Below are 113,419 nucleotides of genomic sequence, written 5' to 3'. Positions count from 1 at the left end.
AGGATTTACAGAAGAAGAACTTCAACATTTAACAGACGCTGCGAAAGAGAAACAGGTAGGTACAATTATTGCCCCCAACTTTGCAATTGGTGCAGTACTTATGATGAAGTTTTCTCAAATGGCAGCGAAATATTTCCAAGACGTTGAGGTAATTGAATTACATCACGATCAAAAACTAGATGCTCCATCAGGAACTGCTGTGAAAACAGTAGATTTAATTCGTCAAAACCGTGAGCCAAAACAACAAGGGCATCCAAATGAAACTGAGCAATTAAAAGGAGCACGTGGTGCAAATGTGGACGGCATTCATATACATAGTGTGCGCTTACCGGGGCTCATTGCACATCAAGAAGTGTTGTTTGGCGGAGATGGACAGATGTTAACGGTTCGTCATGATTCATTCAACCGGGCATCATTTATGTCTGGAGTAAAATTATCTATTGAAACAGTAATGAATCTTGATCATCTTGTATATGGATTAGAGAATATCATCGACTAAAGGGGGAGAAAACGGATGAAGATTGCCTTAATCGCACATGACAAAAAGAAGGATGATATGGTTTCGTTTGCATACGCATATAAACCAATCTTTGAACAACATGAACTTTTTGCAACTGGGACGACAGGGCTTCGTATTATGGAGGCGACAGGTTTAGTTGTTACAAGGTATCAATCAGGGCCTCTTGGTGGTGATCAAGAGATTGGTGCAATGATTGCAAAAAATGATTTAGATATGGTGATTTTCTTCCGAGATCCGTTAACAGCACAACCGCATGAACCAGATGTAAATGCGTTGCTTCGTTTATGTGATGTATATGCGATTCCGCTTGCAACAAATATGGCAAGTGCTGAAATGTTAATGCATGCTTTAAACCGGGGAGATTTAGACTACCGAAAGTTAAGAAAATGAGGGGAACAATTATGAGTGGATTACATATATTAGCGTTTGGTGCCCATGCTGATGATGTTGAAATCGGCATGGCAGGCACGATTGCAAAATATACGAAACAAGGATATGAAGTTGGTATCTGTGATTTAACAGAGGCTAATTTATCTTCCAACGGAACGATTGAGATAAGAAAAAAAGAGGCACAGGCAGCTGCACGTATTATGGGAGTAGAAACGCGAATGAATTTAGCGATGCCGGACCGTGGTTTGTATATGAAAGAAGAATATATTCGTGAAATCGTAAAGGTTATTCGTACATATAAGCCTGCGCTAATTTTTGCACCATATTATGAAGATCGTCATCCAGATCATGCGAATTGTGCAAAGCTTGTGGAAGAAGCGGTATTTTCAGCGGCTGTTCGTAAATATATGCCGGAATTTCCACCGCACCGCGTGCAATCTTTTTATTATTATATGATTAATGGTTTTCATAAACCAAATTTCTGTATAGATATTAGTGAACAACTTTCTGAAAAGGTAGCAGCATTAGAAGCGTATGAAAGTCAATTTGCAACTGGAAGTGATGGTGTGAAGACACCTTTAACAGAAGGGTATGTGGAAACAGTAATCGCTCGTGAGAAAATGTTTGGAAAAGAAGTTGGAGTTATGTATGCTGAAGGATTTATGAGTAAGAAGCCAGTTTTATTACATGCTGATTTAATAGGGGGATGTAAATGAAATTGAAAATAGGTATTACATGTTATCCTTCTGTAGGTGGTTCGGGAGTTGTTGGAACGGAACTTGGAAAGCAACTAGCTGAACGCGGTCATGAAATTCATTTCATTACATCTGGGGTTCCGTTTCGCTTAAATAAAGTATATCCGAATATTTATTTTCATGAAGTAACGGTAAATCAGTATTCGGTCTTTCAGTATCCACCGTATGATTTAGCATTGGCAAGTAAAATGGCAGAGGTTGCTCAGCGAGAAAAGCTTGATATTTTACATGTGCATTATGCAATACCACATGCGATTTGTGCATATCTAGCGAAGCAAATGATTGGAGATCATATTAAAATTGTTACAACGTTACATGGAACAGATATTACTGTACTTGGATCAGATCCTTCTTTAAATAATTTAATACGTTTTGGTATCGAACAGTCTGATGTCGTTACTGCTGTATCTCACTCCTTAATTCAAGAAACAGATGAACTTGTGAAACCGAACAAAGAGATTCAGACTGTATACAATTTTATTGATGAGCGTATTTATTTTAAAAGAGATATGTCCCAACTAAAGAAAGAGTATGGCATACGTGAAGATGAAAAAGTATTAATTCATATTTCGAACTTTCGCAAGGTAAAGCGTGTACAAGATGTTATTCAGTCATTTGCTAAAATTGTAAAGGAAGTGGATGCGAAATTACTACTTGTTGGTGATGGACCAGAATTTTGTACTATTTTACAGTTAGTGAAAAGCTTACATATTGAAGAAAATGTTTTGTTTTTAGGAAAACAAGATAATGTTGCAGAGCTTCTTGCACTGAGCGATTTAATGTTGCTTTTATCAGAGAAAGAAAGCTTTGGCCTTGTTTTGCTAGAAGCAATGGCATGTGGTGTACCATGTATTGGTACGCGTGTTGGAGGTATTCCAGAAGTGATTCAACATGGCGAAACAGGATATATATGTGAAGTTGGGGATATCGAAGGTATAGCTGAGCAAGCGATACAATTGTTGAAAAATGACGATATCCACCGGAATATGGCAGAGCAAGCAATGGCAGCTGTATATGAGCAATTCCGTTCGGAAAAAATCGTTTCACAATATGAGGCGATTTATTATGACATACTAAGGGATGACAAATATGAAACGATTTAAACAAGCTGGTGCAATTATTGAGATATTAAAACAACATGGACATGAAGCATATTTTGTTGGAGGGAGTGTTCGAGATTTCATTATTGATAGACCAATTGGTGATATCGATATTGCAACATCTGCTCTACCAGAAGAAGTAATGAATCTATTTCCGCGACATGTTCCTGTTGGTATTGAACATGGCACTGTTATTGTTTTACAAGAAGGAATCCCTTATGAAGTGACGACTTTCCGGACAGAAAGTGAATATGAAGATTTTCGCCGGCCGAGCAGCGTTCAATTTGTTCGTTCGTTAGAAGAAGACTTGCAGCGACGTGATTTTACAATGAATGCAATTGCGATGACTGAACATGGGGAAATCATTGATTTGTTTGGTGGACAAGAGGCGATTGAAAAGAAAGAAATTGCAACAGTAGGAGATGCCGCTTCCCGTTTTCAAGAAGATGCATTACGCATGATGCGTGGTATCCGATTTGTTAGTACGCTCGGATTTTCTTTAAAAGAGGAAACAAAGCAGGCAATCGAAATGTATGGACATTTACTAGAACATATAGCAATTGAAAGAATTACAGTTGAGTTTGAAAAGTTGTTGACAGGTACATATTGTGTACAAGGGCTTGAGCAATTAGTAGAGACGAAGCTATTTACGCATTTGCCATATTTACAAATGTCAGAAGAGAAAATTTTAAGTGCTGCGCAATATAACTGGGATTCTTTTGAAACGGATATCGAGGCATGGGCATTTTTCCTATATTGTGTTGGAGAAGAACATCCATCTGTGTTCTTACGTCAATGGAAGTTTTCCAATAAAAAAATAAAAGATATAGTAGCTGTTATATTAGCAATCCGCTTTAGAAAAACAAAGTCTTGGGATGCAGTTGCCTTATATAAAACCGGCTTACAGGTTGCTTTAATGGCTGAAAGAGTCTATCAAGCAAGTATAGAAAAATATGATTCGCTTTCTGTCAATAAGGTGCAGTTATTATTTGATTCATTACCGATTCATAATCGTCAAGAAATGAAGGTAAGTGGTAATGATCTATTAGAATGGACAGAAAAAACGCCGGGACCATGGGTAGCATCCGCGTTGCAAAGCATTGAAGAAGCAATTTTACAAAAGCAATTAGACAATGAGAAAGAAAAAATAAAGGAGTGGCTACACGGATGCAATCTACTATAAGAAAACAATTATTACAAGTTTTTTCTGAAGCAGATGGTGAATTTGTATCTGGTCAAACAATTAGTGACAAGCTGGGCTGCTCCAGAACCGCTGTGTGGAAACATATGGAGGATCTTCGTAGTGAAGGATATGAACTTGAAGCGGTGCGCCGCCTGGGGTATCGAATTGCAAGTAAACCAGATAAGGTAACAGCAAATGAAATTCAATTAGGTTTACAGACAGAATTTATAGGGAGAACGATTTATTTTGAAGAATCTGTAGAATCTACGCAGCATATTGCTGCAAAACTGGCTTATGAAGGAGCTGCAGAAGGAACGATTGTTGTAGCAGAAGAACAAACGGCAGGACGTGGTCGTTTGAGTAGAAAATGGCATTCGCCAAAAGGGACTGGAATTTGGATGAGTATTATTCTACGTCCGGCAATTCCAGTTCATCATGCACCTCAACTTACATTATTAGCAGCTGTTAGTGTAGCGCAAGCAATTGAAAAAAGTACAGGTGTAAATGTTGGAATTAAATGGCCTAATGATATTTTAATTCAAGGGAAAAAGGCTGTCGGTATTTTAACAGAGATGCAAGCTGATCCTGATAAAATTAACGCTGTTATTATGGGAATAGGCATTAATGCTAACCAAGGAAAAGAACACTTTGCTGATGAAATTAAGCAAATCGCAACATCTTTAGCAATTGAATTCGGTAAACCAATTGTGCGAGCAGAGCTTATGCAACAAATCTTTTTACAAATGGAGAAGCTATATCAAGAATATATAAAGAATGGTTTTTCGGTTATAAAACTTCTTTGGGAAAGTTATGCAATAAGCATAGGAAAAGAAATCACAGCTCGAACGATGAAAGATACAATTACAGGTGTAGCAAAAGGAATTACATCAGATGGCGTACTCATGTTAGAAGATGATAAAGGTCAACTGCATCATATTCATTCTGCTGATATAGAAATTAAGTGAAGAGAAGTTCCTATTTAGGAGCTTCTTTTATTTACATGTTTGACGGGAGTAAGAATAAACTGGCTAATGATACGTTACTGTAGCTTTGAAATGCAGAATTTTTTTGTCGGTAATCGTGCGCAATTGTTGAACAACACAGATAGAAAATGGTTACACTTTTTATACAAAACAAACTAAAACTAGCTGAAGAAGAAATCATTTTGAACAATCTTTTTTATAAAGACAAAGTCGATATATGACGAAGAATCAGAGCTTCTCGCATATTTTTGATTAAACTGTATTCAAAAGTTACAGTTACTGTTATTTTTAAAATTTCACATACTGGAATAGAGTAGAAAATTATTTTTTCAAAAAAATGTAGCAATTATATTTCTTAGTTTGCTATAATTAGTTCGAATATGGGCAGTATCTAATTGAACTGCACCCTTATTTGAAGCGATGAAGAAAAATAATTTGGATTCTGCCTTGATCCAACAACGGACTGGGACAGAGGGATGAATTTTGCCGACTAACACAACCCTTCTGCCCTTTTGTGGCTAGAGGGGTTTTTTATATGATTTCGGCCATCTCCTCTCTCCTGAATAAAGGAGGAGTAGTTTTTGAAAACGACAACAGATTTTTTAAAAATGAAAGAGAAAGGTGAGCCGATTACGATGCTTACTGCGTATGACTATCCATCTGCAAAGCTCTCAGAAGAAGCTGGGGTCGATATGATATTAGTAGGGGATTCTCTTGGAATGGTTGTGCTTGGATATGATTCAACTATTCCGGTCACGGTAGATGATATGATTCATCATACGAAAGCCGTGCGCCGCGGAGCGAAGGAAACTTTTATTGTAACGGATATGCCGTTTATGTCTTACCACGTATCATTGCAAGAAACGATGCATAATGCACGTCGTATCGTGCAAGAGAGCGGGGCACATGCAGTAAAGGTAGAAGGCGCAGGCGAAGTTGTATCAATTATTCACTATTTAACGAATGCAGGAATTCCTGTTGTGGCACACCTTGGTTTAACGCCTCAATCTGTAGGTGTGTTAGGTGGTTATAAAGTACAAGGGAAAGATGCTGAAAGCGCAAAGAAATTGTTAGAAGACGCGAAGAAATGTGAAGAAGCTGGTGCGATGGCAATCGTTTTAGAATGCGTACCAATGCAACTAGCAGAACTTGTATCACAGCAGCTGACAATTCCTACAATAGGTATTGGTGCAGGTAGTAAAGTAGATGGTCAAGTACTTGTTTATCATGATCTCATTTCGTATGGGGTGACGCGTGTCCCAAAGTTTGTGAAACAATATACGTCAGTTCAAGAAGAAATTGTACGGGGAATCGCGCAATATGTTGCTGAAGTAAAAGCAGGACAATTTCCGGAAGAACAACATTCATTCACAATGAAAGAGGAAGAGTGTACCGCATTGTACGGAGGGAAACAGTGATGAAAATTGTAACAACAGTGCAAGAGATGCAGCAAATTGCGAGTAGAATTCGGGCAAGTGGGAAAGAAATTGGTTTTGTTCCAACGATGGGATTTTTACATGAGGGGCACGCTACATTATTACGCCAAGCAAGAAGAGAAAATGAAGTCGTTATTTTAAGTGTATTTGTAAACCCACTACAATTTGGACCAAATGAGGATTTAGATCGCTATCCCAGGGACATTGAAAGGGATGAAAAAGTAGCAAGAGAAAATGGTGTTGATTATTTATTCTATCCAGGCGTAGAAGAAATGTATCCTGCAGAACAGACAACAAAAGTTGAAGTTATAAAGCGTACAAACGTATTATGCGGCAAACAACGACCAGTGCATTTTGCAGGTGTTGTGACTGTATTGATGAAGCTATTTAATATTACAATGCCAAATCGTGCTTACTTCGGTATGAAAGATGCACAACAAGTCGCTGTTATAGAAGGGTTTGTAAGTGACTTCAATATACCGATTACAATTGTACCTGTCGATATTGTTAGGGAAGAGGATGGATTAGCAAGAAGTTCGCGTAATGTATATTTATCACAAAGAGAACGTGAGGAAGCACCGCATTTATATCTCAGCCTATGTAGGGCGAAAGAACAAATTGCAGAGGGGGAACGTGATCCTAATGTAGTTACAAGGATTGTGAAGGAATATATTGAACAACATACACAAGGGATTGTTGATTATGTGGATGTATATGCGTATCCAACTTTAACAGAATTAGAAACAATTCAAGGAAGAGTCATTCTTGCAATTGCAGTGAAATTTGATAATGCACGTTTAATTGATAATATTACATTAACGGTTGAATAAGGGGGAGTCATCTATGTTTCGCACAATGATGAGGGCGAAGTTACATCGAGCGACTGTAACAGAAGCAAATTTAAATTATGTAGGAAGCATTACAATTGATGAAAATTTAATGGACGCAGTAGAGATTGCAGAAAATGAAAAAGTACAAATTGTAAATAATAATAATGGAGCTCGATTAGAGACGTATGTGATTAAAGGGGAGCGCGGGAGCGGTGTTGTTTGTTTAAACGGTGCAGCTGCAAGGCTCGTACAACCTGGAGATAAAGTTATTATTATCTGCTATGGCCTTGTAGCAGCAGAAGAAGTAAATAAACAAGTGCCAAAAATTGCAGTGTTAGGCGATGACAATCAAATTGTTGAAATGTTAGGTGCTGAAAAAGCAGGTACAATTTTATAAACTAAAAGGCTATTCCTTAGGGGGATAGCCTTTTAGTTTGAAAATGAAATCATTTCATTTTGTACATCTTTTCATTAAGATGATATAAAACGTGGTATAGTAACAATATATGAATTTTTGTTGTTTGAAAGGGTAAGAAACTGAGGTGTTACATATGAGTAAGCGTTATGTCGTTGTCGATTTAGAGACAACAGGGAACTCCTGGAAAGATGGGAAGGACAGAGTCACACAAATTGCAGCTGTTGTAGTAGAAGATGGAGAAATATTGGAGATTTTCTCCTCTTTTATTAACCCAAAGAGAGAGATTCCCCCATTTATTACAGAATTAACAGGGATTGATGAAAATCTCGTGAAACAAGCCCCGCTATTTTGCGATATAGCGCCGATGGTAGCTGAACTATTACAAGGTGCTTATTTTGTTGCGCATAACGTTCACTTTGATTGGAATTTTTTGAAAGAAGAATTAAAACAGGCTGGATATGGAGAAGTGAATTGTCCGAGAATTGATACGGTTGAATTGGCGCAAATTTTATTGCCAACAGCTGATAGCTATAAATTGCGTGATTTAGCAAAACAACACGACTTGGAACATGATCAACCGCATCGTGCAGATAGCGATGCACTTGTGACAGCAGAATTATTTTTACAATTTTTGGACCAATTAGAAAAACTACCGCTTGTCACATTACAATCTCTATATGAATTAAGTGATGTATTCCAAAGTGATATAGGGAATATTATTTCAGAAAATATTTTAAATAAGGTGATGCTTAGTACAGAAGTGGCAATGGAATATGAAATATACAGAAACATTGCGCTTCGAAGACGAAATTATGCATTAGAAATTGGGGCGGATTGTTCATCTAAATTTGATGCATTTTTGCACAAGTCAATGGAACAACTTGAGCTTAAGATGCCAAATTTTGAGAAAAGAGAAAGTCAACAGCGAATGATGAAGGAAATATATAATGCGTTAAGAGATTCGCGTTTTTCATTAATTGAAGCAGGAACAGGTACAGGAAAGACACTAGCTTATTTGCTTCCAAGTATTTATTTTGCAAAGAAAAAAGAAACGCCAGTTGTTATAAGTACGCAAACGGTACAATTACAACAACAAATGATTGAAAATGAAATTCCTTTATTGCAAAGTATAGTACCATTTCCATTCGAGGTGGCACTCTTAAAAGGAAGAAAACACTATCTTTGCTTACATAAATTTGAACATGTATTGCAAGAAGAGGAGAAGAACTATGATGCCGGGCTTACGAAAGCCAAAATTTTAGTATGGTTATTGCAAACGGAGACTGGTGATCGTGACGAGCTTAATATTCCAGCAGGCGGGAAGTTATTATGGGATCGTATTTGTAGTGATATGCACAGTCCGGGCGGAATGCAAAGTAATTGGTTTAGTCGCTGCTTTTATCAGCGGGCAAAAAATAAAGCTTTATTTGCAGATATTGTTATTACAAACCATGCGTTACTATTTCAAGACTTTGTTAGTGAAGATTCACTTTTGGCATCTTGTGAGTATATTATTTTTGATGAAGCTCACCATATCGAAGAAACAGCGACTAGGGCACTTGGAGAGCAGTTTTCATGTATGTATTTTCAATTAATCTTATCGCGTTTTGGTACGTTAGAAACGAACGATGTTCTATCCAAAGTGTATGAATTGTTGAAGAAAGAAAAAAATTCGTTGCGCTCAAGCTTGCGAACGGTAAGTCATAGACTGAAAGAAATTAAATTTGATGCGGATGAATTGTTTCAAATGTTACGCACATTTATATTTCAGCAAACAAAGCAAGAGCAAGGGACAAATAATATACCGCTTATTTACCGATATCATGCGGACAAAGAGGATGGAAAACTATGGAGGAGCATAGTTGAGTTAACAAACCGGTTTGTATATGAATTAAGAAAGATACTTACTGTACTAGAGCAACAAGCGGACATATTACAAAGTAAAATGGAATGGGAGATGCATGTTGTTACCGGTGAATTTATACATCTAATTGAATTGTTGCGCACAATGGCAGAAGCATTACAGCTACTTATATTAGAAACAACGGAGTATGTGACATGGATGGAAACGGAAACGAAAGGTACAATTCATTCCACTGTGTTATATGCACAACCTGTCCATATAGGAGAAAAGTTTGCGGATGAATTCTTAACAAAAAAGCAAAGCGTTATTTTTACTTCGGCAACTTTAACTGTGAATCATACATTTGATTATATGCAGGAACAACTTGGTCTATATGACTTTGTACCAGACACATTAACGGTTCCATCACCGTTTCATTATGAGGAACAAGTGAAATTAATGGTTTCTACTGATGTTCCTCTTATTAAGCAAGTGAGTGAGGAGACGTATATAAGGGAGGTATCCCGTCATATTACGAAGATTGCTAAAGCGACAAAGGGAAGAATGCTCGTTTTATTTACATCCTATGAAATGCTCAAGGAAACATATATACATTTAAAACAGGCGGATGAATTAGAAGATTTTGTACTACTAACCCAAAGCGTTCATAATCGTAGCCGGAGTCGTTTAGTTCGAAAGTTTCAAGAGTTTGACAAAGCAATCTTGCTCGGAACGAGTAGTTTTTGGGAAGGTATTGATATTCCTGGAGATGCATTAAGCTGTCTTGTTATTGTAAGGTTACCATTTACACCGCCCCATCAGCCAATGATGGAAGCCAAAAGTGAATGGTTGAAGAATAGAGGAGAAGATGTATTTATGAAGTTGGCACTTCCACAAGCAATTCTTCGTTTTAAGCAAGGATTTGGTCGATTAATTCGTACAATGACGGATACTGGAACGGTGTTTGTGTTAGATCGTCGTTTAACCAATTCTTTCTACGGAGAAAAGTTTATGCAATCTATTCCGAATGTTCCCCTTTATGAAGGACCGTTAGAAGAACTATTAGAGCATTTAGAAGAATAAAGAAGATAAGAAGGTTATAGAAGAATGTTGCTTTTACTGCTTATGAACTTTTACAAATTGGTTTTAGACGGGCACTCCCCTTTTATCTGAGTTGTATCTCTTGTTAGATAACTAAAGGTGAAGTAAGTAGCGCAGTCAGTAAAAGCGTGTGTGAAAAATATGCCTGAAGTACGATGTACTTCAGGCATAAAATGTGGGTAGGAGGAAATTTATTTTTTTACTTCTTGCATACAAATGTTCCGGTTTTCGATTTGAAACCTTTTTTTGCAGAACATGTCCTGCTATAATAGATGGGTGATGAAGCAGGGGTTGTAAAGACTGTACTCTTATTGTAACCGCATTGCGTTCTTCTATAATTAGAAATTTTTGTGTAACGGAGGAGTTTTCATGGAAAAGAAAATTGAAGTGCTATCAACGACGCGTATTAAATATTCGTCTGACCTATATAAAATTGTTGATAGTTTAAACCGCACTTTAAAAGAGCAAGACCTCATGTTTGGATTGGCACTAGACGAGAACGAAAAAGAAACAGCCGTATTTACGATATACAGAACGTAGTGATACAATGAAAAAGTGGATCTTTGCCATCATTATCGTTATCGTTGCCATTGGGCTATATGGGGTGCATGTTTATAATGCGACAATGGAAAAGAAAATTCCGAAAGAGTCAAAAGTTGTAAGTCTTGCGAAAGAAAAAGCGAAACTTTCCGAGGTAAAAACTGTTGATTATTATAATGGAAAATCTTCATATGCAGTCGTACAAGGTTTAGATGAAAAAGGAGAACAGATCATTGTTTGGGTACCTGAGAAAAAAGGGAATGTTCTAGTGCGAAAAAAGAATGAAGGCATTTCTGAAAAGAAAGCTTTGCAGATTGTGGCTAATGAACGCAAGCCAAAAGAATTTGTCAAAGCAAAATTAGGTGCTGAGAACGATGTTCCGTTGTGGGAAATTACATATATTGATCAAGAAGGTCGTTATACGTATTATTATCTAGAATTTCAAGATGGGAAATATGCTGGATATTACAGCATTGAAAAATAGATGCAGGGGGAAACCACAAATGAAATTAGCAAAGCGAGTAGCTGCTTTAACACCGTCTTCAACTTTAGAAATTACAGCAAAGGCACAAGCATTAAAAGCACAGGGACATGATGTAATTGGATTAGGTGCAGGAGAACCTGACTTTAATACGCCAGAACATATTATGAATGCGGCACATCAAGCAATGTTAGAAGGGCATACAAAATATACACCGACTGGCGGATTAGGGATATTAAAACAAGAAATTGTGCAAAAATTTATCCGTGATCAAGGATTATCTTATGAGCCAGCTGAGATTATCGTATGTAATGGAGCAAAACATGCACTTTATACATTATTCCAAGTGTTACTTGATGAAGGAGACGAAGTTATCATTCCGACTCCTTATTGGGTAAGCTATCCAGAGCAAGTAAAGCTTGCTGGTGGTCAGCCTATTTATGTAGAAGGCTTCGAGGACAATCAGTACAAAATTACGCCAGAGCAGCTGCGCGGGGCAATTACAGAGAAAACGAAAGCTGTTATTATTAATTCACCGAGCAACCCAACAGGGATGATTTATAGCAAAGAAGAATTACAGCAGCTTGGAGAAGTATGTTTAGAACACGATATCTTAATCGTTTCTGATGAAATTTATGAGAAATTGGTTTATGGTGGAGTCGAGTATACATCTATTGCTCAGCTTTCTAATGCATTAAAGGAACAAACACTTATTATTAATGGTGTATCAAAATCACATTCTATGACAGGATGGCGTATTGGCTATGCAGCAGGAAATAAGCAGCTTATTAAAGCGATGACGAACTTAGCGAGTCATAGTACGTCAAACCCTACTTCAATTGCTCAATACGGTGCAATTGCTGCGTATGCTGGATCGCAAGAACCTGTAGAAATGATGCGTCAAGCATTCGAAGAACGCTTAAACATTATTTATAATAAATTAATTCAAATTCCTGGTTTCACTTGTATTAAACCGCAAGGTGCATTTTATTTATTCCCAAATGTAAAAGAGGCTGTAGCGTTAGCTGGATATGAAACAGTTGATGAATGGGCAAAAGCATTGTTAGAAGAAGAGAAAGTAGCTCTTGTTCCAGGAACAGGATTTGGCGCACCAAACAATGTGCGTTTGTCCTATGCAACATCTCTTGAGCAATTGGAAAAGGCGTTAGAGCGAATTAATACGTTTATGAGAAGTAAAGTACAGGCTTAAAAGGCTACGTATTTTCATTTTTACCACATAAGTTATTTTGAACAAATGAAGATGACCTCCCTATCTATAGGGAGGTTTTTTGACGGATTGTGGTAAAAGGAAATCGTAATAGGTGTGTTATACTAGAAAGTGAGGTGTATGGTTATGAAGAAAAAAATGATGTTACAATGGTTTGAACAAGGTAGCATTGCAATTCCTAAATTACTTATGATGCATTATAAAAAATTAGGCTTAAATGAGATGGAGTTTATGGTTGTACTTCATGTACATACCTTTTTAGAGTCGGGTAATTCTTTTCCAACTCCTTCAGAGATTGCAGAAAGAATGACAATAACAGAAATGAAATGTATGGAAATTATTCAAGTGTTAATTCAAAAAGGTTTTTTAGCCTTAGAAGGTAGCCAAAAATCTGAGGCGATGATGTGTGAAAGTTATTCATTACAACCGCTTTGGGAAAAAATCTTGCATTTTTTAATGAACGAGACGATAGAAGGAGAAAAGGAAGAACAAAAGAAACTCCAAGTGAATTTATATACAATTTTTGAACGAGAATTCGGTAGACCACTATCGCCTTTTGAATGTGAAACATTAGCGATGTGGGAAGATCAGGATCAACATCATCCGAATTTAATTCAAGCAGCACTTCGAGAATCTGTAATGAGTGGGAAACTTAATTTTCGATATATTGACCGTATTCTCTTTGAGTGGAGAAAGAACGGAATTAAGACGGTTGATCAAGCACAAGATCAAGGCCGAAAGTTTAGAGCGAATCAACAACGCTCGCAGCAAGTAACGAAACAAGAGACAAAATATACAGGGAAAGTGCCCTTTTATAATTGGCTTGAGCAGTGATATAGGAGGAACAGTATGTTAAACAAGACACAAATTCGTTATTGTTTAGATACAATGGCAGAAATGTATCCAGAAGCACATTGTGAATTAAATCATGATAATCCATTCGAACTTGTAATTGCGGTTGCATTATCTGCACAATGTACAGATGTCCTTGTAAATAAAGTAACGAGAAGCTTATTTCAAAAATATAAGACACCTGAAGATTATTTAGCGGTGTCTTTAGAAGAATTACAACAAGATATTCGTTCAATCGGATTGTATCGAAATAAAGCGAAAAATATTCAAAAGTTATGCCGAATGTTGCTTGAAGACTATAATGGTGAGGTACCACAAGATCGTGATGAACTAACAAAGCTACCAGGGGTCGGTAGAAAAACTGCAAATGTAGTTGTCTCTGTAGCATTTGGCATTCCAGCTATCGCTGTTGATACGCATGTGGAACGGGTAAGTAAACGTTTAGCTATTTGCCGCTGGAAAGATTCTGTTCTAGAAGTAGAGAAAACATTAATGAAGAAAGTTCCGATAGAAGAGTGGGGAGTTACGCATCACCGCCTGATTTTCTTTGGACGTTATCATTGCAAAGCGCAACGACCGCAATGTGAAGAATGTCGGCTATTAGAAATTTGCCGCGAAGGTAAGAAGAGAACGAAGGGGAAGTAAAGGATGGAACGGGTTATAGAAATTCCAGATGCGTTTTTGTGTGCTCCATTTTTTGAAGGGAGTAGAGGAAAGATTGTATATGGTTTAGAGCAAACTTTTGAAGAAGTGTTACAAAGTACTTACTTTTTAATTGATATTGAAAAACAATACGAACCTTGGAATGAATTTGATAAGAGTATCCCTATTGTATTAAATATATGGAAAAGTCAGCAAGAGGATATAGCTCGATTATTTCGAAATAGAAAGCGAAAAGAAGCGAAAGCGCCTATGGTTCAGTTTATCGCGCATATATTATCAGCTGTACACTGGTTAAATGAAAAGCCAGTACCAGGACTAAAGGACATGCTAAGAGAGAGTGAGGAGTTAAATATAAAACCTGTTAATTTTATGGAACGATATTCATATATGATAGAGCAACCAGATCACTATCATTCCTATATTCAATTAACACAGATGTATGTAGAAATAGAAAAACTATATGCAAAAAAAATGATAATAAAAAAGAAGTCCCTATCTCGGTAGAGATAGGGACTTCTTTTTTATTATGGTGTTGGATTAACGTTTTCTGTTGGAGGAACATTTCCACCTGTTGGTTGATCTGGTTTTTGCTTGTTGGCTTCTTCTTCAGCCTTTTTCTTGGCTTCTTCTTCAGCTTTTTTCTTAGCTTCTTCTTCGGCCTTTTTCTTAGCTTCTTCTTCAGCCTTTTTCTTAGCCTCGTCTTCAGCTTTTTTCTGTGCATCTTGTTGCTTTTTAGCTTCTTCCTCAGCTTTTTTATTGGCTTCTTCTAATTTTTTTTGTTCATCTTGTTGTTTTTTCTTTAGCTCGTCTTCAGCTTTTTTCTGTGCATCTTGTTGCTTTTTAGCTTCGTCTTCAGCTTTTTTCTGTGCATCTTGTTGTTTTTTAGCTTCGTCTTCAGCTTTCTTCTGTGCATCTACATTCTCACCAGGAACAGTAAAGGATACACCAGCTGCATTACTTGTGCCTGTTCCTTTTTTCGCGACAACTGAGAAGCTATATGTTACACCTGGTTTTACGCCGCCAAGTGAAGCGGTTGTGCCACTTACAGAGAGGCTGCCACTAGAACCATCGCTTGCTTTATAGCTTGCAGCGAAAGATTCAGCATCTGAAGGACCAGACCAGCTTAGCGAGATTGTATTAGAAGCTGCATCATAAGATGGCGTTACTCCAGTTGGTGGATCTACTTTGATTTCCTTGACAGCATCCTTTTTCGCACCTTTTACATACAGTTCGTCATTTAAACGCTGTACAGAAGCAGGTTGTTCAAATCGAGATGTATCGGTAGCAAATTTACTCATCATTTCTTGGAATATTTGCTGTGCAATTCGGACGGAAGGTGATTTATCTGCAATATAGTTTTCTTCAGAATCTTTTTCATACCCTGTCCATACTGACATCGTGTATTGCGGCGAATAACCTGCAAACCAACTATCTCTGCTCGCGCTTTCTGGAATATTATATTTTTTTAATGTATCTGGATCAAAGTTTTGTGTTCCTGTTTTACCAGCAACATCAATCCCTGATACGTAAGCTGTTGGACCTGTACCACCAGAACCTGGTTTTACAACATCACGAAGAACATCTGTAATCATATATGCTGTGTAGTCATTCATTGCGCGTTTTTCTTTCGATTTAAAGCTTTTTTCTTTTCCGTCAGGAAAGACAACTTTTGTTACGAAATGTGGCTTGTTATAATTTCCGTCATTACCATAGGCCGCATATGCCCCAGCAACTTGTAATGGGGAAGCGTCGTTACTACCAATCGCACTGGATTCGACTGCCCCTTTAGGGAAAGTCATTCCAAGTCCTTCGGAAAACCCTTTTGCTTTGTCTAATCCAACTGCTTGAGCTGTTTTTAAAGCAGGGATGTTTAATGATTTCTTCAATGCTTCACGTAAAGAGACATCGCCTTTATAGCTGTTTGTAGCATTTCGGATTTTCTTGCCGTTAGAATACGTATATTCTGAGTCATTTAATTGATGGTATGTAGACCATTGCATGTACTCGATAGCAGGGCCGTAGTCAAAGATGGGTTTCATTGTCGAACCTACTTGGCGCTGCATATCAACAACCCAATTATGTCCTTTAAATGTCGTTTTCTTTTCTTTACGACCAGCACCAATTGCACGAACCTCACCATTTTTTGTATCCATAAAGACGAAAGCACCTTGGAAACGATCATTTGGGTAGTTAATAATATCTCCATCTAGCAACTGATCAGCGTATTCTTGTGCTTTTGTATCAATTGTCGTATAAATTTGTAATCCGTCAGATCCAATATTTACATCAGGCATTTCTTTTTCGATTTCTTTTACAACCGCGTCTAAAAAGGCTTGATGAGGCATTTCAGTTACTTCCTTAGATGGCAGAATCCCTTCTGTTACTGGGATTTTCATCGCTTCATCCATTTCTTGTTTTGAAATAAAGCCGTGTCGATTCATTAATGATAAGACTGTATTACGACGTTTTGTTGCGCGGTCAATATTTTCTTTTTTTGTCGGATCATAAATATTTGGGCCTTGTGGTAAGCCAGCAAGCATTGCTGCTTCGTGTAATTTTAGGTCCTTTAACTCTTTTCCATAATAATTGCTTGCTGCTGTAGCAACCCCATAAGAGCGATTACCAAGGTTGATTTTGTTTAAGTACATTTCTAAAATTTCATGTTTGGAATATTGTTGCTCTAATTTATAAGCTAAATACCATTCTTGTACTTTACGTTTAGATGTTTTTTCCATTGTTAGAAAATAGTTTTTAATTACCTGTTGGGTAATTGTACTACCACCTTGAGAACCAAAACCACCTGTGACATTTTCAAAAATTGCTTTTCCCGTACGTTTAACGTCGATTCCATTATGCTCATAGAAGCGAGCGTCTTCTGTCGCTAGGAAAGCACTTTCTACTACTTTTGGAACTTGATCGTAAGTGATGTTTGTTCGTTTTTCGGCCCCATATTCATAAAAGAAGTTCTTGTCTTTATCATAAAATTTAGTTGATAGTGGGTTGACAAGTTTTGCTTTGTCTAGTTTTGGAGCATCCTTTACCATTACAAAAAAAGCAGAAACTCCAGCTATAAGACCAACAATGCCAAGAAGTAGGCAACCAATTAAAAATTTCTTGAAAAAGGAACCTTTTTTCTTTGGTTTTTCTGTGTTATTTGTTTCATTTTGATGTTGTGCATGTTTTCGTTCTGTACGAGAACGATACTTTTCTGACATTATACTTTCTCCTACCTTTCATTTTCTCCCCAAAAGTCGAAAAAAGAGCCTTATTGTTGACTTTATCACGAAAAATAAACCATGTCTAGTACACGAATATAATCAATTCGAGGATGATAACCGCATGATAACAAGTATCCTTGTTCTTCGATTTCCTGTTTTGTAATTGATTTACGTCCACCAGCATTTTGGCGATTCCAAAATGAAATGACATGTTTTGCATCCAGTAAATAAAATTCATCATAAAGTGTAAATTTAATAATAACGAATGCAATTCCGTTATGAGTCATTACTTGTTCCATATGCTTAATTTGATGAAGATGAAAATTTTGCAGCGGGAAACTTGTTTTGTTTTTTGTCTCTTTTGCTTCGAAATCGATATATTTTCCTTTATATACACCGTTATAGTCTGTTGTGGAAGGTTGTTTAAAATAAGCTTCTTTCACAACTGCAGCACTTCGAGCAGGATAATCCACTTTTACAATTTGAAGAGGGGTGGGTTTTTTATGTATACAGGCAATATTATGAGTTAAATAATATTGATTTGTTTCATTTAATTCCTCTTCAAGCGACATACCTCGATTGCTATAAGTATGTTTTTTTAATTGTGTTTTTTGTGGCTGTAATGCTTGGTTATACTTTTTTCCGTTTGGATAACGAATGGTCATAGTTTGTCCACTCCAACTTGCCTAGAATCACTTACAAAGGTGATTATATCAAAAAAAACAAAGAAGATGCGATTTTTTTCAAGAGAGAGGTGTTGATTCACGTATGCTTATAGAAAATGAGTACGAAAAAATAAAGAAAGAACGTAGTGGGATTTTTTGCTCAATAGAGGAAACACATTTAATAGCGCATATTAAACAACAGACAGCTTTAGCGAATATTGATAATATTTCACGTACATATACTTATCAAGAATATTATGTGAGAAATAAAGAAATCCGTTGGTCATTTTTGGCGAGTATGGTTTCGAGAAATTCTGGATGGAATATGACAGATTTAGCAGGAGAATACTATCAGAATATTTTATCTGAAAGAGTAAGAAAACGTCTGTTTCTTACATATGAAAGTGCAAATTGGCTTATTTTTTCAGATGCATATCCACAGTTGTTGCTGTACGAATATAGTAAAAAAATAAATAGACCACTTTTTCATTTATTAAAGTTTCTTAATGTATCTATTTTTATGGAGAAGGAATGGAAAAATTTTTGGGATAAACGTGATGGTACACGTCTCATGATAGCACTTATTATTAATGAACAAAATAAAATTCAAAAGCCCATTATTGAACATCCGTATTTTCAAAAACATGTATTTCAAACTTTATTTTTTAAATTTCAAGAGCTTTTTCATTTTAGTGCTGTTATTTTTCCAACGACAAAAGGAAAACTATATGGTTTTTCAGTTTATCAATTTGAACAGTTACAAAAACGTATAGAATTGGGGAAAAAAATGGCTTGGTTATTATTTCATCCTAAATACGAAGCTTTATTTTATAATTTTTCTTTGCAAACAGTTCCTACAGGATCGAGAATGGACTATGAGCAGTATTTTACAACTGTAACAGAGAAAGATACACCTCGGTTAAGAGACGCTTTTTCAATTGTTCCGCATCAAAATAGCTTAGAACAAGATTGGTTTCACAGTAAAAGCAATACTGAGGCGTTGTTCTTGTTTCAGAAGCCGAAAGAAAAAATTGATATTACAGAATGGTTTCTACAAAAACAACATCAAATGCGTATTCTTTCTACAGTGAATCGCTTTTTTAAAAGAAATAATGACTTCATGATATAATAGAAAAAGTCCCGCTCTCGTATAGGAAAGCGGGACGGATTGATTACATATAATGAATCGACTTTTTTATACGGACATAGGAAAAATTAAGATGGCTAGGTAAAAGGAGCCACCGGTCGATTCAAACTTACTTGATCCTACTATTTGTGGGCATTCATTCTTATCTTAAAATTGAGTGAACGAAAAAGTCAAGTGGAAGATAAAAACTAACAATCAATAGGGTAGGAACCCTTTAGATTGATTATTGTTTCACTTTATGTAGCAGGAAAGTTTGGGCCATCTAACTTTGGATTTCCAGTTTCAGGTTTATTTTGTTGTTTGTTTTGTTTTTTCTTTTTCTCAGGTTTATTTTTAGCCATGGTAAACACCTCCTTTTTGTATTGTTACCATTTCTATAAAACTCATACAAACCGATTTCTTTGCCGAATATCAACTAGTTTTGTCAGTTGTGAAGGAGTGATAAATGAATCGTCGAAATAACACCTCATAAGGAAAAGCAAAGAAGGAGGCGTTTTATAATGGCGATGGTTCAGAAGGAAAATGTAATGAAAAAAATGGATCAAATGTTAAATGCTCTTGATTTGCTGGAAATGAATGTTTCACTTAGAGTTAGTCATTCTTTAAAGGATAAACGTGAAGATATATGTAATAGAGGGGAAATAACAGAAATGTATATTCAACATATGGAAGATAAATTATTACATCACGAAGAAAAAGGAAGTTGGCTCCAAACGTTTCAAAACGTCATAGCAAGTGCATAAGAGGGTGGGAATAAATTGGATTATAGAACATTAATGCAGTCTTCAACAAAATTAATACAGTATAATGATGAAACAATTATAAAAAAGCGAGAAGAGAAAGAGTTTGATTTTTATCAAGATATGAAGCCTTTTGTAGATATGGTTGATCAGGAGTTAGAAGTGTGGAAAGAATTAGCTTATCAATGGATAAAACATGAAAATCCTAAGTATATACATGTACAACAAATTGATCAAGTTTATGAGAATTTACAAAATAATGCACTGCAATGTTTTGTAAATCAAGGAAAAGGTAAGCGGTTTTATGAAACACATCAAGCAATTTTATATACGTTGCAAAATATAGTGGAACAATGTAAGTGACAAGAGGGGAAGCCCTCTTGTTTTTTATGATTCGATAGTTGTATGTGTGGGCTTTGCCCCGTTTATTTCTAATTCGCGTATTAATGATCGATATTCTGAGATGCAGATTTTTCCTTCTAAATAGTGATGTCTAGCAAAATCAAGCAACTCATTCATATCCTCTGTAGAGTACCCCTTCTTTTGAGTGAAAGCTTGTTTTAAATCCCCTAATATCATGTTGATTCCTCCCCCATGAGAATCTTCTTCTTTGTTATCGTAACATGAAAGTGGTTACTTTCTTATTTTTTTAAAAATTTAAACTTCCGACAAAAATAGACATTTATAACGTTACACATTTTATTTTATAGGTACATATTCTATATGTAGAAACTTAGTTAGAGGGGGGAGAATGCATGTTTCAGCAAGCTAATGCATATCAGCAGATGAATAATTCATATACAGAACCAAATGCATATCAGCAGATGAATAATTCATATACAGAACCAAATGCATATCAGCAGATGAATAATTCATATACAGAACCAAATGCATATCAGCAGATGAATTCATATACAGAGCCAAATGCATATCAATATAATGAAAATCCATACTTACGATATAATATGTACCCGTTCACACCTTATTATGGAAATCAAATGAATTATTATCAGCCATTTGAAGTATCCTTTATGAATCAACAACCTTATGTAACACAACAGCAACCCTTTATGAATCAGCCATCTATGTTTTACCCACCGAAACAGCCTTTTCAACCATACCCGATGATGAATAAACAAAAGCAACAGCAGCCAAGCCAATTTTCTAGCTTCGTATCTCAATTTAAGACATCAGATGGTAACTATGATGTGAATAAAATGATGAATACAGCAGGTCAAATGATGAATGCAATGAATCAAGTCACTGGGATTGTAAAACAAGTTGGAGGCTTCTTTGCTAAAGGATGATAGGTGTGTGGTTTGTTATATGCAAATGCCGGTTATGTAGACAAATTTCCAATAAATAGGTATATATAACAAGCGACTTTTACCCCTTTCTCATATTGTAAAGTGTAGTCAGATCTTTTATGAGAGAGGAGAAAAAACTATGCATCATTGTCATCCTTGTTTTGGAGGGCCTAAACCCACAGGACCTATTTGTACAGCGCCTCCTGTCGTTCATCCAACGAAACAATGTGTAACACATACTTTTTCCACAACGGTGGTGCCACACATTCATCCAGTGCATACAACACATGTTCATCATCAACAACTGAAAAGCCAGCACTACTTCCCGCAAACACAGTCCAATGTAAACGTGGTAGATCCTATTGATCCAGGATTTGCTGATTCAGGATGTGGATCGTTTGGAGGATCGCCATTTGGAGGATCACCGTTTGGAGGGGCAGGCGTATCACCATTTGGAGGAGCAGGTGGAGCGCCGTTTGGAGGATCACCATTTGGAGGAGCAGGTGGAGCGCCGTTTGGAGGATCACCATTTGGAGGAGCAGGTGGAGCGCCATTTGGAGGCCCAAATGTATCACCGTTTGGTCCTAATGCAGGCCCAAATGTATCACCATTCGGTCCTAATGCAGGTCCAAATGTTGGTGGAACATTTAAAAAGTAAATGTTATGTTAGAACTAGCGAAATGCTAGTTCTTTTCTTTTTAATGGAGTGTGAATATGAAAGTTGTTGCTGTAACAGGATATAAACCATTTGAACTTGGAATTTTTAAAAATGATCATCCAGGCGTTTCTTGTATAAAAAAAGCAGTACGTCGTAAATTGTTAGCTTTTGTCGAAGAAGGGTTGGAATGGGTTATAATAAGTGGGCAATTAGGTGTAGAACTATGGGCTGCTGAAGTTGTTTTTGAAATGCAGTTAGAATATCCAGATTTAAAACTTGCTGTGTTTACTCCTTTTTTAGAACAGGAAGAGAGTTGGAAAGAAGAGAATCGAGAATATTATGAGTCTATTCTTGCGCAAGCAGACCATGTTGATAGTATTACGAAGAGAAAATATGAAAGCCCTGAACAATTTCGGTTAAAGAATCAATTTTTTATTGAAAAAAGTGATGCTTTGCTTGCTGTATATGATGAAGAAAAGCCGGGAAGTCCAAAATATATTGTAGAGGCAGCAAAGAAAAAAGGAGAAATAGAAAATTATCATAGTTATTTCATTCTTTTTTCTGATTTACAAGATATAATAGAAGAGGAACAGTGGAATAATGCAGAGTAATATGTAATATAGCTCATGTATATATGATTGACAAAAGACCCTGTTTCTGAAAAAATTTAGGTATGAAAGCTTTGGCGAAAATTTGAGGTGAAGAAAATGATTTCGGATAAAATTAAACTAACAGCGAAAGATATTTTGGAAAAAGAATTTAAAACAGGTATGAGAGGTTATCAACAAGAAGAAGTAGATAAGTTTCTTGATATGATTATTAAGGATTATGAAGCCTTTCATAAGGAACTTGAGCAATTACAACAACAAAATGTTCGTTTGAAACGTGAATTAGAAGAGCAAAAAGTAGCTGCAGCACAAGTGCCGCAACAACCAGCTCCAACACAGGTCGCACAGCCTGTATACAACAATACGAATACGGATATTTTAAAACGTCTATCTAATCTAGAAAAAGCTGTATTTGGAAGTAAGTTATACGAGTAATCTAAGGTTAGAAAAAGATTGAAGCATTTTACATATAAAAAAACATTGCAAAATCTTTTTGTTTCCACTATACTAATGTTTGTCATAACGTTTGGGTGATCGCTGCAACATTAGTGTTGTAGAGGAAAGTCCATGCTCGCACGACCTGAGATGGTTGTAGTGTTCGTGCCTAGCCAATTCATAAGCTAGGGTATTCTGGCCGCGAGGCTGGTTTAACGGCAGGGAAAAAACCTAAGTCCATTTGGATATGGTTTGACTACCTTTAAAGTGCCACAGTGACGAAGTCCTTGAAGAAATGATAGGAGTGGAACGAGGTAAACCCCACGAGCGAGAAACCCAAATAATGGTAGGGGAATCTTTTCCAAGGAAATGAACGGCGGAAAAGGACAGGTTTGATTAATCTGTAGATAGATGATTGCCACCGGAGTACGAGGCGTGAGCCGTTTGCAGTACAAAGGAACAGAACATGGCTTACAGAACGTTATGAACCAATTATGGAATGACTCAGCTCTCCTTTGTAAGAGGAGGGCTTTTTATTTGTATGAAGTGATAACTTGTGAGTTACAATGGTAAATAAGAAAATTCTTTGTGATATTGAATAATTAATAGAAGGAAAAGCTATTAATTATTGTTTGATTATACATAAGAGGTGAGTGCAAATGGAAAAAGTTACTTTAATCGCAACAGCAGCAATGGGTATTGAGGCTTTAGTTGCACGAGAAGTTCGCGATCTTGGGTATGAGTGCGAAGTAGAAAACGGAAAAGTAACGTTTGAAGCAGATATAAATGCAATTTGTCGTACCAACTTATGGCTTCGTACAGCTGATCGTGTGAAAATTAAAGTCGGTGAATTTAAAGCGACAACATTTGATGAGTTGTTCGAAAAGACAAAAGCGTTAAATTGGGGTGATTACATCCCAGAAAATGGCGAATTTCCTGTAATTGGGAAATCGTTAAAATCAACGTTATTTAGTGTTCCAGATTGTCAGCGTATTGTGAAAAAGGCTGTTGTTGAGAAGTTAAAGACAACGTATAGACGTACAACTTGGTTTGAAGAAGATGGTCCTTTATTCCGTATTGAGATTGCGATGTTAAAAGATATTGCGACATTGACAATCGATGCGAGTGGTGTTGGTCTACATAAAAGAGGATATCGCCTTGAACAAGGGGAAGCACCGTTGAAAGAAACGTTAGCGGCAGCTTTAATTAAACTTACAAATTGGAAACCAGATCGTCCATTTGTAGATCCATTTTGTGGATCCGGAACAATTCCAATTGAGGCAGCTTTAATTGGTCAAAATATTGCTCCTGGTTTTAACCGTGAGTTTGCATCGGACGCTTGGGGCTGGATTGGCAAGGGAAATTGGCGTCAGGCTCGTCAAGAAGTAGAAGATTTAGCGAATTATGATCAACCGTTACAAATTATTGGATCAGATATTGACCACCGCATGATAAGAATTGCGCAAGATAATGCAGATGAAGTTGGACTTGGTGATTTAATTTCATTTAAGCAAATGCAAGTAAAAGATTTTACAACAAAAGAGGAATACGGCTACGTTGTAACGAATCCTCCATACGGAGAACGTTTAAGTGAAAAAGCGCTTGTTGAAAAATTATATAAAGAAATGGGAGAAGTATTCCGCCCATTAGATACGTGGTCTATGTATTTATTAACGAGCTATGAAGCGTTTGAAAAATGTTACGGAAAAGATGCATCGAAAAAGCGTAAACTATTTAACGGTTTTATTCGTACAGATTACTACCAATACTTTGGTAAACGCCCACCTCGTAATTCATAGTATAAAACTTCTTTCCCCCGCATATACTGGCTAGTATGTAATGTGCAAAAGGGGGAAGAGATATGGATGGTTTTCAATTTTCAATGATTCAAAAGGCCATTCACCGTACGTATGATGAGCTCGGAAAAGAAATCGATTTTCAAGGTGTAGCGGCAGATGAGATTCAAAGGGCACAGGAAGAATATTTATCTGCGCTATCACATGAAATGTTAATCGATAAGCGTTACTTAAAGTCATTAATAGAGTAAAAAAGTTTTCCTTTATGTAAAGGAAAATTTTTTTCGCTCATTTCTATGTATTGCAACAGGGGAGAGCAACTGTCTATTTTTAAATAGCAGTTGCTATATCTTTTTATAGAAAAACTTTTTGGTTGGAGGCTAAGGATGTTTACTGAGAAGAGATTACCATTTGAAGTAGGGAAACAAGATAATTTTTATGACAAGTTGAACGAGTGGATTGGAGATGTATTTTACGATATCCTCCCGGAAAAAGGTTTTGAAGAACGCGATGAACAAATTTTTATGGCATTTCAATTAGAACGCGCGTTTCAAGAAAAGAAAGTAATGTTCGCAGAGGCGGGGGTAGGAACGGGGAAAACAATTGTATATCTTTTATATGCAATTTGTTATGCGCGTTATACAGGGAAACCGGCTATTATTGCTTGTGCAGATGAAACGCTAATCGAGCAGCTTGTGAAAGAAGAAGGGGACATTGCGAAATTATCAGAAGCATTAGGATTGTCTGTTGATGTACGTCTAGCAAAATCAATGGATAATTATTTATGTTTGCGTAAACTTGAAGATGTAATGAGTGGACGAGCTCCAGAAGTAATCGAAGATTTGTATTACGAATTACCTCAATTTGTATTTGATCATGGAACAATGCAAAACTTTACGCATTATGGTGATCGAAAAGAGTTTCCGTTATTAAATGATAAAGAATGGTCAAAGGTATCTTGGGATTATTTCCAAGACTGCTTCACATGTGATTCGCGTCACCGTTGTGGTCAAACACTTTCTCGTGAACATTATCGTAAAGCAGCGGATTTAATTGTTTGCTCTCAAGACTTCTATATGGACCATATTTGGACATATGATGCTCGTAAGCGTGAAGGACAGATGCCGCTTTTACCAGAGAGTAGTTGTGTTGTTTTTGATGAAGGTCATCTTGTTGAATATGCAGCGCAAAAAGCACTAACGTATCGATTGAAGCAAACGATGATGGAACAATTATTAACAAGATTACTACAAAATGATATTCGTGAAGAGTTTGCTCATTTAGTAGAAGAAACAATTTGGCAAACAGAGCGCTTCTTTGATATATTGCAAGAAAGTAAAAAAGAAATTGCTGGTTCAGATCGTTTAGAAATAACTGTGACAGAAAAAGTAACTGCTGAGGCGAAACGACTCTATGCGAAAATTGCAGAAGTTGGTGATGCGTTAGTATTTGAAAGTGAAATGCATACAGTAAACACGTACGACTTAAATATTGTTGACGAGCACTTAGATGTATTAGAACATTCACTTCGTCTCTTCATGCATGAGAAAAATGTAATTACATGGGGAGAAGAAGGTGATGGTGCCTTTACACTAGTTATTATGCCACGTGCAGTAGAAGAAGTATTACAGGAGAAAGTGTTCTCGAAAAAAATCCCGTATATTTTCTCTTCTGCTACATTATCTGAAAATGATTCATTTGCCTTTACAGCAAATAGCTTAGGGGTAAAAGATTATTTATCATTCTCAGTAGCTTCTCCGTTTGATTACGAAGAACAAATGAAAGTATATTTACCATCATATAACGAAGAAAATGAATGGGAAAGAAAATGCCAATATACACTTGAAAATATTCAAAAAACAAATGGACGCACGCTTGTGTTATTCCGAACAACACAAGAACTTGCAGCATTTAAAGAATATGTAAATAAAGAACAAATGTCTATTCCGTTCCTATATGAAGGAGACCAAGAGATTAGTCAGCTTGTTTCACGTTTCCAAAACGAAGAAGAGAATGTGCTCTGTGCTGTCCATTTATGGGAAGGTTTAGATATTCCAGGTTCTTCTCTATCACATGTTATTATTTGGTCACTTCCATTCCCTCCAAACGATCCTGTGTTTGAAGCGAAACGTAAGCACGTGAATGACCCGTTTTGGAATGTGGATGTACCGTATATGATTTTACGTCTGCGCCAAGGGATAGGACGCTTGATTCGTACAAGTGAAGATAAAGGTGCCATTTCGTTATTCTTGTCAGAAAATGAAAACGAAAAAGTTATAGAGGCTGTTAAAAAAGTTCTCCCAGTAGAAGGTAAAGTATTGTAAAAGCTTAGCGTATGCTGAGCTTTTTTTCTTTCTAACGGAAAAGGACTTTATATCTTTATGTCGAAATATAGGTGAGATAGAAAAGGAGGCAAAATAATATGACAATCGCTACACTTGAAGTAGAAAAAGAATTTTTAGCATATGTAAAGAAGATAGAAAATTACGGAGAAGCATTAAGTTTAATATTTTGGGATTTACGCACAGGGGCACCTAAAAATGGAGTGGATCAGCGTTCAGAAGTAATTGGAATGCTTTCTTCAGAAGTGTTTGCATTATCAACTTCTCAAGAAATGGAAAAGTATTTAAATGAATTAGAAGTTTTAATTTCTGAGAAAAAAATTTCTGAAACAACAAAGAAAATTGTAGAAGAGTGCCGAAAAGAATATGATCGAAATAAAAAAATTCCACAAGCTGAGTATGAAGAGTTTGTTAAATTACAAGCGAAATCGGAAAGTGTTTGGGGAGAAGCGCGTGAAAAATCTGATTTTGAAATGTTTAGGCCGTATTTAGAAAAAATTGTCGAATATAAGAAGAAATTTGTTACATATTGGGGTTATGAAACTTATAAATATAATACGCTTTTAGATATGTATGAGCCAGGTCTTACAGTAGAAGTATTAGACCATGTGTTTGGACAACTACGTGAGCGCATCGTTCCGCTTGTAAAAGAAATTGCGGAGTCAAATAAAGAGTTAAAAACAAATGCTTTATTTGAACATTTTTCAAAAGAACAACAAAAGAATTTTACGTTAGAGTTATTAAAACAATTAAATTATAATTTCGAGGCTGGCCGTCTAGATGAAACGATACATCCTTTTGAAATTACATTAAATAGAGGGGATGTTCGTATTACGACTCGCTATGATGAGAATGATTTCCGTATGGCAGTTTTCGGAACGATTCATGAATGTGGGCATGCTGTCTATGAACAAAATATTTCAGAGGAATTAGAAGGAACACCACTTTGCAAAGGTACATCAATGGGAATTCACGAATCGCAATCACTATTCTTTGAAAACTTTATTGGACGTAATAAATCATTTTGGAAGAAAAATTATGATGTATTGAAACAATTTAGTGATGGGCAGTTTGAAAATGTGTCTGTAGATGAATTTTATGATGCTATTAATGAATCAAAGCCTTCTTTTATACGGATTGAGGCAGACGAACTTACATATCCTCTTCATGTTATGGTCCGTTATGAACTGGAGAAAGAATTATTTGATGGCACATTGGAAGTAAAAGACTTACCGGCAGCATGGAATGACAAGATGGAGAATTATTTAGGTATCCTTCCAGAAACAGATGCTAAAGGCGTGTTGCAAGATATACATTGGGCAGATGGCTCGTTTGGATATTTCCCATCTTATGCACTTGGCTATATGTATGCAGCGCAATTTAAACATAAGATGCTAGAAGAAATTCCTAACTTCGATGCACTGTTAGAAGAAGGAAATGTGACGCCAATTCGTGAATGGTTAACGAAAAATATTCACCAATATGGGAAAACAAAAAAACCGCTAGAAATTTTAGAGGACGTAACAGGTGAAGGGTTAAATGCAAGTTACCTAGCAGATTATTTAGAAGAAAAATATAAAGAGATTTACGAGTTATAAAAAAGAAAAGGGGCTGCATATATGCGGTCCTTTTTTATGAGTGAATATTTTACTGTATAGGTGCTTTATTTAAGGGAGAATGGGAGTGAATTATACTTTTGAAGTGATGACACAAAAGCAAGCGGAAGAAATTGCGTATCATTGGCACTATGAGGGGAAGTATTCTTTTTATGATATGGAAGCTGATCAGGAAGATTTAGCTGCGTTTTTAGATTTTAAAATACGCGGAGAAACAACCTTTGCTGTTAGTGAGAATGGTCAGTTTGTTGGATTTTTTAGTTTTCATAAAATAGATATTCATACAGTGGATATTGGGCTTGGCATGAAACCGAATATGACTGGAAATGGTTTAGGCTTGGCATTTATAAAGGAAGGTTTAGCTTTTTGTGAAAGAAAATATCAACCAAAATATATAACACTATTAGTAGCAACATTTAATGAAAGGGCGATAAAGGTTTATAGGAAAGTAGGTTTTGAAGCGATTGGTACTTTTATTCAAAAGACAAATGGAGGTCATTTTGAATTTTTGAAAATGGTTTATGACAATGCTTGTAGGCAATAGAACACCTAACTTGAAATTTGGTAAAAGGAAAGAAGTTAGATGACACTGGCTAACTGTGAAAGTATGATTTGTAAAGGGGAATAAAAGATTTTTTTTATCCTACTTGTAATGAAGTAATATAAAGGGGAGCGAAATGAAAATGAGAGAATTAGGTGAAACAAATAGATTTGAAAATAGATTTACAGAAGAGATTATTGAGATAGCAGCTGTTACAGGGGCATCGGGCGTAGGTGCGGGAAGAGCAGGTGATGCTATTTTGTGGAGTGCGTCAATCCCTTTGATTGCATGGAAAGATTTGTGTAATGATAAATTGATTATAGAAGAAAAACTAAGACTTGAATGGTTAATCAATGATGCAGAATTGAGACGATCAAGAGAAGTCTTACAAGAAAATACTGTTGTAAGGTTGCTGATACGTAGGGCCGAAAATGCGATGATGCTTGTTCAAGTTTTGGATGTAACATATAGAGATAATGAATTAGAAAAGATATTACAAGATGCAATGAAACCAGTCTATTATCAAGATAAGGTATTAGGTGAATTTGTACTTGACAAAAGTGTGGAGTTATTTGAAAAGCAAATTTCTTGGGCTGGTGAAAAATGCAGTTTGTCTTTTGATTGGAATAAAGATGAGTGTATGATGACGGCGGCTTTAGAAACAGCATATGCACTTTTCGAAGAGAAAAATGAATGGAACAGAAAAATTAAACGGTTTGCAGCAACAGAATTAGTAGGATTAGCAAATGAATGGTTACAGGATGATGATGAGGCAGAGGTAGATGAGATTACAGAGAAAATGTTCATTGATTGTATGGAATTAGAGAGCGTAAGTGTTTATTCAGACGGTGATTTTACAATATATTTTGCGGATGGGGATATGTTCTGGGGTCATTGTATTATAGTAGATGGAAATAGTAATGGGACTCTTAATTCGGCTCATATTGCAGGATAAATTTATTTGATGAATGATGAGAGAAAGGGTTTTCAAAAATCGAACAAAAAAGAGATTTTTATAAAATTTGTACGTGTTTTTTCTAGAAATGCTTTTCAAAGTAAAAAAAGTGCGTTATAATCCTTCTATAAAATAAATAAGTTAGCTACACTCATATAATCGCGGGGATATGGCCTGCAAGTTTCTACCGAAGTACCGTAAATACTTTGACTATGAGTGAGGACGAATATATTGCTAGTTTAGCATTCTTTTTTTGCGAAGCTCCAAAAGCACGTCTCTCACTTGTAACGAGTGGTGGCGGCTTTTGGAGTTTTTTTATTGCATAAGAGGAGGAACAAACATGAAAGTATTACAAGAAAAGATTTTAAATGAAGGAACGGTTTTATCTGGTGATGTATTAAAGGTAGATGCTTTTTTAAATCATCAAATTGATCCAGTACTTATGCAAGAAATCGGAAAAGAATTTGCACAGCGTTTTAAAGAAGAGAATATTACAAAAATCGTGACGATTGAATCTTCAGGGATTGCACCAGCAGTTATGGCTGCTTTAGAGCTTGGTGTTAAAGTGATTTTTGCAAGAAAGCGTAAATCGTTAACGTTACAAGATAATATGTATGTTGCGAAAGTATACTCATTTACAAAACAAGAAACGAATGAGATTTCATTATCTAGAAATCATATTGATGAAAATGATCGTGTATTAATCATTGATGACTTTTTAGCAAACGGCCAAGCAGCTCTAGGGTTAATGAGTTTAGTAGAGCAAGCTGGAGCGAGTATTGCAGGAATTGGAATCGTAATTGAAAAATCATTTCAAGATGGAGGAAAGAAACTGCGTGAGAGCGGTGTTCGTGTAGAGTCACTTGCAGAAATTGCGTCACTTGATAACGGTACGGTTACATTTGTGCAGCATGAAACTGCGGAGGTGAAATAATTATGAAGCAACACCCATTTAAAATCGCATCCCTAGGTGTGCAACATATGCTTGCGATGTATGCTGGAGCAATCATTGTTCCGCTTATCGTTGGCGGGGGACTTGGCTTAAATCAACGAGAATTAACATACTTAGTATCCATCGATTTATTAATGTGTGGTGTCGCAACAATTTTACAAGCTTTATCAAATCGCTTTTTCGGAATTGGTCTCCCTGTTGTACTCGGTTGTACGTTTACGGCAGTTGGTCCGATGATCGCCATTGGGAAACAGTACGGTGTATCTTCCATATACGGGGCAATTATTGCAGCAGGATTGTTCGTTGTTATTTTTGCAAAGTTATTTGGAAAACTTGTGAAATTATTCCCGCCTGTTGTAACAGGTTCTGTTGTTACAGTTATTGGAGTTACATTAGTTCCGGCAGCGATTAATGATATGGCTGGGGGCGTAGGTAGTAAAGATTTTGGTAGTCTTGAAAACTTAGCATTAGCATTTGGCGTATTATTATTTATTATAATTATGTATCGTTTCTTTGATGGCTTTATTCGTTCTATTTCTATATTACTTGGTCTTTTATTTGGTACAATTGTTGCAACATTTATGGGGAAAGTGAGCTTGAAAGCTGTTGGAGAAGCAGATTGGTTTCACGGGATTCAGCCATTTTACTTCGGTACACCAACGTTTGAAGTAACGCCGGTTATTACGATGATTCTTGTTGCTTGTGTTGGTATTGTGGAAGCGACTGGTGTGTATTTTGCCTTATCGGATATTTGTAATAAGAAGATTGGTGAAAAAGAGTTGACGAAAGGATATCGTGCCGAAGGATTAGCCATGATTTTAGGCGGTATTTTTAATGCATTTCCGTATACAACTTATTCTCAAAACGTAGGTCTAGTACAATTAACAGGTGTGCGAAATCGCGTGATTATTTATACGTGCGGTGGAATGTTAATTGCTCTTGGTTTTATTCCTAAAATTGCAGCTATCACAACGATCATTCCAAAATCAGTACTTGGTGGTGCCATGCTAGCGATGTTTGGTATGGTTATGGCATATGGTATTAAAATGTTAAGTAGCGTTGATTTTGCAAAACAAGAAAATTTATTAATTGTAGCATGCTCTGTAGGTATTGGACTTGGCGTAACAGTCGTTCCTACATTATTCTCGCAGCTTCCAGAAAGTGTTCGTATTTTAACAGATAACGGAATTGTGCTTGGAAGTGCGTCAGCAGTGCTCCTGAATATCGTATTTAATATGGTGCCGCAGCGTAAAGAGAAAGTGAAAGTAAAAGAAGAACAAGAACAAGTTCCAGTACAAAGTGCTGTAAGAGAAGCATAAGTAGAAAGTATACAAAAATTAATATACAGGGTGTGAAACGTTAATATCCGACGTATTACCTCTAATAATAAGTCGTAATGTTGCCTATATATTCTCCTATTTTATTTCGAAATTGGGAGGAGAAACTTAACATGAAAAAACGACGTATAAGTACACGTAATGTAGAAACGTTAAAAGAAACTAAAACGTACGAATTTGACTTTCAACAAGCGTATGATTATTTTTTGTCAGCGAAAAAGTCGGAAGGGTTACGTGAAAAAACAATTACTAGCCACGAAGAACACTTTCGTTTTTTTCTAAAGTGGGTATCTGCGTATCATCCAGAATTAAAAAAAGTGTCGGAAGTAACTACGCATTTGATACGTGAGTACATGGTCTATATGTATGTGGCGACGACTCTATCTTTATTAAGCCAGAGAAGGTTGAAAGAATTTTTGATCTACCGACAAATGAAATGGTAGAAGAGATAAGAAAGTACAAATTCTCTGCATATCAAGTCCTAGCGAGTAAGGCGTTTCTCATGTGCAAGAACGGACAAATCAGTGATTTAGCGAAAATGAAAGCCTTAGTTAGCGAATTTGGATATTATTTGGAAGGTTTCCTGGCGTCCTAATACGAGAATTTTCAAACCAGGTTGAAATAAATGGAATCGATGTAGCTGGTGGCGTATATGGAGTTCTGGTTCTATTAACTACTTCAATGATTCAGGTGGTTTGGGATACTACGTTCATGATGGGGGATGGAGTTGTTGATGATTGATTAGAAGGGTTAGAACAAACATTAGAAGGATTGTTAGCTGACTATGAAGAAGCTGGAGAGTTGTTAACTATAAATTATAGTATGTAATTAAGCCTATCTCATGTGAGATGGGTTTTTAATTTTTTGCCATTAACGTGGATATTGAATCCGATTTCTTATACTTTTATTATAACTTATTTTTAAAACTTCTATCAAATTGAACCCTTCGTTTTTAGACAAAAATAAAAATCACCTCTTTTGAAGTGATTTTTATTGAAAATATTGCTTTATAATGTTTTTATCTCTAAATCAACATTCTCCTCCATAGCTTCATTAAGCGCATAGAACAATACTTCAAACATATCTTTACCATCACTTGTTACAAAATAATTTGAAAGGTCTGTGATATCAGAGGAAATATTATCTCCCCATGGTGGTTGCTTAGATAAATCCTCAATATCCCATACTACCTCTGATGATAAAAACATTTTTAATTTTTCATGTACTTCTTTTGCTTCCTCGATTGCTTTAGAAACATTTTCTGCTTTAAGTATTCCGTTATATAGCTCTTTCATTAGAAAAGGATATTTTGTTCCCCACCCATCCTTTTCTAAATGAAAGCTGATAGTCGAAAAAAATGAATGTACAAAATCTGATGTGCCTAGTTGATACCAGTAAAAATCAACTTTAAAACCTGTTGCCATATTAGCCACCTACTTTGTAGCATCTTTTTGAATAATTATCTCCATACGTCCGAATGTTCTTTGAGTTATTTCATCTGTTATTTCTTTCAGTATGTCCCTTGTCACCTTTTGTCCTCTTACATCTATCAAAACAGTTTGATTTGCGCCTTCGGGTAAATGGTTTAATCTATCTTCAAATTGTTTTATCACAACATTTATTAACGATCGTTTACCGCTTGGAGTCATAACATTATAGTTTTTTACTTCTATAATGTGATCTTCTCCAAGACTATAGCGATCAGGTCTTGTGCTTCCCTTTGTCCCATAAGGTACTTGCTTCCTATCTTTAAATGATACTTGGTCACTGTATTTTGGCTCAGGATACAAGTCTCCTGCATAATCTTCAGAAGCACGCCATGAAGGTCTAGCAAACATCAAATAGCCACTTAAATAATTACCCCAATGTCCTGATGGTGGAAGCGTACTAAGTATTCCTTCACCAATTAGGCCACCACCTGCAAAAGCAGGTTGTAAACGTGGTGGAAAAGCTTCGGTTACTTTATATATACTTGTTCCTCTAGCGAGCTTAGAAACCTTATCAAGACCTTTTCCTCCGATAAATCCTGTCGCAATTGAGGTTAGAAAGTAAGAACCCCAACGAAATCCACTCTCAACATCTCCATTCCAAACATCATTCATGAAAGAATCAGAGAAAGTGTTCCACATAGCAGGAAAAGTTTCATCATAATTTACTACAGCATCCCACATATTTGACCATGTTTCACCGTCACCTAAAGCCTTGAAACCACCCCACGCATCGGCAATATCATCCAATATATTACTAGAATCATCTGACTCAGATGTCTTCTTGGCTGTTAAGTCTTTATTAGTTGAGTTGCCCTCATAACTTTCATCTGCATTACGAAATTTTTCAGCAGCTTTCATTAGTTCATTAGAAACTTTATCTAATTCCATTAGAACGGTAAACATTTTTGGTTTTGCTTCGTTAATCCTCTGATAAAACCGTTCGCTACTCACTCCATTCCACTGAGAAGCGATACTTTCAATTTGATTGTATGAATCTTTATGTAAATACTCTAAGAAGTGTCTAGTATTCCTTACTGTCTTTGCAGCCTGTTCTAACATTTCAGGCGTTACTTTTATTAATACCATATCATCCCTTCTTTACATATTAATACAGGGAAGTATTAGGGAAATAAGAGTAAAGACAATAAGGTTCTTTTATTAATAATAATTTACCACAAATCTATCATTATCAAGAAAAGAATCTTAGATAAAATCTAAATTTTATTCAATAGCAATACTATCTTAGTGTTTTACGTAGACAAATCTGGCAGATAACAACTGATAGCTAGCTCAAAAGAAATGGTCGCGAGGTTATTGTACGAAGGGAACAGAAGTGTTATTGGAATATCGTAGGGGATGCAGAGTGGTTATTAGTGGAAGGCATGTATTCGCAAAGAGGGAATGACGAGGGAAGAGGAGTTAGCGTTTTTGTATTTGAAGGAAAACGTATTGGACGAGATGGCTGCGGAGTTGGAAGAGTAGAAACGTATGAAAAAAGACTGAAGAACATGTTACTAACACAACAAGTCCACCAGCCTTTACAGCTCAGTGCCACTCCAAATGTTACAACAAGAACACCCGAAGCAAACAACTCAATCTCAAATAATAACAACTAATTAAGTAACTCGGGTGCAAAGTGCTATAACAGAAGCATAAGTAAAAAGCAAGGTTCTCATTGAGAGACCTTGCTTTTCTTTTTGAGAGGCATCATTTTTCCGTATGTACCTAAGCGCCAAATGTATTCGAGCGGACCATATTGATAATGGGAGAGCCACCATTTGCTAATAAAGATTTGGAGTGTATAAAAACCAATGCAAAATAGTGGGCCTATCCATAATGGAACTGGTAAATAATTTTTGAAAAATAGACCAAATACGATCAGTGTAACAATTGTATGTGAAATGTAATTTGTTAGTGCCATACGTCCTACATATTGGAAAGAACGTAATAGCTTTTGCCATCTTTCTTTCTGTAATAAACGCATCAGTGTAAAGATATAAAAGATAAATAATGTTTTTCCGCTAAACATTGTAAGGCCACTCATGTAGATTGGCTCATACGGTTGTTTTGTAACGAAGTAGCGGATCATAAAGAACCACATAGGTAATGTTAAAACGAACATAATGATTTGCCATTTTTTAAGTTTTGCATCTAACTCTGTTGTGCGGCGGAAAATGTCTTTTTTACCAGCATACAAGCCAAGTAAGAATAATCCAACGGTTTCTGGAAGCATTAAAATATTGAACGAGATTGATTCGGAATAAAGAGCGTGAAAGCGATCCTGCACTTGTAATCCCCAATTTTCTAAAGGCATAATTGGTAGGGAAGATTGTAATTCTTCTATCGGTACAAAAGCAATGATGACACTCGTTAATAATATGAAGAGTTGAAAGAGAGTTAGTAGGATGAGTGAGCATACTAAAATAGTGTGGGGGTGTCTTTTGTAAAATAACAATAAGAAAAAACCTGCAATTGCATAACTATGTAAAATGTCTCCGTCCCATAAAAGGACGTAATGTAAGAAACCAAATAACAATAAAATAAGTAAGCGACGAACAAATAATGTTTTTGGATGTTTTGTTTTCGCCTCAGCACGTTGCATAAAAATATAAAAACCTAATCCAAATAAAAATGAAAAAATCGTATAAAACTTTGTTTGAATAAACATGTCGTAAAATAGGCGAATATAACTGTTAATCCCTGTATAACTTCCTGTGATTTCACTAGTGTCAACACCAGTAATAACAGGCCAGTTAACAAGAAAAATACCAAATACAGCAATCCCTCTAATCATATCAATAGAATGAATCCTCTCGCCTTGTGAAATGTTTTGGGTCATGATTTCCCTCCTTTGCTCTCTTTTAGTATACAGTAATGTGAAGAAAAGGAGATAGCGTTATTTCCGATTTTTGGAACTGTTAAGATGTTTGTTATGAGATATAATAAAGGTGCACAGCAAGTTTTTCACTCCTTTAAAACAGGTAGTAAAGAAGCTCTTTATTTATAAGAGCTTCTTTTTTTAAAATCATATTGATAATGATTCTCTTTAATGATAAAATATATGCAAAAGTGATAATCATTATCAAAAAGGTTGGTGTATGGAATATGGTATATGCATTAGTTGCTGGAACGGTTGCTGTGTATGCTATCGTTACAAAATATGTATTAAATGGAATCGGAGCAACAAAATGAACAAACTTACATAGAATCCCTTTTATCTGTAAAAAGAATGAAAGGGATTTTTTATTTTTAATGAGAATATCCTGAAAATTTAGTATGATAGTATGGTATATACATCTTGGAATAAAGGGGAACAAGGGGATGACAAACATAGTACAGACAAACAGTATGAAAAAACTTGTTTGTTTTTATGAAGAATGGCAGAAGTATGGTGATACGGAAAATAGTTTGAAGTTATTTGAAATGATTCAAAAATATAAGAAAGAACAGCTTATGATTGCTTTTTGCGGTCATTTTTCTGCTGGAAAATCGACGATGATGAATCATTTATATAAAGCACAACTATTACCAACGAGCCCGATTCCGACAAGTGCGAACGTTGTTAAAATTGAAAAGGGACCGGACCGTGTTGTTGTGACAGTGAAATCCGGAAAACAGTATGAATACGACGGTGCATACTCGGCGGAAGAATTGAAACAGCTTTGTAAAAATGGTGATGAAGTAATTGGTGTCCATATTTATCGAAATGATGCACCGATTCCTGATGGTGTTATGCTCGTTGATACGCCTGGAATTGATTCAACAGATGATGCACATCAATTGGCAACAGAATCAACGCTCCATCTGGCAGATGTTATTTTTTACATGATGGATTATAACCATGTTCAGTCAGAAGTGAATTTACAGTTTGTGAAAGAATTAAAGCAGCGTAATAAAACAGTTTACCTTGTTATTAATCAAATCGATAAACATAAGGAAAATGAGTTGTCATTTGAAGCATATAGACAAAGTGTGAGTCAATCGTTTTCTAACTGGGATATCGAAGTAGATGGTATTTTTTATACTTCTTTACGAATGATGAACCATCCGTATAATGAAATTTTAAAATTAGAAAATTTACTTGCTGATATTATGCGAGAACGTGACCAGCATGTGCAAAATGGCATGGAAAGAGAGACGGAGTATTTATTACAAGAGCATTTTGCATTCATTCTTTCAGAAAATGAGAAACAGCTTTTGCCATATGAAAAAGAATTAGCATCGCCGTTATCACTTTCAGAAGTAACGAAAAAGAAAGAAGAGCTTCTTGAAAATAAAAAGCGTGTAGCTAATAAAATATCTGACGTAAAAAATGAATTTATAAAAGGATTACAAGCAATATTAGACAATGCATACTTAATGCCATTTGAAATGAGAGAACTTGCAAATCAATATTTAGAAACGAAATTAACGAAATTTAAAGTTGGTTTACTGTTTGCAAAAGGAAAAACAGAGCAAGAAAAACAACGCCGTTTAGATGTATTTTATTCAGCGTTAGGAAAAACTGTTGAAACGCAAATTGATTTTCATGTGAAAGAGTTTATAGTTGCTTTCTTAAAAGATGAAGGGATGTTTACTGAAGAAGTTGGAAAAGAAGTATATGCACTGCAAATTTCTTTTGATCCTGAATTGTTAGCAAAAATCATTAAACAAGGTGCAGGTTTTACAGGAGATTACTTGCTTCTTTATACAGCGGATGTTGCGAATGAGCTAAAGAAACGTTATTTTATGAAAGCGCAGCAAATCTTTGAAAACAGTACAGATGTTTTACAGCAAAGAATGGAGAAAGAGGTTGCTCAAATTGAACAAGAAATTGAGCAATATACGGTTCTGCAAACAGCGAAAGAAACAAGTTTACACTATATCGAGATGTATGATAAATACGAACGCTACTTACAAGATATTTGGGGCGGGGACATACCTGTACCAGATGGATTGCAAATAGAAAAAGTGTTGCAAGGTAAGAAACAGATTGTAAATGAAAAATTCACAGTACAAGAACAAGACATACAAGGTGATAGCGTTTCTTATCATGAAGAAAATGTAACAAAAACAGCGGCTTTAAATATGCAACGTATATTAGAACAAGTTAAGGGCGCGGAAACGATATTGGAATCTCTTCCGACACTTAAACACTTACATCAAGAAGTTGTAGGGAAAAGAAAACGTGTTGAAAAAAAGCAATTTACAGTGGCGCTATTTGGGGCTTTTAGTGCAGGGAAATCATCATTTGCAAATGCATTGCTTGGTGAGAACGTATTACCTGTATCGCCGAATCCTACAACAGCAACCATTAACCAAATTTTGCCCGTCACAGAAGAGAAAACGCATGGCACAGTTGTGGTTCAATTTAAATCAAAAGAAGCACTGCTAGAAGATATGAAAGCTGTTTATAAATTGTTTCACTATGAAATAACAACATTAGATCAGGCGCTATCACAAATAGATACAATTTTGCAATATTCATCACCAAGTGGAAAACAGAAAACAACATTTAGTTTTTTACGAGCAGTGCAGAGGGGATATCACGAAGTTGCGAATCATTTGGGAGAGCAAGTGCAAGTTACGTTAGAAGCATTCTCTGATTATGTAGCAAATGAAGAGAAATCATGTTTTGTTGAATATATGGAACTTTACTACGACTGTGCTTTAACGAGACAAGGAGTTGCACTTGTTGATACACCGGGCGCAGATTCTATTAATGCTCGCCATACAGACGTTGCATTCCAATATATTAAAAATGCGGATGCCATTTTATTTGTGACATATTATAATCATGTGTTTTCAAGGGCAGATCGTGAATTTTTAATTCAACTTGGCCGCGTCAAAGATACATTTGCGCTTGATAAAATGTTCTTCTTAATTAACGCAGCGGACTTAGCTCAATCTCAAGATGAGCTTGATATGGTAAAAGGATATATTGCCGATCAACTTCTCCAGTATGGTATCCGTAATCCACGTCTCTTTGCAATTTCAAGTTTATGTGCACTTGAGGAGAAACAAGGGAAGAGTATTGCGAAAGAAAAATATGGTATCTTAAAAAATTCAGGGATTACAAAGTTTGAAGAAGCATTTACCTCCTTTATGATGCGGGACTTAATGCTTGTATCTGTCCACTCTTTATATAGTGCCTTACAAAGTGCAGATCAGCTTCTCGCAAATATGATACAAGGAGCAAAGCAAGGAAACGATGAGAAAGAACAGCAAACAAAAAAATATGAAGCAGAGCGTGAAAAACTACTTCATATTATTTCATCGTATAGTGTTCTGGCAGAAGAGCAAGCAATGCAAAATGAAGTGAAAGAGCTGCTGTATTATGTGCAACAACGTCTATTTTTACGTTATAACGATGTGTTTACTGAATTTATTAATCCAGCATCGCTTCGAACAGATGGGAATGTGAAGGTTAAGTTGCAAGAGTGTCTGATGGAACTTGTAGCGTTTATCCAGCATGATTTAATGCAGGAAATGCGTGCAACGTCACTACGTCTTGAAAAATGGATCGATGAAGCGATGCAACGTGTAAGAGAAGAAATTGCGGTAAAATGTAAATTAGAAAATGAATCGATTTCTATGAATGGCACAGCAGATTATGAATACAAAATAATTACACATAAAGAGCCATTTCCTTCTATAGAAACAACTTATTTTAAAAAGGCGTTATCTCATTTCAAAAATGAGAAAAGCTTCTTTGAAAAAAATGATAAAGCAGTAATGCAGGAAGATACAAAGGAATTACTTGAGCCAGTCGTATCCCGTTATGTAGCTGAAGAGGAAGAGCTATTTATCCAGCACTATAAACAAGAATGGGAATTGAAATGGGATGTATTCAGCACAGTGATGCAAGAAGACGTTACACAATACTATGCAAGTATATTATTCGCTTTAGCAGAAACAATCGATGTGTCGTTATATGAGCAAAGTAAGGAGCAATTACAGAAACAGTTAACAGCAATTGAAAAGGAACTTCATATTTAATAAGCTTTATGAAAAAAAGATTCGTTCAATTTTCTTTTGTAGTACAGCATCTAGTGATTTTACGAATCCTGCAAATTCATCTGTCGAAATCATGTGAGTAAGAACTAAGCGTCTGCCATCTGGTGTTTCACCGCATAAGACGAACGAGGAAAACTCGTATGTTTTTCCATCTACAACTAATTTTGGGTGGGAATATGTTCCGTTTTTCTTTTTCTTTCCATCAATCGAGATGACGTTGCACTTTTTCTCATTGTTGTCCATGGTGAATCCCTCCTTTGTATTACTTATGGTAGACAAGGAGGGTTTAGAACAAGAGAGGGAGGGGAATTTTTATGGGAATTGTAATGGAACGTATTTCACAAGATAAGGCGCCGATGTCATTGTTGTTACTTGCTGATCCCAGTGAGAGGCAAATTACTTCGTATTTGAAAAGAGGCCTTTTATATATTGCCAAACATGAAGAAAATGTTATAGGGGTATATGTATTGCTTGAAACAAGACCGCAAACAATGGAAATTATGAATATTGCTGTTTTAGAAGAGTTACAAGGACGGGGGATTGGCCGGCAATTGTTACAGCATGCGATTATAACAGCGAAAGAATATTATATGCATACACTTGAGATAGGAACAGGGAATTCCAGTGTTTCACAGCTCGCATTGTATCAAAAATGTGGTTTTCGTATTTTTTCTATTGATTTTGATTACTTTTCAAAGCATTATGAAGAAGAGATTATTGAAAATGGAATTGTTTGTCGCGATATGATTCGACTTACAATGGAATTGTAGCTATTTTCTTATGCAGTTACTTAGCAAGAAAGTATAAATTATTTAGGGGGAAGAGAAGATGGAAGTACATAAAGCAATTACAGCACATTCGCGTAAACAAAATGAAATTGTAAACGCATTTTTACAATTAGATGCTCAGCGTGAAGCAGCTATTGAGGGGGCCGTAGCACTTGCATCAAATGGAAAACATTTCTCAGTGGATGCAATTAATATGGTAACGAAGCAAATCAATGATCTTGCTAAAAGAGGTGTTGCACCTGTACGTAAAATGGTAACAGAAGATATGGTTATGGAGTATGTAGGTCGTCTGCAAGAGAAAGAAGGTCGTTAAGTATGATTGTTACAGTCGAATGGTTACGTGATCATATAGAAGATGAACATGTCCGCATAATCGATTGTCGTTTTGACTTAGCTAATCTAAATTGGGGAAGAAAGCAGTATGAAAAAGAACATATTCCTCATGCGCTCTATTTTGATTTGAATAATGATTTATCTAGTCCTATTATGGGGCACGGTGGTCGTCATCCACTTCCAGCTATTCGGGATTTTGCTGAAAAGCTATCTCAAGCTGGTATTGATGAATATACGACGGTGGTTGCGTATGACAGTCAAGGTGGTGCAATGGCTTCACGTCTATGGTGGTTATTAACATATGTAGGACATCAAAAAGCATATGTGTTAAATGGTGGATTTCCTGCTTGGAAAGAACAAAACTTATCTACCACAACAGAAGCTCCAATCACTGAACGGAAACAATTCATCCCGAATGTACAAGACAACATGCTTGTAACGATTGAAGATGTGAAAGAAAACATCCGTACAAATGCAGACGTTACGTTAATTGATTCGAGAGAGCCAAAACGGTATGCAGGTGTTGAAGAGCTGGTTGATCCTAAAGCTGGTCATATTCCAACAGCAGAAAACTATTTTTGGAAAGATGGGATCACGACGGAAGGGCGATTTAAAAATAAAGAAGAGCAAGAGGAGCGTTTCCATCATCTTACTAAAGAAAAAGAAACAATCGTCTACTGCGGATCTGGTGTGACAGCATGTCCTAATATATTGGCGTTACAAATAGCTGGTTTTCGTAACGTGAAGTTATATGCGGGGAGCTGGAGTGATTGGATTTCTTATCCAGAAAACCAAATTGCAAAAGAAGAACAGTAACCTCTTGCATGCAAAAATATTTTGTATTAAAATAAGATCACAAGCAAGAAATGACTTCAAAGCGTTACATTTTACACATTGCATACAATGTGATAAGATAACGACAAGTAAATAAAACATCCTGCGGTGTACGTAACTTATTTATGTCTAAAACCGATGTTAGTTATACGGAAGCTCAACATTTAGCGATCATTATCACGCCTTCTTTGTGAAGGAAGATATACGGTAGCTGTGAGGGCATCCACCTGCGAGTAGCGGGTTTTTGGACATTTACGAGGAACGGCACGTGCGGGGGTCTTATTTTAACTAACGTTATATAAAATTCCTACGGTGTACGTAGCTTATGTATGTCTTAAACCAATAAGTATAATATGGAAGTTCAATATCTAAATGTAAACAGCATGCCATCTTTTTAAGAAGGAAACTGAAAGCATTTATGAGAACATCCACCTGTGAGAGCAGGTTTATGGACATCTAGAGAGAACGGCATGTGTGGGGCTATATAAGAAACCTTACGTTTTATACGTAAGGTTTTTATTTTTGGATTAAAGATTTTTTATGTAGTAAATATAAAGAATATTTGTTTACTGTAAAGCATAGGATTTGAAATATTATCTGCACGCCCCTGTAAAGTTTCCATAATAAATATAGCATTTTCGATCTTCGTCAATTTCTCTTGAATCTAAAGAGAATTCCAAGAACACTCCGTCTTTTTTGATATATAAAATATCAGAATGAAGAGGCGTTAAAATTTCTTCGTGATGCCATACTTCTTTACTTTCTATTATAGTCGATTCCGTTCCCTGCAGTTCCCTAATTTCAAAACCGATATGAGAGTATGTGGGTTCTAGTGAATCATTGAGGAAATCGTCTTTTTGAATATATAATACTGCTGTTCCGTCAGGATCCATCGCAGTTGCTGTTATGACATATGTGTTTCCTTCTTTAACGAAATATTCACAAGTCATCCTTGCAACGATTTCGGAAACAGAAATGTTTGTATAATTCCACAAAGCAGGATATTGTTTCATTTCATCATAGAGTCGATATTCTAACCGCAATTGTAATCCCTCTTCCTTTTTCTTCTATTTTATCATGAATTCTATTATAATAAAAATATAATTTACAAAGGAGAGTTAGCCGTTGACAAAAACAAAATGGTTAGTAACAGGTGTTCTAACATCTTTAGTGGCTGGTACTTTATCTGGCTGTACAGAAGATCTTCCTCCAAAACCAAAAGATAAGAGTTGTTCTGATTGGGATTGGGATGATGAACTTGGTGTATGGCGATGTGATGACAGCCATTCAAGTTATCATGGTAGTTATTATTATGGTGGTAGATACTATCAAAATAAATCAACCTTCAAAAGTTCTTCTGAATTTAAGTCCTATCAAGCTTCGTCTAATTTTAAAGGGGGAATTGGAAGCGGTTCAAAGGGGGGATTTGGAGGTTAGATTATGTCGCTTTACATAAAGAAACGAAATCAATTTTACTCAAGGTTCCCCCATTTTTGGTCTAACTTATACGGGAGTGAATATAGCCTTTTTCATATTTTTGAAATAAAGGAACAAACGCTCCAAGATTTGCAGCTAGCAACAGAACGGATGGGGAAAGTATTTTTTAAGACTGCTAGGCTTCTTCGGACCTTGTCGGATACACAGCTTCTTGAACTTGGTTTTCCTTCTGCAAGTCTGCCTTTTATTAGAATGGAATCTTTATTTCCTGAATCTATTATTTCAAGATTTGATTTTGCGGTGACGGAGGATGGTATGAAAATGTTGGAGTTTAATAGTGATACCCCTACCTTTATCGTGGAATGTTTCCAAATGAATGGTGAAGTTTGTACAGAATTGGATTATTGTGATCCAAATAAAAATCAGGAACGGCTTCTTTCCTCTGGAATCACAAAATCTGTGATGGAGGCTGCGAAAGGGGTAGAAACACCAAACGTTGTGTTTACAGCTCACCACGGGCATATAGAAGATTGGAATACGACCCGGTATTTAAGTCAGTTATGTCAAGTTACCAATAAAATGCTGCCGATGTCAGAGCTTAGAATTACAAAAGATGCTTTACTTGACGCAGATGGTGTGCCAATTGATGTTTTATATCGTCAGACATATCCTATTGAAGATTTAGTTGAGGACCGGGATCCTAACACGGGAGATCTTGTAGGTATCGAATTATTACAACTTGTAGAAGAAGGAAAGCTTTGGATTATAAATCCAATTTCATCTTTTCTAATGCAGCCGAAATCGGTTCAATGTCTCATTTGGGGATTAGCAGAGGAAGGTGCCTTTTATACAAATGAGGAGCGAAGGTGGATTAAAGAATACATGCTTCCTACATACTTAGAAGCAGATTCGTTTTTAGGAAAAAGCTCTTTTGTTCAAAAACCTTCCTTTGGTAGAGAAGGTGACACGGTTACAATTCGTGACAAAGATACTAATATTATGAATCAAAATGTATATCAAACGTATAAAAAAGAGCTTCCTGTATTTCAAAAATATGTAAAGCTGCCAGTTGTTTCCCTTAGGACTGAAAGGGGGAACGAGGAATTGTCATATGTGTTTGGATCATTTTTAATTGCTGGGAAGCCAAGTAGTATTGGAATACGTGCTGGTGAAAAAATTACGGGGAATGAATCTTATTATTTACCTGTCGGAATGAAAAAGGAGGATTAGAAATGATAAATTTCTTGCTTTATTTAGCGGTTTCAATTGGTCTTTTATGTGTCGGTCTCTTTCTTATGGAAGTGACAACAAAAGTGAAAGAATTTTCATTAATGGCGAAAGGGAATAAAGCAGCAAGCTACGCGCTTGGGGGAAGACTGCTTGGCCTTGCTATTGTCTTATACTCGACTGCTGCCCATTCTGTTTCAGTAATGGATATGGTTTTATGGGGAGCAATTGGAGTAGTCGCGCAAATTATTGTCTTTTATTTAGCCGAATGGTGTACACCGCGTTTTAATATTAATCAAAGCATTGAAGAAGATAACCAGGCTGTTGGACTTTTTCTTATGTTTTTATCTATTTCCATTGGTGTGGTAATTGCGGGATGCTTAACATATTGAAAAACCTTGAATTCAAAGAGTTGACATCTATTTTAAATAGGAGTAACATTTTCTACATAATAAAAAAATAAGTCTCTGTTAGGTGAGGCTCCTGTATAGAGAAATGCTACTGCCCAAAAATGTCGAGAGACGCCAATGGGTCAACAGGAATGATCGAATTAAGGTTTTTCTTAACGTAGCTGGTAACATACCTATGCTATACAGTGCTAAAACTCGGCGAGGGAGAGGTTCGCAGATTTCTATACTTAATAGGAATCGCTTATTTATGTATGCGATGACCTTTACTCGTTTATGAGTAGAGGTCTTTTTATTAACAAGCTATGAAATTTATCATAGTATAAATATTGACTAAAAAAGCGAAAGAGGAGGTGAGGAGCATGTCAAATTCTGACTCGGTTCCGTTACCCATATACTTCGAAATAAAAATATATGATGTAGGCAGGAAACGACTTGTTCCTCCCTCTATATTTATCATAAGGTAACGTACAGCTTTATTGTTGTAAGCTAAACGTGAAACACTTTAACAGAGTGTATCAATACAAGAATTGTTAAAGTGAGATAAATTGAGAAACAAAGCGTTTCTTCCTATGTTGTAAAGGAGGAGACGATAATATGTTATATGTAAATAAAATTGTGGGTAACATGTCTCAGAAACAAAGTAAAAGAATGGTGAAAGAACAATCTATACTAAAACAAAATAAAGATTTGTTGATTGAAATTGCCACAAGAGATGTGAAGTCCGTATTTGCTTATTTTAAAACAACAAGAGATGGCCTTTCGATGAAAGAGGCACAGAAACGCATTCATGTGTACGGGAAAAATGAATTATCTTCAAAACGGGCAATTTTTTCTGATGTAATGATGAAATTAGGAGAAATGATCCCTGGATTTGCAAAGCAACGTGTCGATAACGAAAATCGATGTGAGATTGTAACAGTAACTGTTTCTAGAGTAGAAGGATGTACGACTGTAGGGATGAATAGTGAATCCAAAATAATAAAACTACCAGTTGAAGAGCTAGTTCCAGGGGATGTAGTTTTTCTTTCGGCAGGTGATACAGTTCCAGCTGATGTACGTATTATTTATGCAGATGATTTATTAGTGAATGAATCGATGCTAACAGGTAAAGAAATAAACATAGAAAAATTTGAAAGCTGTTATCATCTTGAACGCAAGCGTTTTATTCCATTAAAGCGTATGAAAGACTATAATCCACTTCAACTTGAAAATGTATGTTTTAAAGGCACACATATTGTAAATGGAACTGCGAAGGCTGTGGTCGTTTCAACAGGTAAAAATACGTATTCTGGATTGCTTCACATGTACTGTAACAAAACACTTTGAACTGTTAATGATGCTAAATATATGAAAACATTGTATAATAGATAAAGTTGAACAGTAACGTAGAATGTAATCTATTTATATAACCTTACGTGATAACGTGAGGTTATTATTTTTTGTTAGTAGGAGAGGAATTATGAAAAAAGTATTGTTAGTTGATGGGATGGCATTATTATTTCGTGCTTTTTACGCAACAAGTGTTTATGGGCAATTCATGAAGAGACAAGATGGTACCCCAACAAATGGGATTCATGGTTATATGAAACATTTATTAACAGCAGCGCAAGAAGTTGAACCGACGCATATTGTAACGTGTTGGGATATGGGGAGTACAACTTTCAGAACGGAATCGTTCTCAAACTATAAAGCAAACCGTGCAGCACCACCAGAAGAGTTAATTCCGCAATTTGATCTTGTACAAGAAATGACTTCGCAGTTATCTGTTCCTGTAATTGGTATGAAAGGCTATGAAGCAGATGATTGCATTGGGACGTTAGCAAAGGAATACTGTAATGAGGCAGAAGTATATATTTTAACAGGTGACACAGATTTACTACAACTTGTGGATACTAAGGTTACTGTGATGCTTCTTCGCAAGGGTATTGGGAACTATGAATATTATACGCCAGAGAAGATTATGGAAGAAAAAGGCGTAGAGCCGTGGCAAATCGTTCATGCGAAAGCATTTATGGGAGATACGAGTGATAATTACCCAGGTGTAAAAGGGATTGGTGAAAAGACGGCATATAAACTAATTCAAGAACACGGGACGGTAGCGACAGTGCTAGAAAATATATCGACATTAACAAAAGCGCAGCGTACAAAAATTGAAAGTGATTTAGAGAACTTAAATATATCATTACAACTAGCACAAATTCATTGTGAAGTTCCAATCTCTTGTTCGCTAGAAGAAGGTCTGCATACAATTGATGAAGAGAAAGTAAGATCTGTCTGCGGTGAAATGAACTGGGGAAGACCTGAAATATTTATAAATATGCTGTAAAAGCAATGCTAGAGAGATTGCTTATGACTATAGATAACGTCTGATCAAATGTATTTTGATTAAGCGTTATTTTTTTATTGGTAAAGTTATCAGAAAAAATACATAGTTTTCATCTGGAATTCAAATAGATTTCACACGAATCTTTTATCATAATACTACACAGATAATTGCTTATCTTTTATATAAATGATCCTTTGATAAGTTATTTGTAATCGTGAAGGAGGAAAAGACATGCGAAAAAAAATAAGAAAATCCTTTAAACAATTATTGATAGAGAATAAACAATTATTATTGAACGATAAAGAGAATATAAGGGAAATAGAAGAAAAGATTGAGAAAAGACATGCTTCGTATCGTGTAGCCAGCAATTAAATAAGATAACATTTCTGAAATAAATAATAGGAATAAGCAGGAGATGACGTGGTTGATACGCATCTCCTTTTGTTTATTCGGTATGAACTTCCTCTTCTAAAAAAAGGTTTTTTAAGAGTAGTTGCTGTATATAGTTATTATTTACTTTTAAAAAATTGTAAGATGAGGAGGAATAATAATGAAAGCGATTACTGCGAGTGTGCTTCTATGGAAGCCATCACAACAGCAAATAGAAAATGCTGGTATTAGCCTTTTTATGAAGTGGCTTAGTCAAGAGAAAGGTTTATCTTTTGTAAATCAAAGAGAATTATGGAAATGGTCTGTTGAAGAACTTGAATCATTTTGGGAAAGCATTTGGAATTATTGCCGAGTTAAATCTAACACACCGTATAATCAAGTTTTGGAATCAAGAAAGATGCCTGGAGCAAAATGGTTCACAGGTGCTACTTTAAATTATGCGGAACATGTTTTTCGAAATGAAAGAGGAAATAAGCCAGCAATAATTTTTCAATCAGAAACCACTTCGAGAACGGAAATAAGCTGGAAAGAACTTCAGCAAAAGACAGCTATGGTGGCAAATTCACTAAAAGAATTAGGGGTTAAAGCAGGGGATCGTGTTGTTGCTTATATGCCAAATATTCCTGAGACTGTAATTGCTTTTTTAGCGTGTGCTAGCATAGGGGCGATTTGGTCCAGTTGTTCTCCTGATTTCGGGACAAATACTGTTATTGATCGATTTAAACAAATTGAACCGACCATTTTATTTGCAGTTGATGGCTATTCCTATAACGGTAAAATTCAGAATAGATTAGCAAATGTTTCGGAAATTCAATCGAATCTACCTACCTTAAAGCAGACCGTTTTAGTCCCTTATGTTGGAAGTAATGATTTTGAACTACATAATCGTCCAATGTATTGGAATGATTTATTGCGAGGAGATTGTGATCTTGTTTTCGAAAAATTGCCATTTGATCACCCTCTTTGGATTTTATTTTCTTCCGGAACAACAGGGTTGCCAAAACCGATTGTGCAAAGTCAAGGAGGGATACTATTAGAGCAACTTAAGACATTATTAGTTGAACAAGGTGTGAACCAAGATGATGTGTTCTTTTGGTTTACAACGACAGGCTGGATGATGTGGAACCTTTTAGTAGGAGGACTTTTAACTGGAGGCACAATTGTTTTATATGACGGTAGCCCGTCTTATCCTGGTATACATATACTATGGGATTTTGCGGAAGAAGTTGGGATTACTTTCTTTGGTACAAGTGCTGCGTTCCTAAGTGCATGTATGAAATTTGGAGTTAAGCCAAAAGAAAGACATCGTTTTTCTAAGTTAAAAGCGATTTGTTCAACTGGTTCACCCTTATCAATAGAAGGCTTTTTATGGGTATATGAGAATGTGAAAAAAGATGTGTGGCTTGTTTCAACTAGTGGAGGGACTGATGTATGTACGGCATTTGTTGGTGGCTCTCCTATATTGCCTGTTTATGCAGGAGAAATACAAGCACGCTCGTTAGGAGCACACGTACAATCTTTTGATGATGAAGGGAATTCGGTTATTAATGAAGTTGGAGAATTGGTTATAACGGCACCAATGCCATCTATGCCCATCTATTTCTGGGGGGATCACAATAATAAACGTTATTTTGAAAGTTATTTTGAGATGTATTCAGGGATTTGGCGACATGGTGATTGGATCAAGTTTGATGATAAAGGAAGTTGTGTTATTTTCGGACGATCCGACTCTACGATTAATCGGTTAGGAGTACGTCTAGGAACGAGTGAAATCTATCGTATAGTTGAGTCGCTGGATGCTATTGTTGAGAGTTTAGTAGTGGATTTAGAGCTCCTTGAGCGTAAAGCATGTATGCCGCTATTTGTCGTGTTAAAGCCTGAAATAGATATGAGTGATGGCTTAAAAGAAACAATAAAGGCTGAAATAAAGCAAAAGGTTTCACCGCGTTTTGTCCCTGATGAAATTTACGTAGTAGAGCAAATTCCGAAAACATTGAGTGGAAAGAAACTAGAGGTCCCAATTCGTAAAATCTTATTAGGATTTCCACCAGAAAAGGTAGTCAACCAAGGAGCCATGGCAAATCCAGAATCATTAAGTTTTTTCGTTGATTTAGCACAAATGATGAATAAGCAAGGACAATAGAGCTCTTCCTGATCCGTTGGGTGAGTGGTAAGAATTGAATATTTCATGCAGCTGAACAAGTAGGAATGAAGAAATAAAGTTCTTGAAATATTGTAGGAGAAGTAACATGTACGTAATTATTAAAAAAGGGACAAACATTCTATTGGTGTGTTTGTTCCTTTTAGAAAAAGGTAAACGTGAAACGACTATTAAAGATTATATAAGACATATGACTAATTTTGAAAAATGGCTAAGATCTGAAGGAAGTAGTTTAAAAAAACTAACTCGTTATGATGTACAACAATATATTAAATATGTACAAGATAAAGGAAATAAAGCAACAACAATACATCCTAAGTTTAGTTCTATTGTCGCCTACTCTCAATATTGTCAGAAATTATATCTAGTCGAAAATATTCAGCATCCTGGTATTCGTCAAATTGCAATGATTCGTCAATATCGAGAAGTAAAACCATTTGATGAACAAGCCCACCAATTGCTGTTACAATCCATGCAAAATTCTGTATTAGAAAAAGATGAAAAAAGCGATATTATCAATGTTGCAATTGCTGAATTAGTAAAAAATAGTTATGAGTTGCCAGCTTTTCATACTTTGATAAAAACAGTAAATCATGTTCATGCTATGGCTTATCGGGCTTTATATTAATATGTATCAAACACTTTGAATCCAAAGGAAAAGGGAGAATTAGATGCTTTGTTTCAAAGTAAAGACGGTTCTACTTATTCTGATTGGAATATGAGTAAACAGGATCCTGGCCGTCCAACATTAAGTCAATTAAAAGAATGGATTTCTCGTAAGAAATGGATTCATGACCGACATGTGAGAACAGACTTTTTTTAGAATCTTCGTATTCCACCAGCGAAAATTACAAGATTAGCAAATGAAGCAATGACATTAGATTCAGCTGGAATGAAAAAAGTAGAACCACATAAACGGTATACACTTGCAATTGCATTATTACACAATCAATTTGCTAAAACCATTGATGATATTGGTGAAATGTATACTAAAAGAATAGCCATATCTGATCACAAAGCCGAAAAATCACTTATTGATTTAAAAGAAAGAAGAGAAAAACAAACGGATCATTTGGTTACTATTTTACGTGATACTGTCACAGCTTATCAATCCGAAGGACCTTTAGAACACCGTTTAAAAACATTGGAAACACTAATTGGTGGAAGCCACGGTCAATGTAGATTACACTAAGTTAAAGAGGTAATAAAAAATATTACATAAAAACGGGTTAATTTTACCTTTTATTTACATTAAATTCAAAAAAATGATTATGAATCCAAAAATCGACCTCTCAGATTTCTTTGTAATCTTTTTGATTGGTTAAGGTAATACCATAGATATTGATTGAAAATAAATCCCATACGAGAGATAAGAGGGTGGTTAAACGTTTATTTGTTTTCGTTCATAATTTTAAGTGCATTATACTTAAGCCAATTTTATATAATACAATTTCATTTATAGGTAATTTGATTATTAATAAAAAATGAAGTGGAAAATTCGAGTATCTATATATTTACAAATAAAAAGTGACATACAAAGAATGCCTAATACAAAATGGATTTAAAGCAATAATTCCTAAGTGACATTTCTTTTGTTATAGAATAAACAAAGCTAGGTATTGCAGTAACTACTGTTTTGAGGTCAATTTACTGTGCACTAAGTGTCTAATGGGCTTTATATTGCAGCACCTCTTAATTAGAGGTGCTATTTTTGTTAATTAACAATCATTGTACCCAGAAAATTAATAATATGTTATGCGATGCGGTAATAAAGCTAAGTAGAATAGAGACTGTTAATACAAAGATTAACAACATATTAAAAATCTTTTTCATATGTTTTGTCTCCTTTGCTATTTCTATTAATGTTGAAATATATTCAGTTCTTCCTCTTTTGCGGAAAAATTAAACTAATGTTGCGATCATTAATATATTGCCAATTAGATAAAAATAGTTGGCAATATACCGCCAGTATTTTGAATATTCCATTCGTCTTTTGTGTTTTCTATTTTTATGTTTTGTACTGATGATGAGACCTCTACCTCAATTGGACCTCTAAATAACATATATCTATTTGGTGCTTGAATTTCTTTCACTGTATACTTTCCGAAGCGTAGTGGTTTAGAAGTGGCCTTACCATTTTTATCTGTTGTTAATTTCTCAACCTCTTTACCATTTTTGTCTGAAATTTGGAACACAGCATTTTTACATTTGAATTAGCAGCATCCACTTTTTCAATCTTATTTTGTTCAAGTGATTGAATTGAAATTTTGGCTGTTTGTTCTTGCGGTGGTACAGTATCTCCTGTGACCCTCGCTGTATTTTGAATCTCCTTACCAGCTTGGCCCTCGCATGGAATATCACTGTATGCCGCTCTGTATTTGTATTTTGTAGGTTCTTCACTGTTTTCTCGTATTCTATAATTGGATCTTGTAGAATCAAGAAACTACCTTCGCTCATTTCAGTGTCGTTTAGAAAATTACAAGAAAAAGATATATTTCTTTCCACTAAGATAAAGTGTCTTTCACCCTTTTTCTATCTGCTTCGATATTTAAATGTTAATTACAAATAAATAATATATGATTTTCATAAAAAAAATATAGTAATATTTTGTCGTGAATTGTACTATTTTGATATTTTATAGTATTATTTGTCGTGAGTTATACCTGACGGAAAATAATTTATGAATCTACAAAGGGATAACGTAAAAATTTATCATTTAATCCAATTAAAAGGAGAATTTAATGAATAATTCCATCGATATACAACACTTGTGTGATCTTGCACATAAAGCCTTTAATGTACCTGTTCACATTTTATCTACAGACAAAAAAATCTTATATCATTCTACTTCTGATGATGTTTGTAGCCCTTTTTATTCTTCTAAAGAAGAACATCTTAGTGACATTTATCAAGAAAATGATCCCAATAACTTGCCACTTTTCAGATGTAACAGTTATCTTGAGAATTTCGTCCTAATTCATATAGCAAATCATGATTATATAAAAGGGACTATTATAATCGGTCCCACTATACATCCAAAGGGCCCAGATGATATAACTTTTAAACTTCGGAAAGAATTTAACTCAAATAATAATATTCAAGAAAGACTAGCCTATTATCAGTGCCTACCTGAGATTAAAAAAACTACTTTAATTGATATGGGAGTTCTATTACATTACATGATTTTCAATGAAAAGTTAGATGTAGATATTGTTTTAGAAAAAAATAAAGTGCTAGAGGAAGTCCCCTATAAAATTGTGAAACCTGATCTATATATTTTAAAACGCCAACAAAATAAACCTAAAACTCACAACATGACATTAGTACATAATTATTTTTCAGCAATCAAAGAAGGAGATAAAAAGAAGTTATTGCAATATATGTATGCAGTTTCGCAAGAGGATGTTGAATTAATTTTAACAGCGGATCCACTCAGAAACCAAAAAAATCATGGGATTATTGCGATTACTTTAGCTACTCGATATGCGATAGAAGGTAACCTCCCACCAGACATTGCTTTTGCTCTTAGTATTTTGTATATCCAAACCATGGAACAACTAGATAACGTGGACTCTGTAAGGCGATTGTCAGGAGATGCTTTACGTACTTTTGCAGATCGAGTGAAAGAATTCAATGCGCAAAAATTTTCAAATGCGGTTACTACATGTATGAATCATATTAGTAAAAATGTTTACGATGGAATATCTCTCAATGAACTCGCTAATCATTTGGATATTACTCCTACTTATTTATCTAAATTATTTAAAAAAGAAGTGGGGATTCCTTTAAGTGAATATATTCAAAGGGAACGAGTGGAAGAAGCAAAAAAATTATTAACACTCACTACATATCCATTATCAGATATTTGTGCTTGGCTTAACTTTAACGACCAAAGTTATTTTACAAGGGTTTTCAAAAAATCAACTAACATGACTCCTAGACAGTATCGTGAAAAATATACCGTAATATAAGCTTCATGTCTTTTTCTGGTGCAAAAACTTTAATATACGTGTAAGTAATCTCTAAAACTTGGGTATACCGTTTCTATTACTCTAGAAAGGGTACATGATTGATCTGGAAAAGGAATATGTATTCAAATAGATACATTATCAGCCTGATATTATTTTGTTAACGGTATGACCTCAGTTGTCGTGATTTGGTGAAAATGATGGAGAAACGGGGATTATCCATTTCTCATACAACTATTATGCGTTGAGTTCATCAGTATGGTTCTGAATTGGACAAATGAATCTGATTTCACCTCAAACCAATGACTCTTGAAGAGTCCATGAAACATATATCAAAGTAAAAGGGCAATGGATATAAATATCAAGGTGTTAATTCGAAAGGAAACACAATCGATTTTTGCCTAAGCGAAACAAGAAACCAGAAGGCTGCAAAGCGCTTTTTCAAGAAAGCTTTGCGGCCTTTTCATGTTTCAAAACTTCTTGTTATAACGATCGATAAGAATCCAGTTTATTTTCTTCATGTTAAGTATTGAAGTGGTTGGAATGAATTGTATTTCAGAGGTTTTTTTATGACTATATAAAGATATTTGTGAATAATATGGTAAATTAAGTATTTATTAATAGTAATATTGGGAATTATTCCATAAAACTTAGCAATATAACATATATTACTTGATATATCTATATTTTATGTAATTATACATAACCAAATAAAGGTAAAAAAGTATAAGTAATCCTATTAAATTATTCTATAAATATTTATTCTAAAATAAAACTAGCTCGGTTAAAATAAAATAGTTATTTTTTAACCATATATATATTAATTTGTAAACATTACAATTACAAAGATAAAATCCAACATTAATTTTATTAGTATAATATTTTTCACTCATATTAGTACTTAACAATTAAATTATCGAGTACAATCGACAAAATTTTGCTATTTACGCATCGGAAATTTAATGTTTTAATGAACAACATAACTGGTATGACCACACAGAAAGGAGAAGATTAGGCTAATAGGAGTTTAGTAAAGTTGCAAGTAACATTATGTCGAGATTAATTATCTTAATAATCAATTAATTTTAAAAGGGTTTAGAATCCCAAAAGTATCACATTTGTAAAAAAGTGTTTAAGTTTCTACATAGCAAAAGTGATTTTATTTCGCAATAAAATTATAAGCAATGTACATTATAATTTCATCTTTTGTAATTTTGTAGGGCTCTTGCCGACAAAGCTAGGAGAGATATTATGAAATTATTATGAAAAAAGTCATGGCAGGGTTAGCTGTAAGAGCAATGGATTTATCTATCTGAGCTCCTGTAAGTCAAGCAGCAACTCCAGAGAAAAATCAATATTATACTATTCATTTGGCAGCTAATTCAAATATAGGTGATGAACTTTTATTGTTTACTTGTGAAAAACATAGTATTTAAATGAGGGGGAAGTAAGGTTCTTACATTCTATAAGAAGTAAATAATAACGAGGGTTTAACACTCTCTATCCGAAAGAATTCTCCTTCCTCAAGTATGTGCAAGAAAAGAGCCTAGCGTTAGGTCGTTCAAGATGTATGTATAAGATTATTAACAGACAATAGTGAAGAGGTGTACGGAATGAAAAATAAAATAATTAAAGGTTTTTTTATAACATCAATAGTAACTGGAGCGACTATTCCTATCAATACTCTCGCAATGCCAATCGTTCAGGTAGAAACGCAACAAGAGAATGCGGATATTTCCTCATCCTTACGAAAATTAGGTGCACAATCTAAATTAATCCAAACATATATTGATCAAGCTTTGATGAGTCCTAATGTACAGCTTGAGGAAGTCCCAGCTTTAAATACAAATCAATTCCTAATCAAGCAAGATATGAAGGAATGGTCATCAGAACTTTATCCACATTTAATTCTATTAAATTCAAAAAGTAAAGGGTTTGTAACTAAATTTAATAGCTATTATCCAACATTAAAAACATTTGTAGACAATAAAGAAGATAAAGAAGGTTTTGTAGATAGACTTGAAGTTCTTCAAGAAATGGCTATGACGAACCAAGACAATGTACAACGTCAGATTAATGAATTAACAGATCTTAAATTACAGCTCGATAAAAAACTTAAAGATCTCGACACTGACGTGACACAAGCGCAGGGCGTACTAAGTTCAGATGGGACAGGGAAAATAGACCAGCTAAAAAATGAATTACTAAATACAAAAAAAGCAATTCAAAATGATTTACAACAAATAGCATTAGTACCAGGAGCTTTAAATGAACAAGGATTTGTTATATTCAAAGAAGTCTATAGTCTTTCAAAGGAAATCATTGAACCGGTTGCTCAAGCAGGGTTGGCAGCGTATAACAAAGGAAAAGAAATTAATAACTCTATTTTAGAAGCAGAGACAAAAGCAGCGCAAGAAGCGAAAGAAAAGGGTAAAACTGCTTTAGAGATTGAATCGGCAAAAAAAGCAGCTCGTGAAGCAATTGAGAAAAGCAAACAAGGTGAAATAGCTGCAGCTGCAGCCGCAAAAACGCAAGAGTATGACTTGATGAAAGCTATTGACACTGAAAAAATTAAGAAAACATTTGGTGCCTTCGCTGAAATGAATAAACTAACAGCAGAACAGCGAGCACATTTAGATGATTTAGAGAAACAAAACCAAAAGTTATATGATTTAACAACGAAACTATCAATAGCAGATTTACAAAAATCAATGCTTCTTCTTATGCAAAATGATTTGCATACGTTTGCAAATCAAGTAGATGTAGAACTTGATCTAATGAAACGCTATAAAGAAGATTTGAATCTAATAAAAAATAGTGTTACAAATTTATCTACTAATGTTGATACTACTAACCAGGAGTCTCAAAAAGATACATTAAGAAGATTAAAAAATATGACAAGCTATCTTGAAGAACAGGTTTATAAATTTTAATATTAGGAATTTATAAAAATACAGAGATTATAAAAATCTATCGAAAAATAGGGAGGAAAATAGATATGAAGAAATTTCCATTTAAAGTGTTAACTTTAGCCACGCTGGCAACAGTTATAACTTCTACTACCGGTAACACTATTCATGCATTTGCACAAGAACAGACCGCTCAAGAACAGAAAATAGGGAATTATGCATTGGGGCCTGAAGGACTGAAGAAAGCATTGGCTGAAACAGGATCTCATATTCTTGTAATGGATTTGTACGCCAAAACAATGATTAAGCAACCGAATGTAAATTTATCCAATATTGATTTAGGTTCAGAAGGGGGAGAATTAATCAAAAATATTCACCTTAATCAGGAACTGTCTCGAATCAATGCGAATTATTGGCTAGATACAGCAAAACCGCAGATTCAAAAAACAGCACGTAATATTGTAAATTACGATGAACAATTTCAAAATTATTACGACACATTAGTAGATACTGTACAAAAGAAAGATAAGGCAGGCCTAAAAGAGGGCATAAATGATTTAATCACTACAATTAATACAAATTCAAAAGAAGTTACAGATGTAATTAAGATGTTACAAGACTTCAAAGGGAAACTATATCAAAATTCTACAGATTTTAAAAATAATGTTGGTGGCCCAGATGGGAAAGGTGGATTAACGGCAATATTAGCAGGTCAACAGGCAACGATTCCACAACTTCAAGCTGAAATTGAGCAACTCCGTTCTACTCAGAAAAAACATTTTGACGATGTATTAGCCTGGTCTATTGGTGGTGGATTGGGAGCAGCTATTTTAGTTATTGCAGCTATTGGGGGAGCGGTAGTAATTGTTGTAACTGGCGGTACAGCAACACCGGCTGTTATTGGTGGCCTTTCGGCTCTTGCTGGAGCTGGAATTGGTTTAGGAACAGCAGCTGGTGTCACGGCGTCTAATCATATGAACTCCTATAACGAAATCTCTAAGAAAATCGGAGAATTAAGTACGAAAGCTGATCGTGCTAACCAAGCAGTTATTTCGCTTACTAACGCGAAAGACACATTGGCATATCTGTATCAGACAGTGGATCAAGCGATACTGTCTCTAACAAATATTCAAAAGCAATGGAATACAATGGGGGCTAACTATACAGATTTACTTGATAATATTGACTCTATGCAAGAACATAAATTCTCTTTAATACCAGATGATTTAAAAGCTGCTAAACAAAGTTGGAATGATATTCATAAAGATGCAGAATTCATTTCGAAAGACATCGCTTTTAAACAAGAATAGAAATTAAAATTAAAACCTATATAGGAGGAAAATGAAATGATCAATAAAATCCCTTACAAACTACTCGCTGTATCGACGTTGCTAACTATTACAACCGCTAATGTAGTTTCACCAGTAGCAACTTTTGCAAGTGGAATTGAACAAACTAACAATGGAGATACGTCTCTTTCAGCAAATGAAGCGAAGATGAAAGAAACTTTGCAAAAGGCTGGATTATTTGCAAAATCTATGAATGCCTATTCTTATATGTTAATTAAAAATCCAGATGTGAACTTTGAAGGAATTACTATTAATGGATATGTAGATTTACCTGGTAGAATTGTACAAGATCAAAAGAATGCAAGAGCACATGCTCTTACATGGGATACACAAGTAAAAAAACAGCTTTTAGATACATTGACAGGCATTGTTGAATACGACACAACATTTGACAATTATTTTGAAACAATAGTAGATGCGATTAATACAGGTGATGGAGAAACTTTAAAAGAAGGCATTACAGATTTACGAGGTGAGATTCAAAAAAACCAAAAGTCTGCACAACAATTAATACAAGAATTAACTAAATTAAGAGACGCTATTGGACAAGATGTTAGAGCATTTGGAAGTAATAAAGATCTCTTGCAGTCGATTTTAAAAAATCAAGGTGCTGATGTGGAGGCTGATGAAAAGCGTCTAAAAGAAGTTTTAGACTCAGTAAACTATTATAAACAATTAGAATCTGATGGATTCAATGTAATGAAGGGTGCCATTTTGGGCCTACCGATAATTGGCGGTATCATAGTGGGAGTAGCAAGAGATAATTTAGGAAAGTTAGAGCCTTTATTAGCAGAATTACGTCAGACCGTAGATTATAAAGTAACATTAAATCGTGTAGTTGGGGTTGCGTATATTAATATTAGTGAGATGCATAAGGCGCTAGATGATGCTATTAATGCTCTTACTTATATGTCCACGCAGTGGCATGATTTAGATTCTCAATATTCGGGAGTACTGGGACATATTGAGAATGCAGCTCAAAAAGCGGATCAAAATAAATTTAAATTCTTAAAACCTAACTTGAATGCAGCTAAAGACAGTTGGAAAACATTACGAACAGATGCAGTCACATTAAAAGAAGGGATAAAAGAATTAAAAGTGGAACCTGTTACTCCACAAAAATAGAGAAATATTAATTCTGTTGCAAAGTCACCTAAAACATAGAGAACCTATTATTACGTTGTTAAATAGTAATGCAACACCCCAGAAAGGCGGAGTCTCATTAAAGACTTCGCCTTTCACTTATATAAGTTTCACCCAAATAAAAAGATAACCGTGCAGTTTTACTTGCTTTTAAAACTTTGCAACAGAACCGATTAATTGGGGACAGATTATAAAGATTTGCTTGATAATATCGACTCTATGCAACAACATAGATTCTCTTTAATATTTGATGATTTAAAGGCTGCTAAAGAACGTTAGAATGATATGCATAATAGATGTAAAACTCATTTTGAAAGACATCGCTTTTAAAGAAGAATAGAACTTGAAATCAAACCCTATATAGGAGGAATATGAAATGATGAAAAAAATCCCTTACAAAATACTTGCTGTATCAACGTTTTTAACTATGACAACTACTTATGCAGTTACACCAGTAGTAGCTTTTGCAAGTGAAATTGAACAAACTAAAAGTGGAGATATGTCTCTTTCAGCAAATGAAGAAAAGATGAAAAAAACTTTACAAGATGCTGGGTTGTTTGCAAAATCTATGAATGAATATTCTTATTTGTTAATTAATAATCCAGATGTGAGTTTTGAAGGAATTACTATAAATGGGTATGCAGATTTACCTAGTAAAATTGTACAAGATCAAAAGAATGCAAGAGCACATGCTGTTACATGGAATACGAAAGTAAAAAAACAGCTTTTAGATACATTGACAGGCATTATTGAATACGATACAAAGTTTGAAAATCATTATGAAACATTAGTAGAGGCAATCAATACTGGGAATGGAGACACTTTAAAAAAAGGAATTACAGATTTGCGGGGGGAAATTCAACAAAACCAAAAGTTTGCAAAGGCATTAATAGAAGAATTAACTAAATTAAAAAACACTATTGGAGAAGATGTTAGAGCATTTGGAAGCCATAAAGAGACCTTACAATCGATTTTAAAAAACCAAGGTGCTGATGTGGAGGCTGACCAAAAGCGTTTAGATGAAGTTTTAGGACAAGTAAACTATTATAAACAATTAGAATCTGATGGATTAACAATGGTGAAAATCCCTTTTATTCCCACGTTAATTTCTGGTGGTATAATGATAGGTACAGCAAGAGATAATTTAGGCCGATTAGAGCCTACATTATCAGAATTACGTAAGACTGTAGATTATAAAATAACATTAAATCGTGTAGTTGGAGTTGCGTTTCATAATATTAGTGATATGCATAGTATGATTGATAATGCTATTACTGCTCTTACTTATATGTCCACGCAATGGGATGATTTAGACTCTCAATATTCGGGCGTACTGGGACATATTGATAAAGCTGATCAAAAAGTTGATCAAAATAGATATAAATTCTTAACCCCTAACTTGAATGCAGCTAAAGACAGTTGGAATACATTAAGAACAGATGTTGTCACATTACAAGAAGGGATAAAAATTGCAGAGAAAAAAGAACAGGATCTTATGAATCAGCTTCGTCCATCAAATGTTTTCTACTTTTATAAAAAAATTCAAAATGCATACACATTTGAAATAAAGACTGGAACACATGCACCAAATGCGTCTTATAAAGTTATGAATTTAACTAAAAACACTGTTCATAATATGTGGAGTGGAGGACCAAATACAAACATGTGGGCTGACTGGCTTTCATTCAATCCAAAAGATGAATTTGCAGTGGTAGCAATAGTGGATGGGAAAGAATATGTTGTATATAAAGACAAAGTAGAGAATATAATGAACTGAACCCGAAAAGTTAGATAGAAAAATTACGCAGCAATTGGAGACGGTACACTAAGTTAAGTGAAAAAGATGATTCAGAACGTTCTATTGCAAGGTTTTTTAAAAGATAAAAAGTTGGTATGATTGCAGATGGATTTTATGTAATCCTTTGTAATTGTTATAATTCATTATACGTCTAAAAACTAAGTTTGGTAGGTGCAAACTTAGTTTTCGTTTATATAGAGCATGAACAGTTTCAATGTCTTTCAAGGTACGTGAAGCATGACGAATACTTTAAAATCCTGCGAATTTGGCAAAACGCTTTTTTACATGTCTATAATCTTGTTCGATAAGATTATTCAAATGTTTGACTGTACAATAAATAGGGTTCTGGTACAAAAAACGAAGCCTCTTCTCTTGCAAGTAATCTCCTAAACTTGGATATACTGATACTAGTACTTTAAAAAAAGACGCTTTGTTTCTAATTTTGGGATTTCATGTGTATTTTCCATACTCTCACTTCAGTTAATCGTTATTTTTATATTATATATCTCATTCACATAATCACAGTTATAGGAAGGAAATATCAATCACTGAGCATTAATATTCTTTAAATGAGTAACAGTTCCAAAACTGATTTTTAATAGAAAAAATGGTTGCAAATTCGATTATAACTCTTTTTCGAAGTGTTTTTTATTTTATACGAGTCTTATAATGACTATAGGACTGAAGTATGGTTCGAAATAGCGTTGATTATATGATCCCAATCGTCGTAGTGAATCTCGTGACCCGATCCTTCTAGGGTTAGTAACAAAGCATGCGGAATTTCATTAACAAGAGCAAGAGCATGCTCGTAGGGAAGCACTGTATCTTCTGTACCATGGATAACCAAAGTAGGTATATTGATTCCTGTTAGCTTCCCCTCATAAAAATCATCGCCTTTAAGAAGGGAGTGATTAAACATACTGAGTAGATTGTTTGCTCGTTGTATTTCTTTTTCTACCTGCTTATAAACCTTTTTCTCATTGAATTTATGCTTTGAACCACAGAGTAAAGCTGATCCTGCAACCAAATAATTTGCAACAGATTCTTCATCCGACCAATTTAGTGTGGTCGCATTAGCATGGTAAGCGAGTATCTTCTCATCGATCGGAGGCAAATTTCGGTTGTTGTCTTCAGAACCAAAAATACCTGATGCAATCAAAGTTATACTTAGAACTCTCTGAGGGTTCCTTAAGGCTAAAATTTGAGCAATCATTCCACCCAATGACATTCCAACAATATGTGCTTCGTCAATATGATATGCATCGAGTACCCCAATTGCATCATCAGCCATATCTACCACAGTATAGTGGGAACTCCCCGGTTCATAAGTAGTTGACCGTCCGACATCTCTATTATCATAACGAATAACATATCGGCCCGTATCAGCTAATTGTTGACAAAATTCTTCATCCCAATAAACCATTGAACACATGGCTCCCATAATCAGTAGGACTGCTGGATCTGCTGAATTGCCAAAGCTCTCTGTACATATATCAATTTCATTAATTTTATTAATCTTTTCATTCATGATTAACTCCTCATTTCATTCATATTTAGTTAATATAAAAAGACACATTCAAATAAACCCACACGTTTTGAAAAAAATAGTTGGGCATAACGAATTGTGTTTAAATTTAACGTAAACGAATGAACTTGATAATCATGTTAAACACTCTCCTATAAAAAGCGAATAAGGGTAAAACCCTTATTCTGATTATAACATACCTCTGTCAGTTGTAATATGGATCCATTTTTTCTTATTTAATAATTGAAAAAATAATTCTTGCTGTATAAATCCGCACCATTAGTTAAAGATAAGACGATGTATACGATATGCAAACCTAATTAACATAACGCATCATTGTAAGTAGTGGAGCTAGTATAGTCATATGGACACAACTTAATTAAGTCCTTACAATGGGTTTCAAGGAGGAAGTGTCCGCATGACAAACAAAAAATTTAATGAGGAGTTTAAAAAAATGGTGGTTGAATTATATCGTTCGGGACGACCTGTAAAAGAATTAAGCAGCGAGTATGGCGTATCAGAAGTAACAGTTTATAAATGGATTAAAACATACTCTCCTATCACATCAGTTGATGAGGACGAAATGATGCTAGAAGATCTAAAACAAATGAAAAAAGAAATGCTTCGTCTAAAAGAAGAGAATGAAATTTTAAAAAGGGCTATGGCCATATTCGCGAGAAAATAAAAGATACAGAATTACACCAATTTATTGATTGTCAAAAAGAAACGCACTCTATCCATATGATGTGCCAAGCTCTTGGAGTAGCAAGAAGTTCTTACTACCAATCTCAGCACAAAACAGAGTCAAAGCGTGGTCATGAAAATAAAGAATTAACCCAAAAGATTATACAAATTCATCGGGATAGTGGAGATCGTTATGGTGCGCCAAAGATTCATCAAATATTGTTGGAACAAGGATTACAAGTAAGCGTAAAGCGTGTGCAACGGCTCATGAAAAAAGAAAATATTCGTTCCATTATCTTAAAAAAATACAAACCACATTCATCAAAAACAACTGTAGAGGAACGCACAAATCTATTAGAACAGGACTTCTCTACAACGACAATAAATGAAAAATGGGTAGCGGATATGACCTATATTCACACGCAAAAAGATGGCTGGTGTTACCTAGCATCTGTGATGGATTTATATTCCAAGAAAATTATTGGGTATTCATTTTCACGAAATATGACAACGAATCTTGTAGTAAAAGCGCTAGAAAACGCTTACTATACGCAAACGCCATCAGAAGGTCTCATTCTACATACTGACTTAGGAACGCAATATACAAGTCAAGAATTCCAAACCTTACTCGCGAATTATAAAATAAAGTCCTCTTTCAGTAAGAAAGGGTGTCCCTATGACAACGCTTGTATCGAGTCGTTTCACGCCATTTTAAAGAAAGAAGAAGTATATCGTACAAAATATATCTCGTTTGAACAAGCAAATCTAGCGCTATTTCAATACATTGATGGATTTTACAATCGTAAGCGAATCCATGGTAGTATTGGTTATAAAACTCCTCAAGCAATAGAAGATCTGGCTAAAAAAGCAGCTTAGATTTAACTTTTTTGTGTCCAAAATATTGACTCAAATCCATGACTGGTCTATGGCAAGAAAAAGGACGATTTAAACCATGTGTGTCTATTAACCGAAAATTGGAAGTTTAGTCTCGTGAATAGATTCATAGCTTTTCAAAAAAGAAACCATTTCAGAAAACCAATCGATGGGTAAGTTTCTTTCAAGGAATATTCTTTGAAAAGAGATAAAGGATAGTGTTTAGAAAACACACCTTCCTGCTGTTTTGGTATAAAGCCATCATAATAACACATAAGCGATTAATGCAGCGAACAGCTGATTAAAGACGGTGTTTTTTATTGTCCCAAATAAAATAGGAACATGTAAGTTCTGTTTGATCCAACGAAAAAAGTTTTTTCTATTGTAAAGGATATAAAAATTTAAGCGTTTTGTATGTGCATTTAATAAGTAATATGTATTAGTTGTGGGGAAAAAATGAGTCTTCACCTCACCTTGAATTTGTTTGAATTTAAACAAATTCAGAGGAGGAAAGACATGGGTTTTCATTATGGAAAAGAAAAAAGAGAATTCCAAGTGGAATGGGAAGAACAAAAAGAAAGGCTCTTTTCGTAAATCATGTTGCTTTATTGCGTAAGAATTTTATCCTTATTGATTTTATGAGATTTTTACGCATAATTGTAATTAAGGGAGATGATTCCAAGTTGAGTAAACAGAATATCAGCACAACAGTTTCAGGAGATTTAATTGTTACCCATCTAATTGGCAAGATTAAAACAGATGATGTTTATGAATGGTTTAATGGCTTCGAGCAGGTTTGTCAGCAATTCATTTCCGAGGGTCGGAAATACAAATTGTTGGTGGATAGAAAAGGATACACGCCAGATCATTTTTCTGTTCAAAAAGCATGGAAAGATAAGTTCTTCAATGAAACCATTTTGAATCACAGTAAGGCAATTGCGTTTCTCCTTGAAGAAGGGGAGATAATGAATTATTTACAACAATCCAATACAAAAGAATCTATAAAATTTTTTGATGATTATGAACAAGCATTAATTTGGTTGAATGAATATCCAATATAAAACCTTTATTGAACCAGTTGCTCTCAAGCAACTGGTTTTTCTACTCACGATATTGATCATGAATAGGGGAAAATAGATCTTCCTCGACATCCCTAACAATAGAAAAATGATCGACATTATAATGTCCATGTAGTGTTTGATTGTGATGCTCAATAATTTGCTGAGCGGATAAAACTGTAGAATCATTTGTAGAATGACCATTTTTGATTAAGGTGACATCAAATCCCTGTACAGTTGCTGTTCTAACAGCTGTGTCAATACAATGCTTGGTTTTGCAGCCCCCTATAACAAGATGGCCAATCTCGTTTTCTTTTAAAATGGCATGTAAAGGCGTGTTATAAAATGAATTGGTTGCTTGTTTATCTACAACAATTGCTTCACGAGGAACTTTAATTTCCTTATGTATTTGAAATCCTTGTCCTACACCGGAAGCAACATCAGTATCTCTCACGAAAATAGTAAGGGTATTTGCTTGAATTGCTTTTTGAATCGCTATATTTATGATTGTTAACAATTGGTCTTTTTGAAATACTGCAGATTCTTGTTCGTTACCTTCAATCAGTTCTTGTTGCGCATCAATAATTAGTAGAGCTTGCTTCATTGCATTTCTCCTTCTTGTTTCGTTATTTGTGGATGGTAATTTTTTAGCGTTCGGAATATTTCAAGAGAGATAGGTGTGGCATGAAGAAAATTCTTGTTGATTCAAGTTACCCTTTATTTAATTCTTGATATTGTAGATGAATCCTTTTTATTATGAGAGAATAATTACTTTTTCTTTATTGACCTTCACATCATATAACACCTTAACATATAGCCTAGGGGAGCGAAAGTTAGCGAATGATCTAATGTTGTTTTTATCTATTAGGAAATTAAGAAATCTAAGAGAGACTGTCAAAGAAAATTCATTCTCATAAAGCATAAAAACATGTATGATAGGAAGTGGAAAAATTTTTAGTAGGTGGGAACAACATGCAAACTGTGCAAGAATATCTTTCATTTTTACACACAAAAGGTTTTAGATTACCAGAGGATGCACAAGGATTTATTATGTTTGGACAAGGGTATACCGGTGCATCTGATGGGCTTGTGAATGCAGCGATTGAGGCAACGATTAAACATCAATTACAATTTGATGGTAGTTATTTTATCGCTTTATTAGAGCGGTTGAAGGAAGAGAAAATTACTGATAAAAAAAGCGCAAAGGCTTTTATGCGGACGTTACAAGCGTAACATCACGCAGCCTGCGCTTCTTTTTTTGTTTTTGAAGGAAGCTCAACGAAGATCATGCCTAAGAAAATACAAAGGCAGCCAAGTACTGCGGAAATAGAAAGCTGTTCGTTTGCGATAAGAACGCCTGTTAATGCGGCAAAGACAGGTTCCATTGCAAAAATAATAGCAACTCTCGTTGGAGATGTATGTTTTTGCGCGGCTGTTTGAATAAAAAAAGCGATTGCTGTTGCGAATACGGATGTGGCAAGTAAAGCAAATAAAAAAGCAGAATTCGTCCATAAAGAGATTGAAAACAACTTCTCCCAATCCTCGAATAAAAAAGAACAGATAGAAGAGAAAATGCCAACAGACAATACTTGAGTTGTACTTAATAATAAAGGTGATATTTTTTTAGAAAAAACGCCGTTAACGAGGATATGGGCCGCAAAGGCAATCGCACAGCCGAGAACAAGTAGGTCGCCAGTATTTAATCGAAAAGAATCACCAGCGGTTAGTAAATAAAGGCCTGCTGTTGCAGTAGTAATGCCAAGTATGATAAAAGGTGTAGCTCTTTGTTTTAAAAAAATAAATGAAAGAACGGGAACCATAACAATGCTAAGTCCAGTTAAAAATCCTGCTTTAGAAGAAGTGGTATAGAGTAATCCGAATGTTTGTAATAGATAACCGATAAATAAGAAAAATCCGACGATTAAACCGGCAATACTACTATGCTGAATTTCTTGTTTTGCAGTTTTTTTCGAGAATAGAAGCTGGACAAATAATAAAATGATTCCAGCAAATAAAAAACGAACACTATTGAATGTAAATGGTCCAACAAATGCCATTGCATTTTGAACGACAACAAACGTGGCTCCCCAAATAAAGGAGACAAATAGTAAAGCGAGAGGAGCAATCCAACCTTTTTTCAAACTAAAACCCCCATTAATTTTGTAAAATGGCTTTTCTTGCTAATTCATCAGCAACTTTGTTTTGACTACTTGGAATCCACTTTATAAAGAAAAGGTCAAATCTTTTTATGTATGCGATTGCTTCTTCTAAAAGTGGTGCATACGTTTTGTTTTTTGCATATTCTTTTTCTACAGCGCGTTCAACAAGCTGTGAATCTGTACGAAAAGACACAATGCTATAGTTGTGTTCTGTGCAATACTTTAAGGCGGCGAGTAACGCATGGTATTCAGCTTCATGATTAGACATAATTCCGAGTGGTAGTGATAATCGTACAGGTGGTTCTACACCTTTAATAAAAACTCCAGCACCAGAAGGGCCTGGATTCCCCTTTGATGCACCATCAATATATACTTCAATCAAAATTGAAAACCTCCATTATTTTATAGCGCTAGCTGATAGTAATCCCTCACCAAAGTGTAAAGGTGAGGGATGAAATATGAAAATATACTTTATCCAATTGTAATAGTGTAGCGGCATGTGAATGTTTCGTTTGCTTGTAAGGATTGCACGCCCTTTTTCTCTTTGAAATCTTTTGCTGGTTCAACTTCATCAGCGATTCCATACCAAGGTTCGATACATAAGAAAGGAGCATCGTTTCCTGGTGTCCAAACACCAACGAATGGGAACCCTTCAAATGCTACTTTTACAAATTTATTATGTTTATGAGAGCGAATGGAAAGTTCGTTTGTATTCATTTTGTCAAAAATAAGGGCATCATTTTTGAATAAATCATATGTAAGTGGTAATTCTGCTTTATTTTCAACAATTAGTTGTTTTTCTTTAGAAAGAAATGGTCCTTGTAAAACGCTTGTTTCTAAATGTTCAGGGCCATTAAATGATAAATAGTAGTCTGTAAATGATTCACCTTCTATTAAAGGACAATTGAAGCCTGGGTGCGCTCCGATAGAGAAGAACATTTCTTTTGAAGTAGGATTGATAACTTCATAAGTAACATGGATATTTTGCTCGTCTAGCTCATAAGAAACGAGTAATTCAAATTCATACGGATATTTTTGTAAAGTTTCGTGATTACTAGTTACAGCGTATGTAATTTTTGTATCACTTTGTTCTTTTACCGAAAATATAAGGTCGCGCGCGAAACCGTGTTGTGTTAATGAATATGGTTTATCATCCACATAATATGTATTATCCACTAATCTACCGACAATTGGGAATAAAATAGGTGCGCGGCGTCCCCAATATGTAGGATCTCCTTGCCATAAATATTCTGTGTTGTCTTCTTTTAAGCGAAGGCTCTCTAATTCTGCGCCTTTTTCAGAGATGGAAACGATTACTTTTTCATTTTGAATTGTTGCTGTCATGAAGTGAAACCTCCTAAATCTTTCATATTCTTTATTATACGTTGTCCATTAAAAAAAAGGTAGTGGATAAGAAAGATCTATTGACGAATGGTTATCTATTGCGTACAATATAAAATTGTTGTTTAAAAACGAATCACGTGGTTCGAAACCATCCCACGTAAAAAAACTAAGGAGATTTTGTCATGAATATAAAAACATTAGTTGGTAATGGTATTTTAGCAGCATTATATATTGCTGTTTCTGCACTTATTCAGCCATTTGGCTTTACGAATGTACAATTTCGGATTTCAGAGATGTTTAATCATCTCGTTGTATTTAATAAGAAATCAATTTACGGAATTGTCTTAGGTGTATTTTTAACAAATCTCTTTTTCTCACCTATGATTGCGTATGATTTAGTATTCGGAGTAGGGCAATCTATTCTTGCACTTCTTGCTACTATTGTTTCCATGCGTTTTATTAAAGGTGTTTGGGCTCGGATGATTTTTAATACAGTTATTTTTACAATTACAATGTTTATGATCGCGATTGAACTTCATCTTGCATTTGATCTACCATTTTTATTTACATGGCTTACATGTGCAGCTGGTGAATTTGTCGTAATGGCGATTGGTATGCCTGTTATGTATTGGATTAATAAACGAGTGCAATTTCAGAGATTTATGTAAATTGTATAGAAAGAGCTGCTTGTAATATAGAGCAGCTCTTTTTGTATTTTCACTTGTGAATTTCAATTCGAATATAATACTGTGACTCTTGGTAAAATATAATAAAATAAAAATATGAAGTCTTATATAAGGGGAAATTAGTATGAAATATAAAATACATTGGATATATAAAACAAAGTCGAGTCTGCAAACAGAGTTAACAACAGATTATATGAACATAGAAGAAGCACTTCAATTTGCAATTGATTTTGAGAAAACTGGAAGAGTAAAAGAACTATTATTTTATGACGAGATGGGAGCGGAATGGACGTTAAAAGAGGTGAAGAAGCTCGGTAAACAAATAGAAGAGGAACCACAAGATATTCGTATTTACTTTGATGGGGGATATGATCTGCAAACGAAAGAGGCTGGAATTGGTATTTGTATGTATTATAAAAAAGGTCAGAAGATGTACCGTATCCGTCAGAATGCTTATATAGAAGGCATATATGATAATAATGAAGCGGAATATGCAGCGTTATTATATGGAATGAACCTACTAGAAGAATTAGGAATCAAATATGAATCGGTTACGCTTCATGGTGATTCTCAAGTTGTACTTCAGCAACTAGCTGGGGAATGGCCTTGCTATGATGAACATTTAAATCACTATTTAGATCAGATTGAACAAAAGGCAAAGCAAATGAAATTGAAGCTTGTCTGTGAGCCAGTAACAAGAAAACAAAATAAAGAAGCACATCAATTGGCTACGCAAGCATTAGAGGGAACAGTAATCGATAGCCATAAAGAAATAACGGAATAGAGAGGTGCTGGCGTTGAATAAGAAGCAGCTTATTATAGAAGTCAATGATTTATTAGAAACATACTGTGAAGGCTGTTTTTTGAAGGAACATTATCGAAAGACACATAGTAAATATTATGCTCATTCGTTTTGTATTCGCAGATGTACTGTCGGAGAAAAATTAAAAGAATATGGGGATCAATTATCATAAAAAAACATCCAGAGAGGTGACTCTGGATGTTTTTTAATGCTTAGCTTCTTGCAATTGATGCTCGCATAGACTTAATTTTTTTTCTTCGTTCATTAAAAAAGGTTCGTCTAAATCTGTTGCAACAGATTTCATTACTTCAAGTTGAGAACGTGCAGACTCGACTGCAGTTGTTGCATGTTGTAATGATTCAGGATCCATGGTAATTGTTGCAGAACCTACCATTTTTTGTGCTGTTTCTACGCGGAATTTTACTTCTTCAAAATCATTTACATGTGAACTCATTGTCCATTCCTCCTTTGTATTTTGTCACATTTCACATAGCTTTTGCTCTGCAAAAGGGAAATATACAAAGGAACGATAAAGGAGGTTACCAAATAAGGTAACCTCCTGTTATATATGGAATTAAAGTTTTACTACATTAGCTGCTTGAGGTCCACGGTTTCCTTCAACGATATCGAAAGATACTTCTTGACCTTCTTCTAAAGCTTTGTAGCCTTCGCTTTGAATAGCTGTGAAATGTACGAATACATCGTCAGCGCCTTCAATTTCGATAAATCCAAAACCTTTTTCATTGTTAAACCATTTTACTTTCCCTTGCATGTTACAATTCCTCCTAAAAAACAGTTACTTTTTCATTTAGTGGATTTCGTTTTAAATATGTGCGAATTTATAAAACTGAAAATGCTATATTCTCGAATATTCTGCTAAATGATAATTTAAATATACATGAAATGGCAGATTTTAGTCAAGTAAGCGGTTTTAAGTTTTTGTATTTTTAAATAATTTCTTATACGAGTTTTTGATGGTATAGGACAAGTTCTCTTTTTAATATGTTTAAGTGAATACTGTACATAATGAGGTGAGGAAATGAGTCACTCTTATTTATTGGATAATGAAGGAATGAAAAATAGGTTAGATATACCAAGATGGGTTTCTGAGGAGTTTAAGAATTTCTCCAATGTTGTACTGGATCCAAGCTTTCCATGTTATTTTGGTTTAACAGCTCTAAAGAAAAATGAGCTTCGTTACTCGTTTCTTTCCCATGCTGATTGGAGTCATTTACCATATACCCTGCTTTCTTTTTTAGAATTAATGAAAGAGCGTCCGGTTGTAAGACGCGGCTTTTTTCTTTTTGTAGAACCAGAACGGGAAGAACAGTCAATCGAACATTATCGGGCATATTTTTGGAGTGTATTACAATATTTACATAAGAAAGATGAACAACCATGGCCAGAAAAAATCCCTGAAAATCCAGATCATCATTTATGGGAATTTTCATTTGGTGGAGAACCCATGTTTGCGTTTGGGAATGCTCCTGCTTATAAACAAAGAAAAACGAGGTATTTAGGAAATTCACTCATTATAGGTTTTCAGCCAAGAATCATATTTGATGGATTAGAGGGAGATCGACCAAAAGGAGCGTATTCTAGGCAAATGGTTAGAGAAAGAGTGGAACAATGGGACCAGTTGCCGAAACATCCTAATATTAGCCATTATGGTGATCCGAATCATCGTGAATGGAAGCAATATTTTATTGGAGACGATATTGAACCGATTACCAGTAAATGCCCATTTCATCATAAAGTAGAGAAATGAAAGCCGTTTATAGACGGCTTTTTTGCATGTTTTGGATAAAAAAGGGCATTTTAATGATACATATTTTAAAAAAGCTAGTCTATTTTTTTTAGTGTTTTCATTAGTTAATATAAAGGGAATAGGAAAGGATAGAGCGATGTTTGGAGCGATTATACAGCAATTTATACTAGGTATTTCATTAGCTGCCCCAGTAGGACCAATTAATATTGAAATGTTAAAAAGAGGAATCGAACGTGGGTTTTGGCATGCTTGGCTTGTTGGGATCGGGGGAATGAGTGCAGATATTTTATTTATGCTTCTTATTTACTTTGGATTATCTTCTGTATTTATGTATACATATGTACAAGCGTTTATGTATTGCATAGGTTTCTTCTTATTGTTTTATTTAGGGTTTCAAAGTGTAAAACAAGGAATTTTACATTCTAATATGGAATATAAACAAGAAGAGGTAGGTGGACTTCGCCAATCCTTTATGGCGGGGTTTTTAATAGCAGTATCTAACCCATTAAATCTTGTCTTTTGGTTTGGAGTATATGGGAGTACACTGAGTTCACTGCTTACAAAAGTAACAAAACAAGAGGCCTTTTTATATAGTCTTTGCATAATTGGTGGCATTATTTTATGGAATTTAAATATTGCCTTCTCTGTTCATTTTGGACGTACATTGCTTAAGCCGAAGGCACTCGGTTATATTACAGCAGGAGCTGGTTTCATCTTAGTTGGATACTCAATTCATTTTGCGTATAAAGCTTTACAGTTGTTCATATAAGATTAAAGGGGAGATTTTTATGTATCGAACCACAGTGAATGGAAAAGAAATTATTATTACACTAGCACCCAAAATTCGAAAAGAAATAACGGATAGGGATCCTTTATATGAGGCCGTGTTTCAAACTGCTGAAAGATTACTTCAAACAAAGCAACCAACATTTGCTGTAAATCATGCGATACTGGGACTTATTATCGGAGAGGTACAGAGAGGAGAAGTAACTGTCTTTGCAGTTGAACACATTATACCAAAACAAAATATATTTGGTTCGCAAAATTTTTTCTCTACAATCGAACAACGGGCAAATTTGTAATGTAACGAGAATAACATAGATAAAAAAGAAACGGTCGTAACGATATAGTTACGGCTGTTTTTTCGAAGAAAGGGGATAGGGTGAATGAAAAGAGTATTGAAAGAGTTTTTTTTACAACATGATATTATTATTATGTTTGGAGTATTGCTTCTTTTTATCATTATTTTAAAAATGCAATTATTTACAGGGATAGCAGCTATATCGTGTCTTGCTGGTATCATTTTTTATACAGTTAATGAATATGTGACACATCGATTTTTATTTCATATGAAACCTCCTAAAAATCCATTCTTACTGAAAATGTTAAAGAGATTACATTATGATCACCATGTATATCCTGATGATTTAAAGTTATTATTTTTACCAGTGTGGTATAGCATGCCAGGGTTTGCAATTTATTTGCTTCTTTTGTACGGAGCAACAAATCATGTGACGATTACACTTTCATTTGGAATAGGAATGATTGTTATGCTGCTTGTATATGAATGGAAACATTATATAGCGCATAGACCAATTCGTCCGTTGACTCGTTTTGGTAGATGGTTAAAAAAACAACATGTTTTGCATCATTATAAAAATGAAAATTATTGGTTCGGTGTGTCGAACCCATTATATGATTTTATATTTGGAACGTATAGAGATGGAAAAGATGTTGAACTAAGTAAAACGGCACGTAATCTAGAAAAGGATATAGAAACCGAAGAGGTGCGATAAGTGGTATTTCTATTTTGAAAAAATATATTGAAAAACTAGGGAGATATGACGAAATTTGTCTATTGAAAAAACTATGCAGAAGAACTAGCGATTGTCTAAAATGAACTTAAGTTTCTGAATATTTATAAAATTTAGTCTTTGTTTGAGAGGGAGAAGGGAGAGAGGACAAATGAAACAAGATAGTTCAGCACATAAGTTACAAGATGAAGTGAATTATACAGAAGTCGTTCAGTCGGCGGAATTTCAAGCGCTGTTGGAGAAGAAGCGAAAATTTATTGTTCCAATGAGTATTTTCTTTTTAAGCTTTTTTATTACTTTGCCGCTTTTAACTTCGTATTCGAAAGTATTGAATACACCAGCGTTTGGAGATGTTACATGGGCGTGGATCTTTGCTTTCGCACAATTTGTTATGACGTGGTCGTTATGCATGATATATAGCAAAAAAGCGGAATCATTTGATAAGATGTCGCAAAAAATCTTGCAAAATATACAAAAAGGGAGGGGATAGCCTTGAATATAACAGCTTTTTCACTTTTTTTAATTATTGTTCTTGGTACGCTCGTCATTACATATTTCGCATCGAAAAAGACGAAAAATGCGAGCGAATTTTATACGGCAGGAGGGGGTTTAACTGGATGGCAAAACGGTCTGGCCATTGCGGGAGATTATATGTCAGCTGCTTCTTTTCTAGGGATTGCAGGGGCGATTGCATTAACTGGGTTTGATGGCTTCTTTTATAGTATTGGCTTTCTTGTTGCCTATTTAGTTGTATTATATCTTGTTGCTGAACCACTTAGAAATTTAGGGAAGTATACATTAGCTGATATGATTGCAGCGCGTTTTGATGCAAGAAAGGTGCGGGGAGTAGCAGCTTTAAATACGATGACAATTTCAATTTTTTATATGATCGCACAGCTTGTGGGAGCAGGAGCACTTATTAAATTATTATTAGGAATTGAATATACGACATCTGTTTTAATAGTGGGAACGTTAATGACCGTGTATGTAATTTTTGGAGGAATGACAGCGACGAGTTGGGTACAAATTGTAAAAGCTGTCTTATTAATGGCAGGGACATTTATTATTTCAGTCATTGTATTTGCAAAGTTTAATTTTAGCGTGACAGAAATGTTTGTACAGATGAAAACAGCAACACCATTGAAAGAAGCTTTTTTAAATCCAGGAGTAAAGTATAAGGATGGATTAGATACGCTTTCTTTAAATTTAGGTCTTGTTTTAGGAACAGCTGGTTTACCTCATATTCTTGTTCGTTTTTTCACTGTTCGTGATGCGAAAACAGCACGTCAGTCCGTTGTATATGCAACATGGTTAATTGGTGCGTTTTATATTATGACGATTTTCCTAGGTTTTGGTGCGGCTGCATTTGTAGGGAATGCTGCAATTATTCAGGCAAACCCAGCTGGTAATATGGCAGCACCTTTATTAGCAAAAGCGCTCGGAGGAGATTTCTTATTTGCATTCGTTTCTGCTATTGCATTTGCAACGATTTTGGCCGTTGTAGCTGGTTTAGTGTTAACAGCCGCTTCAGCTTTTGCTCACGACTTCTATAATGAAATTATTCGCCGAGGGAAATCGACAGAAAAAGAACAAGTATCTATGGCGCGTTATGCATCAATTGGTGTGGCGGTAGTATCTATTATTTTAGCGCTATTTGCTCAAACGTTAAACGTTGCATTCCTCGTGTCGTTAGCGTTTGCCGTTGCTGCGAGTGCGAACTTACCAGTTATTTTGTTTACGATTTATTGGAAACGCTTTAATACAACAGGAGCAATTTGCGGAATGGTTGTTGGCTTAGTCTCAGCTATCGCATTAGTAGCAATAAGCCCGAATGTTTGGAATCCGGAAGCTGGGAAAGCAATCTTTGTTGGGGAAGCATTATTCCCTTATACAACACCTGGAATTATTTCTATTCCACTTGGATTTTTAGCGGCATACTTGGGGACAATCTTCTCAAGTAAGAAAGAAGATGTAGCGAAATTCGATGAAATTCTTGTTAAATCTAATACAGGTCATGGGGTTAGTGACGTATCGGCGCATTAAGTAGAAACAGAGCTTTCCAATTGTTTGGAGAGCTCTTTGGTTTTGGGGGAAAATATTAGGCAGCAGTTGGTAGGATTTGTTCCGTTCATGTGGAATGAAAATAAATAGAGAAAAGTTTTATCTCATCATGGCACCAATGCAGCTTGGGAGAATATAAGTTGTTTGGGAAGGTGGAATGTATGATGAAAGCGAAACAATTAGATGGATTACTAGTAAAGGATGAGCAGTATGTATGGCATGGTATGCGGCCCTTTAGTCCAAATAGTACGATGATTGGAGCAAAAGCAGAAGGCTGCTGGGTGGAAGACATAGAAGGAAAGCGTTATTTAGATGGAATGAGTGGTCTTTGGTGTGTAAATAGTGGGTATGGAAGAAAAGAGCTTGCTGAAGCTGCATATGAACAATTACAAACATTGTCATATTTTCCGATGTCGCAATCCCATGAACCTGCAATTAAACTTGCTGAAAAGTTAAATGAATGGCTTGGAGGGGAATATGTCATTTTCTTCTCTAATAGTGGATCAGAAGCGAATGAAACTGCATTTAAAATTGCTCGTCAATATTATGCACATAAAGGTGAATCACATCGTTATAAATTTATGTCACGGTACCGTGGATATCATGGAAATACAATGGCGACGATGGCAGCAACAGGGCAAGCACAGCGCAAGTATCAATATGAACCATTTGCGTCAGGATTTTTACATGTTACACCGCCAGATTGTTACCGAATGCCTGGGATTCTATCACAAAACATTTATGATGTAGAGTGTGTGAAAGAGATTGACCGTGTTATGACGTGGGAGTTAAGTGAAACAATCGCTGGATTTATTATGGAACCAATTATTACAGGTGGTGGTATTTTGATGCCACCGCAAGATTATATGAAGGCTGTCCATGAAATCTGTCAAAAGCACGGTACTTTATTAATTAGTGATGAAGTAATTTGCGGATTTGGTCGCACTGGAAACGCGTTTGGATTTATGAATTACGATGTGAAACCTGATATTATTACAATGGCAAAAGGGATTACAAGTGCATATTTACCGTTATCTGCAACAGCGGTGAAGAAAGAAATTTATGAAGCTTTTAAAGGTAAGGGAGAATATGAATTTTTCCGGCATATTAATACGTTTGGTGGGAATCCAGCCGCTTGTGCGTTAGCGCTTAAAAACTTAGAAATTATGGAAAAGGAAAATTTAATTGAGCGTTCTGCACAAATGGGATCGCTATTACTAGAGCAATTAAAAGAAGAAATAGGAGAGCATCCACTTGTTGGAGATATTAGAGGAAAAGGGTTACTAGTTGGGATTGAGCTAGTACATGATAAAGAGACAAAAGAACCAATTGATAATGATAAAATTACAAGTGTAGTGAATGCTTGTAAAGAAAAGGGATTAATCATTGGACGGAATGGAATGACAACAGCAGGTTATAACAATGTCTTAACATTAGCACCGCCTCTTGTTATTTCAAGTGAGGAAATTGCTTTTGTTGTTGGAACATTGAAGACAGCGATGGAATATATTTCATAATAAAAAGCAAGCCGTTATTTGGCTTGCTTTTTATTCGTGCTGTGATTGATGATTCATGCACTTTGCTTTAATTGTTTATCTTTAACACCGAAAGAATATTTCAACATTGGCGGTGTAATCATTGTTGTTAAAATAACGACGATTACAATTGCTGTAAAGTAATCTTGTGCTAGTAACCCAGAAGTAAGCCCCTGTCCTGCGATGATAAGAGCAACTTCACCTCGGGAAATCATACCAGATCCGATAATTGTAGATGATTGAAAATCAAAGCCTGTCATTCGTGCTCCAAATCCGCAACCAATTAGCTTTGTTAATACAGCAATTACCGTTAAAGCTACGATAAACCACATTTTATCTCCAATACCTGAAAAGGTAATGTTCATACCGATACTTACAAAGAAAATTGGGACGAACATTGCATAAGCAATCGGTTCTACTTTCTTTTCTACTTCATGTTTATAATCCGTTTGTGAAATCGCAATACCTGCTGCAAATGCCCCGATAATACCAGCGATTCCTAATAGTTCACCAAAATATGCAAAAGCGAAACAAATAATAAGAGCCGCACTAATAATAGACTCTGATACGCGCAGTGGTGATAACCAACGCATAATCATGGGAACACCTTTCCAGCCGATTAGGATGATAGCAACAAAAAAGACGATCTTTTTCAAAATAATCATCGTTAAGCTCACATCACCTGAACCTAAGAAACTCATGGCAAATGCTAGTAGAATCACAACAAGAATATCATCAAATACAGCGGCGCCTAACATCGTTGTACTTTCACGCGTCTTCATTTTTCCTAAATCACGAAGTGTTTGTACAGAAATACTAACACTTGTTGCGCAGAGAAGTAATCCTAAAAAGACCGCATTAGCTTGTTCCATTCCCATTACAATACCTGCAACGTAACCACCTACAAATGGAAGAACGATACCACCAACAGCAACAGCTAAAGAGGAATTACGATTTTCATTTAGTTCTTTTAAATCTGTTTCTAGACCGGCCATGAACATAAGGAGAATAACACCTACTTGGCTTAACTGTGTGAGTAAATCTGAATTGTCGATCAATCCTAATACAGCAGGACCGACAATAATACCGACAATTAATTTTCCAAGTACGGAAGGTTGACCTAGTCTGACGCTAATGTCACCGGCAATTTTTGTACTTAATAAAATTAATGCAATTTGAAAGAAAAATTCCATCTCATTTCTCCTTTTTCGTGTTTGTCTTTATCATACGATTTCTCGGGATTTGCTTAATGTAAAATATGTAATACACATTAAACAAGAGGTCTTTATACAGGTTCTTTTGAACTTGTAATTTGAACTTGTAATAAATATATAATAAAGTTCAAGAAAAATCAACGTTAAATAGCAGATTTTCATTGCGGAAGATTCATTTTGAATAAGGAATATATGTCTATATAATGAAGAGATAGAAAAGAAAAAATGATTTGAAAGAAACGGAGTAAGAAATATGTTATTGAATCAACGTTTTACAATTGGCGAAATGGCAAAAATGCATAATATTGCGGAATCAACGTTACGTTATTACGATGAAAAAGGCATTTTTCACCCAGCAATTGTTGATCCGCAAACGAACTATAGATACTATACAATTGATCAATTTTCCCTGTTAGATACTATTAAATTTTTACGGCAATTAAATATTTCTTTAAAAGAAATTAAAGTCTATATTGATGAGAGAAATCCATCTTATGCGTTGAATCTACTGGAAAAGCAACAAGAACTGATGTTGAAGAAGCAAAGAGAAATTGAATATGCATTGGCGAAAATAAATCATAAAACTGAAATGCTGAAAGAAGCTACTGCTTCAAAAGCGAATGATGTGACATTTAAACACATACAAAAGAGAACAATTACAGCGCTATCTATTGTGCCCAATATAACAGATGATATGTTTGAGTATTATATCCATTCACTTCAAAAAAATATGAAACAAATAGATGATAGCTTATTTTCGGGGGATATTGGGGTGACAGTGTCAAAAGAAGGATTGCTTCGAAATGAATTTCAAGCATATAACAGTGTTTTTATTCTTCTTGATTACATGCCGTTTCAAATTACTACTTCAGATGAAATTAAAGAAGGGATGTTTGCTTGCTCCTATCACCACGGACCGTATGAAGAAACAGATGGAACTTATAAAAAACTACTATGGAATATTGAAGAAAAAGGATACGAAATAATAGGGGATGCGATAGAACTTGCTTTAATTGACTGGTCTGTCACGGAAAATCCAAAAGAACAAGTAACAGAGATTCAAATTCCAGTAGTAAAGAGAAGGTAAAATGCATAATGAAATCCAATTTATCCCGATTCGTGAAGGCTAATAATCAGTGGAGGAGGAAGAAAACCCTCATTGATTAAAGTTTCACTTTATAATTCTTTCTTGACCTTCAAGTTACTTGAAGGTTTACACTGTGGAAAGAGAATTGTAAAGGAGCATTTTGTTATGGAAACAACGGAGAAATTAAGAGAAACACCAATAAAAAGTTTATTTATATCGTATTTAATACCAGCGGTTCTCGGAATGGTATTAATGTCTGTGAATATTGTAATTGATGCCGTGATGATTAGCCGCGGTGTTGGAGCAAATGGATTAGCAGGAGTGAATGTTGCTGTACCGGCTTTTTCCATCTTCTTCTCTATATCATTGTGGATTGGAATGGGCGGGGCTACATTATACTCCATTGCGTTAGGAGAAAATAAAATCGAGCGAGCGCGATCTATTTTTACACAATCAATGATAGTAGCCGTTGTAATTGTAGGTATATTAATGGCTATTTGTTTATGGAGAATAGAAGATTTAGCGTATTTATTTGGAGCGAATGAAGTAATTTTGCCGTACGCATTAGACTATTTAACGGTATTATTAACATTTGGAATGATATATGTGTTAGAAAATATTTTAAGTACATTTATCCGTAACGATGGAAATCCCAATTTAGCGATGGCGGGTCTTATTGTAACGGCGTTATTAAATATCGTCTTTGACTATATTTTTATCTTTATATTTGGCTGGGGTGTAACAGGAGCAGCAGCAGCGACGATTCTTTCAGCTGCAATTGGTTTTCTTGTTTTGTTAAGTCATTTCTTTAGAAAAAGTAGTATTTTAAAATGGACGAAATTTCATTTTGAATGGGAGACAGTGAAACAAATCATGGTGATTGGTTTTCCAAGTTTCACTACCGAAATAACGGTAGCAATTGTAACAATTGGATTTAATATAGCCTTTATTCAATATGCAGGGGAATTAGGTGTTGCCTCATACGCGATGGTAAACAGTATTCACTCTATGACGCTTTTGCTGTTCTTTGGGGTTGGAGCAGCCCTGCAACCTATTGCAAGCTTCCATTACGGGGCGAATTTACCTGAACGGTTGAAAGAAGGACTACAAATTGCAGTAAAGACAGCTATTGCACTTGGATGTGTAGCCATTGTAATAGGACTATTCTTTGGGAAATATATTATCGGTTTATTTGATGTTCAGTCGAAAGAATTACTCAAGCTAACAGTAACGGGAATCAGTCTTTTCTTTATTCAATATGTATTTTTAGGATATAACATCGTGTACGGAGAATATTTTCAGTCAGTAAGACAAACAACAAAATCAGTTTTTATTATTTTAAGTCGTGGATTATTATTTATTATTCCACTACTTTGGATGATGCCGAAACTGTTTGGAGTGAATGGAATTTGGCTTGTAATGCCGGCTGCAGAATTATTAACAGCGATTATTGTATTTGGAATGAATCGTATTGTTCATCCTGTATCTGTACGGAATATAAACAGAGAACATGTAGTATGATAGAAATCCCCTTAGTAAATTAAGGGGATTTCTTATGTTTTAGGCTAATTGCAAAAGAACCGTCAGTTTCTTGAACAGAAGCCAATGCAATATTTTTTATGTCTGCAAGTCCTTTTTCTAATAGCTCTTTACGGAGCCATTTTTCATTTTTATGAATTAGTTTTAAATTATCATATTGAATCTGTGAATCAACGATAAGGGCGATTGGTAGACCAGCATATGTAACATCCATATTCATATCTTTAGGAGTGAGAGGAATAAGTTCTCTTTTAGGTAAAATGCTAATTGCACCATTTGCCTCTAAAATCGCATATTCGATTTCATGTACGCTAGGATATCCCGCTACTCTAAGATTAGAAAGCAATTCAGCTATTGGATATCTGCTTTGTTTTAAGTTTTCGAATAGAATATTTCCATGTTTAATTAAAATCGTAGGCTGACCAAGGATAAAACGATTGAGTTTATTTAGTAGACTAAGTTTTGTAATGAACAGGTGAAGACATGTAATAACGATCATGCCAACAATACTTTGCCCACTCCCATCGACTGGTATCGCTTGAAATGCTAAGTAAGATAAAAAAATAATGGCGCCAAAATCATGTGGTGTAAGCTGTGCCAATGCTGATTTTCCTAATAGCTTAATCGCTATAATAAATAGTAAAAAAAAGAATGTTACATTACATAAAAAAGCAATCAATGGTCGCACCTCTTATATAAAAATTGTGCTGTAAATCGTGTATACGTTACTCAATATTCCCATAACTATTATAAATATTACCTTTTAAGGATAAATAAAGGTAATTTGGAAAGTTGAGATGTACAAATAAATAATTGAATAATATGATGAGAATATAGAGAAAAATAGGAGTATGTGTAGATGTTAAAGAAGAAAAAAATGATTAAGTATAGCTTAATGTTAATTATGATCGTAGTAGGTTATATGAGTATTTTACAATATAACATATATAAGCATGGTCATATGAAAGCACCAGATGATGCAGACTACATGATCCTTTTAGGGGCAAAGGTGAAAGGGAGCAAGCCTTCATATTCTTTACAATATCGAATAGATAAAGCAGCGGAATATTTAAAAACACATGAACAAACAATCGTTATTGTATCTGGTGGTAAAGGAAAAGGTGAAAATATTTCGGAAGCGCTAGCTATGAAACAAGGATTAATGAAACAAAATATTGCAAAGCAAAGAATTATTATGGAAGATCGTTCAACAAATACCGATGAGAATATTGAATTTTCAAAGGCACTTATTCCAGAAAATAAGAAAAAAGGGCTGATTGTCACAAATGATTTTCATATGTTTCGGGCTAAAAAAATTGCTGAGAAACAAGGGTTAAAGATAGAGGGTCTTTCTGCAAAAACACCTAAACCGATTATCGTTCAGTCAAATATAAGGGAATATTTTGCGATTACACAGTATTGGTTAACGAATCGAATATAGTGATGAATCTTACAAAAATGTAATATGTGTGAAAGGTAAAGCGATAGTTTCTAAAGTAGTTACATGACATAATAAAGGTAACAAAAACAACGAAACTTTAGAGGTGAATCGTATGAAAGGCAATAATATTTTATCTTCTCTTTGTTACTTTAGTATTTTCTTTGCACCATTCTTATTACCAATTATCGTCTACTTTATTGCGGAAGATGATGTGAAATATCATGCGAAAAAAGCATTATGGACACATATATTCCCATATGCGATTTTGTTTGGTGGATTAGCAATTGCAGGTGGATTCGGTTTAAGTTTTGGACAATCAACAAGCGTTGGAATTGGAGTAATTGTGACGTATGTAACTTTTGCAGTTGTAGCAATTTATTACTTCATTTGGAATATTGTCAAAGGTGTTAAAGTGTTGAAAACAGCTTAATATAAAAGGATCAATCGCAAAGATTGGTCCTTTTTACATATCATCTCCCGGTGAGCATATCTTTTGTATGTAGAAAAAGAATGTGTTACTTATTGAGTATTCAGATTATAAAGGTGGGGAAAAATATGAATGAAATGATACATAGAATGGAGCAACACACATCAGTCCGTAAATATAAGCAGGAACCAATTTCGAAAAGTGTAGTTGAAAGAATGGTACAAGCAGCACAGCATGCCGCATCATCACATTTTGTTCAGGCATATTCCGTTATGTATGTGACAGATGAAAAGTTAAAAGCGCAATTAGCAGAGTTGTCAGGTAATCGTCATGTGAAAGAGTGCGCAGCATTTTTTGTTTGTTGTGCAGATTTCAAGCGCTTGGAAAAAGCGTGTGAGAAACATGGAACAGAGATCAAGCATGATAGCACCGAGGACTTTATTGTATCCACAGTAGATGCATCGCTATTTGCGCAAAACTTAGCACTTGCTGCAGAATCACTTGGATATGGCATTTGTTATATTGGAGGAATTCGTAACAATCCAGAAGAAGTGAGTAACTTGCTTCATCTACCAGATAAAGTGTATCCAGTGTTTGGAATGACAGTTGGAGTACCGGATGAAAGCCATGCAGTAAAACCACGTTTACCAGTCGCAGCGATCTTACATGAAAATGTATATGATGAGAAGAAATATGATGAATTACTAGAAGAATATGATCAAACAACGAATGAATATTACAAGGCACGATCTACGAATCAAAAAGATGTGACATGGACCGAATCAATGAGTGTTTTCATGTCAAAAGAGAAACGGATGCATATGAAGGGATTTTTGAGTGAAAAAGGGTTTAATAAAAGATAAAGGATAAACAAATCTGCATTAGCAGGTTTGTTTTTTTACTTAAGGATGTGTCTTGGAAAAACAGTGAAGAAATAGAAGGTATTACCCTTTCTTTTCCAGAAGATAGAAAGTTATTGCTGGGATTCATAGATTGTACAGTAGGTGATGAAACGTAAGCTCTGATAAATAGGAAAGGAAAGAAAAAAAGATGATATACGAATTGCAGAAAGACCAGTTTATGAATTGTAACCACCTTCTACAAAAGGAAAGGCAAATTGAAGTGCAAGCTATTATTGAAGGAAATAATTCGGGCCGAGTATTTGTTGACAATGTGACTAAACCACGTTCTGGTCTAGTATGGCTTGGAAATTTAGACGGTTTTGTATTTATTGGTGACGCAAATAATAAAATGTTTAACCTTGATATAAAAAAGGTTTTAAGTGAACAAATTGCACAAGAAGCAGCCCGGCTGGATTTGAAGTGGTTTGAAGGTTTTGGTTATCAAGTAGGATGGGATCGTACAATTGGAGAAATATTGTGTGAACAAGCATACGAAGAATCCAATCAAAAAGTATACAAGTTATATGAAGATACATACAAAAGATACAATGAACCAATCATTGATGAGGCATATACAGTATTAAAAATAACGAAGGAGAATATAGCAGCATACGCTATGCTTGAGCAATCATTTTTTGTTTCACAAATTATATCGTTTTGGAATTCGGTGGAATCATTTTTGGGAAAAGGAATTGGGTATGTGATTTTGCATGAAAATCAAGTAGTGAGTCTTTGTTTTTCAGGATTTGTAAGTGAAAATACGCATACGGCAAATATTGAGACAGTTTTGGAACATCGAGGGAAAAATCTAGCAAAGAAAGTTGCACATGCATTTGTCAGGGAATGTTTCAAACAAGGTTGTGTACCCTATTGGGACTGTATGGAAGTGAATAAACCTTCAATTGCTGTAGCAGAGAGCTTAGGTTTTATAAACATTTTTAATTACATTGTATATGAGTATCAATTTTAATTCGATTAAAGAGAATAAGAAATGCCCCAAATAAAAAAGAATGTATCAGTTCTTTTTATGTTTGGGGTATTTTTTGTTACGCTGTATATGGAATTTTTAACATGAATTAAAAAAATTTACAAAAGTGATAGAAAAAGAGAATGAAATACCAATAGTAAGTAAACGCAGCTGTTGAAGTAAGTAAGAGAGGAAGGCGCATATGATGTTTAAATCTGAAACAGATTTAATTATAGGTATGAAAAGCAGAAATCAAGATGTTTTAAAAGAAGTAATTGATCAATATGGAAAGCTGATTTTTTATATTATTCACAAAACACTTTGTACACCTCATGAAAAACGATATATAGACGATTGTTATAACGATGTGTTTACAATTGTTTGGTTTAATATTGATCAATTTGATCTAGAAAAAGGAAATTTAAAATCGTGGATGATCGGTATTACGAAGTTAAAGGCACTTGAATATAGGAAAAGGGCCTTGAAGGAAAGTGTGACTGCAAAAGAGTTTGAATGGGAACAGGGAATTCGTGATTCTTATGAAACGGAAGCAGAAGAGGAAATTATGACGATTGTAAAAGATTTAAATGAAAAAGATCGATATATCTTTTTAAAGAGGTATATAGATGGTTATTCGATTGAAGAAATATCAAAGGAGTTACAAGTTACAGCAAGCTATATATATAATCGCATTTCTAGAGGGAAGAAGAAAATTCAAAAGTTATGGAAAGGTGGAATATAACATGGATAAAAGAATGTTATCGATGTTAAATGAACTGCAATATTCAGAAGAAGAGATTGCGCAACTTGAAAAAGAAGCAAAGCGTACTATAGAGATAGATAAGTATTATGTAAGAAATGGAGCATTGTTAAGAAAATTAATACTTCAAACGTTAGAAAAAACGATTCGGGATGAATTAAAAAAAGGTGAAGAAATAGAAAAAGAGTTGCTCGTTGAAGAAGGTGGAATTGTAAATTATAAAGTGATACCGAATATTATGACTGCTGGAGCTGTCTTCTATTATTATGTGGTGTTAACAAATAAAAGGTTATTATTAAAAGGATTAGATTGTTATTATAAACAGGTTAATGAGCATGAGATTCCGTTAGATACGATTGATGAGATATCACAGAAGGAAGAAGAGCCAAATGTATACGGAATTAAGGTGGAAAAAACATATATCAGATTAGGTAGTAAGGAAAAGTGGGAAGAGTTACACGAAATGATGTTGCTATTGAAAGAAATGGGAATCAATAAAGGGAAATATAATGATTTTGAAAAAAAGTTTTTGATTGGTTTGACAATTTTTATTGTAGTAACGCAAGGACTTCTGTTGATGAAATATATTTTGTAAGCAAAGCGGATTTGTGTAAAGCCGCTTTGCTTCATATTTTAAAAGGTGAAGAATTTTAATACGGATTGCATTTGAAATCAACTTTCCTTTCATAAATAGGATCGTGACAGTGTAGCCCATTCTGCTAAAGAAAGTTTCTCTGTAATATGCTTTAATCCATTGGGAACTTTAACGAAACTAATAAACTCAATACTATTATCGTCTGGATCTTTAAAATATACAGAAGCATTGCCTTGGCCGGGGCGAACAAAAGGTTCAATAGTATTTCGATTACCAAATGGAACAGGATCGATGTTTCTGTCTTGAAGCCATTGAATGGATGCATGAAGAAACTCAAAATCTACTTGAAACGCAATATGGCGAAGAGAAGGATGATACGGAGTTTTATATTCTTCTCCTTCCCAAAGACCGAGCCAACTTTGTTCTTCTACAATCCAAAGGAAAGCGGTAGTCTCATATCTTTTATATAATTTTAAACCTAATGATTCATAAAATGGTATAGATATGTCTAGATTACGAACGGGTAAGTGAGCTTCGTATAATCCTTTAATCATAAAATAATACCTTCTTTCTTCTGTTTTGTATTTTATTGTAATGTATATATTCCTACAATGAATCGATAAAAAGGGCGGGGGATAGCTCATACGAAAGTATGAAAAAACAGCTCATCATAGATGAGCTGTTACTGTTTACACGCCTCGACATCAATGCCGGCAGCGATTAATTTTTTTTCGCCTTCTTGTTCAATTATTTTTTGTAATTTTGATAAGAAGGAGTCAAAGTCTGTATGTTTTGCCACTTGGAATGTCATTTTATGTTCGATAGGAAGCCACGTATCGATGTCGGCTTCGTTATGCTGAATTTTCACTTCTAGTTTATCCAGCGCATTTGCAACTTTCGCTTCGTACGTTTCTTTTGCTTCAAACTCCATCCATAAATCATATAGTTCATCCCCAAGAGGCCCTGCTAACGTATGTTTAATATTTAAAATAGCTTTTTGTTCATTTTCTTGTTTTTGCAATTGTAGTTGTTCACTATTCATTGTATCAAAAGCAGGAATATCTCCAGCTTCTGCTTCCACTAGGTCATGGATAATCACCATTTTTAATAGTTTTTCCATGTTTACTTTTTCATCTAAATAAGGCTGAACTAAAACAGCCATAAGCGACATACGCCACGTATGTTCGGCAACACTTTCTTGGCGACCGTTCGACAGCCAACTGTGTCTCATTTCATATTTCAGTTTTTCTGCTAGTGCAATGACTTTTAAAATGTTATGTTCCATCTAAATCCCCCTCACATTACTATAAATTAATCTTAATATAAAAATAGAATGTGTCAATTTTATGTGAATTTGACGGATAATTTAGAAATATTGTAAAATATTTTTATAATATTCTTTATTTTAATAAAAAATAAGTAGAATATAAAAATTGTAAATGATGAGAAGGGTGGGGGTATCATGTATCAAAAAACAGCAATTCATGTACTGAGCCTTTTGAAAAATATAGAAAATGAAAGAAGAAACATGCAGGAAGTTCAAGAAGAGTGTAGGAAAATAGAGAAGCAATTCCATGTAACATATGATGAGTTAATGAATTTATATACTAAAATGGCCGCCTTTCAAAGAGATATTGAAAAAATAGGCGGCATATTAGTATATGAGCATTCACCAATTATGTGGTTAAAATCGGAGCTGGACTTATTATATGCTACGTATCAGTTTTGTCAGCGTTACGATTTAAATATTGCAGATACTTCAAAGGCGATTAGTAAAGAGGGTTTACAGTTGTTTCCGAAAACAGAAAGTCAACTGCAGAATACGTACTATAAACTAAAAAAACAAGAAATACCACTTGAAAATATAAAAAAAGGAAAACCTGGGCGTAAAAGAAGAACTGGATTAGGAAAGGATGTTGATGAGAACAGGGATGACACAAAGGGTATGGTGGCTCATTTTGAAAAGACAGAAAATAACTTAGTTACGATATTATCAGGGATTGTCGATAATTTTGAAACAATTGGTGCACAAGGGGGAAAACAAGAACTATATCAATTTATGGAAGGGATTTATAAGCTCTCTAGCATGGCAGCCGGACGTGTGAAAGAAGATCATGAACAAGGTTTACACCAAGAACTTCAAAATCTTCGTGCTGAAAATGAGAAATTAAGGTATGAAAAAGAGGAACTTATTTCTAGTATGAGAAAAATGACAAATGAAATGAACCATTTTATTGAGAGTTCTGATATTGATCAAATTCGAACTTTACCGTCTTTTGTGAATGTATGTAAACAATATCTGGAGAAAAATAAAATTCATCATAAAAAAATAGATACAAGAGGACAAGTAATATCTATGAAACAATGAGAGGCTACTTTCTATTGGATTGTAAGAAGCTGATAGGAAGCAGCTTTTGATTTCTTTTGTTAAATGATAATGCGATGTTACATATGAAGAGGGGAGTTTATAGGTAACAACATTTAGTTCACGTTGTAACAGGTACACGCTTGATGCACGAAACGAAGGGGGAAGTGTGATGGTAAGGGCTGAAGTACAGATGACAATCAATGAGAATGAAACATTTCAGCAAGGAGTGAAAGACTGTTTACCGACTGTATTAGGGTATTTAAGTATTGGTATCGCAGCGGGTGTAATTGAAAAAACAGCGGGGTTTTCATTAGCAGAAATCGCGTTAATGTCTACTTTGATTTATGCTGGTTCCTCACAATTTATACTTGCTGGTATGTTTGCGGCGGGAGCACCTGCTTCTGCAATTATTTTCACTGTATTTTTTGTTAATTTACGTCATCTGTTAATGAGTGCTGCACTTGCTCCGTATTTAACGAAAGTCCCTTTTGTGAAAAATATGATCATTGGTTCGCAAATTACAGATGAAACATTTGGTCTTGCAGTTCAGCAAGCTTCAAAAAAGAAATATTTAAGTGAAAGCTGGATGCTCGGTTTAAATGTGACCGCATATTTAAATTGGATTATTGCAAATGTCTTAGGAGGTATTTTTGGTGAGTGGATACCAAATCCTCATACGTATGGTATGGATTATGCATTACCAGCTATGTTTATTGGATTATTTGTGCTGCAGTTAATGAGTAGTCATCCAAAATTAGCAATTCATCTTAGTGTTGGGATTGTGGCAATGGTAATCGCATATAGCATACATTTCTTCGTTCCAGCAAGCATCGCAGTAATATTTGCGACACTTACAGCAGCGACAATAGGGGTGGTGATTGAAAAGTGGAAGTAAGAATAGATGTGTTATTACTCCTAATTGGAGCAGGGATCGTTACGTTAATTCCGCGCCTATTACCGCTCATTGTATTTAGTAAAATACAGATTCCAGATTGGGGTTTAAAATGGTTAAGTTATATACCAATTGCAATACTCGCAGCCCTTCTTGCTGAAGTGCTCTTTATGAAGAAAACGATGCAATGGGATTATATAATCGCAGCAATTCCGACATTTCTTGTTGCTATCTATACACGTAGCTTATTAGGAACGGTGCTAACTGGAGTGATTGTGATTATTTTGTTACGTTTGTTTTTATAACAAGGATTCAGCCTATCGTCTATCGAAAAATGTAGTATCGTGATTTGAAAAGGGGTGGTGTTATGATCATTTTAACAATAGGTGTTATTCTATTTACGTTGTTTATCTTCTTCCTCGTTGGTCTACTTACTTTTACAATGCTTGTGAATAAAGCAACTCCGCAAATTTATTATACACCTTGTGATTCTATAACAATGCAATCCCGTAAAAAAGCGAGAGGAAAGAGAAGTTGATTGTAGGCTTTTCTTTCTTTTTTTATTTATTTGATTTTTCTGTATAATTGAGTTAGTTATCTAACTAACTCATAAGTAGGAGGAGAGTAAAATGGCAAAACCGAATGTTGTAAATAAGCAACAATTATTGCGAGCTGCAAAAGAGATGATTGCTGAGCAAGGTATGGAAAAACTAACGTTAAAGGCAGTTGCAGAAAGAGCTAATGTTACACAAGGGACTGTATATTATCATTTTAAAACGAAAGAACAATTGCTACTTGAAGTAACGGAGTCATTTTGTAAGTCATCTTGGTCACAAGTTGAAACGGATTTTTCGGTGGAAAAAGCGTTACATTCTGCTAAAAGTAGATGCACGCAAGATTCTATGTACCATCATTTGTTTTTTCAATTAGTAGCAAGCGGATTGCAAAACGAAGTGATAAAAGAAAGACTTGGTGAATTGCTCCATTACGAAAATCAAGAATTACAAAAGGGGCTAGTGCAAGTATGGGGAGAGACATCGCCAATTGAAGAAATCTCAAATGAAACTTGGAGTGTTATGTGTAATGCATTAATAGACGGATTAGCATTGCAAGCATTATTTAATTCCGCGTTTAGTGCAGCAGAAATGTACAGTGACTTGGTGCTGTTTATGGAAAAGGTAGTACCCTTGCAGGGAGGGACAGCAAATAATGAAAAATAAATTGTGGATTACTATTTTGTTGTCTATAGGTATATGGTTTGCAGCGTCAACCTTTTTTTACGTATTTGGAGCGACTGTTTTAGTAGAAATATCCGCACCTTCATTTATGAATAGGCTCCTTCTTCTAGAAATCGGTACGGCATTATCTTTATACATCGTAATGTGGTTGTATCGAAAAATAGATTCATCGCGATATGCTCTCATAAAATTAGGGATTTTCGGCACCGGAATCGGATTGTTTTTAGATACTTTCCTTCTCTATTATTCTTCTAGCATTTTTCCAACACTTTCATCACAGCAAATTTTAACTTTCACAATTTGGATGGTAATCGCGTATGCACTCTATCTATTTATTCCTGTTTGGATGGAACGTGATAATTTTTAAGCTACATACATGGACGATTCTATAAAAAAGGAGCTGATTCTAAAAGTTCAGCTCCTGTAAACCAAACTCACATTTTCGAAATTCCTTGTAATAGCACACCAAAAAGTAAGCTAATGAAAGAAAAAGCGCCGACCGACACAGAAATAATGCGGTTGTTTTTCCATTCTTTTGTGAAAACCATAAATCCTAAAATACAAAGAAAATACCAGATTGGTAGAAAAATAAAGTCGCTTATATAGTCGGGAAGTAAGGCATAAAAACTAGTCAAAACTAAAATCCAATGTCCAAGAAATAAAGTTATAACGATAAAGGAATGTCGATAAGGACGGTTTACATATTTTTGATTTTTAAGAGTGATGAAAATGAAAGCTAATGTTATAAGAATGATTAGAAAGACGAAAGGAAGTAAAAGCAATGTAAATGCCATATGAAAGCTCCTTTAATGCATTTGTTTCAGTATGTTTTTTTGAAGAAATATATCTATCGTTTCGTATGTTTGTTTTGTAGATTCTTCATTATATTTTACAGTGTAAGGATCTAGAAATCCATGATCTCCGGTCATTTGCTTTATATGTAGAAGAGGATTATTTTGTTTTTGCAATGTTGTAATAAGGGAAGAAACGGAACAGTTCATTTCTGTTTCTGGAAAAATTAAAAGAGTAGGACATGTAGGAATCATATAAGGATAGTCTCGTATGCGAGAGCCATAGCAGCCAATAATAAAATGAACGTTTGGATTGTTGCTACATAGCCACGAGATAGTTGCGCCAACGCTAAAGCCTATGAGTCCAATATATGGGTAGTTGTTTGAAAGCTGTATAATCATTTCTTCAATTTTTTCTTTTCCATATTGGAATCCAACATTTTGCATAAAATAAGAGTAAGCTTTTTGTTCATCATCATAAGGAAAAGGAGCATTTAATTGTAAAAGGTTTGGGCAGAAGACATCGATATGTTGGGAAGAGAATGTAGTAACGACATCTTGCATATGCTCGTTTACTCCATATATCTCGTGTACAACAATAAGGGCTACTTTTTGATTCATACGTTACATCCCTTTCCTATGAAAATCATATTCTTTTTCAACAAGGCAGATTCGCATATGGAATTGTTCATACCATTGTTCGCGTCCTCTTTGTCTTGCGATAGTATGTGCTGCATTTTCTCGCCATCGTTTAATTGCTTCAAGTGACTCCCAATATGAAATTGTAATACCAAGACCGAATGTATCCCGTACGCTTTCAACGTCTATAAATCCAGGTTGCTCTTTAGCGAGCTTTTCCATTTCTTCAGCAACTTCGCCATAATCAGTCGTGTCTTGTGAAAGCTGAGAAGTGAATATAACTGCGTAGTAAGGAGCGTTGTTTCGTTTTTTTATAGACATAGGATCCTCCTCTAAAAATATATTTACGAATTATATTGTATCATAAGGATAGCAGAGTGGATGATGTTATCGAGAAGCAACAATTTTTATAGATTAGTTTGTATGACCTATATGTGTTTCAAGTTTTTGCTAGTAAAAAAGACAGACCTCTTAGAGATGGAGGTCTGTCCAAAAATAAATAGAATTAATCCATAGACACAAGTTTATTGGAAGTTGATGGTGTTTCATTTTTTATTTGATTATTATTATGAATCATTGGGCCATATGTTTTGACAAAACTATAATTGTAAGGGCTTCCGTTTTTGTTTACACCTGCATCCCAGTTCACAGACCAAGTCATTAAGCCTTTAATTGGATTTCCATCTGCTTTTAAACGTGCCAATGCATTTTGAACAGCTTGTGGTTCTTTTACATAGCCATTAGCTGCGGCGTCATTATTAGAAGGGATACCAAGAACTAACTTATTTGCTGGAATTTGAACAAATCCAGTTCCATGAATGATAGAGTGGGCCATCGTATATAAGAATTCTTCCTTCACAGCGTCATTATTTTGGGCAAGCCATTTTCCATTTGCTGCTGTAACACCATCTCCGCCTTGATTGTATAGTTGTGGATTAATAAAGTCATAGTATCCTTCTAGTGATGTAACGTAAGGGACATAACTACTTGCTGTTCTTAAATATGGAAACTCTGGAGCCATTGTAATTATAAAATTTTGTCCTTTTGCCCGGTAATGATTTTTAACTATTTTTAATGCTGCGGGAATAACAGTTTGATTATCTCCCGCTGTAATAGCGTTTTGTTCTAAATCAATGTCTAAACCGTCGAATCCATAAGTTTCTACGAGGCGAATAATTTCATTAGCAAGGGCCTGCTCGTCTCCTTTTTTTAGCTCAATGTGAGCATCTGCACCTCCTAATGCAATTAAAACCGCGCGACCTTGTTCATTTAGTTTACCTACTTCTGTACGAAATTCCGTATCTGACATGTTGTATGGCTTGAAAGTTGGAATGCGGTCATTTGTATTCGCCTTCATAAAAGATACATCAACGATATTATAGTCACTTGGAATATTTGCTAAGGTTAATTTTCCAGAGGTACCTTGCTGATACCCATCGTGATTCCCTTCCCAATTATGCCAATAACCAACTAGAACATTTTTATTTTCTATAGATGGCATGCTTGAGGAAGCATCAATTTCTTGTGCATGTGAGATAGATGGTTGCATAATCGTTTCAATTCCTGCTGCTATAATGCTTAAAGTTAATGAGATTTTTAAACTACTAGAAAGAAATTTTTTCTTTTTCATATATTTACCTCCTTTTGATAACAACGAAAAACATGAATTTTTTTATATTAATAGTTTTTCTTTTCTGAGCTGGTTTCAGTATCTTGTAGAGAGATAGGTGAGGTTGTATAGATGTAATAACTAGCGTGATTTTATCATAATACATTACGGATGGATTTTTAATATAAAAACAAAAAAAATCGATAATTTTATGTTGAGAAAATTTAGAATGTTCATAATATCTTGTTCGTATCAATCAGTACAAATGGTAATTTGAATGGAAATAACTCAAGAGAGAAGAGAATTGTAGAGTTCTAGAGGATCTATTTCATGTTATGTATGTTAGAAAAAGTAAGTGGGAACATATTTATGATGAGTCAAGATGTTATAATTAGTTTATATATATGATTTAAAAGATGTATGTTGCGAAGAAAAATATAAGAAATCCCACTTCAAATAAAACTGAAGTGGGATTTCTTATATTTCCTCCAGGCTATGAACTGGGACGGTTAATTCACGATCTGGGTTTGTTACTTCATATATTCGGGCGGTTTCATTGCTTTCATCGACATGTTGAATCATAACTGGCATGCCTTGAAAACTGACATGTGCTTGTTCTGATGACTCGGAAAGCTCTTTTGCACGTTGTACATTCATTTTACATTCCTCCCATCATTATTATTTTTGCTAAAAAGGAGGAATAATATACCAGTTTGAGATGAGTTTAAAGTTTTTGTATCATTTGTAATGTTTCTTTAATAAACACAGTAAATGTCGAAGTAGGGAACTCTTGTATCGCATGAAAGGCTTCCATTGCTTCTTGAAGTGCTTTTTGTTTATTCTTGAGCTCCATATAACAAAGGGCACGGTAAGCTCCCCCGGTTATAACCCACGCTTGATCTAGCGGATGAAGCATGTAATCTGGAATTTTCGCTTGTTTTAAGGTTTCTAATGCCTCTTTATATTGTTTAAGGCCATATAAGGCTTTTCCTTTTTCTACGTAATAAAGCCCACTTTCTATAAATGTTGGCTCGTTCTGGAGTTTTTGTCTAAATTGCTTTAGATGTTCTAAGGCTAAAGTATACTCATTCACTATTGTGTTATAATAATAAGCTTTTAATATATCTATATTTGCAATGGATATCGTCTCTTCTGTAAAAATAGCAAATTGCTCTGATTTATTTATATAGTGTAAATATTTATCTTTATCAGCTACTAATACCTTTTGATAAGAAAGAATTCGATATAATTCACCTGTTTTATAATAGACTTGATGTTTTTTTGAGAATTCCAATGCTTGTAAACTAACCTTTTCACAGTCCTCATAATTACCGTATGCGAGTAAAACGATTGATTCAAATAAGAACAGTTCTATTTGTATAATAAGGTCCATTTCCAATTGTTTTGCTTCATACTCTTTTCGAATAGATGCAAGAAGTTCTAGACATTCTTCATATTTTTTTCGTGTAAATAATATATTACAGAGCATTAAACTTGTTTGTGTACTTTCACGATATAAAGCATATTTTTGAAAAATTGCCCCAGCTTTTTCAATATAAGAATATATGTTGTAATCTTTTATGGGAAAGGCAGCACTTATAAATTGTTTATATAAACGGGCTGTATTTAAAGTGGGCGGTAGTTCCTGTTGAACAATAGGTAACAGTGTATCATATACTTCTTCAAACTTCTTATGTTTAATAGCCTTTTCCATTTTGGGCAGCAGTTTTTCGACTTCTTCATTCTCTTCTTCCAGTAAAAAACTCGCTTCACAATCAAGCTTACTCGCAAGATATTGTAATGTCTTCATAGAAGGTGTTGCTTTTCCATTTTCAATTTGACTCAGCATACTTTTCGTTAACTCTGCTCCAGCTAATTCTGTTTGCGTAAGCCGTTTTTCTTTTCGTAATGTTTTAATTTTTTCACCGAGAGTAGCCATATAGTTGCTCCTTTAGTATAAAAAAGTTAAATAGAATTAAACTTTTTGTTGTCAAAATTTAATAAGTAATTATATAATAAGTTTAACACAATTTAATCTTTTAGGGGAGAGTGACAAAATGGGAGACGTAAGTATAGGCCAAAGTGATCCAAGGATGAAAGTTGCAACGAGGAATATTATTTTAATGATGATTGGAAAAATGACTTCTTTATTAGGTGCAGGGATTTATACATTTGCAATGTCGTTATATGTTTTAAAAACAACAGGATCAGGTGTAGGATTTGCAACTACTCTTATTTGCGGTTCGGTACCAAGGATAATATGTGGACCAATTGCTGGGGCAATAGCGGATCGTGTAAATCGCCGATGGCTCATCATTGGTATGGACCTACTCAGTAGTTTGACGATGATTATAATGTTTATTCTTTCTACTACATTTGGACCATCACTTTTATTTATTTATATTTCAGCAGCACTATTATCAATTTGTGCAGTTTTCTATTCAGTTTCATTTACTTCTTCTATTCCAAATTTAGTGGATGAGGAGCGGATTCAAAAAGCGAGTGCTTTAAATCAAACAGCGGATTCGTTATCGAGAATTTTAGCACCGATCATTGGTGGGATTATATTTGGGTTCTTTTCCAATACATCCTTTTTTCTATTAAATGGTATTACATTTTTCTTAGCTGTTATTGTACAACTATTTATTGTATTTGATTTGTATAAAAAAGAAGTAGAGCAAGATAAGGGGCATCTTTTAACAAGTATAAAAGAAGGATTTCGATATGTGAAACAGCAGCAAGAAATATATGGACTCCTAAAAATTTTTCTTGGGGTTAATTTTTTTGCGAGTGCACTTTTTGTTGCCTTACCATATATTATTGTGCAAAATTTACATTTATCCTCTCGGCAACTTGGTACTGTAGAGGGAATGTTAGCGGTTGGGATGTTAATTGGAGCAATTATTTTATCTGCTCGTAAAGCAACAAATAAACCGTTTCGTTTCATTTATATCAGTTTGTTCTTGTTTGCATGTTTAAGTTTAAGTACAGCTTTTCCGTTACTAGTTACTATGCCAATGATAGCAAACTTTATTTATTACATCGTTTTTGCGCTTCTTAGTGGTATTGCAATAATGGGAGTCAATATACCAATGCAAGTACATATTCAAAAAACAACAGACCCAGGGTATTTAGGACGTGTTTTTGGGCTTCTTGAAACACTTAGTACAGCAATTCTGCCACTGGGAACAATTTTGTACGGATTTTTGCTAGATATGATTCCAACTAGCACCGTAATGTTAACAGTAGGCGGTGGGCTACTGTTAGTGGTACTATTTGGCATAAAGCAGCAAGGTATGAAAAAACAAGCAAATGTGTCAGCGTAACTAAAGAGTTATCTTTGTAGGAGAATTCCATCTCATTCATATGTGAATGAGGTGGAATTTTTCATTTTTGAAAGTATTTTTGAGGTATGATACATTTAACAAAGTATGCATAAACTCAAATTGATTTGGGATAAGTGTTTAACAAAGAAAAAGGAGAAAACATCATGAGAAAAATAAGTATTATTATGCTTGGTTTGTTGTTCATAATGACTGGATGTAGCGGTAATTATGATACTTATATCGAAACAGGTATGCAAGCGTTAAAAGATGAAAAATATAGCGATGCAGTCATGTGGTTTGAAAAAGCTGAAAAAGAAGAAGGTACAAAAGAAGCAACAGCTTCTAAAGAAATCGCGCAGCTGATGGAACATGGCGCAACAGCTTTAAAAGACGGTAAATATTTAGAAGCAAAAGAAGATGCAAATCAAGTATTACAAAAGAAAAAGGACGCTACGCTTGAAAAATCTGTACAATCCAACGCAGAAAATATGCTTCAAGATGCAAAAGATATTGAGGAAAAAGAAAAAGAAAGAATTGCGAAGCAGCGAAAAGTGAACGAAGAAGGAATTGATAAAGCACTAAAAGCTGTAGATAGTATTGATGAAGCAAAAGAAAAGCAGAAAAAAGTTAGAGAAGCGTTGGATAAGGCTGAGGATGCACAAGAAAAAATAGAAGCGAAGAAGAATCAATAGAATAATATTTGAAAGTTATGCATAAATCCAAATTAAAAAACGAACATCAACCCATTCTTTTCAGATGGATGAGAGCATCCGGCCATGGATAGAAGCGGTCAGTGCCTTTTTTAGCCCCATGCCAAGTGAAAACAGAAGGAGAAAATGAGTGAAGGTCTCTGTCTGTTCTTCATAACCATAATGTATCTGTTAGAAAATCAAATTGGATTTATATATATGAGCTGTCGTTTAGTACGACGGCTTTTCTTTTTGAACGGTTTAGCGAAGCATCATATAATTGTGAAGGTTACCAGGAACTGTTTTTTTGTTAGTGTGGAATAATATTTAGGTAGAGAATAGACCTTAAAAAATATAGGGATTCCTCTCATGAAAATAGGATAAAAATATTTTTTTGTTATAATTAGAAAATTTATTTTTGTTACAAAAACTTGAATTTCCGACATTTCATAAGAAAAAGGACTATAATAAAATCATAACCTATTACAAGGAAGTGTCATTATGAGTACTGTAACCACTGTGTATGGTATTATTCTTTCGACAATTGTTGCTTTATTTGTTGTTGGAGTATCACGCTATATCCATAAATGGAAAGAAGGGATTGCAAAGTTAAATCATATTGAAGAACAATTTGATGATTTAATGTTACATCACGGTAAGTAATATGGTTGTCTTTTTTATCTAAATAATGTGAAGCGTATCACAAAACATGCTAGCGTTGCGGAGCATGTTTTTTTGTTATGTAAAAATGATAATAGATAGGCACAGCAGTTTTGTGTCTTCCATACGATACAATGTTAAGTATGAAATGTTGGGAATAGAAAAGAGGGATCGAATGGCTAATTCAGGATACGTTCCAGATAATAAAAACTTAAAGAAAAGTTCTGGGACACCAAATCTTTTCTTTGACTCACGCGAAAATGTATTCTTTAAACGGGATGATAAAAACGTTGCTTATGAAGTAACTTCAACACAATTACCAGCAATGCTTGGTGGAGCATTTGTCGATCTGTTTATGACGAAAGGTCATATGAGAGAACCACATTGGCATCCTAATGCATGGGAATTAGATGTCGTTGTTTCAGGAGAAGTCGTGACATCTATCTTAAATCCTGACACAAATCAACTGCAAAATTATCGAGCAAAGGCTGGGCAAACCGTTTTCATTCCAATGGGTTGGTGGCACTGGATTACGGCTGTATCAGCAGAAGTCCATTTACATCTTTTCTTCAACAATGATCAATTTGAAACGGCTGAAGGATCAGATATACTTAGAATGACTCCGCCAGAAGTATTCCAAGCTGCCTATGGTGTGAATGGGGAAAATTTAGCGAAGGATCTTGCTCCTATTAAGGAGTCTGTTGTGATTGGGCCACCGAATTTAGAACGTTCTACGGATAAACAGAGTTCCGACATAGTGGTTGTATTAAATGGAGAGGTGACTTCGTGTGAGGTAGAGTAGTCCTTGTTTTTGAATGAGGGCTATTTTATTTGTGTATTTTGAACAAATCACAGGATTTTTTTACATTAAAACCCCTGTAGCTTTGAAACAAAGTCACGATATTTATAAAAAAGACGCGAAGTTATTTAATAATATCCTTGTACGTCGTTATATCATTTTATTAGAGATGTAGCAAAGAGTAAAGAATTCAGAGGGAAGTTATAATAATATAATTTTATTATGTAAACAAAAGGTGCTTTTTCATAAAATGTCTTTTATTTGATATATAGAAAAATCTAAAAAGGAATTAATCAACCTCTAAGAGAACCAATTGAGAATAGAAGGAGGTATTTCATGCCTCAAATATATTTCGTCCGTCACGCTTATTCTAAATATGATTTTTATTTTTGGAAAACACTTGAAATGCCTGATATATATAAATTAACTTTTGATGAGGGAAAATTCATTGCTGCTGTCAGGATAGAAATAAGTCATCCTGTGAATAATTTGTAAAATTTTATCGAGAAAGCAGGAAAGAATAAGGTTGTTAGAGAAGTATGTTTTTGTACCATAAAAAAATGGATAAAAAAAGGAGGCTGTTTACATGTTTGAGGAAGAGAAGAAAGGGCTTATTGAAGTTCATAATGTATATGAAATTGTTCCGCCAGATGGCACAATCATTGGTATGGCAACACCAGAAGAAATAGAAGTTGCTGCGGAACTAGAATTACAGCACTATGCCTATTCTCGCTTATTAGAAGCAAATGTTCAGTTAGACGGTTCCTCCTATAAAGAAATGCTCCGGGAGTTCCAGGAGTATGAAAGAAAGTCAATGGAGTTTTGGCGCGCGTTACATAAACGATTAGCTGTACCTTGGGCATGGGTACTTCGTGTTGATGTTGCTAATGGACCTATATATGTGAATAATGGAAACGCGTATTATGATGATGATGACGAAGAAGATTATGAATAGATGAGAGGGAAAGCAGTGAAGGCTGCTTTCCTTTTTTACATGTTTATCCCGCTATTTGCGGGTAGTAAGACTTCCACCTCAAAATTCAGCAAATGCAAAGAAGTTAGATGGGAGTCGGGCTGCTCGTAAAAGCCAGATTCGTGAGGGGTGATAATCAGTGGAGGGGCGAAGAAAACCCCCACTAATTAAAGTTTCACTTTATTTCGCTTTGGAACTTGCATTGTTTCTAACGTTATGTATATCACTTTGTTGTAAAGAATGAATGGCATGAATTATGATATCAGGACGGTCACTTTCAATTCCATGACCAGCATTTTGAGCAAGGATATACCGACTGTTTTGAGAGAGCATAAGTTGTTCTTGAATAAGCTTTTGCCAAACATCTTCAAGTTTTATGGCTTCTTCATAAGGCAGACCACCTTTATTCATTTGCTCGATGGAGTAATTTGGATCCCTCCCGATAATTACAAATGGAGTTTTTAATGTTCTTTTAAGTTGTTTCATTCTTTCTGCACAAGTTTTCCACTCTGAAAGTTCAGAAGCAGTAGCCTTATATAATAACGGTGAGGTCGAGAAATCCCTATATTGTTTTTGTTTATGTGATGGTAAGTGACCATATTGACTTACTCTGCATGAAGTGAATCTGAATCCATATTGGAATAACTCTTATATTTTTGTAGCCATATATCATCTGAATCTGTTTTATTTGAGACAGGTAAATCAAGATCATCTAATCGCTGTAAGTTCATAGAAGTAGAATCAACAAGAACCACAGCTTTTAATTGTTCCGGATACAACATAGCAAACTGTTGTGTACATAATCCCCCATAAGAATGACCAACTAAAATAAGCGGTTGTCGAATAGCGAGCACATGTAATAATTCGTGCACTTCTTTTGCCGCTTGTAATGTCGTACGTAGCTCGTCATCCAGTTCACTTTTTCCATAACCAGGGCGATGAAAGAGAATAACTTTATAATTGAGAGCAAGCTTTTCTGCAATTGGCATCCAATCATAAAAAGAACAGCCCATTCCTGTTTGAATCACGACTATTTGAGAACCAGTTCCTTTTGTACAAACTTCTATCTTTTTTCCAAGTACTTCTACAAAATGCTTCATCGTAATTCTCCTCTACGATTGAAATATTTTTTGACAAGCAAATGCGATACACCAAATACCAATGCCGAATAGTACAGAGGTACTTAACGAAAAAGAATTTTTTAATCCAAGATAAACAATAAATAATAGGAGTGCTGATGCCGGAAATCCGTATAATACTCCTAAAGTAAATTGACTTAAGTCTTGTTTACTCCCACCTTCTACAGAAATCCAAAACAAACTGAGTAAACTAATAAGCGGAAGGGCAGCTATGAAACCGCCAAGTGTACTATAATGTTTCGCAAACTCAGTTACACCGCCGATAATGAAAGCAGAGATGATGATTTTAACGAGGAAATGCATATTTTGACTCCTTTGCCAGTAATGAAAAAGCTTTTTCGATTAATTGTTGTTCTTCTGCTGAAAGCTGTTTTTGTAATATCTTTAATTTTTCTTCATCTAGTAATGTATGTTTTGCTAAAGCTTGGATCCCTTCCATAGTCAATGTTAGATTAACGACTCGTTCATCTTGTTTATTTCGCTCCTTCATAACGAAGCCTTTTTGAATCAGGCGTTTAATATGTTCAGATGCTGTGTTATGAGATAAGGTTAATTCAGAAGCAATCTTCCCAATTGTGGTTTCATGTTCTCGAGAAATGATTTGGAGAATTCGAATTGCTTGGTGAGAAAGATTGTCGTCGTATTCATATCTTAAATGATAATAAATGGTTTCCCAATGTGTATTCATATTCTGCAAGGTTACGTTCCTCCGTTCGTTATTTATATCTTATAATACGATATATTCGTCAGATAAGATATAAATCCTTTCAATTTTATATGAAAATATTGAAAATGTTTATTTTTCTTGAAATATAAGGTACTCTTAGTGTAAGGGCATACACATAGCAAGAGAGAGGATGATTGAAGTGCATACATTTAAATGGATCAGTCATGAAAAGTTGTATTTAGATCAAATACATGTTGAAAAATGCGGTCCTCTTTCAGTTGGCGTATATGGCGGGAGTCAAGAGAGCGATGCATATGAAAGAGGAGATGCGGTATTAGCTTGGTGGGACTCACAATTAGAATTTGAATTTGTTATGATCTTTGATGCTCATCATAAAACGAAAAATATACAATATATAATAGAAGCAATTTCTGAAAGAAAAGAGAAGTTACAAGAATTATTCTCATATCCCATTCATCTAGCGTTTCATCATACACATATGTATTTATTAGCGTTATTTACAGATGAATTATTTATTGAGAAAAGTGAACAAGGAACTGAAGAATTAGCTTGCTTGATTTGTTTGCGAAAAGGTGAGTTTTTATATTGGTTATCAGTAGGAGAGTGTTTTGCTTATTTATTTCATCCGGAGCAATTACAAAATGGAAAAGGGAGATTAAATAAGCGTAAATTTCACGAGTACATTGGAAGAAAAAATGTATTTGCGGCTAACACGCCATGTTTCACTTCTGGGGTTCGTGGATTAGAGAAGGGAATGAACCATATTGTTTTGGCAACAGACGGTGTGCTAGAGTGTGATAAACAAACATTTAGTGATGAGCAATCGTTACTTGAAGTGTTATATAAAGAAGATTGTTTACACATTGAACATGCATTAGAAAATGTGCTTGAATGGAAGGGAAGAGATTGTGCGACCATTATTGGTTGGTCAATTGATACAGAAAATCGAAAACGCGCAAATTAATAAAAAGAAAGAGAGCTTATAATATATAGATTGTAAGCTCTCTTTCTTTTTATTAAACATTTTTTAGTATGAAAGTAATGAAATTATACAATCATCTATCATTTGAAATAGTGGGGAATCTTCTCGGCAAAAATATAGAAGGTATTTCAAGTGAAAACGATGAGCTTGTTATAAGAACAATAATGCGCTTTTTTATTTGTAAATCACTATATTGAGAATTTTGGATTTTAAAATTAGAAAAAAATGAGAGAAAATATTTTCTTGTACGTTATATAAGGTGTAAAAGCTTTTACAACAAAATAAGGGGAATTGTGAAATGAGATCGAATCAGAAAAATTTTATAAAAAGGCTGCAAAGGCAAAAAGAAGATGCGCTAGAGTTCATTGTTGATGCATATTTGCCATTAGTAAAAGGAGTAACGCATAAAGTTCTCGCACCTTTAAAAAACAATGGACTAATTGAGGAATGTATCAATGATATTTTTCTATCAATTTGGAATAACGCAAACAAGTTCCATGGGGATGCAGATGATTTTAAAAAGTGGATTGCAGCAATTGCTAAGTTCAAGGCAATTGATTATTACAGAAAAGCGAATAGAAGAGTTGAAGTTACATCAGATGATTTTGATTTTAATACAGAAAACTCGATAGAAGATGAATTGATTATAATGGAAGATCGGGAGGAGCTTATAAAGTTAATCAATCAATTAGAACCGGTCGATCAGAAGATTTTTATTATGAAATTTCTTCTCGGGTTTAAGACGGAAGAGGTTGGAGAAAAACTTGGTTTAACGCGATCTGCTATAGATAACCGGATTTATAGGGGGAAAAAGAAACTACAAAAAAATGCTACGAATCTTAGTTTAGGGGGTAGTGTAATATGAAAGATATCTATGAGCTATTAAATGATATTAAAATAGATGAAAAAGAGTTAGAGGAAATTGAGGCTTCTGAAATCGAAAAAGAAAAGGTGAAGTATAACTTAAAACAATCTATACGTACGAAGAAAAAGATGAAAACCTGGAAAAAAGGTATCGCTGCCGCCTCTGTTTTAGTAGGGTTGTCAGTTGCAACCCTTGGTATTGGATTTCCTACATACGCTGGAGGGCTTCCTATAGTAGGTGATATATTCCGATTTTTAGATAATGGTAGAACAGGGCTATATGAAAATTATAAAGAGTTTTCGACTGAGTTAAATATGACGAGAGAAAGCAACGGAGTTAAAATAACGATTAATGATGCTGTTTTTGATGGTAGAACTGTAACAATAACGTATTCTATTGAAAGTGATAAAGATTTAGGAGAGAATCCGAGTGTATTTGGTCACTTAGATATGATGACTTCAGATGGAATGGGAGGAAGTTCTCAAATTTCTAAAGTAGCAGATAAAAAGTACGTAGGTATGATTACAGGTACCCATCATAATAGTAAGCGAAAAGACGTTGTAAATCTGAGATGGAATATAGAACAAATACATATGTTAGACGAAAAAAAAGAAATGAAAGGGAATTGGAATTTTGCTCTTACTTTAAAAGCGATGGATAGTAAAGAAGTAAAGGTCGGTGGAAGTTCAGCAAAAGAAGGAGTAAAAGTAAGTTTAGAGAAAATGGAAGTGACACCGATGTCATTTATCATTTTTTACAATCAAGAGAATGCCAAGAAATTGTTAAAAGAATGGGATGATACAGATGTTGAGTTAGAAGTGAGAGACGATTTAGGTAATCAATATGCAGGAGAAGGGAACGGAGGAACAAGTACAGAAGCAGAGCCGAATAAAAGTCAATGGAGTACAACATTTCAAAAGCTGAATGAAAATGCAACGAAATTGATTGTGACGCCTCATGTGAATTTGCGAACCAGAACGCCTGAAAATTACGGCGGGGTGGAGATGGTTGATGGTAAGGAGAGAAAAATTACAGTCCCGCAAAAAGAAGCGAAAAATAAAAAAGTCGTTTTAGAGGATATTGTGATTGAATTAAAGAAATAACAGAAGTAAAAGGGCGTCTTATGAAAAAATAAGATAGCCTTTTATTTTTATTAGGAAGTGATGTTTGCATCAAAGATGCACATTATGAAAGAAAAAAGATGATAAAGAGTGTCATAAACCTTTCCTTGCGACATACATATATATAATGTGGCCACAAACAGTTTGTAAGGTAAATAGTTCACTATATTACTTTACTTCTAAAATATCATCTTTTATAATTAAAGTGGTAATTGATAAGGATTATCATTTTCAATTGTTGTAGAAAGGGGTTTTTAAGATGAGTAGTCAACTCCGTTTTGCTGTTGAAAATCGTAAGAGGCGGTTAATCGATCAGTTAATTAAGGTAGGCGTGTTTAAAGTTCTTGATCGACAATTATACGAGCTTTCTTTAGAGGAACTAGAAAAAGAGTATAAAGACATTACAAAATATGCTGGGGTTCGTGCATAGTCATATAGAATGATAAAGGAAGAGCTGTTTGCGTTGAGAAAATACGTAAGCAGCTCTTTTCATTATTTCATAGAGATTATTTTTTGGATTTCTTTCATTGGTCGTAACCAGTTTTGGGACATGATTTGTTCGATTTGTGTGGTATCTTGGTTCTTTAATGCTTCGATGATTAATTTGTGTTCTTCAATCGATTGGCGCGCAGGGATGAAGTTTTGGAAAAAAAGGTATTCAAGACGTAATACATGAAGTTGTATATTTGCTAAGAATGGCTCGATATATGGATTTTTAGCGATGGATACAATTGTATTATGAAATTGTATATCTAAGTGTAATGCTTGTTTTGAATTTTTTTCATCTATGGCAGTTCGAAATGCCTCGTTTATTTCAGAAAGTCTTATTAAGTTAGCTTCTTTTATTTGGTGAATGGCTTGTTTGCCAACAATCGTGTGAAGACCAGCGATTGTTTCATACATAACAGATATATCTTCTAGCTTTATAGGCGCGATTTTCGTTTTTTGACCTGGAACCATTTCTACAAGGCCAGAAAGCTCTAATACTTGGAGTGCTTCTCTAACAGGTGTCCTGCTTACACCTAAAGCTTCAGCTAATTCTCCGTCATGTATTTTTTCATTAGGTTGTAAAACACCTTCAATAATCCAATTTTGTAGTTGATGTAAAACGAGCGATTTCGCAGATACTCTTTCTTGCTTTCGATAGTTTTGAGGGATAGGCATAATGAAACAGCTCCGTTCATTTTATGTTTTGTTGTTTCGTTTCAAGCAGTCGTAGTTTTGCTTTTCCTTCATCTGGTTTTTGACTTAGTACAAGTACCATTACGATAACACAAAGAGCACCTAATAATTGAAATGATTGAAATGGCACATGCAAAATGAGAATAGAAGAAATAATAGCTGCAAGTGGCTCTGTACAACCAAATAGCGTCGTCTCTTTCGGTGTAAGGTAGCGAATACTATCTAAATATAAATAAAAAGCAATAAGTGTACCAAAAATAACAACGAATGCAATGAGAAAAAGATTGTTAGGCTGTAAATATTTCATGCCGGATAATAAGATAAACTCGTTTGTAGAAAGAAAGTGTAGGACGATTACACCGATGCCCCCAATAATCATTCCCCATCCAACAATGACAGCTGAAGACCACTTTTCTAATAATTCCTTTGAATAAAGACTATAGAACGCGAGTGACAGACCAGATAAAATGCCCCAAATGATAGCTGGTGTTGAAATAGCTAAATTATCGATAGATCCATTTGTTAATAAGAGGAAAGTCCCGATTAAAGAGAGTGCGATTGAAATAAAATCGATTTTTGTAGGACGAATATTCCATTTGAAGATCAGGTACACAGTTATAAATATAGGAGCTAAATATTGTAATAATGTTGCAACGGCAGCATTGCCTTCCTGAATAGATGCAAAATATGTATATTGCACCGCGAGCATACCTAATAATCCAAACAGAATCATTTTATTTGCATCGGTCTTTTGTTTCCAAATGCCGAGTACTTCTGATTTTTTACTACTAAATGAAGAGAATAAGAGCAAAATACTTCCAGATATAAGTAGCCGAATTGTAACCAACCATTCTGTAGAAACATTTTCATGCTGAAAAAGTTGTTGTGCAGCAGTCCCAGATAATCCCCATAGACTAGCACCTGTAATAACCATGATTATGCCTTTTAATCTTCCTGAATCCATAAATAGGTCCTCCTTTCAGAAAGGAAATTTAATCGAAATATTAAATACAATATGCAATATATCATAAATGAAATTAAAAATAAACAGAATTTTTAAATATTCAAAAGGTAAGTGGTAGGTATAATTATGGTAAAATATTGTAAAGGGGAGGATGGAATGATCGGTGGATTTATCATTTGTTTTTTAGCCGGCTTGCTAATTATCATTTTGGGATACCAGATTCACATAAAAAAGAGGTTATTTCTTATTGCAGGCTATCAAGAAGAGACGTTTGTAGGGGATAAAGAAAAACTTGCAAAAATATCAGGGATTTTTTCTTACATAATAGGGATTTTTACAGCTTTGTTGCCATTTGGATTAGAAGCAATGGGTGATGCTGCGGGAATTAGTTATGGAATTTTTGTTGTTATAAGTACAATTGTAATTGTTATATGGGGGGCTGTAATAAATAAGCCTAATCAATCTACAAAATAAATGAAAACAAGATGGAAGCCTTTTAAGGAACCATCTTGTTTTTTTACATTGTATTATGAGGCAACGGTAAAGGGAGGAATAGGTTCACTAATGTTTGTTTTTTTCTTTATTGGAATAGTAATGATTGCTTTTAGAAAAGAAATCGAGAATTTTCCGGAAGAAACATGGGTGAAGATAACAGGAGTACTAGATGAAACAACTTATAAAAGTAAACGAAGTTGAAAAAATTGAAAAACCGAAAGATCCATATGTATATGATTCTTTCGCTCAATAATTGTGATTTTGAGATTCATAATATGGGTTTGGAAAGAATAGAAATAGCAATAAATCAAATTTTTTAACTTCGGTCATTGTGTTGTGTAAAATAATATATGTAAGGGGAACGAATGATGAGGTGGACTACGTATAAACCGGTATTTAATTTAGATATTTACGATAAAGTGATTTATAGTCAATCCGCATGGATTGGTCATATGAATTTCGCATACGATTTAGTGAGATTTGTTAAACCGAATAAAATAGTGGAGTTAGGTACGCATTATGGTGCTTCATTTTTTAGTTTTTGCCAAGGTGCAAAAGATCATGGGCTTTCGACTAAATGTTTTGCAATCGATACTTGGGCAGGGGATCCACATACAGGTGCTTATGGCGAAGGGATTTATCTCATAGTGAAGAAGGTAAGTGAAAATTGTTTTTCTGATGTAGCGACAATGTTGCGCTCTACTTTCGACGAAGCTGTGAATACATTTGAAGATGAGTCTATAAATATTTTGCACATTGATGGTTATCATACGTATGAAGCAGTTTCTCATGATTACCATACTTGGCTTCCGAAAGTTTCGCAGAACGGTATCGTCTTATTTCATGACATTGCAGTAAGAAGCGGTGATTTTGGTGTTTATAAATTATGGGATGAGTTAAAGGCCCAATATCCTCACCTTGAATTTAAGCATTCATATGGATTAGGAGTTTTATTTCCAAAAGGGCATAGTGATGAGTTTCATGCAGTGCTTCAGCAGAAAGAGAACTTGCAAAAAATGTATGAAGAGCAAGGATAAAATAATAAAGAGAAAGGCATACACTTGTTTTATCATAAGGTGTATGCCTTTTGTTTTCAGAAATATACAAAAAGATATAAAACAGTACCTTGCAATAAATAATACTTAATGATAATATGTAGTTAAAGTTAGAAAATATTCCTTTATATGGATATTGAAGAGAGGGGGCTAAAATACAGTGATGCTAATTCCCCAGTAGTACAAACATTTTTCAACGTCTGCTTTAGCGTAATGTTATATTACGGATAAGTTGATCCATGCGTTGTATTACGCTCTTCACGTGCTTAAGAAAAGGATTTACGTGCAAAAATGATGAAATTTTAACTTCTAAGTATAACAAAAAAAATTTACCAGGTGAAAAGATTAGGGAAAGAAAAATAATTAACTTAGGAGGTTTTATAATGAATAAGAAACGCATCCTTTTGGACGTGAATCAAATCCAAAAGGCATTCCGAAATATAACTGTTGTAGAGGATATGAATTTTCAAATTTACGAAGGTGATATTGTAGGGTTTATTGGACCAAATGGTGCTGGTAAAACAACAACAATTCGCATGATTTTAAATTTAATTCATCGTGATGGTGGAACAGTAACAATTGGTGGACATAGTATTGACAGTGAATTTAGTCAAGCAATGCAGAAGGTGGGAGCGATTGTAGAAAACCCAAGCTTTCATGGGAATCTTTCAGGATATAAAAATTTGAAGTTGGTAGCTAATTTAAATAATGTACCAGAGAAAAGAATTTGGGAGGTACTCAATCTTGTGCAGCTACAAGCACGAGCTAAAGATAAGGTAAAAGAATATTCATTAGGAATGAAACAACGTCTTGGAATTGCAATGGCTTTATTAAAAAATCCTGAGTTATTAATTTTGGATGAGCCGACAAATGGATTAGATCCACAAGGGATTAGGGATATGAGAGCAATGATTACAGAGTTAGCAGAGAAGGAGAAAATTGGACTTCTTATATCAAGTCACATTTTACATGAGCTTGAACAAGTATGTACACGATTTCTTATTTTAGATAAAGGAAAATTATTATTGGATTGTAAACGAGAGAATCTCGATCAAGAAATAGGCTCTTTAGAACATTTATTCTTTGAAACAGTAAAAGGTGGGATGGTTTATGCTTAAAATGGTTGGAAATGAACTAATAAAAATATTTTCTGGAAAAAGAATGTATGTGTTTATTGCTGTTTCTATTCTTTATGTAATCGCTACACTTGCATCTACAAAGAATATGATATCCAATATGGATACGATTAAAGATAATATTCCTGCAAATTTAAACGTACCACCTGTTCCTGAAATTGTATTAAATGGATTTTCGGCAAGTGTTATTACATTAGATGGGATATCGAGTTTCTTATTAGTAGTATATATTATTGTATTGGCGGCGAGTAGTATAACAGATGAATATAGAGATGGAACATTAAAATTACCATTGTTACAAGGAATGAAAAGGAACTCCTTAATACTTAGTAAATTAGTAGCATTAAGCGTTATCATCGTCTTCTTTTTAGTATTTAATTTTATCGTTTCTACTATAAGTGGTTCCTATTTATTTGGCCTTGGAGAGCACTTTGTGTTGCAGCATCCTAGTTATGGAAAGGTAGAACTATCAATATTTAAAGGAATCGGAGTTCTTCTTCAAATGAATGGAGCAACATTGTTATTTTTACTTGCTGTTGCAGCGATTGTCATGTATATTTCGATAAAAATGAATAGTACAGCAAATGCAATTGGGATTGGCGTTGGTTTATTATTAGCGATGAATATTATTGGAAGTTTCGGTTTATCTCTTAATCCGTATTTCATCTTCGGCTATACAAAGTTTCATGAGAACATTTTGAATCATGAAGGTGTGTTGCTAGGAATAGGAATTTTATTCATACACTTTGTACTGTTCCTCTCATTAAGTCTGTATGATTTTAAAAAGAAAGATCTCGTACAGTAATCCCCAAAAGCCTTCTATACCGAGTATAGAGGGCTTTTATACTTTCAAAAATAATATTCTAATTATAATGTAGTTCGATTGAGTGTTTTAGTAAATTATAAATAAAAATACAATGTTTTTTATTATTTTCATTGCGAAATGCTGGCTATACTTTTACAATAGAAAAGGTTGTATATTTATTATACTAAAAAAACAAATCGGAATAATGTGAAAATTAAAGTTTGTCTTTATTTATTGTATATTATACACGTAAGACGACATACATCATGTTATCAACTTGTGAGGAGAGAAGCAAATGAAAAGTGTAAGGTTACCATCGATTCCAGAAATCATCATTCTTTTATTACTGTTTCTTGCTGTCGTTTTTTCCTTTCAAACGATCTTTAACTTACCGATTCAATTAGCGCTATTTATTTCATGGTTTTTAGTAATTGCGCTTGGAATAAGGTTAGGGTTTCGTTATCAAGAATTGCAAGATGCAATTACAAAGGGAATTGCCAATGGATTAGAAGCTATTCTTATTTTAGTTGCTGTAGGGGCACTAATTGGGACATGGATTGCTGGCGGTGTTGTCCCAACATTAATTTACTACGGATTAGAATTTATTCATCCGAGTATATTCTTATTAGCAACCTTAATTATTTGCTCCATTACTTCAGTTGCGACAGGGACATCGTGGGGAACAGTTGGTACAGCTGGTATTGCTATGATGGCAATCGGTGAAGGTCTTGGTTTACCACTTCCATTAGTTGCCGGAGCAGTACTTTCAGGAGCATATTTTGGGGACAAGTTATCTCCACTTTCTGATAGTACAGTACTTGCTGCTTCAATGGCAAAAGTAGATGTTATTGCACACGTCCGTGCGATGCTTGTACTAGATATTCCAGCCTATATTATTACGAGTATTATGTTTACAGTTGCTGGTTGGATGTATGGTGGAGATAATGTTGATTTAAACAAAGTAGGATTTTTAAAAGAGGAATTATTAAAGCAATTTGATATTAAAATTTGGATGCTTGTTCCAGCTGTTATTGTTATTGCACTACTAGCGATGAAAAAACCATCAATGCCAACAATTGCAATGGGGGCACTTCTTGGTGCAATTTGGGCAACGCTTTTCCAGGGTATGAACTTTGGTGATGCAATTGGAACAGCATATAACGGTTTCTCTATAGAATCAGGCGTGGACTTCATTGATAAGTTGCTAAATCGTGGTGGAATCAATGGTATGCTTAGTTCAGTAGCTGTTATTATTTTTGGATTAGGTTTCGGAGGGTTACTTGAAAAACTAGGTGTTTTAAAAGTAATCGTATCAAAATTTGAGAAGAAACTAAACTCTGCAGGAAATGTAACGTTGTCTACATTAATCGTTGCCTTCTTAGCAAACGTCTTTGGTTGTGCAATGTACGTATCACTTATTTTAACACCGAAAATTATGGAAGAAAGCTATGACAAATTAAAACTAGATCGTCGTATATTGGCTCGTAATTCAGAAGTGGGTGGAACGCTAACTTCAGGTATGGTTCCGTGGTCTGATAACGGGATTTTCATGGCTGGTATACT

Annotated in this window: 124 protein-coding genes, 3 other RNA genes, 6 pseudogenes and 3 riboswitches (2 of these 136 running past the window's edge); of the genes and pseudogenes, 101 read left to right on the top strand and 32 right to left on the bottom strand. The window is 34.8% G+C overall.

Going from position 1 to position 113,419, the window contains the following annotated elements; all coding sequences use genetic code 11:
- From dapB to ACX5JI_RS13220, 16 genes are all read left to right on the top strand, one after another.
- Positions 1-499 carry the 3' portion of a 4-hydroxy-tetrahydrodipicolinate reductase gene (dapB, locus tag ACX5JI_RS13295; protein ID WP_459501507.1) on the top strand. Its footprint begins 302 nt before the window's first position, so only the last 499 of its 801 coding nucleotides appear in the window; the start codon falls outside the window, past its left edge; the stop codon is at positions 497-499.
- A 15-nt stretch (positions 500-514) separates the two neighbouring features.
- Positions 515-910 carry a methylglyoxal synthase gene (mgsA, locus tag ACX5JI_RS13290; RefSeq protein ID WP_459501506.1) on the top strand — a complete coding sequence of 132 codons (396 nt, stop codon included), beginning with the start codon at positions 515-517 and terminating at the stop codon, positions 908-910.
- An 11-nt stretch (positions 911-921) separates the two neighbouring features.
- Positions 922-1,626 carry a bacillithiol biosynthesis deacetylase BshB1 gene (gene bshB1 / locus ACX5JI_RS13285; RefSeq protein WP_459501505.1) on the top strand — a complete coding sequence of 235 codons (705 nt, stop codon included), beginning with the start codon at positions 922-924 and terminating at the stop codon, positions 1,624-1,626.
- Entirely contained in the window at positions 1,623-2,768 is a 1,146-nt protein-coding gene (bshA, locus tag ACX5JI_RS13280; protein WP_459501504.1) for an N-acetyl-alpha-D-glucosaminyl L-malate synthase BshA, read from the top strand. The genes bshB1 and bshA overlap by 4 nt, the downstream gene beginning before the upstream one ends.
- The gene (locus tag ACX5JI_RS13275) at positions 2,755-3,948 is read left to right on the top strand and encodes a CCA tRNA nucleotidyltransferase (protein WP_459501503.1); all 1,194 of its coding nucleotides are present in this window, start codon (positions 2,755-2,757) and stop codon (positions 3,946-3,948) included. The genes bshA and ACX5JI_RS13275 overlap by 14 nt, the downstream gene beginning before the upstream one ends.
- Positions 3,933-4,913, top strand: coding sequence for a biotin--[acetyl-CoA-carboxylase] ligase (locus ACX5JI_RS13270; RefSeq protein ID WP_459501502.1), 981 nt, complete (start codon positions 3,933-3,935; stop codon positions 4,911-4,913). The genes ACX5JI_RS13275 and ACX5JI_RS13270 overlap by 16 nt, the downstream gene beginning before the upstream one ends.
- 599 nt (positions 4,914-5,512) lie before the next feature.
- Positions 5,513-6,349, top strand: coding sequence for a 3-methyl-2-oxobutanoate hydroxymethyltransferase (panB, locus tag ACX5JI_RS13265; RefSeq protein WP_459501501.1), 837 nt, complete (start codon positions 5,513-5,515; stop codon positions 6,347-6,349).
- The gene (panC, locus tag ACX5JI_RS13260; RefSeq protein ID WP_459501500.1) at positions 6,349-7,197 is read left to right on the top strand and encodes a pantoate--beta-alanine ligase; all 849 of its coding nucleotides are present in this window, start codon (positions 6,349-6,351) and stop codon (positions 7,195-7,197) included. Before panB ends, panC begins: the two co-directional genes overlap by 1 nt.
- A 13-nt stretch (positions 7,198-7,210) precedes the next feature.
- Complete coding sequence (panD, locus tag ACX5JI_RS13255) at positions 7,211-7,594, top strand: aspartate 1-decarboxylase (RefSeq protein WP_459501499.1); 384 nt, start codon at positions 7,211-7,213, stop codon at positions 7,592-7,594.
- Positions 7,595-7,748: 154 nt separating this feature from the next.
- Positions 7,749-10,541, top strand: coding sequence for an ATP-dependent DNA helicase DinG (gene dinG, locus ACX5JI_RS13250; protein WP_459501498.1), 2,793 nt, complete (start codon positions 7,749-7,751; stop codon positions 10,539-10,541).
- 387 nt (positions 10,542-10,928) lie between these two features.
- A complete protein-coding gene (locus ACX5JI_RS13245) occupies positions 10,929-11,099 on the top strand; it encodes a YpmA family protein (protein WP_000412180.1) in 171 nt (56 codons plus the stop codon).
- A 7-nt stretch (positions 11,100-11,106) separates the two neighbouring features.
- The gene (locus ACX5JI_RS13240) at positions 11,107-11,583 is read left to right on the top strand and encodes a cell wall elongation regulator TseB-like domain-containing protein (RefSeq protein ID WP_459501497.1); all 477 of its coding nucleotides are present in this window, start codon (positions 11,107-11,109) and stop codon (positions 11,581-11,583) included.
- A gap of 19 nt (positions 11,584-11,602) precedes the next feature.
- Entirely contained in the window at positions 11,603-12,790 is a 1,188-nt protein-coding gene (locus tag ACX5JI_RS13235) for a pyridoxal phosphate-dependent aminotransferase (RefSeq protein ID WP_459501496.1), read from the top strand.
- Positions 12,791-12,934: 144 nt separating this feature from the next.
- Complete coding sequence (dnaD, locus tag ACX5JI_RS13230) at positions 12,935-13,642, top strand: DNA replication protein DnaD (RefSeq protein ID WP_459501495.1); 708 nt, start codon at positions 12,935-12,937, stop codon at positions 13,640-13,642.
- A gap of 15 nt (positions 13,643-13,657) precedes the next feature.
- A complete protein-coding gene (gene nth, locus ACX5JI_RS13225) occupies positions 13,658-14,305 on the top strand; it encodes an endonuclease III (protein WP_459501494.1) in 648 nt (215 codons plus the stop codon).
- A gap of 3 nt (positions 14,306-14,308) precedes the next feature.
- Positions 14,309-14,827, top strand: coding sequence for a YpoC family protein (locus ACX5JI_RS13220; protein WP_459501493.1), 519 nt, complete (start codon positions 14,309-14,311; stop codon positions 14,825-14,827).
- 20 nt (positions 14,828-14,847) lie between these two features.
- Here the strand turns inward: ACX5JI_RS13220 and ACX5JI_RS13215 are convergent, their stop codons facing one another.
- Positions 14,848-17,538 (bottom strand): PBP1A family penicillin-binding protein, encoded by a 2,691-nt coding sequence (locus ACX5JI_RS13215; protein WP_459501492.1) that lies wholly within the window; start codon positions 17,536-17,538, stop codon positions 14,848-14,850.
- 65 nt (positions 17,539-17,603) lie between these two features.
- Complete coding sequence (gene recU, locus ACX5JI_RS13210) at positions 17,604-18,206, bottom strand: Holliday junction resolvase RecU (RefSeq protein WP_459501491.1); 603 nt, start codon at positions 18,204-18,206, stop codon at positions 17,604-17,606.
- A 103-nt stretch (positions 18,207-18,309) separates the two neighbouring features.
- Here recU and ACX5JI_RS13205 point away from each other — a divergent pair, with 103 nt between their 5' ends.
- The 3 genes from ACX5JI_RS13205 (at position 18,310) to ACX5JI_RS13195 (ending at position 20,456) form a co-directional block, all read left to right on the top strand.
- The gene (locus tag ACX5JI_RS13205; protein WP_459501490.1) at positions 18,310-19,335 is read left to right on the top strand and encodes a DUF2515 domain-containing protein; all 1,026 of its coding nucleotides are present in this window, start codon (positions 18,310-18,312) and stop codon (positions 19,333-19,335) included.
- A gap of 518 nt (positions 19,336-19,853) precedes the next feature.
- Entirely contained in the window at positions 19,854-20,096 is a 243-nt protein-coding gene (locus ACX5JI_RS13200; RefSeq protein ID WP_459501489.1) for a hypothetical protein, read from the top strand.
- Between the two features lie 33 nt (positions 20,097-20,129).
- Positions 20,130-20,456 carry a YppE family protein gene (locus tag ACX5JI_RS13195; protein ID WP_459501607.1) on the top strand — a complete coding sequence of 109 codons (327 nt, stop codon included), beginning with the start codon at positions 20,130-20,132 and terminating at the stop codon, positions 20,454-20,456.
- 24 nt (positions 20,457-20,480) lie between these two features.
- Here the strand turns inward: ACX5JI_RS13195 and ACX5JI_RS13190 are convergent, their stop codons facing one another.
- Complete coding sequence (locus tag ACX5JI_RS13190; protein ID WP_459501488.1) at positions 20,481-20,672, bottom strand: YppF family protein; 192 nt, start codon at positions 20,670-20,672, stop codon at positions 20,481-20,483.
- 284 nt (positions 20,673-20,956) lie between these two features.
- Here ACX5JI_RS13190 and ACX5JI_RS13185 point away from each other — a divergent pair, with 284 nt between their 5' ends.
- The 14 genes from ACX5JI_RS13185 (at position 20,957) to ACX5JI_RS13120 (ending at position 33,083) form a co-directional block, all read left to right on the top strand.
- Positions 20,957-21,400, top strand: a complete 444-nt coding sequence (locus ACX5JI_RS13185) for a YppG family protein (protein WP_459501606.1) — start codon at positions 20,957-20,959, stop codon at positions 21,398-21,400.
- A 139-nt stretch (positions 21,401-21,539) separates the two neighbouring features.
- A complete protein-coding gene (locus ACX5JI_RS13180) occupies positions 21,540-22,058 on the top strand; it encodes a CotD family spore coat protein (protein WP_459501487.1) in 519 nt (172 codons plus the stop codon).
- A gap of 56 nt (positions 22,059-22,114) precedes the next feature.
- A complete protein-coding gene (locus tag ACX5JI_RS13175) occupies positions 22,115-22,669 on the top strand; it encodes an SLOG family protein (protein ID WP_459501486.1) in 555 nt (184 codons plus the stop codon).
- A gap of 96 nt (positions 22,670-22,765) precedes the next feature.
- Positions 22,766-23,101, top strand: a complete 336-nt coding sequence (gene gpsB, locus ACX5JI_RS13170) for a cell division regulator GpsB (RefSeq protein WP_459501485.1) — start codon at positions 22,766-22,768, stop codon at positions 23,099-23,101.
- 87 nt (positions 23,102-23,188) lie between these two features.
- An RNA gene (gene rnpB / locus ACX5JI_RS13165) (RNase P RNA component class B) lies at positions 23,189-23,580 on the top strand.
- Positions 23,581-23,760: 180 nt separating this feature from the next.
- Complete coding sequence (locus ACX5JI_RS13160) at positions 23,761-24,900, top strand: THUMP domain-containing class I SAM-dependent RNA methyltransferase (RefSeq protein ID WP_459501484.1); 1,140 nt, start codon at positions 23,761-23,763, stop codon at positions 24,898-24,900.
- Positions 24,901-24,962: 62 nt separating this feature from the next.
- Positions 24,963-25,148 (top strand): DUF3921 family protein, encoded by a 186-nt coding sequence (locus ACX5JI_RS13155; protein ID WP_459501483.1) that lies wholly within the window; start codon positions 24,963-24,965, stop codon positions 25,146-25,148.
- Positions 25,149-25,283: 135 nt separating this feature from the next.
- Positions 25,284-27,221 carry an ATP-dependent DNA helicase gene (locus tag ACX5JI_RS13150; RefSeq protein ID WP_459501482.1) on the top strand — a complete coding sequence of 646 codons (1,938 nt, stop codon included), beginning with the start codon at positions 25,284-25,286 and terminating at the stop codon, positions 27,219-27,221.
- 98 nt (positions 27,222-27,319) lie between these two features.
- A complete protein-coding gene (locus ACX5JI_RS13145) occupies positions 27,320-28,837 on the top strand; it encodes a carboxypeptidase M32 (RefSeq protein WP_459501481.1) in 1,518 nt (505 codons plus the stop codon).
- An 85-nt stretch (positions 28,838-28,922) separates the two neighbouring features.
- Positions 28,923-29,399, top strand: a complete 477-nt coding sequence (locus ACX5JI_RS13140; protein WP_459501480.1) for a GNAT family N-acetyltransferase — start codon at positions 28,923-28,925, stop codon at positions 29,397-29,399.
- A 133-nt stretch (positions 29,400-29,532) separates the two neighbouring features.
- Positions 29,533-30,351, top strand: a complete 819-nt coding sequence (locus ACX5JI_RS13135) for a DUF2262 domain-containing protein (protein ID WP_459501479.1) — start codon at positions 29,533-29,535, stop codon at positions 30,349-30,351.
- A gap of 131 nt (positions 30,352-30,482) precedes the next feature.
- Positions 30,483-30,584, top strand: a riboswitch (purine riboswitch).
- A 107-nt stretch (positions 30,585-30,691) separates the two neighbouring features.
- The gene (locus ACX5JI_RS13130) at positions 30,692-31,285 is read left to right on the top strand and encodes a xanthine phosphoribosyltransferase (RefSeq protein ID WP_459501478.1); all 594 of its coding nucleotides are present in this window, start codon (positions 30,692-30,694) and stop codon (positions 31,283-31,285) included.
- Positions 31,286-31,287: 2 nt separating this feature from the next.
- The gene (gene pbuX, locus ACX5JI_RS13125) at positions 31,288-32,622 is read left to right on the top strand and encodes a xanthine permease PbuX (RefSeq protein WP_459501477.1); all 1,335 of its coding nucleotides are present in this window, start codon (positions 31,288-31,290) and stop codon (positions 32,620-32,622) included.
- Between the two features lie 131 nt (positions 32,623-32,753).
- Entirely contained in the window at positions 32,754-33,083 is a 330-nt protein-coding gene (locus ACX5JI_RS13120) for a site-specific integrase (RefSeq protein ID WP_459501476.1), read from the top strand.
- 564 nt (positions 33,084-33,647) lie between these two features.
- Here the strand turns inward: ACX5JI_RS13120 and ACX5JI_RS13115 are convergent.
- Both ACX5JI_RS13115 and ACX5JI_RS13110 read right to left on the bottom strand, forming a co-directional pair.
- On the bottom strand, positions 33,648-34,064 hold the full coding sequence (locus tag ACX5JI_RS13115; RefSeq protein ID WP_459501475.1) for an immunity 70 family protein: 417 nt from the start codon (positions 34,062-34,064) through the stop codon (positions 33,648-33,650).
- Positions 34,065-34,073: 9 nt separating this feature from the next.
- The gene (locus ACX5JI_RS13110) at positions 34,074-35,216 is read right to left on the bottom strand and encodes a WXG100 family type VII secretion target (RefSeq protein ID WP_459501474.1); all 1,143 of its coding nucleotides are present in this window, start codon (positions 35,214-35,216) and stop codon (positions 34,074-34,076) included.
- A gap of 287 nt (positions 35,217-35,503) precedes the next feature.
- Between ACX5JI_RS13110 and ACX5JI_RS13105 the strand changes: the two genes are divergently transcribed.
- Positions 35,504-35,746 carry a hypothetical protein gene (locus ACX5JI_RS13105; protein WP_459501473.1) on the top strand — a complete coding sequence of 81 codons (243 nt, stop codon included), beginning with the start codon at positions 35,504-35,506 and terminating at the stop codon, positions 35,744-35,746.
- A 56-nt stretch (positions 35,747-35,802) separates the two neighbouring features.
- Here ACX5JI_RS13105 and ACX5JI_RS13100 read toward each other — a convergent pair whose 3' ends face one another.
- Positions 35,803-36,969, bottom strand: coding sequence for a DUF418 domain-containing protein (locus ACX5JI_RS13100; protein ID WP_459501472.1), 1,167 nt, complete (start codon positions 36,967-36,969; stop codon positions 35,803-35,805).
- Positions 36,970-37,199: 230 nt separating this feature from the next.
- Between ACX5JI_RS13100 and ACX5JI_RS13095 the strand changes: the two genes are divergently transcribed.
- Complete coding sequence (locus ACX5JI_RS13095; RefSeq protein ID WP_459501613.1) at positions 37,200-37,322, top strand: hypothetical protein; 123 nt, start codon at positions 37,200-37,202, stop codon at positions 37,320-37,322.
- A gap of 129 nt (positions 37,323-37,451) precedes the next feature.
- The gene (locus tag ACX5JI_RS13090; protein WP_459501471.1) at positions 37,452-41,108 is read left to right on the top strand and encodes a dynamin family protein; all 3,657 of its coding nucleotides are present in this window, start codon (positions 37,452-37,454) and stop codon (positions 41,106-41,108) included.
- Between the two features lie 6 nt (positions 41,109-41,114).
- Here the strand turns inward: ACX5JI_RS13090 and ACX5JI_RS13085 are convergent, their stop codons facing one another.
- A complete protein-coding gene (locus ACX5JI_RS13085; RefSeq protein WP_000369734.1) occupies positions 41,115-41,369 on the bottom strand; it encodes a DUF3931 domain-containing protein in 255 nt (84 codons plus the stop codon).
- Between the two features lie 71 nt (positions 41,370-41,440).
- On the opposite strand from ACX5JI_RS13085, the gene ACX5JI_RS13080 reads away from it, so the two are divergent.
- From ACX5JI_RS13080 to ssrS (ACX5JI_RS13060), 5 genes are all read left to right on the top strand, one after another.
- Positions 41,441-41,896, top strand: a complete 456-nt coding sequence (locus tag ACX5JI_RS13080) for a GNAT family N-acetyltransferase (protein ID WP_459501470.1) — start codon at positions 41,441-41,443, stop codon at positions 41,894-41,896.
- 58 nt (positions 41,897-41,954) lie between these two features.
- Positions 41,955-42,227: a YpbS family protein gene (locus ACX5JI_RS13075; protein ID WP_459501469.1), complete on the top strand. Its 273-nt coding sequence runs from the start codon at positions 41,955-41,957 to the stop codon at positions 42,225-42,227.
- A gap of 2 nt (positions 42,228-42,229) precedes the next feature.
- Positions 42,230-43,063 carry a sulfurtransferase gene (locus ACX5JI_RS13070; protein WP_459501468.1) on the top strand — a complete coding sequence of 278 codons (834 nt, stop codon included), beginning with the start codon at positions 42,230-42,232 and terminating at the stop codon, positions 43,061-43,063.
- A 115-nt stretch (positions 43,064-43,178) separates the two neighbouring features.
- A non-coding RNA gene (gene ssrS / locus ACX5JI_RS13065) (6S RNA) lies at positions 43,179-43,361 on the top strand.
- Between the two features lie 21 nt (positions 43,362-43,382).
- Positions 43,383-43,566, top strand: a non-coding RNA gene (ssrS, locus tag ACX5JI_RS13060) — 6S RNA.
- A 108-nt stretch (positions 43,567-43,674) separates the two neighbouring features.
- Here the strand turns inward: ssrS (ACX5JI_RS13060) and ACX5JI_RS13055 are convergent.
- Complete coding sequence (locus tag ACX5JI_RS13055) at positions 43,675-44,124, bottom strand: hypothetical protein (protein ID WP_459501467.1); 450 nt, start codon at positions 44,122-44,124, stop codon at positions 43,675-43,677.
- An 82-nt stretch (positions 44,125-44,206) separates the two neighbouring features.
- Here ACX5JI_RS13055 and ACX5JI_RS13050 point away from each other — a divergent pair, with 82 nt between their 5' ends.
- The 10 genes from ACX5JI_RS13050 (at position 44,207) to ACX5JI_RS13005 (ending at position 52,224) form a co-directional block, all read left to right on the top strand.
- Positions 44,207-44,518 carry a hypothetical protein gene (locus ACX5JI_RS13050; protein WP_017152451.1) on the top strand — a complete coding sequence of 104 codons (312 nt, stop codon included), beginning with the start codon at positions 44,207-44,209 and terminating at the stop codon, positions 44,516-44,518.
- Positions 44,519-44,521: 3 nt separating this feature from the next.
- On the top strand, positions 44,522-45,748 hold the full coding sequence (locus tag ACX5JI_RS13045) for a glutathionylspermidine synthase family protein (protein ID WP_459501466.1): 1,227 nt from the start codon (positions 44,522-44,524) through the stop codon (positions 45,746-45,748).
- Between the two features lie 2 nt (positions 45,749-45,750).
- Positions 45,751-46,137 (top strand): DUF350 domain-containing protein, encoded by a 387-nt coding sequence (locus ACX5JI_RS13040; protein ID WP_459501465.1) that lies wholly within the window; start codon positions 45,751-45,753, stop codon positions 46,135-46,137.
- A gap of 67 nt (positions 46,138-46,204) precedes the next feature.
- Positions 46,205-46,368, top strand: a riboswitch (M-box (ykoK) riboswitch).
- A gap of 381 nt (positions 46,369-46,749) precedes the next feature.
- Positions 46,750-47,481 carry a P-type ATPase actuator domain-containing protein gene (locus ACX5JI_RS13035; protein ID WP_459501464.1) on the top strand — a complete coding sequence of 244 codons (732 nt, stop codon included), beginning with the start codon at positions 46,750-46,752 and terminating at the stop codon, positions 47,479-47,481.
- 133 nt (positions 47,482-47,614) lie between these two features.
- Entirely contained in the window at positions 47,615-48,481 is an 867-nt protein-coding gene (locus ACX5JI_RS13030) for a 5'-3' exonuclease (RefSeq protein ID WP_459501463.1), read from the top strand.
- A 231-nt stretch (positions 48,482-48,712) separates the two neighbouring features.
- Complete coding sequence (locus ACX5JI_RS13025; RefSeq protein WP_459501462.1) at positions 48,713-48,853, top strand: FbpB family small basic protein; 141 nt, start codon at positions 48,713-48,715, stop codon at positions 48,851-48,853.
- A 178-nt stretch (positions 48,854-49,031) separates the two neighbouring features.
- Positions 49,032-51,014, top strand: a complete 1,983-nt coding sequence (locus tag ACX5JI_RS13020; RefSeq protein ID WP_459501461.1) for an acetoacetate--CoA ligase — start codon at positions 49,032-49,034, stop codon at positions 51,012-51,014.
- A 106-nt stretch (positions 51,015-51,120) separates the two neighbouring features.
- Positions 51,121-51,660 carry a site-specific integrase gene (locus ACX5JI_RS13015; RefSeq protein WP_459501460.1) on the top strand — a complete coding sequence of 180 codons (540 nt, stop codon included), beginning with the start codon at positions 51,121-51,123 and terminating at the stop codon, positions 51,658-51,660.
- 48 nt (positions 51,661-51,708) lie between these two features.
- Complete coding sequence (locus ACX5JI_RS13010; RefSeq protein ID WP_459501459.1) at positions 51,709-51,855, top strand: hypothetical protein; 147 nt, start codon at positions 51,709-51,711, stop codon at positions 51,853-51,855.
- 48 nt (positions 51,856-51,903) lie between these two features.
- The gene (locus ACX5JI_RS13005; RefSeq protein WP_459501458.1) at positions 51,904-52,224 is read left to right on the top strand and encodes a hypothetical protein; all 321 of its coding nucleotides are present in this window, start codon (positions 51,904-51,906) and stop codon (positions 52,222-52,224) included.
- 745 nt (positions 52,225-52,969) lie between these two features.
- Here the strand turns inward: ACX5JI_RS13005 and ACX5JI_RS13000 are convergent.
- The gene (locus ACX5JI_RS13000) at positions 52,970-53,227 is read right to left on the bottom strand and encodes a prealbumin-like fold domain-containing protein (protein ID WP_459501457.1); all 258 of its coding nucleotides are present in this window, start codon (positions 53,225-53,227) and stop codon (positions 52,970-52,972) included.
- A gap of 546 nt (positions 53,228-53,773) precedes the next feature.
- On the opposite strand from ACX5JI_RS13000, the gene ACX5JI_RS12995 reads away from it, so the two are divergent.
- The 7 genes and pseudogenes from ACX5JI_RS12995 (at position 53,774) to hblB (ending at position 62,178) form a co-directional block, all read left to right on the top strand.
- The gene (locus ACX5JI_RS12995) at positions 53,774-55,003 is read left to right on the top strand and encodes a helix-turn-helix domain-containing protein (protein WP_459501456.1); all 1,230 of its coding nucleotides are present in this window, start codon (positions 53,774-53,776) and stop codon (positions 55,001-55,003) included.
- A gap of 130 nt (positions 55,004-55,133) precedes the next feature.
- Positions 55,134-55,512 (top strand): annotated as a pseudogene (locus ACX5JI_RS12990) (IS6 family transposase); the annotation flags it as partial.
- Between the two features lie 1,101 nt (positions 55,513-56,613).
- Positions 56,614-57,933, top strand: a complete 1,320-nt coding sequence (gene hblC / locus ACX5JI_RS12985) for a hemolysin BL lytic component L2 (protein WP_459501455.1) — start codon at positions 56,614-56,616, stop codon at positions 57,931-57,933.
- A 65-nt stretch (positions 57,934-57,998) separates the two neighbouring features.
- Positions 57,999-59,219: a hemolytic enterotoxin HBL lytic component L1 gene (hblD, locus tag ACX5JI_RS12980; protein ID WP_459501454.1), complete on the top strand. Its 1,221-nt coding sequence runs from the start codon at positions 57,999-58,001 to the stop codon at positions 59,217-59,219.
- A 36-nt stretch (positions 59,220-59,255) separates the two neighbouring features.
- Complete coding sequence (hblA, locus tag ACX5JI_RS12975) at positions 59,256-60,383, top strand: hemolysin BL binding component B (protein WP_459501453.1); 1,128 nt, start codon at positions 59,256-59,258, stop codon at positions 60,381-60,383.
- Between the two features lie 195 nt (positions 60,384-60,578).
- Positions 60,579-60,741 (top strand): annotated as a pseudogene (locus ACX5JI_RS12970) (hemolysin BL lytic component L1); the annotation flags it as partial.
- A 36-nt stretch (positions 60,742-60,777) separates the two neighbouring features.
- Positions 60,778-62,178, top strand: coding sequence for a hemolysin BL regulatory component HblB (gene hblB, locus ACX5JI_RS12965; RefSeq protein ID WP_459501452.1), 1,401 nt, complete (start codon positions 60,778-60,780; stop codon positions 62,176-62,178).
- A 154-nt stretch (positions 62,179-62,332) separates the two neighbouring features.
- On the opposite strand, the pseudogene ACX5JI_RS12960 reads toward hblB, so the two are convergent.
- Positions 62,333-62,535, bottom strand: a pseudogene (locus ACX5JI_RS12960) (DDE-type integrase/transposase/recombinase); the annotation flags it as partial.
- A gap of 337 nt (positions 62,536-62,872) precedes the next feature.
- Positions 62,873-63,727, bottom strand: a complete 855-nt coding sequence (gene mle, locus ACX5JI_RS12955; protein ID WP_459501451.1) for an alpha/beta fold macrolide esterase — start codon at positions 63,725-63,727, stop codon at positions 62,873-62,875.
- A gap of 415 nt (positions 63,728-64,142) precedes the next feature.
- Here mle and ACX5JI_RS12950 point away from each other — a divergent pair.
- Together ACX5JI_RS12950 and ACX5JI_RS12945 are read left to right on the top strand one after the other, a co-directional pair.
- Positions 64,143-65,284 (top strand): IS3 family transposase gene (locus tag ACX5JI_RS12950; protein WP_459501450.1). Its coding sequence is split into 2 segments (ribosomal slippage): positions 64,143-64,374 and positions 64,374-65,284, totalling 1,143 coding nucleotides; the frame shifts between segments, so codons are not numbered across the junction.
- Positions 65,285-65,841: 557 nt separating this feature from the next.
- Positions 65,842-66,342 carry a SpoIIAA family protein gene (locus tag ACX5JI_RS12945; RefSeq protein WP_459501449.1) on the top strand — a complete coding sequence of 167 codons (501 nt, stop codon included), beginning with the start codon at positions 65,842-65,844 and terminating at the stop codon, positions 66,340-66,342.
- A 40-nt stretch (positions 66,343-66,382) separates the two neighbouring features.
- Here the strand turns inward: ACX5JI_RS12945 and ACX5JI_RS12940 are convergent, their stop codons facing one another.
- Entirely contained in the window at positions 66,383-66,943 is a 561-nt protein-coding gene (locus ACX5JI_RS12940) for an isochorismatase family protein (RefSeq protein ID WP_459501448.1), read from the bottom strand.
- Positions 66,944-67,311: 368 nt separating this feature from the next.
- Here ACX5JI_RS12940 and ACX5JI_RS12935 point away from each other — a divergent pair, with 368 nt between their 5' ends.
- Positions 67,312-67,572, top strand: coding sequence for a DUF6123 family protein (locus ACX5JI_RS12935; protein WP_459501447.1), 261 nt, complete (start codon positions 67,312-67,314; stop codon positions 67,570-67,572).
- Between the two features lie 2 nt (positions 67,573-67,574).
- Here the strand turns inward: ACX5JI_RS12935 and ACX5JI_RS12930 are convergent, their stop codons facing one another.
- The 3 genes from ACX5JI_RS12930 to ACX5JI_RS12920 all read right to left on the bottom strand — a co-directional run bounded on the left by ACX5JI_RS12930 (position 67,575) and on the right by ACX5JI_RS12920 (position 69,842).
- Positions 67,575-68,480, bottom strand: a complete 906-nt coding sequence (locus ACX5JI_RS12930; protein ID WP_459501446.1) for a DMT family transporter — start codon at positions 68,478-68,480, stop codon at positions 67,575-67,577.
- 13 nt (positions 68,481-68,493) lie between these two features.
- Entirely contained in the window at positions 68,494-68,880 is a 387-nt protein-coding gene (locus ACX5JI_RS12925) for a reverse transcriptase-like protein (protein ID WP_459501445.1), read from the bottom strand.
- An 89-nt stretch (positions 68,881-68,969) separates the two neighbouring features.
- Positions 68,970-69,842, bottom strand: a complete 873-nt coding sequence (locus ACX5JI_RS12920; RefSeq protein WP_459501444.1) for an aldose 1-epimerase family protein — start codon at positions 69,840-69,842, stop codon at positions 68,970-68,972.
- A gap of 131 nt (positions 69,843-69,973) precedes the next feature.
- A riboswitch (PreQ1 riboswitch) is annotated at positions 69,974-70,018 on the top strand.
- A gap of 6 nt (positions 70,019-70,024) precedes the next feature.
- Here ACX5JI_RS12920 and ACX5JI_RS12915 point away from each other — a divergent pair.
- The 3 genes from ACX5JI_RS12915 to ACX5JI_RS12905 all read left to right on the top strand — a co-directional run bounded on the left by ACX5JI_RS12915 (position 70,025) and on the right by ACX5JI_RS12905 (position 71,502).
- A complete protein-coding gene (locus ACX5JI_RS12915) occupies positions 70,025-70,510 on the top strand; it encodes a QueT transporter family protein (protein ID WP_459501443.1) in 486 nt (161 codons plus the stop codon).
- A gap of 142 nt (positions 70,511-70,652) precedes the next feature.
- On the top strand, positions 70,653-71,312 hold the full coding sequence (locus ACX5JI_RS12910) for a ribonuclease H family protein (protein WP_459501442.1): 660 nt from the start codon (positions 70,653-70,655) through the stop codon (positions 71,310-71,312).
- Positions 71,313-71,325: 13 nt separating this feature from the next.
- On the top strand, positions 71,326-71,502 hold the full coding sequence (locus ACX5JI_RS12905) for a zinc-finger domain-containing protein (RefSeq protein ID WP_459501441.1): 177 nt from the start codon (positions 71,326-71,328) through the stop codon (positions 71,500-71,502).
- Positions 71,503-71,535: 33 nt separating this feature from the next.
- Here the strand turns inward: ACX5JI_RS12905 and ACX5JI_RS12900 are convergent, their stop codons facing one another.
- Positions 71,536-71,784: a DUF2564 family protein gene (locus tag ACX5JI_RS12900; RefSeq protein WP_459501440.1), complete on the bottom strand. Its 249-nt coding sequence runs from the start codon at positions 71,782-71,784 to the stop codon at positions 71,536-71,538.
- A gap of 120 nt (positions 71,785-71,904) precedes the next feature.
- Positions 71,905-72,102, bottom strand: coding sequence for a cold-shock protein CspD (gene cspD / locus ACX5JI_RS12895; protein ID WP_459501439.1), 198 nt, complete (start codon positions 72,100-72,102; stop codon positions 71,905-71,907).
- 267 nt (positions 72,103-72,369) lie between these two features.
- On the opposite strand from cspD, the gene ACX5JI_RS12890 reads away from it, so the two are divergent.
- From ACX5JI_RS12890 to ACX5JI_RS12860, 7 genes are all read left to right on the top strand, one after another.
- Positions 72,370-73,098, top strand: coding sequence for a YqcI/YcgG family protein (locus ACX5JI_RS12890; protein WP_459501438.1), 729 nt, complete (start codon positions 72,370-72,372; stop codon positions 73,096-73,098).
- Between the two features lie 136 nt (positions 73,099-73,234).
- On the top strand, positions 73,235-73,867 hold the full coding sequence (locus tag ACX5JI_RS12885) for a LysE family transporter (protein ID WP_016114180.1): 633 nt from the start codon (positions 73,235-73,237) through the stop codon (positions 73,865-73,867).
- A 19-nt stretch (positions 73,868-73,886) separates the two neighbouring features.
- Positions 73,887-74,180, top strand: coding sequence for a cytoplasmic protein (locus ACX5JI_RS12880; protein WP_459501437.1), 294 nt, complete (start codon positions 73,887-73,889; stop codon positions 74,178-74,180).
- Between the two features lie 84 nt (positions 74,181-74,264).
- Positions 74,265-74,894, top strand: a complete 630-nt coding sequence (locus tag ACX5JI_RS12875) for a sterol desaturase family protein (RefSeq protein WP_459501436.1) — start codon at positions 74,265-74,267, stop codon at positions 74,892-74,894.
- A gap of 169 nt (positions 74,895-75,063) precedes the next feature.
- Positions 75,064-75,402 carry a DUF485 domain-containing protein gene (locus tag ACX5JI_RS12870; protein ID WP_459501435.1) on the top strand — a complete coding sequence of 113 codons (339 nt, stop codon included), beginning with the start codon at positions 75,064-75,066 and terminating at the stop codon, positions 75,400-75,402.
- 2 nt (positions 75,403-75,404) lie between these two features.
- A complete protein-coding gene (locus ACX5JI_RS12865) occupies positions 75,405-76,955 on the top strand; it encodes a solute symporter family protein (protein ID WP_459501434.1) in 1,551 nt (516 codons plus the stop codon).
- A gap of 182 nt (positions 76,956-77,137) precedes the next feature.
- Positions 77,138-78,490 carry an aspartate aminotransferase family protein gene (locus ACX5JI_RS12860; protein ID WP_459501433.1) on the top strand — a complete coding sequence of 451 codons (1,353 nt, stop codon included), beginning with the start codon at positions 77,138-77,140 and terminating at the stop codon, positions 78,488-78,490.
- 53 nt (positions 78,491-78,543) lie between these two features.
- On the opposite strand, the gene ACX5JI_RS12855 is transcribed toward ACX5JI_RS12860, so the two are convergent.
- The gene (locus tag ACX5JI_RS12855) at positions 78,544-79,701 is read right to left on the bottom strand and encodes a cation:proton antiporter (RefSeq protein ID WP_459501432.1); all 1,158 of its coding nucleotides are present in this window, start codon (positions 79,699-79,701) and stop codon (positions 78,544-78,546) included.
- A gap of 274 nt (positions 79,702-79,975) precedes the next feature.
- Here ACX5JI_RS12855 and ACX5JI_RS12850 point away from each other — a divergent pair, with 274 nt between their 5' ends.
- Together ACX5JI_RS12850 and ACX5JI_RS12845 are read left to right on the top strand one after the other, a co-directional pair.
- Positions 79,976-80,809: a MerR family transcriptional regulator gene (locus tag ACX5JI_RS12850; RefSeq protein ID WP_459501431.1), complete on the top strand. Its 834-nt coding sequence runs from the start codon at positions 79,976-79,978 to the stop codon at positions 80,807-80,809.
- Positions 80,810-80,974: 165 nt separating this feature from the next.
- Positions 80,975-82,330 carry an MATE family efflux transporter gene (locus ACX5JI_RS12845; protein WP_459501430.1) on the top strand — a complete coding sequence of 452 codons (1,356 nt, stop codon included), beginning with the start codon at positions 80,975-80,977 and terminating at the stop codon, positions 82,328-82,330.
- A 19-nt stretch (positions 82,331-82,349) separates the two neighbouring features.
- Here the strand turns inward: ACX5JI_RS12845 and ACX5JI_RS12840 are convergent, their stop codons facing one another.
- Positions 82,350-83,027, bottom strand: a complete 678-nt coding sequence (locus tag ACX5JI_RS12840; RefSeq protein ID WP_459501429.1) for a DUF421 domain-containing protein — start codon at positions 83,025-83,027, stop codon at positions 82,350-82,352.
- A gap of 180 nt (positions 83,028-83,207) precedes the next feature.
- Here ACX5JI_RS12840 and ACX5JI_RS12835 point away from each other — a divergent pair, with 180 nt between their 5' ends.
- The 6 genes from ACX5JI_RS12835 to ACX5JI_RS12810 all read left to right on the top strand — a co-directional run bounded on the left by ACX5JI_RS12835 (position 83,208) and on the right by ACX5JI_RS12810 (position 87,440).
- The gene (locus tag ACX5JI_RS12835) at positions 83,208-83,789 is read left to right on the top strand and encodes a YdcF family protein (protein WP_459501428.1); all 582 of its coding nucleotides are present in this window, start codon (positions 83,208-83,210) and stop codon (positions 83,787-83,789) included.
- Positions 83,790-83,901: 112 nt separating this feature from the next.
- A complete protein-coding gene (locus ACX5JI_RS12830) occupies positions 83,902-84,219 on the top strand; it encodes a magnetosome magnetite crystal formation protein family (RefSeq protein WP_459501427.1) in 318 nt (105 codons plus the stop codon).
- Positions 84,220-84,344: 125 nt separating this feature from the next.
- On the top strand, positions 84,345-85,079 hold the full coding sequence (gene nfsA, locus ACX5JI_RS12825) for an oxygen-insensitive NADPH nitroreductase (RefSeq protein WP_459501426.1): 735 nt from the start codon (positions 84,345-84,347) through the stop codon (positions 85,077-85,079).
- 187 nt (positions 85,080-85,266) lie between these two features.
- The gene (locus tag ACX5JI_RS12820; protein ID WP_459501425.1) at positions 85,267-86,088 is read left to right on the top strand and encodes a GNAT family N-acetyltransferase; all 822 of its coding nucleotides are present in this window, start codon (positions 85,267-85,269) and stop codon (positions 86,086-86,088) included.
- Between the two features lie 199 nt (positions 86,089-86,287).
- On the top strand, positions 86,288-86,827 hold the full coding sequence (locus ACX5JI_RS12815) for a sigma-70 family RNA polymerase sigma factor (protein WP_459501424.1): 540 nt from the start codon (positions 86,288-86,290) through the stop codon (positions 86,825-86,827).
- Between the two features lies 1 nt (position 86,828).
- Positions 86,829-87,440 (top strand): PH domain-containing protein, encoded by a 612-nt coding sequence (locus ACX5JI_RS12810; protein WP_459501423.1) that lies wholly within the window; start codon positions 86,829-86,831, stop codon positions 87,438-87,440.
- 89 nt (positions 87,441-87,529) lie between these two features.
- Here ACX5JI_RS12810 and ACX5JI_RS12805 read toward each other — a convergent pair whose 3' ends face one another.
- Both ACX5JI_RS12805 and ACX5JI_RS12800 read right to left on the bottom strand, forming a co-directional pair.
- Positions 87,530-87,994, bottom strand: a complete 465-nt coding sequence (locus tag ACX5JI_RS12805) for a VOC family protein (RefSeq protein WP_459501422.1) — start codon at positions 87,992-87,994, stop codon at positions 87,530-87,532.
- 128 nt (positions 87,995-88,122) lie between these two features.
- A complete protein-coding gene (locus ACX5JI_RS12800) occupies positions 88,123-88,725 on the bottom strand; it encodes an HD domain-containing protein (protein WP_459501421.1) in 603 nt (200 codons plus the stop codon).
- Positions 88,726-88,902: 177 nt separating this feature from the next.
- Between ACX5JI_RS12800 and ACX5JI_RS12795 the strand changes: the two genes are divergently transcribed.
- The 6 genes from ACX5JI_RS12795 to ACX5JI_RS12770 all read left to right on the top strand — a co-directional run bounded on the left by ACX5JI_RS12795 (position 88,903) and on the right by ACX5JI_RS12770 (position 92,305).
- Positions 88,903-89,808, top strand: a complete 906-nt coding sequence (locus ACX5JI_RS12795) for a DNA-binding domain-containing protein (RefSeq protein WP_459501420.1) — start codon at positions 88,903-88,905, stop codon at positions 89,806-89,808.
- A gap of 169 nt (positions 89,809-89,977) precedes the next feature.
- Positions 89,978-90,703 carry an AzlC family ABC transporter permease gene (locus ACX5JI_RS12790; RefSeq protein WP_459501419.1) on the top strand — a complete coding sequence of 242 codons (726 nt, stop codon included), beginning with the start codon at positions 89,978-89,980 and terminating at the stop codon, positions 90,701-90,703.
- On the top strand, positions 90,694-91,005 hold the full coding sequence (locus ACX5JI_RS12785) for an AzlD domain-containing protein (protein ID WP_459501418.1): 312 nt from the start codon (positions 90,694-90,696) through the stop codon (positions 91,003-91,005). Before ACX5JI_RS12790 ends, ACX5JI_RS12785 begins: the two co-directional genes overlap by 10 nt.
- A gap of 62 nt (positions 91,006-91,067) precedes the next feature.
- On the top strand, positions 91,068-91,238 hold the full coding sequence (locus ACX5JI_RS12780; RefSeq protein WP_459501417.1) for a DUF3951 domain-containing protein: 171 nt from the start codon (positions 91,068-91,070) through the stop codon (positions 91,236-91,238).
- A gap of 91 nt (positions 91,239-91,329) precedes the next feature.
- A complete protein-coding gene (locus tag ACX5JI_RS12775) occupies positions 91,330-91,920 on the top strand; it encodes a TetR/AcrR family transcriptional regulator (protein ID WP_459501416.1) in 591 nt (196 codons plus the stop codon).
- Positions 91,910-92,305, top strand: coding sequence for a DUF5367 family protein (locus tag ACX5JI_RS12770; protein WP_459501415.1), 396 nt, complete (start codon positions 91,910-91,912; stop codon positions 92,303-92,305). Before ACX5JI_RS12775 ends, ACX5JI_RS12770 begins: the two co-directional genes overlap by 11 nt.
- Positions 92,306-92,372: 67 nt before the next feature.
- Here the strand turns inward: ACX5JI_RS12770 and ACX5JI_RS12765 are convergent, their stop codons facing one another.
- From ACX5JI_RS12765 to ACX5JI_RS12740, 6 genes are all read right to left on the bottom strand, one after another.
- On the bottom strand, positions 92,373-92,732 hold the full coding sequence (locus tag ACX5JI_RS12765; RefSeq protein WP_459501414.1) for a hypothetical protein: 360 nt from the start codon (positions 92,730-92,732) through the stop codon (positions 92,373-92,375).
- A gap of 12 nt (positions 92,733-92,744) precedes the next feature.
- Positions 92,745-93,350: a dienelactone hydrolase family protein gene (locus ACX5JI_RS12760; protein ID WP_459501413.1), complete on the bottom strand. Its 606-nt coding sequence runs from the start codon at positions 93,348-93,350 to the stop codon at positions 92,745-92,747.
- 3 nt (positions 93,351-93,353) lie between these two features.
- Entirely contained in the window at positions 93,354-93,689 is a 336-nt protein-coding gene (locus ACX5JI_RS12755) for an antibiotic biosynthesis monooxygenase family protein (protein ID WP_459501412.1), read from the bottom strand.
- Positions 93,690-93,873: 184 nt separating this feature from the next.
- The gene (locus ACX5JI_RS12750) at positions 93,874-94,917 is read right to left on the bottom strand and encodes a chitinase (protein ID WP_459501605.1); all 1,044 of its coding nucleotides are present in this window, start codon (positions 94,915-94,917) and stop codon (positions 93,874-93,876) included.
- A 537-nt stretch (positions 94,918-95,454) separates the two neighbouring features.
- On the bottom strand, positions 95,455-95,634 hold the full coding sequence (locus tag ACX5JI_RS12745) for an H-type small acid-soluble spore protein (protein ID WP_459501411.1): 180 nt from the start codon (positions 95,632-95,634) through the stop codon (positions 95,455-95,457).
- 67 nt (positions 95,635-95,701) lie between these two features.
- Positions 95,702-96,916, bottom strand: a complete 1,215-nt coding sequence (locus ACX5JI_RS12740; protein WP_459501410.1) for a helix-turn-helix domain-containing protein — start codon at positions 96,914-96,916, stop codon at positions 95,702-95,704.
- Between the two features lie 118 nt (positions 96,917-97,034).
- Between ACX5JI_RS12740 and ACX5JI_RS12735 the strand changes: the two genes are divergently transcribed.
- From ACX5JI_RS12735 to ACX5JI_RS12710, 6 genes and pseudogenes are all read left to right on the top strand, one after another.
- Complete coding sequence (locus tag ACX5JI_RS12735) at positions 97,035-98,303, top strand: MFS transporter (RefSeq protein WP_459501409.1); 1,269 nt, start codon at positions 97,035-97,037, stop codon at positions 98,301-98,303.
- A gap of 164 nt (positions 98,304-98,467) precedes the next feature.
- The gene (locus tag ACX5JI_RS12730) at positions 98,468-98,995 is read left to right on the top strand and encodes an outer membrane protein assembly factor BamD (RefSeq protein WP_459501408.1); all 528 of its coding nucleotides are present in this window, start codon (positions 98,468-98,470) and stop codon (positions 98,993-98,995) included.
- Between the two features lie 498 nt (positions 98,996-99,493).
- Positions 99,494-99,655, top strand: coding sequence for a peptidase (locus ACX5JI_RS12725; RefSeq protein WP_459501407.1), 162 nt, complete (start codon positions 99,494-99,496; stop codon positions 99,653-99,655).
- A 172-nt stretch (positions 99,656-99,827) separates the two neighbouring features.
- Positions 99,828-100,454 carry a cupin domain-containing protein gene (locus tag ACX5JI_RS12720; protein ID WP_459501406.1) on the top strand — a complete coding sequence of 209 codons (627 nt, stop codon included), beginning with the start codon at positions 99,828-99,830 and terminating at the stop codon, positions 100,452-100,454.
- Positions 100,455-100,820: 366 nt separating this feature from the next.
- A pseudogene (locus ACX5JI_RS12715) lies at positions 100,821-100,946 on the top strand (histidine phosphatase family protein); the annotation flags it as partial.
- Positions 100,947-101,037: 91 nt separating this feature from the next.
- Entirely contained in the window at positions 101,038-101,406 is a 369-nt protein-coding gene (locus tag ACX5JI_RS12710) for a hypothetical protein (RefSeq protein WP_459501404.1), read from the top strand.
- Positions 101,407-101,604: 198 nt separating this feature from the next.
- On the opposite strand, the pseudogene ACX5JI_RS12705 reads toward ACX5JI_RS12710, so the two are convergent.
- The 3 genes and pseudogenes from ACX5JI_RS12705 to ACX5JI_RS12695 all read right to left on the bottom strand — a co-directional run bounded on the left by ACX5JI_RS12705 (position 101,605) and on the right by ACX5JI_RS12695 (position 103,251).
- Positions 101,605-102,524: pseudogene (locus tag ACX5JI_RS12705) on the bottom strand (alpha/beta hydrolase).
- Positions 102,525-102,536: 12 nt separating this feature from the next.
- Positions 102,537-102,866, bottom strand: coding sequence for a DUF3147 family protein (locus ACX5JI_RS12700; protein WP_459501403.1), 330 nt, complete (start codon positions 102,864-102,866; stop codon positions 102,537-102,539).
- A complete protein-coding gene (locus ACX5JI_RS12695; RefSeq protein WP_459501604.1) occupies positions 102,850-103,251 on the bottom strand; it encodes a MarR family winged helix-turn-helix transcriptional regulator in 402 nt (133 codons plus the stop codon). Before ACX5JI_RS12695 ends, ACX5JI_RS12700 begins: the two co-directional genes overlap by 17 nt.
- A gap of 169 nt (positions 103,252-103,420) precedes the next feature.
- Between ACX5JI_RS12695 and ACX5JI_RS12690 the strand changes: the two genes are divergently transcribed.
- The 4 genes from ACX5JI_RS12690 to fbpA all read left to right on the top strand — a co-directional run bounded on the left by ACX5JI_RS12690 (position 103,421) and on the right by fbpA (position 106,649).
- Entirely contained in the window at positions 103,421-104,215 is a 795-nt protein-coding gene (locus tag ACX5JI_RS12690; protein WP_459501402.1) for a PP2C family serine/threonine-protein phosphatase, read from the top strand.
- 316 nt (positions 104,216-104,531) lie between these two features.
- Positions 104,532-105,098, top strand: a complete 567-nt coding sequence (locus ACX5JI_RS12685) for a sigma-70 family RNA polymerase sigma factor (RefSeq protein ID WP_459501400.1) — start codon at positions 104,532-104,534, stop codon at positions 105,096-105,098.
- Complete coding sequence (locus ACX5JI_RS12680) at positions 105,095-106,201, top strand: DUF4179 domain-containing protein (protein ID WP_459501399.1); 1,107 nt, start codon at positions 105,095-105,097, stop codon at positions 106,199-106,201. Before ACX5JI_RS12685 ends, ACX5JI_RS12680 begins: the two co-directional genes overlap by 4 nt.
- Positions 106,202-106,478: 277 nt before the next feature.
- Positions 106,479-106,649 (top strand): Fur-regulated basic protein FbpA, encoded by a 171-nt coding sequence (fbpA, locus tag ACX5JI_RS12675; protein WP_459501398.1) that lies wholly within the window; start codon positions 106,479-106,481, stop codon positions 106,647-106,649.
- A 62-nt stretch (positions 106,650-106,711) separates the two neighbouring features.
- Here the strand turns inward: fbpA and ACX5JI_RS12670 are convergent, their stop codons facing one another.
- Together ACX5JI_RS12670 and ACX5JI_RS12665 are read right to left on the bottom strand one after the other, a co-directional pair.
- Positions 106,712-107,383 carry a GntR family transcriptional regulator gene (locus ACX5JI_RS12670; RefSeq protein WP_459501397.1) on the bottom strand — a complete coding sequence of 224 codons (672 nt, stop codon included), beginning with the start codon at positions 107,381-107,383 and terminating at the stop codon, positions 106,712-106,714.
- A 16-nt stretch (positions 107,384-107,399) separates the two neighbouring features.
- On the bottom strand, positions 107,400-108,365 hold the full coding sequence (locus ACX5JI_RS12665; protein WP_459501396.1) for a DMT family transporter: 966 nt from the start codon (positions 108,363-108,365) through the stop codon (positions 107,400-107,402).
- Positions 108,366-108,521: 156 nt separating this feature from the next.
- Here ACX5JI_RS12665 and ACX5JI_RS12660 point away from each other — a divergent pair, with 156 nt between their 5' ends.
- The 6 genes and pseudogenes from ACX5JI_RS12660 to nhaC form a co-directional block, all read left to right on the top strand.
- Positions 108,522-108,839: a DUF3784 domain-containing protein gene (locus ACX5JI_RS12660; protein ID WP_459501603.1), complete on the top strand. Its 318-nt coding sequence runs from the start codon at positions 108,522-108,524 to the stop codon at positions 108,837-108,839.
- 120 nt (positions 108,840-108,959) lie between these two features.
- Positions 108,960-109,113: pseudogene (locus tag ACX5JI_RS12655) on the top strand (TIGR03943 family putative permease subunit); the annotation flags it as partial.
- Positions 109,114-109,228: 115 nt separating this feature from the next.
- Positions 109,229-109,897 carry a class I SAM-dependent methyltransferase gene (locus ACX5JI_RS12650; protein ID WP_459501395.1) on the top strand — a complete coding sequence of 223 codons (669 nt, stop codon included), beginning with the start codon at positions 109,229-109,231 and terminating at the stop codon, positions 109,895-109,897.
- Between the two features lie 401 nt (positions 109,898-110,298).
- On the top strand, positions 110,299-111,033 hold the full coding sequence (locus tag ACX5JI_RS12645) for an ABC transporter ATP-binding protein (protein ID WP_459501394.1): 735 nt from the start codon (positions 110,299-110,301) through the stop codon (positions 111,031-111,033).
- A complete protein-coding gene (locus tag ACX5JI_RS12640; RefSeq protein WP_459501393.1) occupies positions 111,026-111,856 on the top strand; it encodes a DUF2705 family protein in 831 nt (276 codons plus the stop codon). Before ACX5JI_RS12645 ends, ACX5JI_RS12640 begins: the two co-directional genes overlap by 8 nt.
- 295 nt (positions 111,857-112,151) lie before the next feature.
- A protein-coding gene (gene nhaC / locus ACX5JI_RS12635; RefSeq protein WP_459501392.1) for a Na+/H+ antiporter NhaC crosses the window boundary here: on the top strand, positions 112,152-113,419 show its 5' portion. Its footprint extends 136 nt past the window's final position; only the first 1,268 of its 1,404 coding nucleotides appear in the window; its start codon is at positions 112,152-112,154; its stop codon lies beyond the right edge, outside the window.

This window comes from Bacillus sp. C1, assembly GCF_054570475.1.
This window is presented reverse-complemented; position numbering and strand designations above follow the sequence as displayed.

What these genes read in the sequence shown, in the direction of transcription:
- mgsA (WP_459501506.1), top strand. Translation starts at nt 515, where the DNA reads ATGAAGATTGCCTTAATCGCACATGACAAAAAGAAGGATGATATGGTT.
- bshB1 (WP_459501505.1), top strand. Translation starts at nt 922, where the DNA reads ATGAGTGGATTACATATATTAGCGTTTGGTGCCCATGCTGATGATGTT.
- bshA (WP_459501504.1), top strand. Translation starts at nt 1,623, where the DNA reads ATGAAATTGAAAATAGGTATTACATGTTATCCTTCTGTAGGTGGTTCG.
- ACX5JI_RS13275 (WP_459501503.1), top strand. Translation starts at nt 2,755, where the DNA reads ATGAAACGATTTAAACAAGCTGGTGCAATTATTGAGATATTAAAACAA.
- ACX5JI_RS13270 (WP_459501502.1), top strand. Translation starts at nt 3,933, where the DNA reads ATGCAATCTACTATAAGAAAACAATTATTACAAGTTTTTTCTGAAGCA.
- panC (WP_459501500.1), top strand. Translation starts at nt 6,349, where the DNA reads ATGAAAATTGTAACAACAGTGCAAGAGATGCAGCAAATTGCGAGTAGA.
- panD (WP_459501499.1), top strand. Translation starts at nt 7,211, where the DNA reads ATGTTTCGCACAATGATGAGGGCGAAGTTACATCGAGCGACTGTAACA.
- dinG (WP_459501498.1), top strand. Translation starts at nt 7,749, where the DNA reads ATGAGTAAGCGTTATGTCGTTGTCGATTTAGAGACAACAGGGAACTCC.
- ACX5JI_RS13245 (WP_000412180.1), top strand. Translation starts at nt 10,929, where the DNA reads ATGGAAAAGAAAATTGAAGTGCTATCAACGACGCGTATTAAATATTCG.
- ACX5JI_RS13240 (WP_459501497.1), top strand. Translation starts at nt 11,107, where the DNA reads ATGAAAAAGTGGATCTTTGCCATCATTATCGTTATCGTTGCCATTGGG.
- ACX5JI_RS13235 (WP_459501496.1), top strand. Translation starts at nt 11,603, where the DNA reads ATGAAATTAGCAAAGCGAGTAGCTGCTTTAACACCGTCTTCAACTTTA.
- dnaD (WP_459501495.1), top strand. Translation starts at nt 12,935, where the DNA reads ATGAAGAAAAAAATGATGTTACAATGGTTTGAACAAGGTAGCATTGCA.
- nth (WP_459501494.1), top strand. Translation starts at nt 13,658, where the DNA reads ATGTTAAACAAGACACAAATTCGTTATTGTTTAGATACAATGGCAGAA.
- ACX5JI_RS13220 (WP_459501493.1), top strand. Translation starts at nt 14,309, where the DNA reads ATGGAACGGGTTATAGAAATTCCAGATGCGTTTTTGTGTGCTCCATTT.
- ACX5JI_RS13215 (WP_459501492.1), bottom strand. Translation starts at nt 17,538, where the DNA reads ATGTCAGAAAAGTATCGTTCTCGTACAGAACGAAAACATGCACAACAT.
- recU (WP_459501491.1), bottom strand. Translation starts at nt 18,206, where the DNA reads ATGACCATTCGTTATCCAAACGGAAAAAAGTATAACCAAGCATTACAG.
- ACX5JI_RS13205 (WP_459501490.1), top strand. Translation starts at nt 18,310, where the DNA reads ATGCTTATAGAAAATGAGTACGAAAAAATAAAGAAAGAACGTAGTGGG.
- ACX5JI_RS13200 (WP_459501489.1), top strand. Translation starts at nt 19,854, where the DNA reads ATGGCGATGGTTCAGAAGGAAAATGTAATGAAAAAAATGGATCAAATG.
- ACX5JI_RS13195 (WP_459501607.1), top strand. Translation starts at nt 20,130, where the DNA reads ATGCAGTCTTCAACAAAATTAATACAGTATAATGATGAAACAATTATA.
- ACX5JI_RS13190 (WP_459501488.1), bottom strand. Translation starts at nt 20,672, where the DNA reads ATGATATTAGGGGATTTAAAACAAGCTTTCACTCAAAAGAAGGGGTAC.
- ACX5JI_RS13185 (WP_459501606.1), top strand. Translation starts at nt 20,957, where the DNA reads ATGAATAATTCATATACAGAACCAAATGCATATCAGCAGATGAATTCA.
- ACX5JI_RS13180 (WP_459501487.1), top strand. Translation starts at nt 21,540, where the DNA reads ATGCATCATTGTCATCCTTGTTTTGGAGGGCCTAAACCCACAGGACCT.
- ACX5JI_RS13175 (WP_459501486.1), top strand. Translation starts at nt 22,115, where the DNA reads ATGAAAGTTGTTGCTGTAACAGGATATAAACCATTTGAACTTGGAATT.
- gpsB (WP_459501485.1), top strand. Translation starts at nt 22,766, where the DNA reads ATGATTTCGGATAAAATTAAACTAACAGCGAAAGATATTTTGGAAAAA.
- ACX5JI_RS13160 (WP_459501484.1), top strand. Translation starts at nt 23,761, where the DNA reads ATGGAAAAAGTTACTTTAATCGCAACAGCAGCAATGGGTATTGAGGCT.
- ACX5JI_RS13155 (WP_459501483.1), top strand. Translation starts at nt 24,963, where the DNA reads ATGGATGGTTTTCAATTTTCAATGATTCAAAAGGCCATTCACCGTACG.
- ACX5JI_RS13150 (WP_459501482.1), top strand. Translation starts at nt 25,284, where the DNA reads ATGTTTACTGAGAAGAGATTACCATTTGAAGTAGGGAAACAAGATAAT.
- ACX5JI_RS13145 (WP_459501481.1), top strand. Translation starts at nt 27,320, where the DNA reads ATGACAATCGCTACACTTGAAGTAGAAAAAGAATTTTTAGCATATGTA.
- ACX5JI_RS13135 (WP_459501479.1), top strand. Translation starts at nt 29,533, where the DNA reads ATGAAAATGAGAGAATTAGGTGAAACAAATAGATTTGAAAATAGATTT.
- ACX5JI_RS13130 (WP_459501478.1), top strand. Translation starts at nt 30,692, where the DNA reads ATGAAAGTATTACAAGAAAAGATTTTAAATGAAGGAACGGTTTTATCT.
- pbuX (WP_459501477.1), top strand. Translation starts at nt 31,288, where the DNA reads ATGAAGCAACACCCATTTAAAATCGCATCCCTAGGTGTGCAACATATG.
- ACX5JI_RS13120 (WP_459501476.1), top strand. Translation starts at nt 32,754, where the DNA reads ATGAAAAAACGACGTATAAGTACACGTAATGTAGAAACGTTAAAAGAA.
- ACX5JI_RS13115 (WP_459501475.1), bottom strand. Translation starts at nt 34,064, where the DNA reads ATGGCAACAGGTTTTAAAGTTGATTTTTACTGGTATCAACTAGGCACA.
- ACX5JI_RS13110 (WP_459501474.1), bottom strand. Translation starts at nt 35,216, where the DNA reads ATGGTATTAATAAAAGTAACGCCTGAAATGTTAGAACAGGCTGCAAAG.
- ACX5JI_RS13100 (WP_459501472.1), bottom strand. Translation starts at nt 36,969, where the DNA reads ATGACCCAAAACATTTCACAAGGCGAGAGGATTCATTCTATTGATATG.
- ACX5JI_RS13090 (WP_459501471.1), top strand. Translation starts at nt 37,452, where the DNA reads ATGACAAACATAGTACAGACAAACAGTATGAAAAAACTTGTTTGTTTT.
- ACX5JI_RS13085 (WP_000369734.1), bottom strand. Translation starts at nt 41,369, where the DNA reads ATGGACAACAATGAGAAAAAGTGCAACGTCATCTCGATTGATGGAAAG.
- ACX5JI_RS13080 (WP_459501470.1), top strand. Translation starts at nt 41,441, where the DNA reads ATGGGAATTGTAATGGAACGTATTTCACAAGATAAGGCGCCGATGTCA.
- ACX5JI_RS13075 (WP_459501469.1), top strand. Translation starts at nt 41,955, where the DNA reads ATGGAAGTACATAAAGCAATTACAGCACATTCGCGTAAACAAAATGAA.
- ACX5JI_RS13070 (WP_459501468.1), top strand. Translation starts at nt 42,230, where the DNA reads ATGATTGTTACAGTCGAATGGTTACGTGATCATATAGAAGATGAACAT.
- ACX5JI_RS13045 (WP_459501466.1), top strand. Translation starts at nt 44,522, where the DNA reads ATGTCGCTTTACATAAAGAAACGAAATCAATTTTACTCAAGGTTCCCC.
- ACX5JI_RS13040 (WP_459501465.1), top strand. Translation starts at nt 45,751, where the DNA reads ATGATAAATTTCTTGCTTTATTTAGCGGTTTCAATTGGTCTTTTATGT.
- ACX5JI_RS13035 (WP_459501464.1), top strand. Translation starts at nt 46,750, where the DNA reads ATGTTATATGTAAATAAAATTGTGGGTAACATGTCTCAGAAACAAAGT.
- ACX5JI_RS13030 (WP_459501463.1), top strand. Translation starts at nt 47,615, where the DNA reads ATGAAAAAAGTATTGTTAGTTGATGGGATGGCATTATTATTTCGTGCT.
- ACX5JI_RS13025 (WP_459501462.1), top strand. Translation starts at nt 48,713, where the DNA reads ATGCGAAAAAAAATAAGAAAATCCTTTAAACAATTATTGATAGAGAAT.
- ACX5JI_RS13020 (WP_459501461.1), top strand. Translation starts at nt 49,032, where the DNA reads ATGAAAGCGATTACTGCGAGTGTGCTTCTATGGAAGCCATCACAACAG.
- ACX5JI_RS13015 (WP_459501460.1), top strand. Translation starts at nt 51,121, where the DNA reads ATGTACGTAATTATTAAAAAAGGGACAAACATTCTATTGGTGTGTTTG.
- ACX5JI_RS13005 (WP_459501458.1), top strand. Translation starts at nt 51,904, where the DNA reads ATGACATTAGATTCAGCTGGAATGAAAAAAGTAGAACCACATAAACGG.
- ACX5JI_RS12995 (WP_459501456.1), top strand. Translation starts at nt 53,774, where the DNA reads ATGAATAATTCCATCGATATACAACACTTGTGTGATCTTGCACATAAA.
- hblC (WP_459501455.1), top strand. Translation starts at nt 56,614, where the DNA reads ATGAAAAATAAAATAATTAAAGGTTTTTTTATAACATCAATAGTAACT.
- hblD (WP_459501454.1), top strand. Translation starts at nt 57,999, where the DNA reads ATGAAGAAATTTCCATTTAAAGTGTTAACTTTAGCCACGCTGGCAACA.
- hblA (WP_459501453.1), top strand. Translation starts at nt 59,256, where the DNA reads ATGATCAATAAAATCCCTTACAAACTACTCGCTGTATCGACGTTGCTA.
- hblB (WP_459501452.1), top strand. Translation starts at nt 60,778, where the DNA reads ATGATGAAAAAAATCCCTTACAAAATACTTGCTGTATCAACGTTTTTA.
- mle (WP_459501451.1), bottom strand. Translation starts at nt 63,727, where the DNA reads ATGAATGAAAAGATTAATAAAATTAATGAAATTGATATATGTACAGAG.
- ACX5JI_RS12945 (WP_459501449.1), top strand. Translation starts at nt 65,842, where the DNA reads ATGGGAAGAACAAAAAGAAAGGCTCTTTTCGTAAATCATGTTGCTTTA.
- ACX5JI_RS12940 (WP_459501448.1), bottom strand. Translation starts at nt 66,943, where the DNA reads ATGAAGCAAGCTCTACTAATTATTGATGCGCAACAAGAACTGATTGAA.
- ACX5JI_RS12935 (WP_459501447.1), top strand. Translation starts at nt 67,312, where the DNA reads ATGCAAACTGTGCAAGAATATCTTTCATTTTTACACACAAAAGGTTTT.
- ACX5JI_RS12920 (WP_459501444.1), bottom strand. Translation starts at nt 69,842, where the DNA reads ATGACAGCAACAATTCAAAATGAAAAAGTAATCGTTTCCATCTCTGAA.
- ACX5JI_RS12915 (WP_459501443.1), top strand. Translation starts at nt 70,025, where the DNA reads ATGAATATAAAAACATTAGTTGGTAATGGTATTTTAGCAGCATTATAT.
- ACX5JI_RS12910 (WP_459501442.1), top strand. Translation starts at nt 70,653, where the DNA reads ATGAAATATAAAATACATTGGATATATAAAACAAAGTCGAGTCTGCAA.
- ACX5JI_RS12900 (WP_459501440.1), bottom strand. Translation starts at nt 71,784, where the DNA reads ATGAGTTCACATGTAAATGATTTTGAAGAAGTAAAATTCCGCGTAGAA.
- cspD (WP_459501439.1), bottom strand. Translation starts at nt 72,102, where the DNA reads ATGCAAGGGAAAGTAAAATGGTTTAACAATGAAAAAGGTTTTGGATTT.
- ACX5JI_RS12890 (WP_459501438.1), top strand. Translation starts at nt 72,370, where the DNA reads ATGAGTCACTCTTATTTATTGGATAATGAAGGAATGAAAAATAGGTTA.
- ACX5JI_RS12885 (WP_016114180.1), top strand. Translation starts at nt 73,235, where the DNA reads ATGTTTGGAGCGATTATACAGCAATTTATACTAGGTATTTCATTAGCT.
- ACX5JI_RS12880 (WP_459501437.1), top strand. Translation starts at nt 73,887, where the DNA reads ATGTATCGAACCACAGTGAATGGAAAAGAAATTATTATTACACTAGCA.
- ACX5JI_RS12875 (WP_459501436.1), top strand. Translation starts at nt 74,265, where the DNA reads ATGAAAAGAGTATTGAAAGAGTTTTTTTTACAACATGATATTATTATT.
- ACX5JI_RS12870 (WP_459501435.1), top strand. Translation starts at nt 75,064, where the DNA reads ATGAAACAAGATAGTTCAGCACATAAGTTACAAGATGAAGTGAATTAT.
- ACX5JI_RS12860 (WP_459501433.1), top strand. Translation starts at nt 77,138, where the DNA reads ATGAAAGCGAAACAATTAGATGGATTACTAGTAAAGGATGAGCAGTAT.
- ACX5JI_RS12855 (WP_459501432.1), bottom strand. Translation starts at nt 79,701, where the DNA reads ATGGAATTTTTCTTTCAAATTGCATTAATTTTATTAAGTACAAAAATT.
- ACX5JI_RS12850 (WP_459501431.1), top strand. Translation starts at nt 79,976, where the DNA reads ATGTTATTGAATCAACGTTTTACAATTGGCGAAATGGCAAAAATGCAT.
- ACX5JI_RS12845 (WP_459501430.1), top strand. Translation starts at nt 80,975, where the DNA reads ATGGAAACAACGGAGAAATTAAGAGAAACACCAATAAAAAGTTTATTT.
- ACX5JI_RS12835 (WP_459501428.1), top strand. Translation starts at nt 83,208, where the DNA reads ATGTTAAAGAAGAAAAAAATGATTAAGTATAGCTTAATGTTAATTATG.
- ACX5JI_RS12830 (WP_459501427.1), top strand. Translation starts at nt 83,902, where the DNA reads ATGAAAGGCAATAATATTTTATCTTCTCTTTGTTACTTTAGTATTTTC.
- nfsA (WP_459501426.1), top strand. Translation starts at nt 84,345, where the DNA reads ATGAATGAAATGATACATAGAATGGAGCAACACACATCAGTCCGTAAA.
- ACX5JI_RS12820 (WP_459501425.1), top strand. Translation starts at nt 85,267, where the DNA reads ATGATATACGAATTGCAGAAAGACCAGTTTATGAATTGTAACCACCTT.
- ACX5JI_RS12815 (WP_459501424.1), top strand. Translation starts at nt 86,288, where the DNA reads ATGATGTTTAAATCTGAAACAGATTTAATTATAGGTATGAAAAGCAGA.
- ACX5JI_RS12810 (WP_459501423.1), top strand. Translation starts at nt 86,829, where the DNA reads ATGGATAAAAGAATGTTATCGATGTTAAATGAACTGCAATATTCAGAA.
- ACX5JI_RS12805 (WP_459501422.1), bottom strand. Translation starts at nt 87,994, where the DNA reads ATGATTAAAGGATTATACGAAGCTCACTTACCCGTTCGTAATCTAGAC.
- ACX5JI_RS12800 (WP_459501421.1), bottom strand. Translation starts at nt 88,725, where the DNA reads ATGGAACATAACATTTTAAAAGTCATTGCACTAGCAGAAAAACTGAAA.
- ACX5JI_RS12795 (WP_459501420.1), top strand. Translation starts at nt 88,903, where the DNA reads ATGTATCAAAAAACAGCAATTCATGTACTGAGCCTTTTGAAAAATATA.
- ACX5JI_RS12790 (WP_459501419.1), top strand. Translation starts at nt 89,978, where the DNA reads ATGGTAAGGGCTGAAGTACAGATGACAATCAATGAGAATGAAACATTT.
- ACX5JI_RS12780 (WP_459501417.1), top strand. Translation starts at nt 91,068, where the DNA reads ATGATCATTTTAACAATAGGTGTTATTCTATTTACGTTGTTTATCTTC.
- ACX5JI_RS12775 (WP_459501416.1), top strand. Translation starts at nt 91,330, where the DNA reads ATGGCAAAACCGAATGTTGTAAATAAGCAACAATTATTGCGAGCTGCA.
- ACX5JI_RS12770 (WP_459501415.1), top strand. Translation starts at nt 91,910, where the DNA reads ATGAAAAATAAATTGTGGATTACTATTTTGTTGTCTATAGGTATATGG.
- ACX5JI_RS12765 (WP_459501414.1), bottom strand. Translation starts at nt 92,732, where the DNA reads ATGGCATTTACATTGCTTTTACTTCCTTTCGTCTTTCTAATCATTCTT.
- ACX5JI_RS12760 (WP_459501413.1), bottom strand. Translation starts at nt 93,350, where the DNA reads ATGAATCAAAAAGTAGCCCTTATTGTTGTACACGAGATATATGGAGTA.
- ACX5JI_RS12755 (WP_459501412.1), bottom strand. Translation starts at nt 93,689, where the DNA reads ATGTCTATAAAAAAACGAAACAACGCTCCTTACTACGCAGTTATATTC.
- ACX5JI_RS12750 (WP_459501605.1), bottom strand. Translation starts at nt 94,917, where the DNA reads ATGCAACCATCTATCTCACATGCACAAGAAATTGATGCTTCCTCAAGC.
- ACX5JI_RS12745 (WP_459501411.1), bottom strand. Translation starts at nt 95,634, where the DNA reads ATGAATGTACAACGTGCAAAAGAGCTTTCCGAGTCATCAGAACAAGCA.
- ACX5JI_RS12740 (WP_459501410.1), bottom strand. Translation starts at nt 96,916, where the DNA reads ATGGCTACTCTCGGTGAAAAAATTAAAACATTACGAAAAGAAAAACGG.
- ACX5JI_RS12735 (WP_459501409.1), top strand. Translation starts at nt 97,035, where the DNA reads ATGGGAGACGTAAGTATAGGCCAAAGTGATCCAAGGATGAAAGTTGCA.
- ACX5JI_RS12730 (WP_459501408.1), top strand. Translation starts at nt 98,468, where the DNA reads ATGAGAAAAATAAGTATTATTATGCTTGGTTTGTTGTTCATAATGACT.
- ACX5JI_RS12725 (WP_459501407.1), top strand. Translation starts at nt 99,494, where the DNA reads ATGAGTACTGTAACCACTGTGTATGGTATTATTCTTTCGACAATTGTT.
- ACX5JI_RS12720 (WP_459501406.1), top strand. Translation starts at nt 99,828, where the DNA reads ATGGCTAATTCAGGATACGTTCCAGATAATAAAAACTTAAAGAAAAGT.
- ACX5JI_RS12710 (WP_459501404.1), top strand. Translation starts at nt 101,038, where the DNA reads ATGTTTGAGGAAGAGAAGAAAGGGCTTATTGAAGTTCATAATGTATAT.
- ACX5JI_RS12700 (WP_459501403.1), bottom strand. Translation starts at nt 102,866, where the DNA reads ATGCATTTCCTCGTTAAAATCATCATCTCTGCTTTCATTATCGGCGGT.
- ACX5JI_RS12695 (WP_459501604.1), bottom strand. Translation starts at nt 103,251, where the DNA reads ATGAATACACATTGGGAAACCATTTATTATCATTTAAGATATGAATAC.
- ACX5JI_RS12690 (WP_459501402.1), top strand. Translation starts at nt 103,421, where the DNA reads ATGATTGAAGTGCATACATTTAAATGGATCAGTCATGAAAAGTTGTAT.
- ACX5JI_RS12685 (WP_459501400.1), top strand. Translation starts at nt 104,532, where the DNA reads ATGAGATCGAATCAGAAAAATTTTATAAAAAGGCTGCAAAGGCAAAAA.
- ACX5JI_RS12680 (WP_459501399.1), top strand. Translation starts at nt 105,095, where the DNA reads ATGAAAGATATCTATGAGCTATTAAATGATATTAAAATAGATGAAAAA.
- fbpA (WP_459501398.1), top strand. Translation starts at nt 106,479, where the DNA reads ATGAGTAGTCAACTCCGTTTTGCTGTTGAAAATCGTAAGAGGCGGTTA.
- ACX5JI_RS12670 (WP_459501397.1), bottom strand. Translation starts at nt 107,383, where the DNA reads ATGCCTATCCCTCAAAACTATCGAAAGCAAGAAAGAGTATCTGCGAAA.
- ACX5JI_RS12665 (WP_459501396.1), bottom strand. Translation starts at nt 108,365, where the DNA reads ATGGATTCAGGAAGATTAAAAGGCATAATCATGGTTATTACAGGTGCT.
- ACX5JI_RS12660 (WP_459501603.1), top strand. Translation starts at nt 108,522, where the DNA reads ATGATCGGTGGATTTATCATTTGTTTTTTAGCCGGCTTGCTAATTATC.
- ACX5JI_RS12650 (WP_459501395.1), top strand. Translation starts at nt 109,229, where the DNA reads ATGAGGTGGACTACGTATAAACCGGTATTTAATTTAGATATTTACGAT.
- ACX5JI_RS12645 (WP_459501394.1), top strand. Translation starts at nt 110,299, where the DNA reads ATGAATAAGAAACGCATCCTTTTGGACGTGAATCAAATCCAAAAGGCA.
- ACX5JI_RS12640 (WP_459501393.1), top strand. Translation starts at nt 111,026, where the DNA reads ATGCTTAAAATGGTTGGAAATGAACTAATAAAAATATTTTCTGGAAAA.